This is a genomic window from Sorangium sp. So ce204 (genome assembly GCF_051526795.1).
GTDB lineage: Bacteria > Myxococcota_A > Polyangia > Polyangiales > Polyangiaceae > Sorangium > Sorangium cellulosum_B.
Genome location: NZ_CP150317.1, coordinates 12,875,632 through 12,990,974, shown reverse-complemented (window position 1 = coordinate 12,990,974; position 115,343 = coordinate 12,875,632). Strand labels below are relative to the sequence as shown.

General features: G+C 71.1%; 92 protein-coding genes (1 of these 92 running past the window's edge). 45 read left to right on the top strand and 47 right to left on the bottom strand.

Annotated elements, in window-relative coordinates:
• A protein-coding gene (locus WMF22_RS49220; protein ID WP_012241607.1) for a methylenetetrahydrofolate reductase crosses the window boundary here: on the top strand, positions 1 to 822 show its 3' portion. The gene continues 90 nt to the left of window position 1, outside the view; only the last 822 of its 912 coding nucleotides appear in the window; its start codon lies off the left edge, out of view; it ends in the stop codon at positions 820 to 822.
• A gap of 79 nt (positions 823 to 901) precedes the next feature.
• Here the strand turns inward: WMF22_RS49220 and WMF22_RS49215 are convergent, their stop codons facing one another.
• From WMF22_RS49215 to WMF22_RS49195, 5 genes are all read right to left on the bottom strand, one after another.
• Positions 902 to 2,065 (bottom strand): flavin reductase, encoded by a 1,164-nt coding sequence (locus WMF22_RS49215; protein ID WP_437296757.1) that lies wholly within the window; start codon positions 2,063 to 2,065, stop codon positions 902 to 904.
• Between the two features lie 148 nt (positions 2,066 to 2,213).
• Entirely contained in the window at positions 2,214 to 2,582 is a 369-nt protein-coding gene (locus WMF22_RS49210) for a cupin domain-containing protein (protein WP_437296756.1), read from the bottom strand.
• A 14-nt stretch (positions 2,583 to 2,596) separates the two neighbouring features.
• The gene (locus tag WMF22_RS49205; RefSeq protein WP_437296755.1) at positions 2,597 to 3,061 is read right to left on the bottom strand and encodes a hypothetical protein; all 465 of its coding nucleotides are present in this window, start codon (positions 3,059 to 3,061) and stop codon (positions 2,597 to 2,599) included.
• A 55-nt stretch (positions 3,062 to 3,116) separates the two neighbouring features.
• On the bottom strand, positions 3,117 to 4,115 hold the full coding sequence (locus tag WMF22_RS49200) for an FHA domain-containing protein (protein ID WP_437296754.1): 999 nt from the start codon (positions 4,113 to 4,115) through the stop codon (positions 3,117 to 3,119).
• A 34-nt stretch (positions 4,116 to 4,149) separates the two neighbouring features.
• Positions 4,150 to 6,138: a methyl-accepting chemotaxis protein gene (locus tag WMF22_RS49195; protein WP_437296753.1), complete on the bottom strand. Its 1,989-nt coding sequence runs from the start codon at positions 6,136 to 6,138 to the stop codon at positions 4,150 to 4,152.
• Between the two features lie 417 nt (positions 6,139 to 6,555).
• On the opposite strand from WMF22_RS49195, the gene WMF22_RS49190 reads away from it, so the two are divergent.
• A complete protein-coding gene (locus WMF22_RS49190; RefSeq protein WP_438034256.1) occupies positions 6,556 to 8,331 on the top strand; it encodes an ATP-binding protein in 1,776 nt (591 codons plus the stop codon).
• Between the two features lie 214 nt (positions 8,332 to 8,545).
• Here WMF22_RS49190 and WMF22_RS49185 read toward each other — a convergent pair whose 3' ends face one another.
• From WMF22_RS49185 to WMF22_RS49175, 3 genes are all read right to left on the bottom strand, one after another.
• Positions 8,546 to 12,436 (bottom strand): DUF4215 domain-containing protein, encoded by a 3,891-nt coding sequence (locus WMF22_RS49185; protein WP_438037345.1) that lies wholly within the window; start codon positions 12,434 to 12,436, stop codon positions 8,546 to 8,548.
• A gap of 454 nt (positions 12,437 to 12,890) precedes the next feature.
• The gene (locus WMF22_RS49180) at positions 12,891 to 13,820 is read right to left on the bottom strand and encodes a phosphatase PAP2 family protein (RefSeq protein WP_437296751.1); all 930 of its coding nucleotides are present in this window, start codon (positions 13,818 to 13,820) and stop codon (positions 12,891 to 12,893) included.
• A gap of 38 nt (positions 13,821 to 13,858) precedes the next feature.
• Positions 13,859 to 16,051 (bottom strand): beta-propeller domain-containing protein, encoded by a 2,193-nt coding sequence (locus WMF22_RS49175; RefSeq protein WP_438034255.1) that lies wholly within the window; start codon positions 16,049 to 16,051, stop codon positions 13,859 to 13,861.
• Between the two features lie 273 nt (positions 16,052 to 16,324).
• On the opposite strand from WMF22_RS49175, the gene WMF22_RS49170 reads away from it, so the two are divergent.
• The 15 genes from WMF22_RS49170 (at position 16,325) to WMF22_RS49100 (ending at position 29,072) form a co-directional block, all read left to right on the top strand.
• Positions 16,325 to 16,969 (top strand): DUF4291 domain-containing protein, encoded by a 645-nt coding sequence (locus tag WMF22_RS49170; protein WP_438034254.1) that lies wholly within the window; start codon positions 16,325 to 16,327, stop codon positions 16,967 to 16,969.
• Between the two features lie 61 nt (positions 16,970 to 17,030).
• Positions 17,031 to 17,954: a DMT family transporter gene (locus tag WMF22_RS49165; RefSeq protein WP_438034253.1), complete on the top strand. Its 924-nt coding sequence runs from the start codon at positions 17,031 to 17,033 to the stop codon at positions 17,952 to 17,954.
• 265 nt (positions 17,955 to 18,219) lie between these two features.
• The gene (locus tag WMF22_RS49160) at positions 18,220 to 18,945 is read left to right on the top strand and encodes a hypothetical protein (protein WP_437296747.1); all 726 of its coding nucleotides are present in this window, start codon (positions 18,220 to 18,222) and stop codon (positions 18,943 to 18,945) included.
• Positions 18,946 to 18,961: 16 nt separating this feature from the next.
• Complete coding sequence (locus tag WMF22_RS49155; protein WP_438034252.1) at positions 18,962 to 19,477, top strand: hypothetical protein; 516 nt, start codon at positions 18,962 to 18,964, stop codon at positions 19,475 to 19,477.
• 4 nt (positions 19,478 to 19,481) lie between these two features.
• A complete protein-coding gene (locus WMF22_RS49150) occupies positions 19,482 to 19,979 on the top strand; it encodes a hypothetical protein (protein ID WP_437296745.1) in 498 nt (165 codons plus the stop codon).
• A gap of 185 nt (positions 19,980 to 20,164) precedes the next feature.
• Positions 20,165 to 22,003 (top strand): DUF459 domain-containing protein, encoded by a 1,839-nt coding sequence (locus tag WMF22_RS49145; RefSeq protein ID WP_438034251.1) that lies wholly within the window; start codon positions 20,165 to 20,167, stop codon positions 22,001 to 22,003.
• A 105-nt stretch (positions 22,004 to 22,108) separates the two neighbouring features.
• The gene (locus WMF22_RS49140; protein ID WP_438034250.1) at positions 22,109 to 22,300 is read left to right on the top strand and encodes a hypothetical protein; all 192 of its coding nucleotides are present in this window, start codon (positions 22,109 to 22,111) and stop codon (positions 22,298 to 22,300) included.
• A 489-nt stretch (positions 22,301 to 22,789) separates the two neighbouring features.
• A complete protein-coding gene (locus WMF22_RS49135) occupies positions 22,790 to 23,971 on the top strand; it encodes a hypothetical protein (protein ID WP_437296742.1) in 1,182 nt (393 codons plus the stop codon).
• A gap of 243 nt (positions 23,972 to 24,214) precedes the next feature.
• A complete protein-coding gene (locus tag WMF22_RS49130) occupies positions 24,215 to 25,018 on the top strand; it encodes a hypothetical protein (protein WP_437296741.1) in 804 nt (267 codons plus the stop codon).
• Complete coding sequence (locus WMF22_RS49125; RefSeq protein WP_438034249.1) at positions 25,018 to 25,725, top strand: class I SAM-dependent methyltransferase; 708 nt, start codon at positions 25,018 to 25,020, stop codon at positions 25,723 to 25,725. The genes WMF22_RS49130 and WMF22_RS49125 overlap by 1 nt, the downstream gene beginning before the upstream one ends.
• Positions 25,726 to 25,837: 112 nt before the next feature.
• Positions 25,838 to 26,587 (top strand): iron-containing redox enzyme family protein, encoded by a 750-nt coding sequence (locus WMF22_RS49120; RefSeq protein ID WP_438034248.1) that lies wholly within the window; start codon positions 25,838 to 25,840, stop codon positions 26,585 to 26,587.
• Positions 26,580 to 27,467, top strand: a complete 888-nt coding sequence (locus WMF22_RS49115) for an NmrA/HSCARG family protein (protein ID WP_438034247.1) — start codon at positions 26,580 to 26,582, stop codon at positions 27,465 to 27,467. The genes WMF22_RS49120 and WMF22_RS49115 overlap by 8 nt, the downstream gene beginning before the upstream one ends.
• 108 nt (positions 27,468 to 27,575) lie before the next feature.
• Positions 27,576 to 27,725, top strand: coding sequence for a hypothetical protein (locus WMF22_RS49110; RefSeq protein ID WP_437296737.1), 150 nt, complete (start codon positions 27,576 to 27,578; stop codon positions 27,723 to 27,725).
• Between the two features lie 8 nt (positions 27,726 to 27,733).
• Positions 27,734 to 28,348 carry an RNA polymerase sigma factor gene (locus WMF22_RS49105; protein WP_437296736.1) on the top strand — a complete coding sequence of 205 codons (615 nt, stop codon included), beginning with the start codon at positions 27,734 to 27,736 and terminating at the stop codon, positions 28,346 to 28,348.
• Between the two features lies 1 nt (position 28,349).
• Positions 28,350 to 29,072: a hypothetical protein gene (locus WMF22_RS49100; protein WP_438034246.1), complete on the top strand. Its 723-nt coding sequence runs from the start codon at positions 28,350 to 28,352 to the stop codon at positions 29,070 to 29,072.
• 96 nt (positions 29,073 to 29,168) lie between these two features.
• Here the strand turns inward: WMF22_RS49100 and WMF22_RS49095 are convergent, their stop codons facing one another.
• Complete coding sequence (locus WMF22_RS49095) at positions 29,169 to 29,669, bottom strand: VOC family protein (RefSeq protein ID WP_438034245.1); 501 nt, start codon at positions 29,667 to 29,669, stop codon at positions 29,169 to 29,171.
• A gap of 194 nt (positions 29,670 to 29,863) precedes the next feature.
• Here WMF22_RS49095 and WMF22_RS49090 point away from each other — a divergent pair, with 194 nt between their 5' ends.
• Complete coding sequence (locus tag WMF22_RS49090) at positions 29,864 to 30,868, top strand: PA4780 family RIO1-like protein kinase (protein WP_438034244.1); 1,005 nt, start codon at positions 29,864 to 29,866, stop codon at positions 30,866 to 30,868.
• On the opposite strand, the gene WMF22_RS49085 is transcribed toward WMF22_RS49090, so the two are convergent.
• From WMF22_RS49085 to WMF22_RS49070, 4 genes are all read right to left on the bottom strand, one after another.
• Positions 30,852 to 31,202, bottom strand: coding sequence for a hypothetical protein (locus WMF22_RS49085; protein ID WP_437296732.1), 351 nt, complete (start codon positions 31,200 to 31,202; stop codon positions 30,852 to 30,854). The genes WMF22_RS49090 and WMF22_RS49085 overlap by 17 nt on opposite strands.
• The gene (locus WMF22_RS49080) at positions 31,202 to 32,155 is read right to left on the bottom strand and encodes an alpha/beta fold hydrolase (protein WP_437296731.1); all 954 of its coding nucleotides are present in this window, start codon (positions 32,153 to 32,155) and stop codon (positions 31,202 to 31,204) included. The genes WMF22_RS49085 and WMF22_RS49080 overlap by 1 nt, the downstream gene beginning before the upstream one ends.
• 170 nt (positions 32,156 to 32,325) lie before the next feature.
• Positions 32,326 to 33,243 carry an alpha/beta fold hydrolase gene (locus WMF22_RS49075; RefSeq protein WP_438034243.1) on the bottom strand — a complete coding sequence of 306 codons (918 nt, stop codon included), beginning with the start codon at positions 33,241 to 33,243 and terminating at the stop codon, positions 32,326 to 32,328.
• A gap of 112 nt (positions 33,244 to 33,355) precedes the next feature.
• Positions 33,356 to 34,144: an SDR family oxidoreductase gene (locus tag WMF22_RS49070; protein WP_438034242.1), complete on the bottom strand. Its 789-nt coding sequence runs from the start codon at positions 34,142 to 34,144 to the stop codon at positions 33,356 to 33,358.
• Between the two features lie 118 nt (positions 34,145 to 34,262).
• Here WMF22_RS49070 and WMF22_RS49065 point away from each other — a divergent pair, with 118 nt between their 5' ends.
• The gene (locus tag WMF22_RS49065; protein WP_438034241.1) at positions 34,263 to 35,249 is read left to right on the top strand and encodes a LysR family transcriptional regulator; all 987 of its coding nucleotides are present in this window, start codon (positions 34,263 to 34,265) and stop codon (positions 35,247 to 35,249) included.
• Positions 35,250 to 35,410: 161 nt separating this feature from the next.
• On the opposite strand, the gene WMF22_RS49060 is transcribed toward WMF22_RS49065, so the two are convergent.
• A complete protein-coding gene (locus tag WMF22_RS49060) occupies positions 35,411 to 36,319 on the bottom strand; it encodes a hypothetical protein (protein WP_438034240.1) in 909 nt (302 codons plus the stop codon).
• Between the two features lie 310 nt (positions 36,320 to 36,629).
• A complete protein-coding gene (locus WMF22_RS49055) occupies positions 36,630 to 37,838 on the bottom strand; it encodes a winged helix-turn-helix domain-containing protein (RefSeq protein WP_438034239.1) in 1,209 nt (402 codons plus the stop codon).
• A 188-nt stretch (positions 37,839 to 38,026) separates the two neighbouring features.
• On the opposite strand from WMF22_RS49055, the gene WMF22_RS49050 reads away from it, so the two are divergent.
• Together WMF22_RS49050 and WMF22_RS49045 are read left to right on the top strand one after the other, a co-directional pair.
• Positions 38,027 to 38,221: a DNA-binding protein gene (locus WMF22_RS49050; protein WP_438034238.1), complete on the top strand. Its 195-nt coding sequence runs from the start codon at positions 38,027 to 38,029 to the stop codon at positions 38,219 to 38,221.
• A gap of 2 nt (positions 38,222 to 38,223) precedes the next feature.
• Positions 38,224 to 38,619, top strand: a complete 396-nt coding sequence (locus WMF22_RS49045) for a type II toxin-antitoxin system death-on-curing family toxin (protein WP_438034237.1) — start codon at positions 38,224 to 38,226, stop codon at positions 38,617 to 38,619.
• Positions 38,620 to 38,863: 244 nt separating this feature from the next.
• Here the strand turns inward: WMF22_RS49045 and WMF22_RS49040 are convergent, their stop codons facing one another.
• The gene (locus WMF22_RS49040) at positions 38,864 to 40,060 is read right to left on the bottom strand and encodes a glycosyltransferase (protein WP_438037344.1); all 1,197 of its coding nucleotides are present in this window, start codon (positions 40,058 to 40,060) and stop codon (positions 38,864 to 38,866) included.
• 349 nt (positions 40,061 to 40,409) lie between these two features.
• Here WMF22_RS49040 and WMF22_RS49035 point away from each other — a divergent pair, with 349 nt between their 5' ends.
• Positions 40,410 to 41,522, top strand: coding sequence for a hypothetical protein (locus tag WMF22_RS49035; RefSeq protein WP_437296724.1), 1,113 nt, complete (start codon positions 40,410 to 40,412; stop codon positions 41,520 to 41,522).
• A gap of 27 nt (positions 41,523 to 41,549) precedes the next feature.
• On the opposite strand, the gene WMF22_RS49030 is transcribed toward WMF22_RS49035, so the two are convergent.
• On the bottom strand, positions 41,550 to 42,089 hold the full coding sequence (locus WMF22_RS49030) for a hypothetical protein (RefSeq protein WP_438034236.1): 540 nt from the start codon (positions 42,087 to 42,089) through the stop codon (positions 41,550 to 41,552).
• Positions 42,090 to 42,294: 205 nt separating this feature from the next.
• On the opposite strand from WMF22_RS49030, the gene WMF22_RS49025 reads away from it, so the two are divergent.
• From WMF22_RS49025 to WMF22_RS49005, 5 genes are all read left to right on the top strand, one after another.
• On the top strand, positions 42,295 to 43,143 hold the full coding sequence (locus tag WMF22_RS49025) for an SDR family oxidoreductase (protein ID WP_438034235.1): 849 nt from the start codon (positions 42,295 to 42,297) through the stop codon (positions 43,141 to 43,143).
• Positions 43,144 to 43,176: 33 nt separating this feature from the next.
• Positions 43,177 to 43,755, top strand: coding sequence for a hypothetical protein (locus WMF22_RS49020; RefSeq protein ID WP_437296721.1), 579 nt, complete (start codon positions 43,177 to 43,179; stop codon positions 43,753 to 43,755).
• A gap of 310 nt (positions 43,756 to 44,065) precedes the next feature.
• Positions 44,066 to 45,223, top strand: a complete 1,158-nt coding sequence (locus WMF22_RS49015) for a hypothetical protein (protein ID WP_438034234.1) — start codon at positions 44,066 to 44,068, stop codon at positions 45,221 to 45,223.
• A gap of 284 nt (positions 45,224 to 45,507) precedes the next feature.
• Positions 45,508 to 47,190 (top strand): DEAD/DEAH box helicase, encoded by a 1,683-nt coding sequence (locus WMF22_RS49010; protein ID WP_438034233.1) that lies wholly within the window; start codon positions 45,508 to 45,510, stop codon positions 47,188 to 47,190.
• 156 nt (positions 47,191 to 47,346) lie between these two features.
• Positions 47,347 to 48,723 carry an AAA family ATPase gene (locus tag WMF22_RS49005; protein WP_438034232.1) on the top strand — a complete coding sequence of 459 codons (1,377 nt, stop codon included), beginning with the start codon at positions 47,347 to 47,349 and terminating at the stop codon, positions 48,721 to 48,723.
• A 94-nt stretch (positions 48,724 to 48,817) separates the two neighbouring features.
• Here the strand turns inward: WMF22_RS49005 and WMF22_RS49000 are convergent, their stop codons facing one another.
• A complete protein-coding gene (locus WMF22_RS49000; protein ID WP_438034231.1) occupies positions 48,818 to 49,414 on the bottom strand; it encodes a hypothetical protein in 597 nt (198 codons plus the stop codon).
• A 195-nt stretch (positions 49,415 to 49,609) separates the two neighbouring features.
• Here WMF22_RS49000 and WMF22_RS48995 point away from each other — a divergent pair, with 195 nt between their 5' ends.
• Positions 49,610 to 50,806 (top strand): FAD-dependent monooxygenase, encoded by a 1,197-nt coding sequence (locus tag WMF22_RS48995; RefSeq protein ID WP_438034230.1) that lies wholly within the window; start codon positions 49,610 to 49,612, stop codon positions 50,804 to 50,806.
• 30 nt (positions 50,807 to 50,836) lie between these two features.
• Here WMF22_RS48995 and WMF22_RS48990 read toward each other — a convergent pair whose 3' ends face one another.
• Complete coding sequence (locus tag WMF22_RS48990) at positions 50,837 to 53,281, bottom strand: cellulose binding domain-containing protein (protein ID WP_438034229.1); 2,445 nt, start codon at positions 53,279 to 53,281, stop codon at positions 50,837 to 50,839.
• Between the two features lie 643 nt (positions 53,282 to 53,924).
• On the opposite strand from WMF22_RS48990, the gene WMF22_RS48985 reads away from it, so the two are divergent.
• Complete coding sequence (locus tag WMF22_RS48985) at positions 53,925 to 54,359, top strand: fosfomycin resistance glutathione transferase (RefSeq protein ID WP_438034228.1); 435 nt, start codon at positions 53,925 to 53,927, stop codon at positions 54,357 to 54,359.
• A 111-nt stretch (positions 54,360 to 54,470) separates the two neighbouring features.
• On the opposite strand, the gene WMF22_RS48980 is transcribed toward WMF22_RS48985, so the two are convergent.
• Positions 54,471 to 55,718 carry an MFS transporter gene (locus tag WMF22_RS48980; RefSeq protein WP_437296713.1) on the bottom strand — a complete coding sequence of 416 codons (1,248 nt, stop codon included), beginning with the start codon at positions 55,716 to 55,718 and terminating at the stop codon, positions 54,471 to 54,473.
• Between WMF22_RS48980 and WMF22_RS48975 the strand changes: the two genes are divergently transcribed.
• The 7 genes from WMF22_RS48975 (at position 55,691) to WMF22_RS48945 (ending at position 60,567) form a co-directional block, all read left to right on the top strand.
• Entirely contained in the window at positions 55,691 to 56,743 is a 1,053-nt protein-coding gene (locus WMF22_RS48975; RefSeq protein ID WP_438034227.1) for a LysR family transcriptional regulator, read from the top strand. The genes WMF22_RS48980 and WMF22_RS48975 overlap by 28 nt on opposite strands.
• 246 nt (positions 56,744 to 56,989) lie before the next feature.
• The gene (locus WMF22_RS48970; protein WP_438034226.1) at positions 56,990 to 57,232 is read left to right on the top strand and encodes a hypothetical protein; all 243 of its coding nucleotides are present in this window, start codon (positions 56,990 to 56,992) and stop codon (positions 57,230 to 57,232) included.
• A gap of 131 nt (positions 57,233 to 57,363) precedes the next feature.
• Entirely contained in the window at positions 57,364 to 58,209 is an 846-nt protein-coding gene (locus WMF22_RS48965) for an N-acetyltransferase (protein ID WP_438034225.1), read from the top strand.
• Positions 58,210 to 58,265: 56 nt separating this feature from the next.
• The gene (locus WMF22_RS48960) at positions 58,266 to 58,862 is read left to right on the top strand and encodes a DUF4291 domain-containing protein (RefSeq protein WP_438034224.1); all 597 of its coding nucleotides are present in this window, start codon (positions 58,266 to 58,268) and stop codon (positions 58,860 to 58,862) included.
• 111 nt (positions 58,863 to 58,973) lie between these two features.
• Entirely contained in the window at positions 58,974 to 59,531 is a 558-nt protein-coding gene (locus tag WMF22_RS48955; RefSeq protein WP_438034223.1) for an SMI1/KNR4 family protein, read from the top strand.
• Between the two features lie 115 nt (positions 59,532 to 59,646).
• Entirely contained in the window at positions 59,647 to 60,324 is a 678-nt protein-coding gene (locus WMF22_RS48950; RefSeq protein WP_438034222.1) for a hypothetical protein, read from the top strand.
• A 72-nt stretch (positions 60,325 to 60,396) separates the two neighbouring features.
• Positions 60,397 to 60,567, top strand: a complete 171-nt coding sequence (locus tag WMF22_RS48945) for a hypothetical protein (RefSeq protein WP_438034221.1) — start codon at positions 60,397 to 60,399, stop codon at positions 60,565 to 60,567.
• A 45-nt stretch (positions 60,568 to 60,612) separates the two neighbouring features.
• Here the strand turns inward: WMF22_RS48945 and WMF22_RS48940 are convergent, their stop codons facing one another.
• The 6 genes from WMF22_RS48940 to WMF22_RS48915 form a co-directional block, all read right to left on the bottom strand.
• On the bottom strand, positions 60,613 to 61,443 hold the full coding sequence (locus tag WMF22_RS48940) for a DUF4328 domain-containing protein (RefSeq protein ID WP_437296705.1): 831 nt from the start codon (positions 61,441 to 61,443) through the stop codon (positions 60,613 to 60,615).
• A gap of 126 nt (positions 61,444 to 61,569) precedes the next feature.
• Positions 61,570 to 62,580: a UDP-glucuronic acid decarboxylase family protein gene (locus WMF22_RS48935; RefSeq protein WP_438034220.1), complete on the bottom strand. Its 1,011-nt coding sequence runs from the start codon at positions 62,578 to 62,580 to the stop codon at positions 61,570 to 61,572.
• 69 nt (positions 62,581 to 62,649) lie between these two features.
• Entirely contained in the window at positions 62,650 to 63,849 is a 1,200-nt protein-coding gene (locus WMF22_RS48930) for a CgeB family protein (RefSeq protein ID WP_437296703.1), read from the bottom strand.
• A complete protein-coding gene (locus tag WMF22_RS48925; RefSeq protein ID WP_438034219.1) occupies positions 63,840 to 65,030 on the bottom strand; it encodes a glycosyltransferase family 4 protein in 1,191 nt (396 codons plus the stop codon). The genes WMF22_RS48930 and WMF22_RS48925 overlap by 10 nt, the downstream gene beginning before the upstream one ends.
• Positions 65,017 to 66,309, bottom strand: a complete 1,293-nt coding sequence (locus tag WMF22_RS48920) for a TIGR04295 family B12-binding domain-containing radical SAM protein (RefSeq protein ID WP_437296701.1) — start codon at positions 66,307 to 66,309, stop codon at positions 65,017 to 65,019. The genes WMF22_RS48925 and WMF22_RS48920 overlap by 14 nt, the downstream gene beginning before the upstream one ends.
• Positions 66,306 to 67,394: an SDR family NAD(P)-dependent oxidoreductase gene (locus WMF22_RS48915; protein ID WP_438034218.1), complete on the bottom strand. Its 1,089-nt coding sequence runs from the start codon at positions 67,392 to 67,394 to the stop codon at positions 66,306 to 66,308. Before WMF22_RS48915 ends, WMF22_RS48920 begins: the two co-directional genes overlap by 4 nt.
• A 420-nt stretch (positions 67,395 to 67,814) precedes the next feature.
• Between WMF22_RS48915 and WMF22_RS48910 the strand changes: the two genes are divergently transcribed.
• The gene (locus WMF22_RS48910; protein WP_438034217.1) at positions 67,815 to 67,949 is read left to right on the top strand and encodes a hypothetical protein; all 135 of its coding nucleotides are present in this window, start codon (positions 67,815 to 67,817) and stop codon (positions 67,947 to 67,949) included.
• 334 nt (positions 67,950 to 68,283) lie between these two features.
• On the opposite strand, the gene WMF22_RS48905 is transcribed toward WMF22_RS48910, so the two are convergent.
• The 4 genes from WMF22_RS48905 to WMF22_RS48890 form a co-directional block, all read right to left on the bottom strand.
• On the bottom strand, positions 68,284 to 69,615 hold the full coding sequence (locus WMF22_RS48905) for a YciC family protein (protein ID WP_437296698.1): 1,332 nt from the start codon (positions 69,613 to 69,615) through the stop codon (positions 68,284 to 68,286).
• A 281-nt stretch (positions 69,616 to 69,896) separates the two neighbouring features.
• A complete protein-coding gene (locus WMF22_RS48900; RefSeq protein WP_437296697.1) occupies positions 69,897 to 70,997 on the bottom strand; it encodes a hypothetical protein in 1,101 nt (366 codons plus the stop codon).
• Positions 70,998 to 71,040: 43 nt separating this feature from the next.
• On the bottom strand, positions 71,041 to 73,362 hold the full coding sequence (locus WMF22_RS48895) for a substrate-binding domain-containing protein (RefSeq protein ID WP_438034216.1): 2,322 nt from the start codon (positions 73,360 to 73,362) through the stop codon (positions 71,041 to 71,043).
• 112 nt (positions 73,363 to 73,474) lie between these two features.
• Positions 73,475 to 75,724: a substrate-binding domain-containing protein gene (locus tag WMF22_RS48890; protein WP_438034215.1), complete on the bottom strand. Its 2,250-nt coding sequence runs from the start codon at positions 75,722 to 75,724 to the stop codon at positions 73,475 to 73,477.
• Between the two features lie 266 nt (positions 75,725 to 75,990).
• Between WMF22_RS48890 and WMF22_RS48885 the strand changes: the two genes are divergently transcribed.
• The 3 genes from WMF22_RS48885 to WMF22_RS48875 all read left to right on the top strand — a co-directional run bounded on the left by WMF22_RS48885 (position 75,991) and on the right by WMF22_RS48875 (position 79,867).
• Positions 75,991 to 77,184 carry a hypothetical protein gene (locus WMF22_RS48885; RefSeq protein WP_438034214.1) on the top strand — a complete coding sequence of 398 codons (1,194 nt, stop codon included), beginning with the start codon at positions 75,991 to 75,993 and terminating at the stop codon, positions 77,182 to 77,184.
• A 250-nt stretch (positions 77,185 to 77,434) separates the two neighbouring features.
• A complete protein-coding gene (locus WMF22_RS48880; protein ID WP_438034213.1) occupies positions 77,435 to 78,523 on the top strand; it encodes an alpha/beta hydrolase family esterase in 1,089 nt (362 codons plus the stop codon).
• A gap of 108 nt (positions 78,524 to 78,631) precedes the next feature.
• The gene (locus WMF22_RS48875; RefSeq protein WP_438034212.1) at positions 78,632 to 79,867 is read left to right on the top strand and encodes a DUF3237 domain-containing protein; all 1,236 of its coding nucleotides are present in this window, start codon (positions 78,632 to 78,634) and stop codon (positions 79,865 to 79,867) included.
• Between the two features lie 48 nt (positions 79,868 to 79,915).
• Here the strand turns inward: WMF22_RS48875 and WMF22_RS48870 are convergent, their stop codons facing one another.
• The 3 genes from WMF22_RS48870 to WMF22_RS48860 all read right to left on the bottom strand — a co-directional run bounded on the left by WMF22_RS48870 (position 79,916) and on the right by WMF22_RS48860 (position 86,724).
• Positions 79,916 to 80,920: a tetratricopeptide repeat protein gene (locus WMF22_RS48870; RefSeq protein WP_437296691.1), complete on the bottom strand. Its 1,005-nt coding sequence runs from the start codon at positions 80,918 to 80,920 to the stop codon at positions 79,916 to 79,918.
• A 33-nt stretch (positions 80,921 to 80,953) separates the two neighbouring features.
• Positions 80,954 to 83,854, bottom strand: coding sequence for an nSTAND1 domain-containing NTPase (locus WMF22_RS48865; protein WP_438037343.1), 2,901 nt, complete (start codon positions 83,852 to 83,854; stop codon positions 80,954 to 80,956).
• A gap of 263 nt (positions 83,855 to 84,117) precedes the next feature.
• Positions 84,118 to 86,724, bottom strand: coding sequence for a glucosyltransferase-I (locus tag WMF22_RS48860; protein ID WP_438034211.1), 2,607 nt, complete (start codon positions 86,722 to 86,724; stop codon positions 84,118 to 84,120).
• Between the two features lie 190 nt (positions 86,725 to 86,914).
• Here WMF22_RS48860 and WMF22_RS48855 point away from each other — a divergent pair, with 190 nt between their 5' ends.
• Complete coding sequence (locus WMF22_RS48855) at positions 86,915 to 88,348, top strand: sigma 54-interacting transcriptional regulator (protein ID WP_438034210.1); 1,434 nt, start codon at positions 86,915 to 86,917, stop codon at positions 88,346 to 88,348.
• Between the two features lie 86 nt (positions 88,349 to 88,434).
• Here the strand turns inward: WMF22_RS48855 and WMF22_RS48850 are convergent, their stop codons facing one another.
• From WMF22_RS48850 to WMF22_RS48830, 5 genes are all read right to left on the bottom strand, one after another.
• The gene (locus WMF22_RS48850) at positions 88,435 to 89,463 is read right to left on the bottom strand and encodes a hypothetical protein (RefSeq protein ID WP_438034209.1); all 1,029 of its coding nucleotides are present in this window, start codon (positions 89,461 to 89,463) and stop codon (positions 88,435 to 88,437) included.
• On the bottom strand, positions 89,460 to 90,128 hold the full coding sequence (locus tag WMF22_RS48845; protein ID WP_437296686.1) for a hypothetical protein: 669 nt from the start codon (positions 90,126 to 90,128) through the stop codon (positions 89,460 to 89,462). Before WMF22_RS48845 ends, WMF22_RS48850 begins: the two co-directional genes overlap by 4 nt.
• Positions 90,129 to 90,405: 277 nt before the next feature.
• Complete coding sequence (locus WMF22_RS48840; protein ID WP_437296685.1) at positions 90,406 to 91,581, bottom strand: glycosyltransferase family 4 protein; 1,176 nt, start codon at positions 91,579 to 91,581, stop codon at positions 90,406 to 90,408.
• The gene (locus WMF22_RS48835; protein WP_437296684.1) at positions 91,578 to 92,948 is read right to left on the bottom strand and encodes a phenylacetate--CoA ligase family protein; all 1,371 of its coding nucleotides are present in this window, start codon (positions 92,946 to 92,948) and stop codon (positions 91,578 to 91,580) included. The genes WMF22_RS48840 and WMF22_RS48835 overlap by 4 nt, the downstream gene beginning before the upstream one ends.
• A gap of 328 nt (positions 92,949 to 93,276) precedes the next feature.
• Positions 93,277 to 97,218 carry a protein kinase domain-containing protein gene (locus WMF22_RS48830; RefSeq protein ID WP_438034208.1) on the bottom strand — a complete coding sequence of 1,314 codons (3,942 nt, stop codon included), beginning with the start codon at positions 97,216 to 97,218 and terminating at the stop codon, positions 93,277 to 93,279.
• Positions 97,219 to 97,348: 130 nt separating this feature from the next.
• Between WMF22_RS48830 and hisC the strand changes: the two genes are divergently transcribed.
• Positions 97,349 to 98,431 (top strand): histidinol-phosphate transaminase, encoded by a 1,083-nt coding sequence (gene hisC, locus WMF22_RS48825; RefSeq protein ID WP_438034207.1) that lies wholly within the window; start codon positions 97,349 to 97,351, stop codon positions 98,429 to 98,431.
• Between the two features lie 16 nt (positions 98,432 to 98,447).
• Here hisC and WMF22_RS48820 read toward each other — a convergent pair whose 3' ends face one another.
• Both WMF22_RS48820 and WMF22_RS48815 read right to left on the bottom strand, forming a co-directional pair.
• Positions 98,448 to 99,167, bottom strand: coding sequence for a hypothetical protein (locus WMF22_RS48820; RefSeq protein ID WP_438034206.1), 720 nt, complete (start codon positions 99,165 to 99,167; stop codon positions 98,448 to 98,450).
• A 343-nt stretch (positions 99,168 to 99,510) separates the two neighbouring features.
• On the bottom strand, positions 99,511 to 100,704 hold the full coding sequence (locus tag WMF22_RS48815) for a cytochrome P450 (protein ID WP_438034205.1): 1,194 nt from the start codon (positions 100,702 to 100,704) through the stop codon (positions 99,511 to 99,513).
• Positions 100,705 to 100,746: 42 nt separating this feature from the next.
• On the opposite strand from WMF22_RS48815, the gene WMF22_RS48810 reads away from it, so the two are divergent.
• Both WMF22_RS48810 and WMF22_RS48805 read left to right on the top strand, forming a co-directional pair.
• Entirely contained in the window at positions 100,747 to 101,493 is a 747-nt protein-coding gene (locus WMF22_RS48810) for a helix-turn-helix domain-containing protein (RefSeq protein WP_437296677.1), read from the top strand.
• A 101-nt stretch (positions 101,494 to 101,594) separates the two neighbouring features.
• Positions 101,595 to 102,767, top strand: a complete 1,173-nt coding sequence (locus tag WMF22_RS48805; protein WP_437296676.1) for an aminotransferase class V-fold PLP-dependent enzyme — start codon at positions 101,595 to 101,597, stop codon at positions 102,765 to 102,767.
• A gap of 61 nt (positions 102,768 to 102,828) precedes the next feature.
• Here the strand turns inward: WMF22_RS48805 and WMF22_RS48800 are convergent, their stop codons facing one another.
• The 7 genes from WMF22_RS48800 to WMF22_RS48770 all read right to left on the bottom strand — a co-directional run bounded on the left by WMF22_RS48800 (position 102,829) and on the right by WMF22_RS48770 (position 113,585).
• The gene (locus WMF22_RS48800; RefSeq protein WP_438034204.1) at positions 102,829 to 103,869 is read right to left on the bottom strand and encodes a hypothetical protein; all 1,041 of its coding nucleotides are present in this window, start codon (positions 103,867 to 103,869) and stop codon (positions 102,829 to 102,831) included.
• Between the two features lie 66 nt (positions 103,870 to 103,935).
• Entirely contained in the window at positions 103,936 to 105,189 is a 1,254-nt protein-coding gene (locus WMF22_RS48795) for a phosphatase domain-containing protein (RefSeq protein ID WP_438034203.1), read from the bottom strand.
• Between the two features lie 194 nt (positions 105,190 to 105,383).
• Positions 105,384 to 106,844 carry a PAS domain-containing protein gene (locus tag WMF22_RS48790; protein WP_438034202.1) on the bottom strand — a complete coding sequence of 487 codons (1,461 nt, stop codon included), beginning with the start codon at positions 106,842 to 106,844 and terminating at the stop codon, positions 105,384 to 105,386.
• A 64-nt stretch (positions 106,845 to 106,908) separates the two neighbouring features.
• Positions 106,909 to 107,964: a poly(ethylene terephthalate) hydrolase family protein gene (locus WMF22_RS48785; protein ID WP_438034201.1), complete on the bottom strand. Its 1,056-nt coding sequence runs from the start codon at positions 107,962 to 107,964 to the stop codon at positions 106,909 to 106,911.
• Between the two features lie 129 nt (positions 107,965 to 108,093).
• Entirely contained in the window at positions 108,094 to 109,503 is a 1,410-nt protein-coding gene (locus WMF22_RS48780) for a c-type cytochrome (protein WP_437296671.1), read from the bottom strand.
• Positions 109,500 to 111,848 carry a PKD domain-containing protein gene (locus WMF22_RS48775; RefSeq protein ID WP_438034200.1) on the bottom strand — a complete coding sequence of 783 codons (2,349 nt, stop codon included), beginning with the start codon at positions 111,846 to 111,848 and terminating at the stop codon, positions 109,500 to 109,502. The genes WMF22_RS48780 and WMF22_RS48775 overlap by 4 nt, the downstream gene beginning before the upstream one ends.
• A gap of 3 nt (positions 111,849 to 111,851) precedes the next feature.
• Complete coding sequence (locus WMF22_RS48770; RefSeq protein ID WP_438034199.1) at positions 111,852 to 113,585, bottom strand: Ig-like domain-containing protein; 1,734 nt, start codon at positions 113,583 to 113,585, stop codon at positions 111,852 to 111,854.
• Between the two features lie 617 nt (positions 113,586 to 114,202).
• On the opposite strand from WMF22_RS48770, the gene WMF22_RS48765 reads away from it, so the two are divergent.
• Positions 114,203 to 115,303 (top strand): hypothetical protein, encoded by a 1,101-nt coding sequence (locus WMF22_RS48765; RefSeq protein WP_438034198.1) that lies wholly within the window; start codon positions 114,203 to 114,205, stop codon positions 115,301 to 115,303.
• The last annotated feature ends 40 nt before the right edge of the window (positions 115,304 to 115,343 follow it).

Below are 115,343 nucleotides of genomic sequence, written 5' to 3'. Positions count from 1 at the left end.
GAGAAGTTGCTGAAGCACGCCCGAAACATGGCGGGCTGTGTGGATGTGGTGCAGATCAACGATCACCTGCTCTCGCAGGCGCGCTGCGCCAACATGGCAGTCGGCCATTTCGTGAAGCAGGAGGGGCTCGAGCCGGTGCTCCAGTTCTCGCTCCGCCACAAGAACAAGATCGCCCTCCAGGGCGACCTGCTCGGGATGGCGGCGCTCGGGCTCTCGAACATCATCGTCCTCGGCGGCTACCCGTGCGCCATCGGCTCCGATCCCGACGCGAAGGAGGTGAGCGACGTCGACAGCTACGCGGCGATCGAGCTGACCCGCCGGCTGACGCGCGAGGGGAAGCTCTTCAACGGAGACGTCGTCTCGCCGGCGCCCTACTTCCACGTCGGGACCATCGATTTCCCGTGCGCGGAGCAGGCGATCGCCGGGGCGATGGACCGGCTCGCCGCGAAGATCGACGCGGGCGCGAGCTTCATCCAGGTGCAGGCGGTGTTCGAGCTCGCGTCGATGCGCCGCTGGATGGCCGCGGTGGTGGAGCGCGGGCTGCACGAGCGGGCGCACTTCATCGCGGCGATCTTCCCGTTCGCGGGCGTGGATCGGCTGAGCTTCCTGCAGAAGGTGCCGGGCCTCGTGGTCCCCGATCACCTGATCGAGCGCGTCCGCCTGAGCGGCGACGCGGAGGGGGAGAGCTACCGGATCACGCTGGAGCTCATCCGCGGGCTCCGCGACATCCCCGGGCTCTCGGGCATCCACATGCGGTCCATCGGCGCGGAGGACTGGGTGCCCCGGCTGGTCGACGAGGCAGGGCTCCGGCGGTCGGCATGAGCCTCTAGCGCGGGGCTCCGCGCGCCGGACGGGGGGCCGGTGCCTGGTGCCTGGTGACGGGGCGCTTCGGGCGGCGCGCTCAGGCCTTGCGGGCGATCCAGAGCAGCGCGAGGCCGTTCATCCGGCGCTCGCGGCGGTCGACCTGGAGCCCTGCGCCGCCGAGCTCGCCGCCGAGCTTGTCCTCGGTGTGGCGGTAGGTGACCTCCGCCGCGTCGGCCCACGCCAGCATCGCGTGGGCCGTCGACGGGTTGTACCGGTGGCCGCGCAGGTAGCCGGCCATCGCGGCGCGGCTCATCGTGGCCGCGGGCTCGAGCAGCGCCAGGCGGCCGCCCGGGCGGAGGACGCGCGCCGCCTCGGCCAGCACCGGGCCCGGCTCGGGCAGGTGCAGGAGCAGGTTCGACGCGGTCACCACGTCGAACGAGGCGTCGGGGAACGGCAGCCGCGTCGCCAGCGCCTCCCGGAACGTCACGTTGTCCAGGCCGAGCGCCTTCGCCCGCTGCGCGGCGCGCTCCACCATCGCCGCCGTCGCGTCGATCCCGATCGACTCGTGGCAGCGGCGACCCATCTCGCGCGTCAGGCGGCCCGTGCCGCAGCCGAGGTCGAGGCACCGCTCCTCGACGCCCGGATCGACCAGCGTGACGAGCTCGTCGATGAGCGTCGCATAAGGGCCCTCCGCCTGCATGCGATCGAAGAAGTCGACGAGCTCGTGGAACGGGGTCGCCTGCTCTCGCGCCGCGTAGCGATCGCGCCACCGCCAGACGTCGTCGAGGGCCTGGTACGTACCCCGGTAATACAGGAGCGGCGCGCCCGCCTCCCCCCGGCCCGACGCGAGCACGCGACCGACGTAGATGATGTGATCACCCCCCTCGTACGTGTGCTCCACCTTGCAGTCGATGAAGGCCAGCACATCCTTGAGGATCGGGCTGCCCGACTCGGCCACGTGAGCCTCGGTGAGCACCGCCTGCCGATCGATGTCCGTGCCCTTGCCGGCGAACAGGTCCGAGAACTCCCGCTGCTGCTCCCGCAGGATGTTCACCGCGAAGACCCCGGACGCCGCGATGGCCGCGCTCGTGCGCGACCGCCTGTCCGCGCAGAACAGCACGAGCGGCGGGTCGAGCGAGACCGCGCTGAACGAGTTCACCGTCATCGCCTGCGGCGTGCCGTCCTGCACCGTGGTCACGAGCGTGACCCCGGTCGCAAACTGGCCCAGCACCTTCCGGAACTCCGCGGGATCGAAGAGCATGGGGCATAGTACGCGCTCGGCGCCCACCAGGGATCCAGGATCTGCGCGGCGCGCGGCGCCAGCACGCGCGCCGCGCACCGCGATGCGCGCGTCATGCAGCGGCGCCGCGCGGAAGATCACGCGCCGCGCAGCGCGCGCACTGCGGAGCTCACTCGGCGTCGCGCCGCGCCAGGTCCGGCGCGAAGGCCGGTATGCAGAGCGCGAAGTACTCGCTCTCCTCGTCGAACGGGTTGCTGTAGCGGACGCGCTGATCGGGCTCCGTCCAGAGGGCCTGGCCGGCCGAGACGTCGACCGTCTCGCCCGCGATCTCGGCGCGCACACGGCCGCGGATCACGAGCGTCAGCTCGCCGAACGAAGGCGTCTGCGCCGGCTCGCTCCAGCCCGGCGGGGCCACCATGTGCGCCAGGCTGAACCCCTCCGTGCCGGTGTTCACGCGGCCGAAGATCTCCTCGATGAGCTTGCCGCCAGGGACGGGGATCCGGGCCCTGGAGGTGACGAGACGGTAGGGATGCGCCATGGGGTACCTCGCGATCACATCGCGCGCGTCCGATCATCGGACACGCGGTAGAGCTGCATGAGCAGGTGACGGCCGCCGTACGGCTGCAGGTAGCGGATCGCGCCCGCCTTGCTCGCCCAGAAGCGATGGTAGCGCCGCGCCGGCACGGCGATGAGATCGCCCGCGCCGACCCAGATCCGCAGCCAATCGTCGTTCGTGCAGCGGATGTCGTAACAGCCCTGTCCCTCCACGAAGAGCCGCACCTCGTCGCCCAGGTGGCAGTGCTCATCCGCCTCTCTGGCGCTCTCCGCCTCGTCGCGCGGCTTGCTCCCGTCGCGGCGGACATCCTCGTGGTCCGTCCACCCGCGGTCCGCGACAACGCGCTGCAAGGCGAGCTCGGCTGCGCCCGGGTCGAACGCGCCGCACCGGATCCCTTCCGCCTCAAGCTCCGCCTCGGTGGCCTCGCCCTCGCCGTCAGCTCTCATTCGGATCGCACGCATGCGCACCCCTCCGGACTGCGCTCATCGAACCCTGCGCGCGCGCGACGTCAAGACGCTAAGAGCGCCCCAGCAGCCACAACAGGCCAGCAATGCTGAGCGCCAGCACACCGAGCGCGAGCAGGGCAATGAGCGCCTCTGTGAAGCCCCATCCACTTCCCTGCGCCGCGCGAGACACCGGAGCCGCTTCAGCGGGCTGCGCGAGCGGCGAACTCGTGCTCACCGAGGCAGGCGGAGGCGTCGGCGTGGAATGCGCTGCCTTCGGCTCCTCGATCGAAGGCGGCTCGAACACCGCGTCTGGACGGAGCGGCTCACACGGGCTGCGCTCGATCTCCGCGAGCGCCTCGGCGGCCGGGTGCTCGAAGATGAGCCGATCGCCCGAGATCGCGAGCACCTGTCCAGGACGCCAGATCGTATCGAACTGAGGCACCGGAGCGCCGTCGAGCGAAGCGCCCGAGCGCGATCCGAGATCTTGAACCGAGAATTGATCGCCCCTGCGGGTAATGGCCAGATGACGGCGAGAGACGTCCGGGTCGTCGAGGACGAGATCGGTGTCCTTGGCGCGCCCGAGGATGTAGGGCCGCGCCGCCTCCTCGATCCGCAGCGCGCGGCCGCTGTCGGGGCCCTCGACGACGACCACGCGCGGCGCCGGATCCTCCCCTTGCGCCGCGAGGCCGCGCGCGACGAGCTCGAGGGCGAGCTCCTTGGCGGCGGCCGCCGGGGCGGCCTTCGCGACCGCCGGCTCGATCCGGAGCAGGAGCCACACGCGCCCGATGCGGATGCGGTCGCCGCTCTTCAGGGGCATCGCCGTGCGCAGGGCGATGCGCGTCTTGCCGAGGAACGTGCCGTTCTCGCTGCCCTCGTCGAGGAGCAGGTACGTGGCGCCCCGCTGCCGGATCGACGCGTGCCGGGGGCTCACGCTCGTGTCGGGGAGGCGCACCTCGCAGCCCTCCGCGCGCCCGATGATGACGCGGGGCGCGTCCAGCGTCAGGGAGAGCTCGCCGCCGTCCGCCTTCCCCGCCCCGTCGGGCGCGAGCACCACGATCGTCAACGCCATCGATGCTGCCTGCGCGCGAGGGGGCGGCTCGGCCTCAAATCGCCGCCGTACGGCGCATCCGCTCGGTGGCGCTGAGGAGCTGGCGCACCGCCTGGTCCTGCTGCCGCGCCGCCTCCTCGATGCGCTTGCCGGCCTCGACGAGCTGCTCGCCGCCGCGCGTCTGGCTGCGGTGCGAGATGTTGAGGCTGTTGACCCCGTGCGAGATCTGCTCGATCGCGCTCGTGATCTGGCGGCCGCCGCGCGCCTGCTCCTGGCTCGACCGCTCCACGTGCTGCGTGATGGTCCGCATCTTCTCGGCGCTCTTCATGATGAGCTCCGAGCCGCGCGCCTGCTCCGCCGTGGCGGCGGCGATCTGCTGCACCGTCTCGGCGATGCGCCCGATCGCGTCCGTGACCTGCTTCGACCCCTTGGCCTGCTCGACCGTGGCGCGGGCGATCGCGCGCACCATGTTGGTCGACTTCTGCGAGCTCTCGAGGATCTTCTTGAGGGCCCGCTCGGCCTCGTTCGAGACCTCGACGCCGCGGTCGACGTTGTGGGCGCCGCGCTCGACGGCGGCGATCGCGTTCTTCGACTCGGACTGGATGGTCTTGATGAGCTCGGCGATCTCCTTCGTGCTGCCGCCGGCGCGCTCGGCGAGGTCCTTGATCTCGTCGGCGACGACGGCGAAGCCCTTGCCGTGCTCGCCGGCCTGGGCCGCGATGATCGCGGCGTTCAGGGCGAGGAGGTTCGTCTGCTCGGCGACGTCGTCGATGACGGCGAGGATCTGCCCGATCGCCTCGATGCGGAAGCCGAGGTTCGAGATGACCGCCACGGCCTCCTGGCTCGACTCCTTGATGCGGTAGATCTCGCCGATCGTCTTCAGGATCGCCTCGGCGCCCTTCTCGGCGTCGGTCGCCACCTCCTCCGAGAGCCGGGCCGTCTCGTTCGCGTTCGACTGGACCTGGTCGATCGAGACGTCCATCTGGTTCATCGAGGAGCTCGTCTCCTCGGCCGTCAGCGCCAGGGCGTCGACGTTCTTCGCGACCTCGCGGATGGAGTAGGCCATCTCCTCGATCGAGGAGACCGTCTCGCGCACGCTCGACCCGAGCTCGCCGACGTTCTCGGCGACCTCCTCGTTCGTGGCCGTCATCTCGAGGATGCTCGAGCTCGACTCCTCCGCGCTCGACGCGAGCGACTCGACCGACTGCGCGATGTTGGCGAGGGCCGTCGTCATCTCGCGGATGTACACGGTCGCCTGCTCGCTCGCGTGCATGACGCTGCTCACGCCGTCGCTGAGCTTGGGCAAGAGCTCGTCGAGGAGCACGGTGGCCTGCGCCAGCTCCGAGCGGCGCTGCTTGTCGCGCAGCTCCGCCTGGGTGATCCGCTCCGCGATGCCGCTGAGCTCCGAGTAGAGGCGCGACAGCTCGGGCGACGAGCCCGGCGGGACGCGCACCCGCTCGCCGGCGGTGGCGCGGAGCACGGCGTCCACGAGCGCGTCGACGTCGATGTCGGGGCCGCGCTGCGCGAGATCGTTCACCTTGCGGGTGAGCGTCGAGCACTCCCGCTCGAGGGTGTCGCGCTCCTTCGCGAGCCCGTCGCGCTCCCGGCTCAGGTTGTCCCGCTCCCGCTCGAGGGTGTCGCGCTCCTTCGCGATGCCGTCGCGGTCCCGGCTCAGGCCGTCGCGCTCCCTCGCGAGCTTGTCGCGCTCCTCGGCGAGCGCGTGGCGCTCCTCCGCGAGCTCGAGCTGGCGGCCGGCGATGTCGGCGATCTGCTCGTAGGTCTCGGCGACGTCGGCGGGGGCGCCCTCGGGGAGCTTGGGCCGCTTGCCCCGGGCGGCGCCGCGGAGCGCGTCGCGCAGGCCTCCCAGGGGGACGCCGCCCTTGGCTCCGAGGCTCGCGTACAGCACCGCCCCCGCCGCGGAGAAGCCGAAGACCATGAACAGCTGGCCCGAGAACTCCGCCAGCGACCTCGACGCGAAGCTCAGCCCGAGGCCGATGAGCGCGAGGATGGCGGCGATGGGGATGGAGAGCTGCTTGGCGTTCATTTCGTGCGTTCCAGCGCGGTCGAGCTGCGGCGCGCGCTGGCCGGCGCGCCAAGGGCGACCCCGAAGGACGACCGAGCGTAAGAGGCGAGTGCCCCCCGGTGCAAGGAGAGCGCGCGGCAGAGGCGCGGCAAGCTGCGGCGAGCTACCGCGGGCAGGCGAGCCGCGAACCGAGATCTCCTGGGCAGAGGCGCAGGGGACGGGCCCGCGCGGTTGGGGGAAACGCGATGAACTTGGACGATCTCGACCCGATGGCGTATGCACGGAGGTTGCGGCGGAGGAGGAGCCCGCCGCGGGGGCTCGGCACCGGCGCCGATTCCTCTAGGTTCGACCGCACCGACCCTGAACACCGCCGCGGACCGCGGCGGCCGCCCGGCCGTACCGGCGGCCGTCCGGCCGGGCGGGCGTGGCCGTCCCGCCATGTCCCTCGCCGCTCGCCTCCTGCTCGCCTTCGGGCTCGTCGCGATCATCGCGACGGCGTTCGTCGGGCTGACCCTCCGCGAGGCGTCGCGCGAGATCATCGAGGGCGGCTTCGCCGAGCGGATCGACGCGGCGCATGCAGGCGTCCGGCAGCAGCTCGCGTGGGAGGCCGACGCGCTGCGCGACCTCCTGCCGCCGCTCTGCCGGCACGACACGTTCGTCGACAAGGCCCATGTCGAGCTGGAGCGCGCCAAGGGCGACCCGGACGCGATGGACCCGGGGAGCCGCATCGCCCTCGCGCGGCTGGTCCCGAGCCAGGCCAAGGCGCTGCGCCTCGACGAGCTGTCGCTCGTGGCGGGCGACGGGAGCGTCCTCGGGGCCGAGGACGCCGCGCGCACCGGCGCGCGCGACAAGCGGCTCGCGGAGCTGATCCAGGCCCCCGGGGGCGCGCCGCGGCTCCGGCTGGCGAAGGCGGGCGGCGAGCCGTCGCTGGAGGTCCACTGCGCCCTGTCGCGCCACGGGGTGACCATCGGCCTCGTGGGGGCGCGGCGGATCGGTCCGGTCCTCGCGCGGATCGGCGAGGCGTACCATGTGCGCCTCACGGCGGCGCAGGAGGGGGAGCTCGCCCCTCGGAGCAGCGAGGCGGAGGTCGTGCGCGTCCTGCATTTCGCCGAGATCCCGGGCCTTGACGTCGTCGCGTCCGTCCCGCGCGATCCGCTGAGGCAGGCGCTCGTCCGGCTCGATCGCGCGATCGCGCTGACGGGCGCCACGGTGCTGGCGATCGCCGTCGCGATGGCCGTCGTGCTGGCGCGCAGCCTGTCGCGGCCGCTCGTGGCGCTGGCCCGCGAGACGCGCGAGGTGATGAGCGGCGCGCCGCGGCGCGTGGAGGGGCGCGGGGGGCGGGAGATCGCGGATCTCGCGGCGGCGTTCAGCGCGACCATCGACGAGCTCGCGGCGATGCGCAAGCGCCTGGCCGCGACCGAGCGCATCGCCGCGCGGCGCGAGGTCGCGCGCCAGATCGCCCACGAGATCAAGAACCCGCTGGCGCCCATCCGCGCGGCGGTGGAGACGCTGCGCCGGCTCCGTCAGCGCGACGACCCGGCGTTCGACGACTACTTCGCGGAGGCGACGTCGACGGTCCTGAACGAGGTGCACCGGATCGCGAACATCGTGACCGAGTTCACCCGGTTCGCGCGCCTGCCGCCGCCGAACCTCACGCCCATCGATCTCGTCGCGGTCGCGCGCGGGGTGGTCACGCTGCACGCCGCCCCGGCGTCGGGCGAGGCGACCTCCGGCGCGGGGTTGTCCTCCACCTCCGGTGCGTCGTCGCCGCGCGTCGAGCTCGTGGCGGATCCGATCCCGGAGGTCTCGGCCGATCGCGATCAGCTGATCCAGGTCCTCACGAACCTGGTCCAGAACGGGCTGGACGCCGCGAGCGCCATCCGGCGCGACCCGCGCGTCTCGGTGACGATCGGCCCGTTGCCGAACGACCGCGTGCGGATCGTGGTGCGCGACAACGGCCCGGGCGTGGCGGACGAAATGGTGCCGCGCCTGTTCGAGCCCTACGCGACCAGCAAGGAGAAGGGGACGGGTCTAGGCCTCGCGATCGCGCAGCGGATCGTGTTCGAGCACGGCGGTGAGATCACCTACCGCAAGGCCAAGAAGGGGGGTGCTGTCTTCGAGATCTGGCTACCCATCGCGGGCCCCCCTCTCCTGGAGAAGCCGCTGGGCGACACCACGGTGCGCCCGCGCCCCCCCGACGCGCCGCGCTCGTGAACGATCGCGCTCTCGCACGGCACGCACAGGTCAGCCGAATCGCAGGCTGCTCTCCCGCCTCTCGTCCGCCCTCCCCCGAGCGACGCCGCCGCCGACGGTCACCCGCACAGGAGACGGGCCCAGATCGGCGTTTTCGGCGCGGAAGCGTACTCTTGTACGCTGAGCACCGAAAACGCCGAGGTGGGCCCGGATCCGCAGCGGGTGACCGTCTCTTCTAGAGGGGTTGGCCGTCGGTCTTGCAGGCCGAGCTGCAGCCGTCGCCGCTCGTGTTGTTCGCGTCGTCGCACTCCTCGTACAGGCTCTGCCGCACGCCGTCGCCGCAGTAGGGCCCGTAGATGCACCCCGGCGCGCACTTGCCGTAGCCGCCGGTGTTGTTGCCGTCCCCGTCGTCGCACTGCTCGGGGCCGTTGACCACGCCGTCGCCGCAGCGCGGGCCGTACAGGCAGCTGGGGCCGCACTCGCCGTAGCCGCCGTCGTTCACGCCGTCGTCGCACTGCTCGCCGAGGTTGGCCTGCACCACCGAGTCGCCGCACTGGGCGCCGAGGCGGCAGTTCTCGCTGCAGCCGGTCGCCTCGTTCGGGGGATCGCACTGCTCACCCCATTCCTCGTCGACGCGGCTGTCGCCGCACTTGGCCGCCGGCGTGCAATCGGGGAAGCAGCTGCCGTAGAAGCCGTCGTTCACGCCGTCGTCGCAGGTCTCAGCGCCGTTGACGGCCGCGTCGCCGCAGTACGGCCCGTACGCGCAGTGCTGCGTGCACCCGTTGTAAGCGCCGTTGTTGTCGGCCTCGCCGAGGTCGCAGTCCTCCTCGTCGGGCTGCACCACGCCGTCGCCGCAGCGCGGGCCGTAGAGGCACATCGGCGCGCACTCGCCGTAGCCGCCGTCGTTGACGCCGTCGTCGCACTCCTCGCCGTAGCTCGCCTGCACCACCGTGTCGCCGCAGAGCGCCCCGAGCTGGCAGCCCACGCAGTTCGGGTCGGCAGGGTCGTCGCACTCCTCACCCCACTCCTCGTCGACGTTGCCGTCGCCGCACCGCGGGGCGGGCGTGCAGTTCGGGTTGCACGTGCCGTAGAAGCCGTCGTTGCTGCCGTTGTCGCACTGCTCGGGGCCGTTCGTCGCGCCGTCGCCGCAGTACGGCCCGATCTCGCACTCGATCGAGCAGCCGCCGTAGCCGTTCGCCGTGTTGCCGGCGCCGAGGTCGCACGCCTCGTACGGCGCGTTGATCGCGCCGTCGCCGCACCGGGGCGGGGCCACGCACCCCGGCGCGCAGGCGTTCGAGGCGTTGGCGTACGCGCTGTTGTTGACCCCGTTGTCGCAGGTCTCCGGGCCGTTCCTCTGGCCGTCGCCGCAGTACGGCCCGAGCTGGCAGTCGTTGCACTGGCCGTAGCCCGTCCCGTTCTCGGTGCCGTCGTCGCACTCCTCGCCCGGCGTCACGACCGGCGGGTCGACCCCGCACTGCGGCGTGCACACCGACGTGCCGGCGCTGAAGCCCGACAGCGTGAGCTGGTAGTTCGACCCCGTGACGTGGCGCTCGGCCTGGAACACCGCGATCTCGTAGACCTTGCCCGGCTCGAGGTTCAGGTCGACCTCGTAGGGGTTGCGGGCGTCCGCTGGGCAGACGTTCTGGTTGCAGGGGGTCACGCGGGCGTCGCCGTTGTCCAGGATGGTCACGCTCTCCTGGAGCTGCCCGTGGATGCCGCCGATGTCCGCGGTCAGCGTGTTCTTGATGAACACCCAGACGTCGTCGTCACCGAAGAAGGTGAGCACCGGATCGGCCGCAGCGCCGTTTGGCGTGAACTGGAACCAGTACCGGACCTCGCTCGTGAAGTAGAAGTTGTGCCCCTGGTCCTGCGCCTTCTCCAGCCCGGCGGAGACCAGGTTGTCGAGCACGGGATCGCCGTTCGGCTGGGTGCGATCCACGGGCCAGAACGGGTTCCGCTGGTACACGTATCTGCCGGCGTCCGGGAGCAGCTCGATGGTGGTGACGAGCGTCCTGTTGAACGTCGGGTTGTCCCGGTACCACCACTGGAAGTTGTTCTGCCCCGTGGTCCAGCCGTTCGCGTCGCTCGGCGTGACGAAGTCGGGGCCGAACCTGCTCACGGGCTTGCCGTCGGCGTCGAGAGTCGTCTGGACCGTGCGGTCGGTCTGAATGCCGCTGGCGTTGCTGGGCGTGATCTCGAAATCGAAGTGCCCGATGAGGCTGTCCGTCAGGTTGTTGTCGCACGCCGTGTTGCTGACGGTGCGGTCGTACGTGGTCGGGCACCAGCCGATGAAATCGCGGAGGACCATCGGCAGCCGCATCTCGGTGGGCTGAACGGTGCAGGTGTAGCCCGGCTCGATCGTGCACGTCGCGGAGCATCCGTCGCCGCTCACGGTGTTGCCGTCGTCGCACGCCTCGGTGGTGTCGCCGGGCAGGAGCATGCCGTCGCCGCACTTCGAGACGCACGCGCCGCCGCTGCAGTCCGGCTCGCCCTTGCAGTCCGGCGTGCAGCCGTCGCGCCAGTTGCCGTTGCCGTCGTCGCAGGCCTCGGTGCCCTCGCGAATGTTGTTGCCGCAGACGGAGTAACCCGTGCAGTCCTGGGGCACGGCGCTATTGCACACCCGCCCGGGCTCGATGCGGCACGTGTCGTCGCAGCCGTCGCCCGAGACGAGATCGCCGTCGTCGCACTGCTCGGCGCCGCGCTTGCGCCCGTCGCCGCAGATGGTCTTGCAGGGGAACCCGACGCGCGAGCAATCCCACCCGTCCTCGATCGTCTGGCAATCGGCGCTGCAGCCGTCGCCGCTGACCGGCGGGCTCTGCCCGTCATCGCACACCTCGGTGCCGCCGATCTTGCCGTCGCCGCACACGGGCGGCGGCGGCGGAGTGCAGCGCCCGCCGCCCGGCGGGCACGTCCAGCCGACCTCGATCTTGCACTGCGCGGTGCAGCCGTCGCCGCCCTCAGGGGACGTCCCTCCGCCGTCGTCGCACTGCTCGCCGAGCTGCACAACGCCGTCGCCGCAAAAGGTCCTCACGGTGCAGGGCTGGCCGGGCCTGCAGACCCAGCCCTCCTCGAGCCGGCAGTCCGCCGTGCAGCCGTCGCCGCTCTCCGGCGGGTCGTCGCCGTCGTCGCACTGCTCGTTGCCGCTCACGCGGCCGTCGCCGCACAGGTAGAGCGGGATGCACGGCTCGCCCGGCTCGAGGCACACGTACGCCGGGTCCTTCACCTGGCAGTCGGCGGAGCAACCGTCGCCGCCCACGGCGTTGCCGTCGTCGCAGAGCTCGCCCGGCTGCACCTTGCCGTCGCCGCACTCGATCAGCCGCACGCAGGGCGATCCGGGGGTCGGGCAGTTGTAATAGGGCTCCTGCCGGCACAGGCTCGAGCAGCCGTCGCCGCTCGCGGTGTTGCCGTCGTCGCACCCCTCGCCAGTCTCCTTGGCGCCGTTGCCGCAGACCGGCAGCCGCGTGCACGGCTGACCGGGCCGGCTGCACTGGAACCCCACCTCGCGCTTGCAGTCCGCGCTGCAGCCGTCGCCGGACGCAGGCGGGTCGTCGCCGTCCTCGCACTCCTCCGAGCCGTTCACGCGGCCGTCGCCGCAGTCGTAGAGCAGGATGCACGGCTCGCCCGGCTTCGGGCACACGTACGAGGGGTCGACGTAGTAACAGTCGGCGCTGCAGCCGTCGCCGTCGATGTTGTTGCCATCGTCGCAGAACTCGCCGGGGTCGACGACGCCATCGCCGCACGCGATGGTCAGCTCGCAAGGCTGACCGGCCGTCGGACACTCCCAGTAAGGCTCGATCTGGCACTGCCCAGAACAGCCGTCGCCCGGCAGCGTATTGCCGTCGTCGCAGGCCTCGGACGCCTGGTTCAGCGCCGCGTCTCCGCAGGCGGGGCCGGGAGGCAGGAAGCACTCGGGGGGCGGATCGTCGACCGCGCACGGGTCCGGCTCGCCGCCGCCGTTGCCGCCGAGGCCGATGCCGCTGCCCACCGTGAACTCGGGCTCACCCCCGGTGCCGCCGGCGCCGCCCACGCCAGGCGCGCCGCCGCCGGAGCTCGCGCCGCTCCCGGAGCCGGTCGCATCGCTCGTGGTCGCGCCGCCCCCGCCGCAAGCGACCGTGATCTGAAGCAATCCCACCGCCAAAGCCAGATAAGAAGTCCTTAACCCCACGGCCACCTCGATAACGCACGTTGCGCTCTTCCCGAGCAAACGGCGCTAGACACACTTTATCGTAAAAGTGCACCCCGGCTCCAGGCGAAATTGGCGGCGCCGCTGTGCTCGGCGCAGCGCTTCGTCCTGCTCATCATCCTGCTCACCGCCGGTAGCCGACGTGGTTCTGCGCCCAGGCGTCCACCTCGGCGCTGCGCTCTGGTCTCCACCTTGGTCTCGGCGCAAATTCCGATAATAATATCTATTTCCACCGTGACTCAACTCGGCTTCTGCCGACGAGCTCGCGGCTTGATGTCGAATCGAGCACGGCCGGAGTTCGATCTTGACATCGCCGGGCGCGCCGCGGATCAGGGCGGCGGCGGCGAGGTGTACGCGGGCCAGCCGCCGCTCACCCGGCGATCGGCGACTGGCCGTCTCAGGAAGGCAGCGGCTGCCCGTCGTTCCGACCTGGCCTGCGCCGCGCGACCTCGATCCCCGAGATGCAGACGGCCAGCCACACGGTGCCTGCGGCGAACCCCGCGAGCACGTCGCTCAGGTAGTGCACGCCGAGGTACATGCGGCTGAAGCCCATCGCCACGGTCCAGCCGAGCGCGAGCGCGACGAGCACGAGGCGAGCGCGCAGCGTCCGGAGGAGCAGGAGGCCCAGGTACGAGAGCATGCCAAAGGCGACGAACGTGCCCATCGAGTGCCCGCTCGGGAAGCTCCACCCCGCGGCCACCGCGAGCGGATCGGCGAACGTCGGCCGCGGCCGGGCGAACAGGGCCTTGAGCGCGGAGTTGAGGAGCCCGCCGCCGGCGAGCGCGAAGAGCCACCCGACCGCGAGGACCCGCCGGCCCCGCCTCAGCAGCGCCGCGGCCACGACGAGCGCGAGCAGCGCGAGCGCCCAGAAGCTGCCGAGGAGGGTGAACGCGCGGAGCGCCGCCACGCCGGCGCGGCTCGATGACGCGTGGAGCGCGCGCGCGAGCGCGAGATCGACGTCCACGATCGGCTCGCCCTCGCGCACCCCCTCCGCGAGCGCGACGAACACGAGCGCGGCCATGCTGAGCGCCAGCCCGAGGCCGAGGTGGATCACGAGGTACTCGGCCGCGGAGAGCTCGCGCAGCACCCGCGCGACCGCGGGGAACCGGGCCGAGAGGCGCCGCGTGGCCGGGTGCGCGGCCGCCGCGGCGTAGGCCCGGACGGCCCACGCCCACAGCGCCCGCGCGTGGCGGTCGGAGAAGCGCGCGACGGCGACGAGCCCGAGGAGCACCCCCACCGTTCCGATCAAGAGCAGCGCGAGCAGCAGAAAGGGCCGCGCGCCGACCGCCGAGGCCAGCTGCTCGGCGGGGAGGTCCAGCGCTTCCATGGCGGAGCTCTAGCACGCGGCCGCGCCGCGGCTCTCGCTCAGGGGACGAGCGACACGACGGCTTCCGGCGTCGCGAGATCGCTGATGTTGGCGACCCGGATCTCGTCCTCGGAGACGGAGTAGACGTGATCCTCCATGAAGACGCTCCGCTTCACGAACGACGTCGCGTTGCTCCACCAGCTCCCGCAGCTCGCGCCGCTCCCGCCCGCGCTCGCCTCGGGCAGCGGGTGGGGCACGCCCCCGACGGACGTGAAGCCCGCGCCGGTATCCACCTTGTAGACGAGCAGCCCGCTGAACGTCATCGTGTCGCCGAAGTCGCCGCCGCTCCCGCCCTCGCAGATCACCATGGGGATCCCGAGCAACCCCCGCTGGGTGAAGTAGTTGAACGCGAGGTGGTTGGTCGCGGCGTCGCTCGCGGAGCCGCGCGTCCCGATCACCTCCTTGTGTGTGAGCGTCGGCGCGTCGAGGTCCGTGACGTCGAAAATCTGGAGCAGGATCCCCTGGAACCACGCGAAGTCGCCCTGGTCGTCGGCGTCGTAGCCGATGCTCATGACGTGCCCCTCGTCGATCCTGTGCATGTAGGTCGAGAAGCCGGGGATCTTCAGCTCGCCGCGCACCCTCGGCGCCTCGGGGTCCGAGAAGTCGATGGTGTAGAGCGGGTCGGTCTTCTTGAAGGTCACGACGAACCCGACGTCGCCGTAGAAGCGGGCGGATCGGATGTCCTCGCCGGGAGCGAGCTGGTCCACCATCCCTTTGACCACGAGCGCGCCGCCCTCCTGCTTCAGCGACGCGACGGTGTTGTGCGTGTCCGGGTCGGGCAGGTGCCCGGTGGTGGTCGCGATGCGGAGATACCCCTCGTGCTCGCTGAGGGCGAACTGGTTGAGCACGCGCCCCTTCACGACGCCGCTCCCCAGGTACGCGCTCGGCGCCGCGCGCTCGCTCAGCGCGAACTTGTGGACGGTCGTCGCGTCGGGCATCGTCTCGCCGTCGTCGTAGAACCAGCCGTACGTCTCGCCGTACTGGTGCCGGCTCGCCACGTAGAGCGAGTCCGCTGTCGCGTAGACGGCGCCGGGCCTGCCCACGATCGTGGTCTGGCCGAGCGCCTCGGCGCCGAGCTCTGTCGAGACGACCGAGAGGAAGCTCTGCCCGTCGCCCGTGTTCGACAGGTAGAAGTTCTCGCAGCTCGCGAACGGGGCGTGGCTGCTCGTCGAGGCCACGCCGTCCCGGTACAGCGTGTCCTCCACGGTGGGCAGCTGGATGTCGAGCGGGGCCGCGTCGATCACGGCAAGGTTCTTCTCCACGAGCTTGTCGTACGCGCTGTTGACGGCGGCCACCGTGGACGGGTTGACCCCCTGCGCGGACAGGGTGCAGACATCGATGCCCTCTGGCCAGGTAGAGAGTCCCTCCACCACCGGCTCGGGGGAGGCCACGACCGTGTGCACGGCGCTCCCGATGCGCCGGGCGTTGAGGAACGATCCGGAGAACTTCAGCGTCCGCACGACGGTCGGCGCCGTGAGATCGCTGATGTCGAGCTCGGTGACCAGGAGCGGCGTGCCGTCGCCCGTGAACTCGCAATCGTATCCGTACGTGCATTCACCCCTGTAATAAGGGAGCTCGCCGTCAGGCGACGAGGACGGGGACAGCGACGAGTACACGAGGGCGCGCTTCTCGTGGACGAAGAGCTTCTTCGGCTCCCCCTCGATCGCGACCGACGCGACGCGGTGGATGTCGGCTGCGGGCCACGCGTCGAAGATCTGGAATTGCCCGTGGGCCAGGATATAGACGTTCTCTCCGTCGTTCTTGATGAAGTCGGCCTCGTCGACGTCCGCTTCCTGCGTGTTCGTCGTCGAGTACTCCGTGGCGGCCCCGTCGTCGACACCCCCGCCCCCTGACTCCTCGGCCGGCGGCGAGACGGGCCCTCCCGTGGAGGAGGAGGAGCCGGAGGAGGCGGATGCGACGACCCCGCCGTCCGCTCCGAACCAGTCGCACCCCGCCTCGAGCTGCTGCAGGGCGGACTTCCGCGCCACGTCGACCGACTTGATCATGTTCTGCTTCAGCCGTTCGCGGAGCAGCGCCTCGACATCGTCGCAGCTCGTCGCGGGCGTGAGGGCGCTCTGCGCCAGGCCCGTCTGCGCGGGCCCGCCCGATCCGCTCCCGTGCGAGCAGGCGGCGAAGCCGGCGCCTAGCGCCAGCAGAGAAACAAGCGTACAACCCCTGTAGAATGATCGCATGTGAGTCTCCGTGTCCGTCTGTCGTTCGGATCGATGGCCTCAGGAGAAGCACTCGACATGCCGAGACATTTCGTCAGCAATTACGGGTAGATACGGCGGACACCACCTGGCACATGCCGGCACAAACTGCGCCTGATACCTGATTGGGTCGGCGCGCAGGCGCCAGAGGGCCCAGGAGGAAGTGAGGAGCAAGAGGAGCGCCGCGGTGACACTGCGGCTCGGACGAGGCAGGGTGGGTCGAGGAGAGCACGAGGAGGGAGTGATGCAGGCGTGATGAAGAAGCTGGAGCTCGAGTCGTATTCTGCGCAGGCCGCCCGTTGGCCCTCGGCAGGACGCCACATCCTCGCGCAGTTCGACGCCGAGACCATCGTGGTCTATCAGGCGTACCGCCCGTCGATCGCGCGCCACGCGGCCCTGCACCAGCGGCTCGGAGGGCCGGAGTTCAGCTTTGGCCGCATGAGCTGGATCAAGCCGAACTTTCTCTGGATGATGTTCCGCTCGGGCTGGGGTACGAAGCCCGACCAGGAGGCGGTGCTGGCCATCCGCATCCAGCGCGCGGGGTTCGACGCGATCCTGGCGGCCGCGGTGCCGTCGGGCTTCGTGCCCGAGCTCTACCCGAGCGAGGAGGCGTGGAAGAGCGATCTCCAGCGCTCGGACGTGCGGCTCCAGTGGGATCCGGACCACCATCCGTCGGGCGCGCCGGTCGCGCGGCGGGCGATCCAGCTCGGCCTGCGGGGCGCGACGCTGCGGCGGTTCGCCGAGGAGTGGACGGTGGGCGTGGAGGACATCTCGGCGCTCGTGGCGGAGCAGAGGGAGGTGCTGCGCGGCCGGGGTGTCGGAGAGCTCGAGATCCCGCGGGAAGAGGTGTATTGGCCGACAGCGGCGGAGGCAGCGAGGCGGGTTGGGATAGAGCGCTGAGGGGCGCAGCGGGACGACGAGCCCTGGCCAGGGTAGCGGCGCTCCCCTACTGTCGGCGCCAATGGCTTCCAGCTCTCTCGGCTTTGCCGAGTCCCGCCAGCGGCGCACCGCCCAGGTCCTGCTGTTCGTCACCCCGGCGCTGTTCACCGCCAACATGCTGCTGGCCCGCGCCACGGCCGATTTCATCCCGCCGGTGGCGCTGGCGGAGCTGCGCTGGACGGGCGTCGTGCTGGTGCTGCTCCCCTTCTGCGGCCGCGAGCTGTGGCGCGCCCGCGCCGCGCTGCGGCGCGACTGGGCCCGATATGCCCTGCTCGGCCTGCTGGGCATGGGCATCTGCGGCGCCGGCGTCTATCACGGCGCCGCCACCACCACGGCCACCAACATCGGCCTGATTTACGCTGTCTCGCCGGTGATCATCATCCTGCTGTCACGGGCCATGTTCGGAGAGCGGCTCAGCCGGCGCCAGGGCCTGGGCGCCGCGCTGGCGCTGACCGGCGTGCTGGTCATCGTGCTGCGCGGCGACCCGGCGGCGCTGCTTTCGCTCAGCTTCAGCACCGGTGACCTGATGATCCTCGGCGCCGCGATCTCCTGGGCGCTTTACACGGTGCTGCTGAAGCGATGGCCCGATCCGCTGGGGGTCCAGGCGCGGCTCACCGCGATCGCGCTGGCCGGGGCGATCCTCCTTGTGCCGCTGCTCGGCTGGGAGCTGGCCAGCCGCGGCGCGCCGCATTTCGACCTGCGCACCATCGCCACCGTGCTGACGCTGGTCCTGGTGCCGGGCGTCGGCGCCTATGCCACGTACAGCTATATCACCGAGCATCTCGGCCCCAGCCGCACTGGCCTGCTGCTCTACCTCTCACCGGTCTATACCGCCGTGCTGGCGTGGCTGCTCCTCGGCGAGGCGTTTGCCCTCTACCACTGGCTCGGCGCGGCGCTCGTCTTGCCGGGCCTCTTCTTCGCCACCCACAAGCCGAAGACGACCTGAATCCCCCGCGCTCGGCGGCCCGACCCCTGCCCGAGCGGCTGCGCTCGGCCGAGCTGCCGCCGCCCTGCGGCCCCAGGGGCCGCTCCGGCCGGCGCGCGCTGACGCGTCGCGCCCTCCATGATTTTGCCGCGCCCTCCATGATCTTGCGTATCTTGCGCGGCGCCCCCTCGTGCGCAGGTTCTCTTCCGGCGCCTGCGGGCTCCCGGTGCTGGGCTCGGCGCCTGCTTGACAGAATCCTCCAGCAGCACCAGACAGATCCCTCCAGATGATGACGAAGACCACCACCCTGCCCGTCGTGCTCCTGACAGCCCTCGCCCTCGCGACCGCCGGCTGCGATTCCAGCGGCAGCGGCGGGCGGTCCAAGGAGCGCTGGGCGACCACCGAGAATACCACCGTCGAGCTCGACTTCGACAAGGTCAACGAAGCCTTCAAGGCGGCCGAGGGGCCCGAGGACTTCGAGCGGCGCGTCAACGAGATCTACCAGGGGAGCGAGGTCATCAGCGTCGCCGTGCAGGACCTGGACGCCAAGACGCAGGTCGTCACCGGGTTCTTCGACAAGAACAGCGACGGCGGCGTGCAGGACCCCGAGAAGGTGTTCACGATCCGCCGTGACGTCTCGGGCGAAGGCGCCGCGCAGATCCAGACGTCCGGGTTCGGCCCCTACGGGTACTACCACTCGCCGGTGATGAGCCTGGCGTCGGGCATGCTCCTCGGCGCCATGGTGTCGTCGGCGCTGCGCCCGAACTACGTGCCGGTGTACACGCAGCCGTACACCACGCCGCCCGGCCGCGCGCCCGATCTGCGATCCCAGCGCGACGCCTACCGCGCCTCGAACCCGTCCAGCGTCGACAGCAGCAAGTCGTCGCAGACAGGGCGGCGCTACAACAACGCTGGCGGCAGCCGCTTCGGCAGCGGCAAGTCCGGCGCCGGCTCGCGCTTCGGCGTCCGCCGCAGCGAGCGCGGCCGCAGGCCCGAGCGCCTGGTCGCGTAGCCGCGCGCCGGCCGCGATGCAGCCCCTGCGAAGCATCTCCGAGCTCCCGTTCCGCTGCCGTCCCGCGCTGGAGCTGCTGAACCTCGAACAGCACCGCGACGAGCCGGACGTGGAGTCCACGCAGTTCGGCTGGTGCCGGGTGGACGCGCTCTGGCTGGATGGCCGCGCGGGTCGCGGGCCGCTCCTGGTGACCGACGCGCTGGTCGTGGCGGTGCACTCCGCGGACGAGCCGGAGGCGCTGTCCGACGACGTGGAGCTCGAGTTCTTCGTCGAGGAGGTCGCCGAGGACTACTCGGTGACCGTGCTCCTGTCGGCGTTCCTCGAGCGCTGGCTGCCGGCCGCGCACTCGGGCGAGCGCGCCATCGTGCTCGCCATGTGCAACCCCCACGCCGCGCGCATCCGGCGGCCGGAGGCGGCGGGGCGCACACCCGTGTATTATGCCGACGGCGACGTCGACGCGTGGCTCGACACCGACGCAGACGGTCGCCGGCACATCCGCCTCGAGGCGGAGGCCTGGCGCATCGCGGAGTGAGACGATGTTCGAAGGACGCAAACAGCCGATCGTGTCGCGCGAGCAGAAGCTGGTCTATGCCGGCATCTACGTGCTGAAGAAGATGGACCTGAAGCCCGCCGATGGAGGCATGGAGATGCCCCTCGTGCTCCCGTCCGAGCTGAGCCCGCTGGAGGACGTCCTGCAGGAGCTCGTGAACGCGGACCTCGTCGAGGTCAACCGCCGCAAGGCGCGGTTCGAGCTCACCAAGAAGGGGCTGGCCTACCTCGGCGAGATCATCGACGAGGCGGAGGCGCTGGTCGACGAGTTCGACGACGAGTCGCTCGAGGACGCGGTGGCCGAGCTCCGCATGCGAAACGTGGACGTGCTGCGAGCCCGGTTTCTGTGGGGCTGGTACGACGGCGAGCTGGACGATCTGGTGCTCTTCCAGCAGCGCCGGGGCGTGACGCCGGTCGAGCAGTGGTGGGCCGACTACCTCATGAGCGACGCGTTCTACGAAGAGCTGCGGCGCGACTACGAGTGAGCGCGAGGGCGGCCGTCAGCGCGGTCGGGCGCGCTCCCCCATCGGCCGCGTGAGGAGCCGCCGGAAGAAGGGGGATCACGACTGACGGGTAACCTCGACCACGGCGCGTTCCGCGTTCCGCGCGGCGCGAGCGCGCGGCATGGGAGGCGCCGCCCGGGCGTTTTGATAGTCTCGCCCCTCGCCTCGTGGACACTCCCGCCCGCCGCCCGCTCTTCCCTCACCTGCCCGCGCTCGACGGGCTGCGCGGGCTCGCCCTGCTCGGCGTCCTCTTCTTCCACGCGAACGGGATGCTGCGCGGCGGCTTCCTCGGCGTCGATCTCTTCTTCGTCCTCTCGGGCTACCTCATCACGTCGCTCCTCCTCGCGGAGCACGAGGCGCGCGGCGCGATCTCGCTCAAGGACTTCTGGATCCGCCGCGCGCGCCGGCTCCTCCCGGCGCTCCTCGCGCTCGTCCCGGTGGTCGTGCTCCACGGGCGCCTCTTCGGGCCGCCGAGCGCGCTCGGCGGCCTCCGCGCCGACGTGCTCGCGACGCTCGGCTACGTCGCGAACTGGCGCGCCATCTACGCGCACAGGAGCTACTGGGAGATCTTCACGTCGCGCTCGCCGCTCGAGCACACGTGGAGCCTGGCGATCGAGGAGCAGTTCTACGTCGTCTGGCCGCTCGTCATCGTCTTCGTGCTCTCGCGGTGGTCGCGCCGCGGCGTGCTCGTCCTGACGCTGGCGCTGGCCGCGCTCTCCGCGATCGCGATGCTCGCCCTCTTCGCGCCGGAGAGCACGACGCGCGTGTACATGGGCACGGACACGCGCGCCTCCGGCATCCTGCTCGGCGCCGCGCTCGCGACGGTGCTCACGCCGCGCGCCGCGCTCTCCGCGGGCGCGGTGCGCCTCCTCGACGGCGCCGGCGTCGCCTCGGCGGTCGGCCTCGCCATCGCGTGGTCCGTGTTCGACGGCCAGTCGTGGCTCCTCTACCACGGCGGGTTCTGGCTCACGGAGCTCGGGGCCCTCGTCCTCATCGCGTGCGCCGTGCAGGGCTCGCGGAGCCTCGTCGCGCGCGCGCTCGCGTGGCGCCCGCTCGCGTGGGTCGGCACCATCAGCTACGGCGTCTACCTCTGGCACTGGCCGGTGCACGTGTTCGTGTCGAGCGATCGCCTGCACGGCCCCGCCCTCACCGCGCTCCGCTTCGCGGTAACCTTCGCGGTCGCGCTCGCCTCCTACCGCTTCCTCGAGAAGCCGATCCGCGAGCGCGGGCTGCCGAAGGGGCGCTCGTTCTGGGCGGTGCCGGCCGGCGTCACGCTCGGCCTGCTCATCGCCGTGCGCGCGACCCACGCGCAGGACGGCGAGGCGCCGAAGGGCTCCGCGATGGTCGACGCGCTCGTCACCGCCGTCGTGAAGGACGACGTCACGTTCCGCGTCGTCGTCGTCGGCGACTCGACAGCGAACACGCTCGGCTGGGCGCTCCGCGGCCTGCAGGAGCGCGGGCTCGCGGTGGACCTCCACGGGCGGGACGGCTGCACCATCATGGCGGACCTCTGCGGCATGACCGAGTGGCCCGCGCTCCTCGCGCAGGCGAAGCCCGACGCCGCGGTCCTCTACCTCGGCGGCGCCTTCATGCACGGCATCACGGTGAACGACGAGTGGACGAAGGCGTGCAAGCCGGCGTGGCACGAGCGCTTCGAGACGAACCTCGTCACGAACCTCGACAAGCTCCGGAACCCGCACGGGCGCGTCTGGATGGCGACCGTCCCCTACGCGCTCGGCGACTGGGACACGAAGGACGTCCGCGAGCAGGTGACGTGCATCAACCGCTCGATCCGGAAGGTCGTCGCGGCGCTGCCCGACGTCGCGCTCCTCGACCTCCAGGAGAACATCTGCCCCGGGGGCGAGTGCCGGCGCATGTACGAGGACGGGGCGATCCGGCCCGACGGCGTGCATTTCACGATCGAGGGGGCGCGCGGCGTGGCGCAGTGGACGCTCGCGGAGCTCCGCGCGAAGCGCGCCGCGGCGGACCCCGGGCCGCTCCGCTGAGCGGGCACGCCACCCGCCGACCACGAGCGCAGCGACCCCGCCGGGCAGCGATCCGGCCGTGACGACAGCGATCACGAGCGTGGCTGGCGCGGCTACGCGCTCCACATGAAGACCGCCCTGGAGCAGGTCAAGGCCGAGTTCACCGAGCTCAAGCACCGTGTTTACCGGCGCGAGAGCGAGAAGATGCCGGCCATGGAGCGTGAGGTTCGCCGCGGCCGAGAGAAGGGTCCGTCGGAGTCACTCCGCGAGCGGCGCGAGAACGCGCTCGCGAATAGACGCTCGTCAGCGACCAGCTGAAGGTCCGCGTACCGACGCCGAGCGCTCCTGTCCTCACTGAAAGCGGTGCGATCTGCGCCTTGTCGGCGAGGGGAAGACTTCGACGGGATGCGACCACGCAACTGGGCACTTCAGGCTTCACGTGACGGCATGTGAAACGCTCGCGTGCTTGCGCGGCGAGTACGTCGCCGTTTGCTCCTGATCCGCAATACATGGCGCGCCCGCCAACATCGGAGAATAAGACGTCCTTGACTGGATGAGCACGCTGCTTTGGGTTGTACCCCTCGCGCCGCGAGAACTTCTCGGCACTCAGCCCGCTCCGTTCTCATCGCTCGACCCGCTCCGCAGACTCCACCCTCGTCGCCATCGCTTCTCCATTGTTGCGATGGAATCAGGTAACCGGCGCCACGCGAGCGATCGCGATGCCCTTGGCTGGGGGGATAGGGCTGCGAGACAACGGCCATTGACGCGGACACGCGCTCTTGCGCCGCGCCACTCCAGGAGACCTTCGTGCCGAAGCATACCCGTCGAGGCCAGCAGCAAGCGGATGCGAGCAAACGCCACACGAGCCAAGAGACTCACCTGGCACGCGATGTAGACGATGTGCGTCCCACCGACATGGTGACCTGCGCCGCCACCTCGGATGCCTGGACAGCGGAGATGGCGGAGCGCGATCCTCGGATCGCGCTCCGCGACGCTGGCCATTCGTATACCCATGCGCATCTCCATTCGTCGATCGGGACGCCCGAGAGCGCGGACCAGAGATGTAAGCAGGCCACCTCCCGCGAGAGCCTCGCGCGAGCGCTCGACCTCACGCTGCAGGGCTGCGAGGTCGCGCTTCAGCTCGCCGATCTCTCTACCTTCGTTCAGCTCGAAGCCGAGCACCACGACCGCGAGAGCATTCGGGCGGCCGACCTGCCGGGGTGCACGGCGCTCCTCCGCGACAGCGCGTCCGACCTCGCGGGGTGGTGCCGAGGTTACATGGAGGTCGTCAGCGCGGCCACCCGCGGCCTCGTCGAAGTAGCCCAGGACCGCTTCTCCCTCGCCGAGGGGCACCTGGAGCACGCGAGGCGCCTGGCCGAGGAGCAGGCCGACGTCGTACGTTCTGGCGTGCTTGCCGAGCTGCTCGACGGCCTACTCGAGCTCACTCGCGCCCGAAAAGCCTGCGCCAGCGGGCAGGAAGTCGATGCTCGGGCGCACCATCGGGGAGCTCACCAGCGCTTTACTCGCCTCGCGCAGCTGCGCGAGGGCAAAGGCTCGCCGGCGGCCCGCCCCACCGGATCGGATGTCGAAGCCGAGGACACAGACAAGACTCCTCGCGTCAACGGACGCGCACCGGGGGCGCCGGCAGCCGAGCAGACCGCAGATCTCGAGCTGGGTCCCGACGGCATGTGGTTCCGCGCACACGGCAGGGCGAGGGTGAGCATGCGGCGGCGCCACGCCATGCGACGGGTGCTCCTTCGCCTGGTGGAGCAGCTGGACACGGCACCGGGGCAGCCCGTCGCAACGTCGGCGCTGATCGATGTCGGCTGGCCGGACGAGCGGATCCTCGCCGGCGCGGCGATGAACCGCCTCTACAACACGATCGCGGTGCTGCGCAGCCTGGGCCTCGGCGAGATGCTGCATACCGCCGAGAGAGGGTATGTGCTGGAGCCCTCGCTCTCGCTGAGCTTCCACCCACGCAAAGCCTGAGACAAACTAAGGAACTCTAAGATCCTCCCATGACGGATTGCCCATACCGTCGACTCCAGAGAGCCGAACGAGACCGGACCCGGCCGGTGGCCGTAGGTCTCGTGAGGCGCTCCAAGGAGTTTCATGTCCACCCAGTGTCAGAGACTCATCTCGGACTCGATAACACCGGACGTGAGCAGGTACATCGCTCCGCACCACACGCTCGGCGACGACCGCGGAGCCTCCCGCGTATGGCAGCAAACGATGGAAGCTCACAAGGCGATGCTCGACGAGCTGAGGGACCACGTCGATCCGGGGTATCTGACGGGGTTCGCTCGCCTCGACCTGGATCCCCGCCGAGTCCCGTCCATCCAGGAGATCAGCCGCCGCGTAGAGGAAATCGGGTGGATGGCGATCTGCGTGGACGGCTATGTCCCATCGCGCGTATACGCCACTCTCCTCGCGAGGAGAGTTTTTCCGATCGCCACCTTCATGCGCAGCGAGCACCACATCGATCACGCGCCGGCGCCCGACTTCGTGCACGACGTGCTGGGACACCTGCCGATGTTGTTCTGCGCAGCGTACCGCACCTACCTGCAACGCCTCGCGCAGATGATGATCGTGGCCGGAGGAAACGACCACGACCGCTGGCTCTACGAGGCGAACCGGCAGATGTCCACGCTGATGAGCCAGTCGGCGTCGCCGGAGGAGATCGCTTTGGCAGAGGCGTCGGCCCGCCGCGCCGGGATCGCCGCGAGCGCGAATCCCTCGGAGCAGACCGAGCTCAACCGAATCTTCTTATGGAGCGTCGAGTTCGGCCTCATCGGCACGGCCGACGAGTTCCGGCTGTTCGGCGCAGCGCTGCTCTCGTCGCACCGAGAGGGCCGCCTCGCGTGTAGGGGCGACGCGCAGATCCGCCCGTACTCGATGGATGTCATCGGATATGACATCGAGTTTTCCAGCATGCAATCCATGTATTTCGTCGCCAGCGACTACGACGTCTTCCACCATGTCCTCACCGGCTACGAGTCCCGCATGGCGTCCCGACGCTCGACGGAGCACCTGTGATGCTACCTCGAATCCTGGAACCAGAAGCGATGGACACCGAGGAGGACGCCGCCGAGTACGCGGCGATCTCCAATGACGTCGTCAACGAGGCGTTCGCGCGGCGCGCCGTCGAACTCGCCCCCGCCCAGGGCCGGCTGATCGACATCGGCACCGGGCCCGGCGACATCGCGATCCGCATCGCCGAGCTGTCGAGCCTCGACGTCACGGCGATCGACCTGGCCGAGGCGATGCTCGCGATCGCGCGGCGGCGCGCTGGTGCGTCGCCTGCGCGGCACCGCATCCACGTCGCGCGCGGCGACGCGAAGGCCACGGGGTTCCCCGAGCGCGCCTTCGACGCCGTGGTGTCGAACAGCCTGGCTCATCACCTGGCGGACCCGACCATCTTGTTCGCAGAGGCGCAGCGCGTGGGCAGGCGAGGCGCGGCCATCCTGATCAAGGATCTGCTGCGACCGACCACCCTCAGGGACCTCGATGCCCTCGTCGAGCGCTATGCCGGCGGCGACACGGCCTACCAGCGCGCGCTGTTCCGGAACTCGCTTCACGCAGCGCTGACGCTGGACGAGGTCCGCGCCTGCTGCCGAAGCGCAGGGCTCGCTGAGGTCGACATCGCCCAGGTGTCCGATCGCCACTGGGTGGTCGAGCGGGCCTCCAGCCCTGAGCGGATCCAGAGCAGGGCTCGCCCGCGTCTGGTGAGGCCACCCGAATGAAATGGGCCGCCAAGAACGCCGAGAGCACCCAGGTGGCTCATCTCGGCGCACCTGGTGCGCTCGCATCACGCTCGTCTGAGCACCGCTCTGATGCAACAAGGAGAGCCTAAACGTGACCAGTGCAATTGAAATGCGTAGCGAGGATACAGCTCTTTTACCGGCGACACACATCGTCGACGAATACGAGGCGCGGGACGTCTCGGCGCACCCGCTGTTCGTGTCGCTCAGGGAGAACCCCGTCGATCTGCGGGCGATCTGGTTTTTGGTGGCGAACACCCATGCCGGCATCTCCCCTCATTTCGTCCGCTGGCTCGCCCAGACGATCGCCCGCATCGACGATCGCCGCATCGCCTCGCTCATGGCGAAGCAGTTGAACGACGAGCTGGGGAACGGCGATTGCAAGAAGATCCACAGTGATCTCCTGGATCGGTTCGTGACTGGCCTCGATGGTTGGCGTCCGAGCGACGTCCGAGGCGACGTGCTCAGGCCCGGAAAACGCCTCGGCGAGCGATCCACGGCCCTGTTCGAGGCTGCAGATCCCTACGAGGCCGTGGGCGCGCTGATCGTCGCAGAGATCTTCGCGAAGAAGATGGATCGCTGCCTGGGCGACGAGATCCGACGCCAGAATGCGATCTCGTCGGACGCGCTCGCCTGGCTGGCCATTCACGAGGTGCTCGAGGTCGATCACGCCGAGGATTCCGGCGTGCTCGCGGCGCTGGTCACGGAGCGCGGCCCATCGCTCGAAGCCACATGGCGCGGAGCGATCGCGCAATGGGCCGCGCTGTGGGAGTTCCTCGACGGCGTGGCTGCGCTGGCTCTTACCCGCAAGGCCACTCAGGCGCATGATCATGGAGGTGAATGAGGTGGCTTGGAACCGGACTGGGCTGACCGTGCTCGTCACGGGGGCGAGCGGGTGGCAGGGCGGCGCTGTCGCTCGAACCCTCCTCGCCAGAGGGCACCATGTGCGTGCGTTCACGAGGAGAGCCGATGGCCCCCAGGTCTCGCAGCTCCGCCAGCTCGGTGCGGAGCTCACGCTAGGGTCCTTCGACGATCAGGGGTCGATCGAGCGCGCTGCAGCAGGTTGTGACGCCGTGTTCGCGATGGCCCCGTCCGAGGCGGGGGCCGGCCTGGAGATCCGGCAGGCGCGCGCGGTGCTCGATGCCGCCAAGGCCGCCAGGGTCGGGCACGTCGTCTACTCGTCCGTCGCGAGCGCCGATCGTGGCACGGGCGTGCCGCTCTTCGACAGCAAGTTCCAGGTGGAGGGGCACCTGCGCTCGCTCGACGTTCCCTTCACTATCATCGGCCCGGCGTTCTTCATGGAGAACTTCTTGCGCGTCTTTCTCCTGCCCGGCCTCTGCGAGGGCAGGCTCCTCATCGCCATGTCAGGGACGCGGACGCTCCAGCAGATCGCGGTCGCCGACATCGCCGTGTTCACCGCCCTGGTGCTCGAGCAACGCGAGCCGTTCCTCGGCGCGCGAATCGACATCGCCTCGGACGAGGTCTGCGCGCTGGACGCAGCGGAGGCGATCACCCGCGCGTCCGGCAAGAAGATCCAGTACGTGGAGCTCCCGCTCGACGCCGTGCGCGCGGGCAGCGAGGGCATGGCGAGCATGTTCTCGTGGTACGAGCGCGCCGGCTTCTCGGCCGACATCGTCCGGCTCCGGCGCGATTACCCCGAAGTCGGGTGGCATTCGTTCTCGACGTGGGCGGCGGAGCAGAACTGGACGGTGCTCGACACCTGAAGCACGGCGACGCGAAAGGGCCTTATTCTCGGGCCCCCTGGATCGAGAGATCCGCTCGCCCGGGAGCTCGCGACGCCGATCTTGCCGAGCGCCGACGGGATGCTCGTCATGCCGCTCGTCGACGCGCTCGATCCCGAACGGGCGAGCCAGACCATCAAGGCCTTGCTGGCGCGCCGTCGCCGGGCGGTCGCCCAGGGCCCCCGACGAATCGACCGCTCGCCTGTCACCTTCTGGCGCCTCTGCCGTAGAGGAGGGTGAGCCCCGCGATGAGCTTCCTCTGGCCCTCCCGCGATGACCACCTCTGCGAGCTGATCGAGGCGTCCCGGCGCGGCGATCGCGGCGCGTTCCGGGCGCTCTACCAGGAGCTGTACGACCCGGTGGCGCGCTTCGTTTCGCGACGCGTGGGCCGGCGGGAGGACGCGGAGGATCTCGTCGCGCGGGTCTTCCACAGGCTGCTGGAGCGGCTGGGAGAGTTCGACCGGCGCAAGGGGACGCCGCGGATGTTCGTGCTGGCCATGGCCAGGAACCTGGTCATCGACCACGCGCGGGCGGCGCGGCACGAGGCGCCGATCGACGATCTCGCGGGCGTGCTCGCGGACGAGGCGGGGACGCCGCTCGACGCGCTCGTGCGGGGCGAGGAGCTCCGCGCGGTCAGGGACGCGCTGGAGGCGCTCGGGGCGGAGGCGAGGGAGGTGCTGGCGCTGCGGTACGGCGACGGGCTGAAACACCAGGAGATCGCGGAGCTGCTCGGGCTCCGCGCGGACGCGGTGAAGCAGCGGGCGTCGCGGGCGCTGCGCGAGCTCAAGGCGCGGCTCGAGGCGCGCGCCGAGCAGGACGCGGGCGAGTCCCGCGGAGAGGGTGTTTCCAATGCTGGGCTTTGAGGTGCGACGAAAGCTGCGCCGGCTGTTCGGGGAGCCGGCGCCGCTCAGGCCAGAACACGCGCGCGAGCTCGAAGGCGAGCTGATGGCGGCGTTCGGGCAGCTCTACCCCGAGCAGGAGGTGGTCCCGATGAAGCGGCTCTGGTTGCGCAAGGCGCTGGTGGTGGCGGCGGCGGCAGCGGTGTGCGGGGCGGCGGCGTGCGTGGCGCCCGCGGACGTGGAGGTGCCCGTGGGACGGAGCATCAGCATCCAGGTGGCGGACGGCGCGGAGCTGCCCGAGCCCGAGGCGCTCATGGCGGCCGTGCGCGGCGAGGGGAAGACGGAGCGGAGGGCGCGCGTCCTGGTGCGGGGGCGGCGCGGCGGCGGGGCGACGACGCTGACGCTCGATGTGTGGGGCGACGAGGTGCCGGAGGGCGACGTGGCCGAGCGGATCCGGGCGGCGTTCCCGGCGCTCGCCGGCGCGGAGATCCGGGAGGACGTGCTGGCGGGGACCGTGCGCGGGACGCTGGGAGCAAAGCTCGGGCACGAGCTGCTCGATCTGGACGTGCTCGACAAGGACGACGTGGAGGCGGCGCGGCGGCAGGTGATGGAGCAGCTCGCGGCGCAAGGGGTCGATGGGAAGGTCGACGTGCAGATCGAGGGAGACGGAGAGAAGCGGAAGGTGAAGGTGCAGATCAAGCTGGAGGGCCCCCCGCAGGACGAGGCGGAGACGGCACCTCCGCCGTAGCCGAACGAGGCGGAGGGGGCGTCCGCGGAGCTCCGCAGCGCGCGAGGCGATGCGCTCGTCGCCTGATGAAGGCGGAGAGGAGAAGACGGCGCCGCCTCACGCTTGCTCGGGCACGCCCCCCGGGACGCGCGCGGGCAACGGGAGCTCGACGCCCTCGGACAGGTTGCCCTTGCCGGGGACGTGGTTGATCTCGAGCCGGATGCCGTCCGGATCCTCGAACACGATCGAGTAGTAGCCTGCCGCCCACGCACCGTCCTGCGGCGCGTGCACGAGCTTGCCGCCGAGCGCGGCCAGCGTGCTCTCGAAGAACTCGTAAAATGCGTCGATATCCTCGCGGCTGCGGGCGCGGAAGCACAGGTGGTGCAGCCCGGGCTTGTACTGGTGAAAGCGGGCGCCGGCGTGCTCCGGGTTCACGGGGCGAATCAACAGGCCGGTCTTGCCGCCGATGTAATAAAGTGTTGGTCGTTCGTCCTCGCTGCCCGGATCGTCGTACTGGCACTGCATCTCGAAGTGCTCGCACAGCGCGCGGTAGAACGCGCGGCTGCGCGGGAAGTCCGTGACCGAGAGCTGGATGTGGGCGATTCCGGCGAGGTTCATGGCGATCACGGTAGCCCAGCTCCGGCCGGCCGAGCGCTCTTCGTGGGAACGCCCTCCTCTTTCGCCGTCCCATTCCTGCTCCCTGGCGTCGTCCGGAGTGTCCGCGGGAGCGGGGAAGGCCAATCCAGTTGCGGCGCCCCAGATCGTGTGGCTAGAAGGCGGCGAACGATCCCCGGCGGAGAAGCAAGAACGAGATGCGAATTCCCAGCAGCCTGATGTCTCTGGCCGACGAAGGGCTCATCGAGGAGGTCGTGCGCCCGCTGATGAGCGGCAAGGAAGCGGAGGTCTTCCTGGTGCGCTCCGGCGGCGAGCTTCGGGTGGCCAAGGTCTACAAAGAGGCGCACGACCGGACCTTCAAGAACCGCGCGGAGTACACGGAGGGGCGCAAGGTGCGCAACAGCCGCGATCAGCGCGCGATCAACAAGCGCTCGCGCCATGGTCGTGCGCAGGACGAAGCCGCCTGGAGATCGACCGAGGTGGACATGATCTTCCGCCTGCACAGCGCGGGGGTGCGCGTCCCGATACCTCACCATTTCATCGACGGTGTGCTGATCATGGAGCTCATCACCGGCGCCGACGGCAGCCCGGCCCCGCGGCTCGCCGAGGTGAGACTGAACCCCGACGAGGCGGTGAGGGTCTTCGACCGACTGCTGGAAGAAGCGGTCCGGATGCTGAGCGCCGGGGTCGTGCACGGCGATCTGTCCGACTTCAACGTGCTGATGGGGGCGGACGGGCCGGTCGTCATCGATTTCCCGCAGGCGGTGGACGCTTCCAGCAATCAGAACGCGAGAAAGCTGCTGCTGCGCGACGTCGACAACCTCCAGCGCTTCCTCTCTCGGTTCGCTCCCAACCGACAGCCCCGCCCTTACGCGCAGGAGATGTGGGAGCTCTACGCGTGCAGCCAGCTCACGCCCGAGACGCGGCTGAGCGGCCGTTTCCGGGCGTCTTCGAGGCGGGTCGATACCGAGGCGGTCCTGGGGCTCATCGGCGACGCCAACCGCGACGAGCGCCGCCGCCGTGAGGCGCAGGGGCGGAGCATGCGGGGCGTATCGTCCCCGCCTCGCGAGGTCGAGGTGGTGATTCTACCGAGCGGCCCACGCGACCGCGCGCGCCGGAACGCGCAGGGAGCACAGGCGGGCAGCGCGGCGATCACGCGCCCAGCGCAGGCGGGCAGCGCGGCGATCACGCGCCGGGCTTGACGTCTCCGTCCGAGCTCCCGGAGGGCGCGTCCGGCGTGGCGTCCGCGCTACCGGCCGGCGCCTCCCCCGACCGTGCCTTCTGCTCCACGAGAAAGAGGACCACATCCACCGCGCCTCCCACGGCGCGGTTGACGAGGCGGATCGCCCCGTGGACGCCGGACAGCGTCGTATCGTGGATGAGCCGGATCCCCCTCACGGGCGCCTTGATCGGGGGGATCTGCTCCAGCAGGTCGAAGGGCAGCTTCGCCGCGTGCTTCTGGAGGCGCTCCACGCGCCGGGAGCCGTGGTCGACCGCGTCCTCTACCAGGTCCTTCAAGCCGCGCCACCGGTCCATCACACCGCCTCCTCGCACCACGCGCGGATCTGCGCGTAGACGCCCGGGTCGTGAGCCAGGCGCAGGTGCCCGAGCGACGGCATGATCCGCGCGTGCTCTTGAGGGAAGGGCGAGCACCGGTCCTCGGCGACCGCCCGCCCCGTGGCGCTCCGCAGCGAGACCATCGCGTCCCCGAACAGGAGGGAGAGCCTCGGGTCGGCCGTGAGCGCGCCGGCGATGAGATGATGGCGAATGTGGGGGAGCAGGGGCACGGGATGGCGGCGATTCTGGAGCAGGGCGTTCGCGCTGGCGCCCTCCCAGTCCTCGCGGCGGAGATTGGCATACGCCAGGTCTTTCATCCCGCCGCTGCGGAGGTCGACGATGTCGGCGATGAGCTTCGTGTACGGATTGTCGATGCTCGCGAGCGCCCACGTGACCACGTTGCCAAAGCGCTCCAGCGGGGCGCCGAGGTGCGGTGTGCCGAGATAGAAGGCCCGCTTGACGAGGGGCAGCCACCGTCGATCCTTGTCGCTCGCCGTGTGCGCGGCGCTGCGCGCGACGAGGCCGCCCATGCTGTGGCCGATGAGGGCCAGCTCCTCCACCGCAACAGGATAGGCGCAGACGAGCTGTTCGAGGAGGGCATCCAAAGCTTCGCCGTTCTCGGAGACACGGAGGCCGCTGTTGTACCGCACGTAAAACGGCGTGTAGCCGAGGTCGCGCGCAAGGAGCGATCCGTACGTCTCGCCGTCCGGCATCGTCCAGACTTCCTCGGTGCTCATCAGCCCGTGCACGAGCACGACGACGCGGGGCATGGCCTGGGCAGAGGCGGCCGCGGGAAATGCCCTGGCCATCGGCACGGGGTGCCCGTCCCGGACGAGCTGCATCGCGGTCGCGAGTCCGTTGCTGGTCCGCTTCAGGTAGTCGCCGAGGACGCCGTTGAGCACCCCGACGACCCGCTCCAGGTGGTTTCCCATGCGACGACCCGGCCGCATCCTGGCACGGATCGGCGCCGGGGGCGACGCCGGGCCCCGCAGCGCCGGACGGTGGCCCTCGGTGGCCGAGATGCTGGGCGTGACGCTCCCGCCGCCGCTCGATCCCGAGCAGACCGACGGATCCGCGACGCGAACAGGCGGCGTCGCTGAGCTCAGACGCGGTCTTCCCTGAAAAACCCGCGCAGGGATCGCGCGACGAGCTCGGGGCTCCCTCCCCGATCGGCGTTCCAGGGAGCCTCGTGACCGACGCCTTCGAGCTCTGTCCGCTGGACCCTGGGGAGGATCGTCTCCAGCGCATCGAGGGCGTTCTTCAGGTACCTTGGGCTCTTCGTGCCTCCGAGCAGGAGGATCTCGGCGTCGACGGCCTTGAACGAGGTGATGCTTCCTCCCCTGTCGACGACCATCTTGAAATCGAAGCGCATCGCCGGGAGCAGCTCGCGCACCGGCGCGTACTGCCCCGAGCCCCTCCTGTCGTCCAGGCGGAGAAATCCTTTCGTCGCCAGCGCGAGCAGCGGGCGCGGGACCGCGGCGAGGAACCCCGGGGCGAGACGCACGATGTGGCTCACCGTGACGAGCGCCGAGGCCAGCTGCCCGCGGCGGATCTCGTCGTTGAAGCGAGCGATCTCATCGAGGGGCACTCCCTCGAGATAAAACGGGGGCTCGTAGACCGCCGCCTTGCGGACGGAGGGCAAGGCGCGCGCGGCCTCGAGCGTGATGATCGCTCCCGAGCTGAGCCCGAACACGAGCTCTGCGCCGCTTCGTGAGAGGAGGCCATCGAGATCCTCGACCTCTCTCTCGATGGAGTGCCCGGCGTCGTACTCCCGCGGGCTCATGCCCCGCCCCCGCCGGTCAGGGAGGTAGACCGTGAAGTCGTTGGCCAGGGCCCTCGCGAGCTGGTCGTAGTTGGCGGCGGTCCCCATCGCGCCTTGCACCAGGATGACGCCGGGACCTCGGCCGATCTGGCGGTAGCCGATCGTGGTGCCGTCCCTGGAGGTCACGACGCCCGCCGCGTAGGGTTCTTTCGATGTCGAGGAGCGGCCCTCTCGGCCGCCTCGTGCTTCCGTCACCATCGCGCGCTCCTTCCCGGCCCTTTGTGACACGGCGGCCGATGAACCAGGCTTGCGCAGCGCCGGCGAGGACTCCTCGTCCCGCCTGCCCCGCGCGGCATCCATCCATGGGTTTCTAGCTGCTCAGCTGCTTCATCTGCGCGAGCATCTGATCGACCGGCTTGCTGAGCTGCTTGAGGATGAAGCCCGGCGCGATGCGGCTCATGAGCTTGGAGACGTTCGCGAAGCCGACGCGGATCTCCGGGCGGTCTCTCTCGAGCCCCTTCAGGGTCTCGTCGACGAGCTTCGCGACGCTCATGAGCGGCGTGCCCCGGAGCTCGTCGGCGAACGTGTGGTTCAGGGGCGTGTCCACCGCCGGAGGTGCCAGCTCGAAGACCCTGACGTTCGTCTGCTTGAGCTGGACGCGCAGCGACTGCGTGAACGAGTGGATCCCCGCCTTCGTCGCGCCGTAGATCGGGGCGATCGGGTAAGGGTTGAAGGCGAGCCCCGACGACACGTTGACGATCGCCGCGCGTGCCTGGGCCTTGAGGTGCGGGAGAAACTGCATCACCATCCGGATCGAGCCGCTCAGGTTGATCTCGATCTCCTCCGTGATGCCCTGGAGATCGGCCCCGAAGGTCTGCAGGTTGACCTTGCGCATGATCCCTGCGTTGTTGATGAGGACGTTCATCGCGGGGAAGTCCTTCATCACGCGCTCGTGGAGGGCCGCGATCGCGTGGGGGTCTCGCACGTCGCTCTGGAGGGTCCGTAGCCCAGGCAGCCTCCGCCGCGCGGCGTCGAGCGCGCCCTGGTCGCGGCCTGTCACGATGACCGTGTTGCCGCGACGGAGGAGCTGCGACGCGAGCTCGAAGCCGATGCCGCCGCTTCCACCGGTGATGAGGATGGTGTTGCCTTGGAGTTTCATGATTGGACCTCTTCTTCGAGCTCCGAGGGAGCGTTCACGCGTTCGACGCCTCCGCCGGCGCCGCGACCCACGGAAAGGAGTACGGCGGAGCAAACAGAAATGCTAATGGATAGTCGTGATGGAGAACATAAACCATGGTTATGGTCGCGATCTCGACCTGAACCTGCTCCGCGTGTTCGTGGTGGTCGCGGAGGAAGGGAGCCTCACGCGCGCTGCGTCGCGCCTCTACGTGACGCAGCCGGCCGTGAGCGCCTCGATGCGGAGGCTCGCGACCTTCGTCGGCGCAGAGCTCATCACCCGTCAGGGTCGCGGCGTCGCGCTGACGACGCGCGGCGCCGAGCTGCTCGCGGCGGCGCGCGCGCACCTCACGCCGCTCATCGCCGCCGCGACGGCGGCGCCGCGCTTCGATCCGAAGCTCTCGACCGCCACGATCCGGTTCGGGCTCGCCGACGGGCTCGAGTCCGTGATCCTCCCGAGGTTGATAGCAGAGCTCCGCGCCGAGGCGCCGCGCATGCAGTTCATCGTGCTGCCCGTGCAATTTCGGACCGTCGAGGAGAGCCTGCTCTCGAGCAAGATCGACTTCGCCGTCACCGTGGCGGACGAGCTGCCGAAATCCATCCTCCGCCAGCCGCTCACCGCGCACCCGAGCGGGCCGAAGGCGTTCGTTTGCCTGTACGACGCGCGCTTCACCAGGCTCCCACGCCCGCTCACCGAGCGCGCTTACTTCACCCAGGAGCATATCGTCGTCTCGTATGCCGGCGACACGCGAGGCGTCGTGGAAGACGCGCTGGGCAAAACCAGGACGGTCCGCGTCTCCGTGCACTCCTTCGGCTACATCGCGGACCTCATCGAGGGCTCTCCCCTCGTGGCCACGGTGCCGTCGTTGCTCGCTGGCCACCTCATCCGGGCGCGGCCGCATCTGCGCGCGGTCCCCGTGCCGTTCTCTCTCGAGGGCGCGCAGCTCGAGCTCTTGTGGTCGCGCACCACCGACGACGATCCGGCGGGGCGGTTCATCCGCGACGTCGTGGCGAACGTCGTCGGATCGCTGGAGGCGAAGAGCGCAAAGCCGCTCGCCCGCTCCGGCGCGGTGAAGCGCGCGTGGTGAGGCGTGCGCGGTGAAGGAGCGTGTTGTCCGTGGCTATCTGCCCGACAGGGCCCCGGAGTGACCCGACCGAGGTTGGGGTGACCAAGCCACGGGCGCTGGCTCCACATGCTCCGGCCCACCGTGTCGCCGGCCGCTCGACGGCTCCCCAGCGCTGCACGCGCTCAGGCGCCAGTCGTCGCGAGCAGCTCCCGGGCGTCGCCGACGGATGCAGCGCGGCGGATCCAGCGGTCCAGCTCGGCCAGGTCGGTACTCGTGAGGACGCGCTCCCGGACCTCGGCAGGGACCTCCAGCCCGCGGGCCTCGAGGACGGCCAGCACGGCCTGAGCCTTCGCTTCGAGGAGCCCCTGCTGCCGCCCCTGCTCCAGCCCCTTCTCCACGCCCTTGGCCACGTAGCTGCGCGCGAATTCGCTCTGAAATTCGTATCCGCTCTTCATCATCGCCTCCAATGTCCGCCTCGCCGCTGCGTTCAGCGAGGATAGCACCAGGTCTCCGTAGACGGCGCGGCGCTCCTCATCGAGCCCGGCTGCCGCCGCCAGGAACGCCGCGCCGATCGCCTCCCCCGCCTCGCCCTGCCCGTGCGCCATGGCCGAGAGCACGACCACCTCGGGCGCCGTCCTCGCCTGCGCGGCATCGGTGACGACCGGGACGCCCTCGGGCCCGAGCACCAGCGGCGTCAGCGTCAAGCCGGGGTGGCCCGCGTCGATCGGCCTCGCGCACCACCGCGCGATCCCCGCATCGATCGTCACGACCAGCAGCCACGTCGGGCAGCGGTGCCGGGCCCTCGTCTGGGTGACATACACGGGCCAGACGTACGGCTTGTCCGGGTCCACGCCGAGCTGGACCTCGACGACGATGGCCATCGCGGGCTGCTGCTGCTCGCCGACCAGCAGCACGACAATGACGTCCGCGCGGCGATCCGAGGGAACGATCTCGGCGAGATCGGAGGACTCGACGCGCGCCTCCGTGAAGACCGGTACAGGCTGGCCGAGCGCGTCGTGCAGCATCTCGGCGGCCAGCGTCGGCCGGTTCTTGAACAGCTCCACCAAGCCTTCATGGGTCACGGAGGGCATCGGGTCGTCTCTCGGGTGTTTACAGCCACGCTGGACATGCGGGCTCTCCAGGCGGTATGCCAAGCTCATGCATGGGGCCCGCAGGAGCCGGAGCAGCCGTGTCCTGCTCTTCAATTCCGGGCACCTCCCTCGAGTTGTCACGCCGTGTGACCTGCGTGCGCCCCGACACCAGGGCCCGGACCCGGCGAGAGTTGCGCTCGGGGTTGCGCGATCTTCCGCGCGCCTTGAAGCGATCTCCGGCGGCGACCCGACCCACCTAGAGAGACGTGTGAAGCTCGCCCCCTGGGCACACGCAGCGTGTCGTTCGTGGCTATCTGCCCGACAGGGCCTTCGCCAGCCGCTCGGCCAGGTCGCCCCTCGGCTCCACCCGCACGCGCTCCAGCCCCAGCCACGCGGCCATGGTCCGCAGCTCGCCCGCCAGCCGCTCCGGCGTCTGCGCGCCCGCCCAGGGCTCGCCGTGGCTTGCCTGCACGAGCAGCACGCCCGCCTTGCGATCGGCCTTCAGGTCCACCCGCGCGGTGATCGCGTCGCCCTCGAGGAACGGCAGCACGTAGTAGCCGTGGGTCCGCTTCGCCGCGGGGGTGTAGATCTCGAGCCGCACCCGCACGCCGAACATCCGCTCGGTGCGCTCGCGGAACCAGATCAGGTTGTCGAAGGGCGAGAGGAGGGCGCAGGCCTCGATCCGCCGCGGCCGCCGCGCAGCCGGATCGAGGAAGGCCGGCTCCCGCCAGCCCTTCACGCTCACGGGGCTCAGCTCACCGGCTTCGACTAGCTCGGTGACCCGCGCCTTCGTCTCGGCGACCCCCATGCGGAAATGGTCCCGCAGGTCCCGCTCGGTCGCCACGCCGAGGGCCCGGGCGGCGATGCGGATCAGCGCGCGCTGGGCATCCTCGCGCGCGGGCGTCGGCGCCTCGATCACCGCCCTGGGCAGCACCTTCTCCGGCAGGCCATACACCCTCTCGAAGGTCCCCCGCCGGGTGGCAGTCGTCAGCTCGCCGCTCCAGAACAGGCACTCTGCCGCCCGCTTGGCGTCGCTCCAGCCCCACCAGCCGCCCGGCCCCTTCTTGCCGATCTCGAGCTCGGAGGCGGCCAGCGGCCCGCGCTCGCGGATCTGCTCCAGCGCCCGGTCCGCCATCGGCCGATGCTCGCGCAGGAAGCGCGCCACGCCCTTCCAGACGCCCACCCCGTCGTGCGCGTCGGCCATCCGCCAGCGCAGCAGCGGCTGGGTGGCGAGCGGCAGCAGCGACGCCTCGTGCGCCCAGTACTCGAACAGCGGCCGCTTGCTCGCCCACGCGAGCTCCTCCAGCATCGGCCGCGGATAGGCCCCCAGCCGCGAGAAGGCCGGCAGGTAATGGGTGCGCGAGACGACGTTGACGCTGTCGATCTGCACCACGCCCAGCCGCTCGATCAGCCGGGTCAACTGCTGCTTCGTCGTCGCCGGCCCGAGGCGCTCCGCCCCGAAGCCCTGCGCCGCCAGCGCGATGCGCCGGGCCTCCGCCGCCGACAGGGTGTCCTTCATCCGCGCCTTCCGTCCGCTCGAGCCCGCACCCTAGCTGGCCGTGCTCGCTTGGCAACCGATCATCGACACCCTCCCGACATCCGATCCCGGTGCGTTCGTCCGCGTTCCGCTGGAGCTCGGTTCATCGCTCGGCGGCCCACCCGTATACCGGGTGACGAGGCAGGGTCGCCCGAGGTACACTGCGTCTCATGAAGCTCGCCATCGACCTGTCGCCCGCGCAAGCCGACCGCCTCCAGGAACGCGCAAAGAGCCTCGGCTTGCAGCCGGAAGAGCTCGCGCGAGCCGCCGTGGCGGATCTGCTGACGACGCCGGACGACGAGTTTCATGCTGCAGCCGAGGTTGCCCTCGCGAAGAACGAAGAGCTGTACAGGCGGCTCGCCTGAGCGTGCGTTACTTGACCTTGGCGGAGGTCTTCTTCCTCCACGAGCGGGTTGTTGCGGCGAGCGGTGGCGCCGCAGGCGTTCGCGACCTCCACGCCGTCGAGGCAGCTGTGGCCCAGCCGAAGGCGACCTTCGGGGGTGAGGAGCTCTATCCTACCGTGCTCGCCAAGGCAGCGACTCTCTGCTTCTCGCTCGTGCAAGGCCACCCATTCATCGACGGCAACAAGCGTGTCGGTCATGCGGCGATGGAAGTCTTCCTCGTGCTGAACGGCTACTCCCTTGATGCCCATGTCGATGATCAAGAGCGCATCATGCTCTCGCTTGCTTCCGGCGCGCTCTCACGAGACCAGCTGCTCGCCTGGCTCGAACAGCATGTCCGGCGGCGGGAACCCTCCCTCTAACAGGAGTGTACGCACGCAGGCCGTCGGATGGAGTGGCCTACAGCGCGACGCGGCCACGGCGGCCCGAGACGAGAGTCAGATCCTGTGAAGAGGCGGCCGACTGTCCCGCCGGTGACGGCCGCGGTGGTGACGGGCGACACGTCCAAGGGCACGAGCGGCTTCACTCTGCCGTTTCGTTCGAGCTGCGCATCACCCCGGGTTGACCTGCTGACACGGCCGGACGAACGCGGCCATCACCCGCGGTTCACGCGGCGGCCCGCTCGATGAGGTCGGCGGCGATGGCCGTTCCATCCACCGCCACGGCGCCTGCGCTCGCCGCCGCGCGGGCGGCGACCCCGTGGTCGAGGGCGCCCTCCAGCGCGGCCAGAAGGGACTCCGCGCTCAGCGCACCACGGGCCACGGACGTCCCGAGCCCGAGCGCCCGGACGCGCGACGCCCAGTAGGGCTGATCGGCGAACATCGGGACGATCACCTGCGGGACGCCCGCGCGCGCCGCCGTCGTTGTCGTGCCCGCCCCGCCGTGGTGCACCACCGCGGCGACCCTCGGGAACAGCGCCTGCTGGTTGACGTCGCCGATCGCGATGCCGTCGGGGGCGTCGTCGATGAGACCGAGCTCGGCCCACCCCTGCGACAGCACGACCCGGCGCCCCGCAGCCCGCACGGCCTCGATGACGACACGGCCCGTCTGCGAGTCGACAGGCATGCTTCCGAAGCCGACGTAGACGGGCGGCTCGCCGGCGGCGAGGAACGCTTCCAGCTCGGGGACGAGCGGCGCCTGGTCGGGAAGGAGCCAGGCTCCCGTCTGCGTGACCTGCAGGCCGGGCGTCGCCGGCAGCGGCCCAAGGACCGAGTCCGCCGCGAGCCACGGCGCTTTGCCCAGGACGTGGCTGAAGACGTCGCTCAGCGGACCCAGGCCAAGGCGCTCTCGATTGGCGTTGAGCCGATCGAGGAGGCGCTCGTTCCAGCTCCGCGATTCATCCTGCCAGCGCCGGAGGTTGGATTCCGGGTCGCCCCCGGGCTCCCCGCCGGGCGCATGGTCCGGCGACGGCAGGGCCACCGGCGCGTACACGGCGACCACGGACGGGATGCCCAGCCGCTCCGCGATGGACCGCGCGGCGTACTGGTGCGCTCCGCCGGCCACGATCACGTCGCATCCCTCGGCCGCCGACGCTGTCGCGTCGAACTGGTCTCTCGCGAGGTGCTCGACCAGCGCGCGGACCTGCTCCGGCGTCGGCGGGGCGGCCGGCGCAGCGGCACCGCTCGGTTGCCGCATCGCGATGCCGATCGGGGTCGCCGTGAAGCCCATACCGCCCACCCAATCGATGAAGTTCGGCGGAACGCACAGCCTCACATCGTGCCCCCGGCGCCGCATCTCGACGGCCAGGGCCACCACGGGCTGCACATCACCGCGAGTCCCCACTCCCGTCAGCAATACCCGCATCGTCTCTCTCCCTTCCACCACGCGGGCCGCGTGGATGACGGAGGCGACGATGGCACCGGAGACGCGTTTTTTCATCGTATCAACGCCAGAGTTCCGGTATACATGCTGAGACGGGAGGCAGGGCGAGACGCCCCTACCACGGATCATCCGTTCAGGCCCAGACGGCCGGAGTCTCCTGGAGCTGAGTCGGCTCGTCGAGCCGTGTGAGCGGAAGGTGCTCTCCTGCTTGGTGAGGGAGCAGGTGAATCCTTATGTGCCCGACAAGGCGATGCCGATCTCGGCAGGGCTGCGAACGGGCTCGGCCTCGGCGCCCGTGGGGCGCGGAATGCATCTTGAACCGCCCTGATCCATGGGCGACGAGGCTGCGCATCCCGGTGACGCAGCGGGGGCCGCGGCGCTCCCGCTGAGCGAGGCGACGAGCGAAGCAGGCGTGGGCGGGCGCCCTGTCGATGCATGGCTCGAGGAGCTCTTGTCCCGCGCGGTGCGCCGCTACAACCGGCGGCTTCGCCCAGCGATCATCGCGGCGTCGACCGGCGTGACGGAGGCGACCGACGCGCGCGCGGTCATCCGGCGCGCCTGCATCCGCTCGGCGCTCGCGGGCGGCGCGACCGGGGCGCTCTCGACCGGCGCGGCCGTGGCCACGGCCGAGACGAACGGGCTCGGCGGGCTCGTCGCGATCCCTGCGGCCATGCTCGCGATGGGCGCAGAGACGGTGCTCCGGCTGCTCCTGCACGTGCAGATGCTCTGCGAGCTCGCGGATCTCTTCGGGCTCCGGTTCGATCCGGACGAGCCGGCCGACGTGTGGGCGCTGCTCGCCCTCGCGTTCGGCGCCGTGGAGCACCCCCAGGACACCGACGATCCAGCGGGCGCGCTCGTGCGCTCGGCGCGCGGGCGCGGCTCGGATGTGGCGAAGCAGCTCGCGGCGCGGCTCGCCGGCGAGAGCGTGGCGCGCAACCTGGTGCCCGTGCTCTCGGTCGCCTCGTCGTCGATCACGAGCTGGGTGGTCACCCGGCGCCTCGGGGATACCGCGCGTCGATACCTGCGTTACCGGCGCGCGCTCGACGAGGCGCTCTGCGACGAGACGCTGCGCCCGCACCTCGATCGGCTGTTCGACGGGCTCTGGTTCATCTTCACCGCCGACGGCCGCCTCACCCCGGAGGAGTCCGCGCTGCTCGCGGCCGTGCTGCGGCGGCTGCCGGCCCCGGCGCGCGCTGGCCTGAACGAGCGCCTCGCCGACGACATCACCTGGATCGAGCGCCTCCGCGGCGTGCCGGAGGGCGCGCGCGCCCCGCTGCTGCGCGCGCTCGAGATCGCGGCGGCCGTGGACAAGGTCGCGTCGCTGCGGGAGCGGAAGCTCCTCGTCCACGCCGCGGCGGCGCTCGGCCTCCGCGTCGACGAGGGCGGGCTCGCTCGGATGATCCGAGAGTTCGAGGAGATCGGCACCCTCGGCGTGGCCGCATAGCGCGGGCCGTGGCGCGCCGGCCAGGGATCACGAGAGGGCGGGTCGGCCCTTCAGAAAGACGCCGACGAGGACGCCGAGGTATGCGCCGGCATGGAGCCCCCAGCAGACAAGGTATCTCGTGGCGGCGCCGCGGGACCACACACCGAGGCTCGCCTCGCGCACGCCGAACGGGTCGAGCACCGCCATGACGGCCGGGCAGAGCGCGAGCGCGGCGGCGAGCGCCGCCATCATCCTGACCAGCCAGGCGCGCCACGAGAACCGGTCGCTTCGCGCGGAGCGGAGGAGGCCGACGCCCGTGACGAGGGCGCCGAGCGGCAGACCTCCCCGGAACCCCGTCCAGGCGACCGCGAGCCGGAACGGCAAGCTCGACGCGGCGAGGCCCTTGCCCTCGAGGAAATACTCCGGGGAGATCGTGGCGGTGACCTGATCGAAGAGCGCGCCACAGGCGCCCGCGGCCAGCGCGCCAGCGAGGATGGCCAGGTACTCGCGAAGACGGGAGGGCGAGGCAGGTGGGCTAGGCCGCACGACGCCCACGATACGACGAGCGGAGGCGAACGCGGCAAGCATGCCGGGCGATTGATCTCGGCCGACAGAGCGCTTCCCGCGCGGAAGCCCGCGGTGGGCAGGAACAAACGAGCAGAGATATTCCAATGCATTGGCGTGAGATCCGACATGCGGGAGGCTCCGTTGCACGCTGCTCTTCGGGCGCGGCCCGCCGGCGAGGCGAGGGCGGTGCGCCATGGAAGGTGAACGCGATGGAAGGGAGCGGCGGATGATCCTGGTGACCGGAGCGACAGGGAATGTTGGCGGCGCGGTGCTCGAGCAGCTCGTCGACGCGGGCCAGCCGGTCCGCGCGCTCGTGCGCGATCCGGCGAGGCTGGGGGCGCTCGGCGGCGATATCGCCGTCGTGAAGGGCGATCTCTCGAAGCCCGAGACGCTCGACGCCGCGTTCGCGGGCGCGGACAGGGCGTTCCTTGTCTGCGCGGGCGGCGCCCTGCCGGACCTCGCCGGCAACGCGGCCGACGCGGCGAGGAGGGCGGGCGTGAAGCACATCGTGCTGCTCTCGTCGTCGAGCGTCGCCCGCGCGCCCGACGTCCAGATCGCCCGCTGGCACCGCGAGGCCGAGGCGAGGGTCAAGGCGTCGGGCGTCGCCTGGACGATGCTCCGGCCGGGAGGGTTCGCCTCGAACACGCTCCGGTGGGCCGCGTCCATCAAGGCGCAGGGCGCGGTGTTCCAGCCCCTGGGCGACGCCAGGACGAGGCCCATCGACGAGCGCGACATCGCGGCGGTCGCGGTGAAGGCGCTGACCTCGCCGGGGCACGAAGGCAAGGAGTACGAGCTCACCGGGCCGGAGGCGCTGAGCGCGGCGGATCAGGTGGCGAAGATCGGCGCCGCGATCGGCAGGCAGCTCAGGTACGTCGACGTGAGCGAGGACGCCGCCCGCGAGGCGATGGTGAAGGCGAAGCTCCCCGAGGGCTTCATCCGCGCCTTGCTCGAGGCGTTCGCGCTGATCAGGTCCGGGAAGGGAGAGGAGCCGTCGTCCGCCGTCGAGCAGCTCCTCGGGCGCAGGGCGCGGACGTTCGACGAGTGGCTGGAACGCCACGTGAAAGCGTTCCAGTAGGGCACTGCGGTAGATCGCCAAGGAGGAGAGAGCATGACAACGAGAGCAACCAGGATCCTCGTCATCGGCAAGCGGGCAGATATCCTCGAGCGGAGTGTGGCAGCGCTGAACAAACAGGGGCACTCGGCCGTCGGCACCTTGAGCGCGTCGCCGGACACGGAGTTCCACGCCGGCGACTTCGACCTCATCACGATCGGCGGCGGCGTGGACGCCGCCACCCGGGCGCGCCTCCACGCGCGCTTCAAGGAGCAGAACAAGGACGTGATGGTGCTGGACGTGTACGCCCCGATCGCCGGCCAGCAGATCGCCTGGGCGCTCAGGAGATCTTCCGTCGAGGGCGAGCTCGGGAGCGCCTTCTCGGTGACGGAGGCCAGTGACGCCTTCGTCGCCCGCGCGACGATCGAGCGCGCCTGCGCGCTGCGCCTCGACATCTACAGCTACCCCGGCGGCGCCCTGGAGCCGGAGGCCGCGCGCATCGTCGACACCTCCGTCCCCCAGGGAGCGCACGAGTTCAGGATCGAGAAGCAGCTAGCGCGTGACGGGTTCATGGCGGTGCTGACCTTGAACGGCGAGGAGCACCACCTGCACCGCCTGCAGCAGGCCCCGGGCTGAGCCTCGGGCGATCGGAGCCGCTCCGGCACGCGTCACCGCGGGCCCCTCGCAAGGGCGCACCAGGGTCGCGCCCGGCGGCCGCACGGTGCGGGCGCTCGACCAGGTGGATCTCGAGCAATTTACGGATATCTCTTCTCCCAATGGTCGAGGTGACACAGGGCAGACGGCACAGGGTGACATCACGATCATCCGCGACGCACGCGGGTGCCCACGAGGACCTCGCGGCGGTCGAGCGAGTCGCCGTCGGCACGGTGTCTGCACATGCCCGTGCGGAGCTGACCCGCGTCGGGTCGCTCGAGGAGGAACGTCGATGCCTTATTCTCGCTTCACCGCGCTGACTCTCGCCGTCATGGGAGGCCTGGCCGCTCTCGGTATCTCTCGTCCGAGCTCTGCCTGCACGCCTGTGCCGGACGGGCGCTATTTGTCCGGGGTGCTGGGCGTCGTGCCGCTCGACGGGGTCATCGTGGCCCGCGTCAGCTGCTACTCCAACTGTCCGGAGAGCGCACCCGTGCTTCTGGTGAAGGACAAGGACACGGGCGAGGCCATCAGCGGCACCCAGGAGGAGGTCGCCGACGTCGCCGTCGCCGAGCGCGAGAGCGTGCTCGCCTTTCGCCCCACGGCCCCGCTCGTCGACGGCCACACCTACCAGGTCGAGATCGAGGGTCAGGACGTCAGCGCCGGCATCTCGGAGATCTACGCCAGCACCGCTGTCGACATGGACGTGGGCGCCATCCCTGTCCAGAGCAACGTCATCGTGCAAGAGCGCTGGCACGGCAAGATGAGCTGCTGCACCGTCGATCAGCTCCAGGGGAGCTGCGGTCCGGAAGAGCGCTGCGTGGCGGAGGAAATGGAGCGTTACGTCAGCGTCTTCGTCAATGTGAGCGGGGGAGTCGACACCGGCGAGAGGCAGTACGTGCAAGTCGTCACCTTCTCGAGCCCGGACGGGGAGGAGCTCGGCAAGAAAACGGTCTGGAATGAGTTCCCGAGCCAGACGTACGACGTCGCGGCCACGGAGTACTGCTACCAGCTCACGTACAGGAGCCTCATCGACGGCACGACCGTCGAGAAAGAGCGCACCTGCGTTCCGCACGGCGACGCGGGCGAGACGGCCGTCTTCCCGGCCGACCTGGCGCAGATCGCCGCGAACATCGCGGCGTGCTCAGCTCCTCCCCAGGGCTTCGAGGAGGCCTGGTGCAGCGCGAGGACGGCGTTCTGCGAAGAGGCCCCCCACCTCTGCGCCGACAACGACGTGAGCTCCTGCGAGACCCCCGATACGGGTGCCGGCGGCTCGGGGGGATCCGGGGCGGGTGGCAGCGGTGACTCTCCGGAGGACCCGGATGGCGATCACGTCAGCGTCGGCTGCTCGGTCGGCGCGGGCAGCGGCGCCTCGTCCGGCTGGGCGCTGCCCGCGATCGGGCTCGCGCTGTCCCTCGCGCGCCGCGCGCGGCGGCGTCGCGACCGCCGCTGAACGGACCAACCGCGCCATCACAATCGACCCGGCGCTGCGCGAGGCCGCCCGATCCGGCGGCGTTACCTGGCCAGATCCGCGCGCAACGCGTCCGGGCGCTCGCGGATGGAGATGTGATCGCCCACATGGTCGATGTCAATTCCAATCGGCCCGGCCGCGGGGCTCCTCGAGGGCGCCGCGTCGAGAGGAGATCCCCTCGTTGCATGGCGTGCGGGTGCTGCCGATCGCCGGAGAGCACGGACAGGGGTTCCGGGCTATGGTGCGCGGCGCCCGCGCGAGAGCTCATGACCACCCCCACGACCGCCTCAGCACCGATGGGCCCCGGCGCGCCCGCCCTTCGCCCTTACCAGCGCGCTGCCGTCGACGCCGTCCTCGCGGCCCGCAGGCGCGGCGTCCGGCGCATGGTCGTGTGCCTCCCCACCGGCGCTGGCAAGACGGTCATCTTCTCCCATCTCGCCCGCCTCGCCAGGCGGCAGGTCCTCGTCCTCGCGCACCGCGAAGAGCTCCTCTTCCAGGCCAAGGACAAGATCGAGCGCGCCCTCGCCGGACAGGCCACGGTCGCCGTCGAGCAGGGCGAGCTCCGCGCCCCGGCGGACGCGCGCGTCATCGTCTGTTCCATACGCTCCCTCCACGAGAAGCGGCTGGCGCAGGTCACCGGCGGCCGCGATATCGGCCTCGTGATCTACGACGAATGCCACCACGCCCCCGCCGACGACAACCGCCGCGTCCTCCGCCAGCTCGGCGCCTTCGACCCCGCGTGGACAGGCACCCTCCTCGGGTTCACCGCCACGACGGCCCGCGGCGACGGCAAAGGCCTCGACGATGTCTTCGAGGCGATCGTCTACAGCCGCACCCTCCCCGAGATGATCGCGGACGGCTACCTCGCCCCCCTCACCGGCTACCGCGTCGCCACCGCCACCGACCTCTCCCCCCTCGACGCCGGCGGCCTCGACTTCTCCACGGACGAGCTCGAGGAGGCCGTCGACCTGGAGGAGCGCAACGCGCTCGTCGCCCGCTCCATTCAAGAGCTCGCCCGCGACCGACGCACCATCGCCTTTTGCGTCACGGTCGCGCACGCCAGGAACCTCTCGAAGGCGCTCAACCACCTCGGCGTCCGATCCGCCTATGTCCACGGCGACATGCCCTCCGACCTCCGCGGCCGGATCCTCGCCGATTTCCGGGAAGAGCGCGTCCAGGTCCTCACCAACGTCGCTGTCCTCACCGAGGGCTTCGACGACCCCGGCGTCTCCTGCATCGCCATGGCCCGCCCCACCCGCTCGGATGGGCTCTATGCCCAGTGCGTCGGGCGCGGCACGCGCCTGCATCCAGGCAAGAAGGATTGCCTCATCCTCGATTTCGTCGACCTCTCCTCGCTCCAGCTGTGCACGCTGCCCTCGCTCTTCGGCATGCCCCGCGACCTCGATCTCGAGGGCAGGGACGCTTCGGAGGCGAGCCGCTTCTTTCGGCAGGTGACCTTCGACTACCCCGGGTTCGAGGTCGAGGCGGGCCGCATCACGCTGCGCGAGATCCAGGAGCGCGCCGCGCACTTCGATCCGCTGAGCCTCCGCGTCGACCCCGAGGTGATGGCCATCTCGCGCAATGCGTGGGCCTCTCTCGGCCGCTTCGGGCTCGCGCTCCACTACGAGAGGAAGCCCGGCGCGATCAGCGAGGTCGTCGTCCTCGCCCGCGGCGCTCGCGGGAAGCGGTGGCACGTCCTGCTGGACGGCAAGCAGGTCGAGCGCTTCTCCACCCTCGAAGAGGCGGTGGCCGCGGTCGATTACGAGGTCGCGCGCCGCGGCCCCGCGGCCGGGGCCTCGGCGCGCCACGACGCGCCATGGCGCAGAGCAAAGGCCCCCGTGCCCCTGCCGGCCGAGCCCCCGAGGGGTCATCCCCCGCCGAGCACCATGGAACAGGCGATGATCCTCGCGGTGTGGGCGAGGGTCACCGCGCCGCGCGAGCAGCGCTGACCCGGAGCTACATCGCGACGCCAAGATTCCCGCTTCGCCGTCGCGCTCTCGGCCATCTTCGCAGCCGCCTTCCCGATCGCCGCTCGCTTCGCCGGCACCTCGCCCCGCTTTCACCTCGGCCTTCCGACCCGCGACCGCATGACGTAGCATGCGGTCATGTCATTCGGCGTGAACGTCCTCCGGAAGCTCATCGAGCTCGCCCACGAGCGCGTCAGCAAGGACGAGTCCGTCATAAGAAAAAACCTTCGCGATCACTTCGCGCTGGACCCCGCGGCGCTTCCCATCGTGGAGGCGAGCTTTCCGGAGTACGACCGTCCGAACGTCCAGGTCGCGCTCGACGCGATGCTGGAAGAGGGGGGACGATCGCACGCGCTCCTCGGGCTCATCGGACGCGACTCCTACGACCGCATTCGGCTCGGGCAGCTCGCCACCGCGACGCAGGCGGGCCTGTTCGAGGGTGGCCCCACCATCGGCCCCGTCGAATACAAGACCGTCGATCTCGATGAAGGCCAGAAGGTCTCGTGCCTTCGATGCGGCCTTCTCCTCGTACACACCCCCGAACGCGTCGCCGTGCTCGTCGGCGGCAGCGAAAGACCATGGGACGGCGGCCTCACGGTGAGCGTCATGGCGCCGGAGCGCGAAGCGGGAGAGCGCTTCCTCGCAAAGCTCCGACGGACGATGCTCGAACGCAACGTCTACCGCGGCAAGGTGGTGTCGCTCGACCAGGTGGACCGCAGCGCCATCGGGGTGAGCTTCCGTCCATTGCGACAGGTCGGAGAGGGGGACCTCATCCTGCCGGGAGACCTGCTCCGGCGCATCGAGCGCTGTACGATTCGCATTTCAGAGCACGCGCGCCCCCTCCTCTCCGCGGGCCGGCACCTGAAGCGCGGCGTTCTGCTGCACGGGCCTCCGGGTACCGGGAAGACGCTCACGGCCATGTATCTCGCGAGCCGCATGGAGGGGCGGACGGTCATCTTGCTGACGGGCCGTTCCCAGGGCCTCATCCGGCAATCGTGCGCCATGGCGCGCTTCCTCCAACCCGCCACCGTGGTGCTCGAGGACGTGGATCTCGTCGCAGAAGATCGCACGCGGCCGGACCAGTCGTGCAATGGGGTGCTCTTCGAGCTCCTGAACGAGATGGATGGCCTCGGGGAAGACGCTGACGTCCTGTTCCTCCTGACCACGAACCGTCCGGATATCCTCGAGCCTGCGCTTGCATCCCGACCCGGCCGCGTCGATCTCGCCGTCGAGGTGCCGCTGCCGGATGGCGAAGGCCGCCGCAGGATGTTCGAGCTCTACGGGCGCGGGCTGACGCTCAAGGGGATCGATCTGCCCCGGTGGATCGCGCGCACCGAGGGGGCGAGCGGCGCCTTCATCCGCGAGCTGCTTCGCAAGGCGGCGGTCTTCGCCGCCGAAGAGGGGCAGGAGATCGTGGTGGACGATCGGCACCTCGACGACGCGATCCGGGAGCTCGTGCTGTGCGGAGGCGGCCTCACGAAGAGCCTGCTCGCGGCGCAGAAGATGATCGAATGAGGGTGATTGGCCGGCCATCGCAATCGGCACGGCCCCTCGCGGCGCGCGATGATGACCGACAGCTACCTAACGAAGGGACTCGGGCCGCGGGCGCTCAAGCTCCCCTCTTTGCGGTCGCCTTCCCGCCCCGCTTCGCCGGCGCCTTCTTCGCCGGCGCCTTCTTCGCCGGCGCCTTCTTCGCCGGCGCCTTCTTCGCCGGCGCCTTCTTCGCCGGCGTCTTCTTCGCCGGCGCCTTCTTCACCGCCCGCTTCGCCGGCGCCTCGCCCCGCTTCCGCCGCTCTCCCGGCACCTTCCCGATGCGCGGATCGCCCGCCTCGATGAGCGCGCAGGCCCGCAGCGCGGCTTCCTCGAAATCGGGCGCCTCCGCCGGGAGCACCTGCCAGCCCGTCACCCCGCTCCCGAGCACCGCGATGTTTCGCATGCTCGGAAACTCGGGGCGCAGGGCCGCGTGGTGCTCCGCCGTCGTGGCGAGCCAGACGCCGTTGTCCTGCGCGGGCGCGGGCTTGTCGCGCAGGACGAGGACGATCTTGTCCTCCACATAGACCGCCAGGCAGCCGAACATCGGCCGCGTCTCGGGCCCGAGCGGGGCGAGCGCGTCGAGCACGAACTCGTGCGGTACCGGCTTGCGCTTCCTCGCAGCGAACACGTCGTCCGCCGGCGCGACTCGGCTGCTCCCGCTGCGCTTGATCATGGCGACCAGGATAGACGAAGCGGCGGCCGAACGCACCGCCAGGCCAGCGCCCGCGCGACGCCCCGAAAATACCCGAGGGCCCGAGCCCCGCCGAGCGGACCGCGACGCCCCAGCCCGGCGATGCTCCTGCCGCGGTGAGGATCCGGTCGGACCGGACCGGGTTGACACCTGCCCCCGCCCGGTGACACTCCACCGGTGGAACATCGGACGGTCTTGATCGCGGGGGCGAGCATCGCCGGTCCCGCGCTCGCCTTCTGGCTTGCGCGCCACGGATTCCGACCCGTCGTCGTGGAACGCGCCGACGCGCTCCGGCTCGGCGGGCAGAACATCGATGTCCAGGGCGCGGCGCGGAAGGTCGTGCGCCGCATGGGGATCGAAGGCGACATCCGGGCCGCCACGACGGGGGAGCTGGGCCTCCGCTTCGTGGACGAGCACGACGTGACCAGGGCCGAGTTCCCCGCGGAGACCCCGGACACCGGTGGGTTTACGAAGGAGCTCGAGATCCTCCGCGGTGACCTCGCCAGGATCCTCTACGACCGCACCCGAGACACGACGGAGTATGTTTTTGGCGACCAGATCACGGGCCTCCAGGACCACGGCGACCGGGTGACTGTCTCCTTCGAGCATGGCGCGGCGCGCGAGTTCGATCTCGTGGTCGCTGCCGACGGCATCCGCTCGCGAACCCGTGCGCTCATCGTCGGGGATGAGCCCAGGATTCGCCCGCTCGACCTGTATGCCAGCTACTTCACGATTCCCCGCGGAGCATCCGACAGCGCCTGGGCTCGCTGGTACCATGCCCCCGGCGGGCGATCGATCCTCCTGCGTCCAGACAATACGGGCACCACCCGGGCGTCGCTCTGGTTCCTGTCGCCCCCGCGCGGCTATGAAAGGTTGAGCGTCGCCGAGCAGAAGGCGGTCATCGCGCGCGTCTATGCCGGCGCCGGCTGGGAATCGCCGCGGGTGCTCGCGGCGCTGGCAGACTCCGAGGACGTCTATTTCGACGCGGTCAGCCAGGTCATGGCGCCACGCTGGTCACACGGTCGCGCCGCGCTCGTGGGTGACGCCGCGTACTGCCCGTCGCCGGTCAGCGGGATGGGCGCGAGCCTCTCTCTCGTCGGCGCTTACGTGCTCGCGGGAGAGCTGTCGCGGCACGCCGGCCATCGAGACGCCTTCGCGGCCTATGAGAAGCTCATGCGCCCCCATGTCGACCTGGCCCAGAAGCTCCCGCCAGGCGTCCCCTGGATCGCGCACCCGACGTCGAGGCTCGGGGTTTCGCTCCTCCACCGGGTCCTCTGGCTCGCTTCCACTCCCCTGTTGCAGCGCCGCGAGGGGTGGTTCGGCTCCTCCGCGGCCGACAAGATCAAGCTCCCCGATTACTCGAACGGAGGCTGACTGCCGCATGGCAGCAGAACTCGCCGCGACTCACGGAGCGAGCGCCGTCTTGTCGAGGTGCCCGAAGTGCCAGGCCACGGAGGAGCCCGGACCGTAGTCGACCCTCACCGGCTCCTGCGCGGCGAGGCGGTCGAAGGCGGCGCGCGGGAGCAGGAATTGAACGGTGTGGAGATCGCCGTTCGGATGGCGAGCCGCGGTGCTTCGCTCGGCGCCGACGGTGAGCACCAGGTTGGTGGCGCGGAGATCGAAGAACTCGGCGCTGGTGAGCGTGAGCTCGACAGCGTCGGACCCGCTGCGCCTCACGCTCTGGATGGCATTGCCCGCCGTGATCCGCCGCTGCTCGGGGAGGGTCGCACCGGCGGCGCGCGCACGGGCGCTGGGCGGCGCCGCGCTCGACGCGATGGAGGCGAGCTGCCCCGAAGCCGCCAGGGCCTCGGTGGTGGCGCGGGTCGCGCGGATGTTCGCCAGGTACAGGCTGCTTCCGTCGAGCGGGGTGGTGAAGGTCAGACGAACCCCGCGCACCGACGCGAGCGTGGCGCCGCTGAACGAGGACAGCGGAATGCGCGCGGTCGGCAGCGTGGTGCCGGCGCGCGGCGGTGGACCGAGCTCCAGGAACTCATCGATGGCGACGGCGCTCGACCGGGTATCGTCGGCGTTCACGAGCTCCACGAGGAACGACGCCTCGGTCGGGTCGGAGCCCCAACCGCGGTCGGCGCGAAGATCGAGGGTGTCGTACCCCGTGAGATCGAAGCCCGTGCCTGCGGCGGACCAGTTCGACTGGAAGAACGTCGCGCTGCCCGCGGCCACGTCGTGGATCCAGGCGCCCGAGAGCGAAGGGTCGTGCCCGCTCAGGGCCGTGTGCTCCACCGAGAGGGTGCCGCCGGTGGTGTTCGGCAGGCCGTAGGAGCTCGTGCCCGTCGGATTGATGAAATCCTCGAGCATCAGGCTGTCGGCGGAGCCGCCGCCCGGGTGATAGCCGCGGCGGACGCGGTACGGGACGTCCGGAAAGGGGAAGGCGGGGTCGAACAGGGCGTTCGCGGCCTCGTCGCGCTCCGCGCCCACGTTGGCGGTGAAGAACTGAACGGCCGCCAGGCGACCCGTCTCGCGCTGCGCCGGCGAGCCGTACTCCAGCGGATCAAAGAGCTCCTCGTGGTCGATGCAGCCCTGGATCCCGCCGCTGTTCCCGTCCGCGATCTGCCACTCGCTGTTGTAGTAATTGTGATTGGCGCCCCACACATGATAGAAGGACTTGAAGAGGGGCGCCGGCTCGGCGATGCTCATCATGCGATCGAACGGGCGCATCCCGGGCAGATCGCTCAGGTCCCAGTCGCAGGCCGGAAGGATCACGTTCCAGGCCGTCTGGTCGGCGTTCAGGCGCTGGCCGTCCTGGCCCTGATCGGTCGGACCGATCTCGAAGATCCCGCGGATGCTCACCGGGCTGTCTATCAGCGCCGGCCAGGGGCTGCCGCTCCGGCGGTACTCGTTGTAGGCGAACCGCACGGCCTCGCCGCCGCGCGAGTGCCCCAGCAAGCCCACCTGGTCGAAATCGATGCGATCGAGCAGGTCCACGCCGAGCTCCGGGGGCGTCGGCTCGGCGCCGCTGTCCCAGCGGCTCAGCCGCTCCAGGTGGCGGAGCAGCAGGCGTCCGCGCGGCCCGATGACGAACTCGTCGCTGGGCGAGCCCGACGCGGCATGGATACCCCGGTTCGTGTTGATCGACACCACGAAATAGCCGCGCGCGGCGAGGTCCTCGGCCATGTAGTCGTAGCCGCGATGGTTGGGGACGACGACGTAGTTCGCCGGGCACGTCCCCGTCGTGGCATACTGGTTGTTGTTGTCCGTACGAGGATTCACGCCCGTGCCGCACGTCGGGTGGTTCCCGTGCATGAACACGAGCAGCGGATACTGCCGGCCGGCCTCCAGGTTCGTCGGGCGGTAGAAGGACGCCCAGAGCTCGGTCGCGTAGTCAGGGCTGACCATCGCGTCGATCGCGGCCGGGAACTTGTACTCCGCGATCGCCACGCCGCCGCCCATCGGCGGCAGGTCGCTGCTCACCGACAGCACGACCGGCTCGATCCCCTGGCTCGGGATGCTGGCGCAGAACCCGAACTGGCGGCTCTCCGACGGGGGGATCGCCGCATTGCTGCCTTGAGGTGTGACCGTGATCTGACCCGTGGTCCCGCTGAACGTGCCATCCCAGGACGAGAAGATGGCGCCCGGGCCGACGTCGAGCGCGACGCTCCACGTCCCCGTCGTGGCGCTCGGGTGCTGGTTGCTCACGACGATATGCGCGCAGTACCCCTGAGCCCACTGCGAATCGATCACGCGATCCGCGCTGATCCCGTTCGCGCCCTGCAGCGCGGCCTGCGATGTGCCGATCGACTCCGTCGAGCCGTCGCTGCATGCCGGCAGCAGCGCCAGCGCCGCAGCCGCCACCCACGTGTCCCATCTGCTCTGAAAGCTGAAGTTGTGCATGGTTCTTACCCAAGTTGGTGATGAAGCGTTTGATCGTCGCGCCTCGTTCGGCAGGGCGACGAACCACCCCATGCGTCACGACGATCTGCTGACACGCGAACCGATCTAGCGTCCGGATTCATGGCCTGGCAAGCGCCGGGGATGACCCGATGCGCATGCGCGATGCCGTGATTCAGCCGTGATACCGGGGCTCACACCTGACGACGCACGCCGCGCGCTCGTGCCGGCGCGGAGGGCTGTCGCTCTCGGTGTGACGAACGCTATTGGCAAACAAAGGAGCCCTGTCAAGCTCAGCAGTGCGAAATCATTTCTCCCATCGCCGGACGGCCAATGACGGCGCATTGCATAGTCGCCCTTCGACGCCTGCGCCAGTCGGGTTCTTCCGGACTTCAGCACGGATCCTCATGCGCTTGGCGCTCCCTCGGCGACTCGTGGTTTAATTTCGAAAACTATCGTGTGAAATAATGTAAAGAAGCATGAAGCTCATTGCATCCGGGCGTCCGCCGGCGGCGCGACGCGCCGTGAAGAGGCGAGGCCGCGCCGGGGCTCGACGCTCGCCCTCCCCGCACCGGTCCGTCAACCGGGTGGTTCGACAGATCCAGCACACCCGCACGGGCCCGCTGTCGCCTATGCTGCCGGAGCCATGGCGATCGGCGGCATCAACCACGTGACCCTCGCGGTTCGAGATCTCGACCGCGCCGTGCAGTTCTACGTCCAGGTGCTCGGGGGAACGCGGCGAGCGCAGTGGGCCAGGGGCGCGTACCTCGAGCTGGGGACGCTCTGGCTCTGTCTGGAGCTCGACGCGCACGCCGCGCGGCAGGCCGACGACTCGCACCTCGCGTTCTCGGTCGATGCAGAGGGCTTCGCCTCCCTGGGCGAGGCCATTCGCCTGAGCGGGGCCCGGATCTGGAAAGAGAACCGCTCCGAAGGGGCATCGCTCTACTTCGAGGACCCCGACGGCCACAAGCTCGAGATCCGCGTCGGCGACCTCCGGACGCGCCTTACGTCCTGCCGCGAAACCCCCTATGAAGGGATGGAGTTCTTCGACGACGGAGAGAGCGAGGCGCCGGCGCGCTGAGCGATCACCGCGTGGCGCTCGACATCGTCGAGGTACAGAAGGGGACGTCGCGCGGATGTCGCTGGCAAAAGCAGGGCTGAAGGACAGGAGCACGTCGGCTGTCGTGAGCCGTCACGCGCTCGAAGACGGGCGCGTCGCCGGCCAGAGTCGGACGAGGAGCGCGCTGGCCGCCGCCGACGAGGCGAGGGCCGTCACCGCCAGCCAGCCCCACCGGGCGAAGAGCACGCTGCCCAGCGCGGCGCCGGAGGCCATCCCGACGAACATGCCGACGACGAGCACGGCGTTGACACGGCTGCGCGCGCCGGGCTCGAGGCCATAAACGATGGTCTGATGCGCCACCAGCGCGGCCTGGATACCGAGGTCGAAGGCGACGGCGCTGGCGCCGAGCAGCCACAGCCGTCCATGCACCGACAGCATGGGCGACAGCGCCATGGCAGCGAAGGCCACGAACGAGAGGGCGGCGCCCATGCGCGTCACCCGTTCGGGCCCGCTGCGGTCGGCGATGCGGCCGGCCAGGGGCGCCGCCACCGCGCCGGCCGCCCCGGCCAGGCCGAAGGCGCCCGCCACCGCGCTGCCGAGATGAAACGGCGCGCCGTGCAACATCACGGCGAGCGTGGACCAGAACGCGCTGAACCCCACCGACAGCAGCCCCTGGGCCAGCGTCGCGCGGCGCAGGGCGCCGTGGCGCTTCCACAGGTCGGCCAGGGAGCCGAGCAGCGCGGCGTAGCTCAGCCGCGTTGTCGGCTCGAAGCGCGGCAGGCTGCGCCACATCGCCGCGCCGAGCAGGGCGATGCTGGCCGCGGCGGCCACGAACACCGCGCGCCAGCCGAAATTCTCCGCCACGAAGCCGCTGATCACGCGCGACAGCAGGATGCCCAGCAAGAGGCCGGTCATCACGGTGCCGACCACCTTGCCCCGGTGCGCCTCCGGGGCCAGCGTCGCGGCGGCGGGCACGATGTCCTGCGCCAACGTCGCGGCCAGGCCGGTGATCAGGCTGGCGACCAGCAGCGTGCCGATCGCGTGCGCGGCGCCGCCGAGCAGCAGCGCGCCCGCCAGCAAGGCAGCCTTGGCCAGGATGATGCGCCGGCGGTCGTAGCGGTCACCGAGCGGCGCGAGCAGCAGGATGCCGAGCGCATAGCCGAGCTGCGTGAGCGTGGGCACGAGGCCGAGCGCGCGGTCCGAGGCGCCGATCTCGGCCCCCAGCACGCCGAGCATGGGCTGGCTGTAGTAGATCGAGGCCACGGCCAGGCCCGCGCCGGTGGCCAGCAGCAGCACCAGGGCGGCGGGCAGCGGCGGCGCGGACGCGGCGGGCAGCGGCTGGGTGGCGGGGGGTGTATGCGTCAACGGAATGGCGTGCATGGTACACCAAGGTTAGGAAGCGTCGCTCCAGCGCTGTAGTGGCATGGAGCGCACGATGGTTATACCGTCAGCGTATGACCAGGCCGGCACCTCCCTCGCCCTCGTCGCTGGACGACATCGGCTTGCTGCAGACCTTCGTGAGGATCGTCGAGGCCGGCAGCCTGTCGGCCGCGGCCCCCCTGCTGGGGACGACGCAGCCCACCGTGAGCCGGCGCTTGCAGGCGCTGGAGCGCTCGCTGGGCCTGCCGTTGCTGCAGCGCTCCACGCACACGATGAAGCTGACCGAGGACGGCGAGCGGTGCTTCGAGCGCGCCAAGGCGCTGCTGGCCAGCCTGGAGGCGTTCACGTCGGACATGCGAGGCGACCGCGACCAGCCCGACGGGACGCTTCGGGTGGTCGTGCCGCACGCGTTCGGCCAGCAGCAGCTGGTCAAGCCGCTGGCCGACTACCTGCGCCGCTACCCGCGCGTCTCGGTCGAGTGGCTGCTGCACGACGGGCAGCCGAACTTCATCGCCGACGGCATCGACTGCGCGATCCTTGTCGGCGCGGTGGCCGATCCGGCCGTGGTGGCGATCCGCCTGACCGAGGTGCCGCGCATCGTGGCCGCCGCGCCCTCGGTGCTGGGCCGGGCCGCGCGGCCGGCGCATCCATCGGACCTGGCCGCCATGCCGTGGCTGGCGTTGCGCACCTACTACCGCGACACGATCACGCTGACCCACGCGTCGGGCGGAGAGCGGGTCGAGCTCGCGATCCGCCCGCGCATGAGCACCGACAGCCTGTATGCCCTGCGCAGCGCCGCGCTGATGGGGCTGGGCGTCTGCGTGGCCTCGTCCTGGCTGTTGACCGACGACCTGGCGCAGAAGCGGCTGCTGCACCTCGCGCCGTCGTGGCAAGCGGATCCGCTGCCGGTCCACCTGGTCTATCCCCATGCCCGCTTCTATCCGGCCCGGCTGCGTCGCTTCATCGAGGTGATGCGGGAGTCCGTGCCGGCGGTGGTCGACGGCGCGGCGGCGCGGCGCGGCTGAGCAATGAGCCGCCAAGCGCGCCAAGGACGCCAAGAACAAACACAATCCTGGCGTCCTTGGCGCGCTTGGCGGCTCAAATTCCTGCTCTTTTCTGGGGTTTCAACCCGTTTGTCGCTCTAGGATGTTCGGCGGCTCCGAGAGGTTCGCTCCATGTCCAAGCTTCGCCTTGTAGCGCACGTCGGTCCCCTGCGGGGTGAACCTGGCACTCGCCCCACCGCTGGCACGCTCGGGGGTGCAGGTCAGCGGATGCCGCCGGCCGAAGTCGTCTTGATGGAGGTCCTCGACGGCGGACCAGCGCTCCTCTACCGCTTCACACGGGACGGCGTCTTCGCTGGCGACACATGGCACGAATGCCGCGAGAACGCTGAAGACCAGCTGGAGTTCGAGGTCGGCGCTGCCATCGGCGCCTGGACTGCCGTGCCTTTGGAGGTGGAGGATGCCCAGGCCTACGCGGTCGACTGGGCACAGCGCACGCTTCCAGAACGCTGACCGTACACCTCTGATGCGGAGCGCTCGATCGATGCCGTCGAGGTCCTGTTCGGGCGAGGCAGCACGATGCCGCCGAACCGCCGGGCCGCGGTGAGCGTCCGCGCCGCAGTCTCCGGCGCTATCCTTCCCGCATGACGACCCGACCCGTCTTCGTCGATCAGGCCCTGTCCGCCCGGCTCGAGGCCACCGAGGCCGCGAAAATCGAGGCGCTCGCGCGCGAGGTCGCCGCGCGGGTCCCGGCCCGGCGCGCCGCCGTCGCCGCCATCGCCGGCGGTCGCGCCGCGTTCGTGGCGCCCCACGCCCGGCTCTCGCGCGCGGTCGGCCTCGGGTTGAACGGCCCGGTCGAGGCGCGCGACGTCGAGGCGCTCGAGGACTTCTTCGCCTCGCGCGGCACCGCGGCGCGCATCCTTGTCTCGCCCTTTGCCCACCCTTCGCTGCTCGCGCGGCTCGGGGAGCGCGGCTTCCGCCTGGACTCGCTCGACACCGTGCTCGTGCGCCACCTCGCCCCCGCCGTCGAGGCCCACGCTCCTGAGCCGGCCACGCACGGCGGCCTCGTCGTGCGGCGCGCCGCGCGCGAGGACGCCTCGGCGTGGGTCGCGGCCTCGCTCTCCGCCTTCGCCACCCCGGGTGAGCCTCCGTCCGATCGGGCCGACATCTTCGAGGCGGGCTTCCACGTGCCCGGGGCGGCGTACTTCCTGGCATCGTCAGCCACAGGCGCCGGCCCCGTCGCCGGCGTCGGCGCGGTCTACGTGCACGAGCGAGTCGCCCTCTTGTTTGCCGGAGGCACACTCGCGGCCCACCGCGGCCGGGGCGTGCAGCGCGCCCTCATCGACGCCCGCCTCCCCTACGCCCGCGACGCGGGGTGCGACCTCGCCTACTCGGTGGCCGAGGCGGGGAGCACCTCGCAGCGCAACCTGGAGCGCGCGGGCCTCGTGGCCGTCTATTCGCAAGCGATGCTCATCAAGTCCTTCGCCTGAGCCGTCTTCGGGGATAACCGCCCGTCAGATCATACCGATCACGAAGAGTGGATTGCATGCCGAAGCTTCACGAGATCCGAGCGGACTACGACGCGGAGACCATCGTCATGTACCAGGCCTACGCGCCGGCCATCGCCGAGCCTGCGCTCGCTGCCCAGCGCTTCGTCGCCCCGTTCTCGTTCGGTCGCATGACCTGGCTCAAGCCGTCCTTTCTCTGGCTCATGCACCGCAGCAACTGGGGGCGCAAGGCCGGGCAGGAGCGGATCCTCGCCGTCCGCATCCGGCGGACGGGCTGGGAGCAGGCGCTCTCCCTCGCCGTCCTCACCTCGCCGGAAGCGACGGTGTTTCGCTCGCCGGACGAGTGGAGCAAGGCGTTTGCCGGAGCCAAGGTCCACATTCAATGGGACACCGAGCGCAACCTGCGAGGCGGCCCGCTGCCTTGCTACAGCATCCAGGTCGGCGTCGGCCGCGATCTCATTCGCGAGTACGCAGAGAGCTGGGTCGTCGCCATCGAGGATCGAACTCCACTGGTCAGGAAGATGTACCAGCAGATTCAGGCCGGCCACGCGGACAGCGCGGCGAAGTCGCTGCCGCGCGAGAGGCCCTACACCGTTGACGAGAGGATTGCCAGGCGGCTGCTCATCGACCCATGACGAGGCACGCCGCCCAGCAAGGCGACGCTACCGACGCGTGCGCTGCCGAGCGAAGCAAACCTGCACACGCGCCATCGACGAACTGGCTCATCGAGCGGACAGGAGAGACGGATGAATTGGCGAGCGGAGCTCCAGATCTTGATCGACGCGGGTGTCACGATTGCCCCCGGTCTGACGGAATCCGAGATCGACCGGGCCGAGTCCGTCATCGGCGCCAGGTTTCCGCCTGATCTGCGCTCCTTTCTCTCGGAGGGGCTCCCGGCGGGCGAGCGCTTTCCCGACTGGCGGGAGCCACACTCGACGGAGATTCGCCGGCGGCTCGACTGGCCCTTCGAAGGCATCGCGTTCGACATCGAGCACAACGGGTTCTGGTTGGACGCGTGGGGCGCTCGTCCTCCGGAGCTGCCAGAAGCGTCGCAGATCGCTCGGGCCGCGGTCGCAGAGGCGCCCCGCCTGATTCCCGTCGCGGGCCACCGCTACATCCCGGCGGAGCCGGCGCTCGCCGGAAACCCCGTCTTCTCGGTCTACCAGACCGACATCATTTGCTACGGCAGCGATCTCGCGACGTACCTGCGCCGCGAATTTCGGCGACCGTCCCCCGTCGACGCCGCCAGCGGAGGCATTCGCAGGATCCGCTTCTGGAGCGACCTCGTGGATGCCAACGGATAGGGAGCCCCCAACGCCGCACGGCGTGATGTTCCGGCAGCGGGATGGTATGGCTCTGCATCCACGAACATGGGTCCCTCACACCGGCGAGCCCTGGACCTCCCGGACACCGAGAGATATGCTCGCATTTCTTCATACTTCCCGCGTCCACGTCGAGACGTTCAGCCGTCTCGTTCGGGACGCAGACGACGCGATTCCGGTCCGGCATGAGGTGCAGGAGAGCCTCCTTGCGGATGCGCTGGCGGCCGGTGCGATCACGGACGGCATCCGCTCGGCCACCGCCACGATCGTGCAGGCGCTCGCGAACGAGGGCGCGAGGGTCATCGTGTGCACCTGCTCGACGCTCGGCGGCGTCGCGGAGGCCGTCGCCGTCTCGGACTGCCTCGTGATGCGGCTCGATCGCCCGATGGCCGAGCAAGCCGTCGCGAGCGGCCGCCGGATCCTCGTCGTGGCCGCGCTCCAGAGCACCTTTCAGCCCACCGGGGCGCTGCTGCGTCAGATAGCCTCCGGCGCGGATCGCTCGATCGACGTCGTCGAAGTCCTGTGCGGGCGAGCGTGGCGGCTCTTCGAGAGGGGTGACTCTCCCGGCTATGCCGGCGAGATCGCCAGGACGATCGAGGCGACGGCGCTCCCGGGCGATCTCGTGCTCCTGGCTCAGGCGTCGATGGCCCCCGCGGCCGAGCTGGTCCGTCGCCTCGGAATCCCCGTTCTGAGCAGCTCGAGATCAGGCGTGGAGGCTGCCGTGTCGAGGTATCGAGCGCGACACGATGCGGCCCAGATCCGCGGAGAGCCATGAGCGACATCTACCGCGGCAGCGGGCGTTCGCTTCGCCTTCCGCCTTCTCGGCACCGCCCCACGTCCGGTCACCGTGACCAGGATCGAAGGGCTGAGCACCGACACGAGCCCCGCAGCGGTCGGCGCCGCGGCGGCGCTCGCCGTGTTCAACGCCCTCGAGACGGCCACGCCGGCTTCGTTCCACGCTCTCGTGGAGGAGATCGTCTTCACACCCGCGGGGACCAGCGCAGAGTTCTCGCTCTGAAGCCGCCACGCGGAGAGAGAAGATCTCCGCCGGAAGGCGCGGGCCCTACTCGGGATCGTCGAAGTCGGCGATCTTCGCCATGTCCCGCCGCAGCTGGAGATCGCGCTCCACGAGGAGCTGGTCGAGCTCCTCTTCGGAAGCGTACGCCAGCCGTCGATGGCGCTCCGCGACCCGGCTGTCGATCGCCCGGATCATCCGCACCCCGAGCCACGCAGCGGCGATCGACGCCGCGTCGGACGCAATGAACGCATAACGGGACCGGATGAACTCCGCCACCGTCAGATCCGGCATGGTAGAGGCCAGCCACCCGAGGCCACGGCTCGCGACATAACACCCCCACCACGCGCCGAGCGCGGCATGGTGCACCGCGCCCGCCCGCGGGGCGTGCGCCATCTCGACGCGCCGGTAACCACCCCCGCCGTCCAGGAGAGGACGCGGCGCAGGCTCGGGCACGGCGTCCGGGGCAAGGCCGTCGTGGAGATCGCGCAGCACCCTGTACGGCTGCACCAGGTTCACGACGGGAATGAAGAATCCCAGGACCGCCTCGGACGGCGTCCAGGAAAACCCCCGCACGGGATCCAGCTCGCCCGCCAGCGCGACAGCCCGGGCGAGCCAGCGCAGGAACACCACGCCAGCAACAAGCCCGAGCCCCAGCTCGAGCAAACCCCCGACCTCACGGAGCGTGTTGGCAAGCCGCCACGTCGATGCCGAGACGTCCGTCGAGCCCAGCAACACAATGTGCCAGGCGCCGGTCAGCGCCGTGAACGCCGCCACCGCCCCCATCGCGATCAGCCCCGCCATCGCGACACGAGCGCGCCGGCGCACGACGCGGACATCGCGGCTCCACCCCTCCCGAGCTTCTGCCCAGCCGCTCACGATGAGCGAGGCTACCAGCCTGACGCGCCGCATCGCAAGCGACGTGGCCGAGGAACACACGTGGTGATCGTGCGCTTCGAGGCGCCCGCGCCGCCCCCGACACCGCCATCGCAGGGCGGCGATCCGTCAGCTCGCCATCGCCGGCTCCCCTCGCCGCGCGCATTCGTCGAGCCCCGCCAGCGCGCGCCGGAAGCTCTGGATCGTCGCATAGAGCCCCTGCCGGAGCGGCACCCGCGGCTCGAACCCCAGCGCCCGCCGCGCCAGATCGATCGCCGGGCGCCGCCGCATCGGATCACCCTCCGGCAGCGGGCGGTACGCGATCCGGCTCGCGCTCCCCGTGAGCCGCACGATCTCCTGCGCCAGCTCGAGCACCGTCACCTCCACCGGATTGCCCAGGTTGACGGGCCCCACCTCCGACGGGTGCTCCATCAGCCGCAAACACCCCTCCACCAGGTCGTCGACGTGACAGAAGCTCCGCGCCTGCGACCCATTGCCGTGGACAGTCAGCTCCTCTCCCCGGAGCGCCTGGGTGATGAAATTGCTCACCGCGCGCCCGTCGTCGATCGCCATCCGCGGCCCGTACGTGTCGAAGATCCGCGCGATCCGCCCCGGCGCCCGCCCCTGGCGGTGAAAGGCCATCACCAGCGACTCCGCGCAGCGCTTGCCCTCGTCGTAACAGGCGCGCACCCCGACCGGGTCCACCCGCCCGAGGTAGCTCTCCGGCTGCGGGTCGACCTCGGGATCGCCGTACACGTCGCTCGACGACGCCAGCAAGAGCCGCGCGCCGTGCCGCTCGGCGCACAGGAGCGCGTGCAGCGTGCCCATCACGTTCGTGATCGTGGAGCGCACCGGATCGCCCCGCCAGCGCGCAGGGCTCGCCGGCGACGCCAGGTGGTAGACCCTGTCGACCTCGTAATCGAACGGCAGGGCCACGTCGTGCTCGACGAGCCAGAAGCGGCTGTTGCGCATCAAGTGAGCCACGTTGGCCGGCGATCCCGTCGAGAAATCGTCGAGCGCGATGACCTCGTGGCCGTCCGCGAGGAGCCGCTCGCACAGGTGCGAGCCGATGAAGCCGGCGCCCCCCGCCACCAAGACGCGCATGCCGCTCCCCACCGTCCTCCCGTTCGCGTCACCCATAGGAACACCTCCGTCGTCGCAACACCGCCCCTCGTGAACCGCCGAGATCGCCCCGCGCCGCGCAGCACCTCACGCGAGCGGGCTCCTGTAGCGGCCCGGGTCGCGGCGGCGAACGCCGGACGCAGGGCCGCTCCGCTCCACGTCGTCCTCGGCCGCCTCGCCGAGCCGGTAGCACGGCCGCAAGAGCAGCTCGTCGATCAGGTCGAGGAGCGTGTCCACGCGGTGCGCGCACGTGTGGCGCGCGAGCACCGTCCGGCGCCCGTGCTCGGCGACGCCGCGGGCGAACTCCGGGTCCGCGAGCAGCGCGCGGAGGTGCTCCGTCATCTCCGCGCCCGTGCGCGCGACGAGGTAGTCTCGGCCAGGCGAGAAGAGGCGCTCGGCGTCGGTCCACGGCGCGCTCACGAGCGGGATCCCGCACGCGAGCGCCTCGAACGGCCGGATCGTGGGGATGCCGGGGAGCCACGCGGCGTACGGCCGCCGCGGGACGTGCACCGTGATCCTGGCGCGCGCGTAGGCGTCCGGGACGCGGTGGTTGGGGAGCCAGCCGGCGTACTCGATGCCGGCGTCCGCGAGCGCCGAGAGCGCGCGATCGGGGTAACGCACGCCGTGGACCCGCGCGCGGAGCCCGAGCGCCCTCACGGGCTCGACCAGGAACTCGTGGAGCTCCGCCGTCCGCTCGCCGTCCCCCCAGTTGCCGATCCACACGAGATCGCGCTCCTTCTCGACCTCGGGCAGCGGCCGGAACAGGCGCGCGTCCGCGGCCTCGTGCCACACCACCGCGCGCCGCGCGACGCCGCGGCTCAGGTAGAGATCGCAAACGCTCTTTCCAAAGCCGAGCACGCAGTCGTACCCCGAGAGATCGCGCCGCACGATCGCGGCCGGATCGGTGATGAGCCCGTGGTGCGTGTCGTGAAAGAAGAGGCGGTAACGATCCGTGCGCGCGCGGTGCTCGCCGAGCCGCCGCACGAGCTCCGGGTCGCTCCGCTCGTGGACGAGCACGACGTCGACCCCCGCGAGCGCGGCGTCGAGGTCCAGCGTGGAGAGCGCGTAGCGGCGCGGGCGGAGGCGCGGATAGACGGCGGCGGCCTCGCGCAGCGCGTCCGGGCCGTACGCGGCGACGAGGCCCAGGGCGCTCCAGGCGTCCTCGGGCTCGAAGGCGAGCACGTCGTGGCCGCGCGCGTCGAGCTCGGCCGCGATCCCGCGGAGGAAGTGCGCGTCCGCGTGGTCCCAGTCGGAGAGCAAGGAGTGGCAGAAGAGGGCTATTCGCATGGTGTCCCGCAGGGTGAAGGCGACGAAGGAGGGCAGACCCGCCGGGGGGCCGGCGGGCGGGCGGCGAGGGCGAGGGCGTAGACGTCGAGGTAGCGGCGGGCCATGGCGCGCGGGCTGAAGCGCACCGCGCGCCGGCGGGCGAGCGCGCCGAGCGCCTCGCGGCGCGCGACGTCCCGGATGAGGTGGTCGAGCGCGGCGTGGAGCGCGCGCGGATCGTCCGCGGGGACGTAGACGGCGGCGTCGCGCCAGACCTCGCGCAGGCTCGGCAGATCGCCGAGCACGAGCGCGCAGCCGGAGAGGGCGGCCTCCAGGGTGGCCACGCCGAACGGCGCGTACCGCGCCGGGGAGGCGTAGATCGCGGCGCGCGACATCCACCACGTGAGCTCCGGCTCGTCGACCCACCCGAGGGAGCAGAGGCTCTCCCCGGCGCGGCGGCCGACGCCGCCCGCCGCGACGTCGCTCCCGGCCACGAGCACGGGCCACGCGAGGTGGGGCGCGACCTTCTCGAGGGCCGCGAGGTTCTTGGCCTCGTCCCAGAGCCGGCCGGCCGCGAAGACGAACGGCTCCTTCGGCGCCGGCGCGAACCGCCTGCGGTCGCGCGCGTGCGGGATGACATGGCCGCGGCCCAGGCCGAGCGCGCCATACTCGCCCGCGAGCGCGCTCAGCATCGCCGCGCTCGGCGCGACCACCGCGTCCGCGGCCCGGAGCCCCTCGGCGACCCGCGCGCGGTAGCGCTCGTAGCGGACCGGCGCCGGCCGGCGGTGCACCGCGCGCCACCACGACAGCACGCAGGAGTGCGCCACGACGACGCGGGGCGCCCGGAACGGCAGGGCCGCGTGGCAGTAGCCGTTCAGGTGGACGAGGTCCGGCCGCACCCGCTCCTCGAGGTCGAGCAGCCAGTCGCCGGCGGCCGCGACGTCGTCCCACGGGTCATCCATCCATTCGAGCCGGTAGGCGCTCTCGACGAGCTCGAGGCCCTGTACCGCGGCGGCCGCCGCGCGCGCCGCGGGCGACAGGGGCCCGCCCATGATCGCGAGCACCGTGGCCACGCCGGCGCCGGAGAGCGCGCCCGCGAGCTCGAGCGCGACCGTCCACACGCCGCCCTGCGTGTCGGCCGTCATCAGCACCCGGCCGGGCCGCGGCGCCGCGGGGCCCGGGGAGCCGCGGTCAACGCGCGCCATGCTCGAGCTCCGTGAGCGGCAGCGGGCAGCCGTCGGGCAGATCGCCGAACGCCCGGTGCTCGGCGATATAATGGGCGTGCGCGCGCTCCCAGGCGCCGTCGTCCGGCGCGCCCCACCGCCGGGTGTACGCGGGCGAGCCAGGGTACGGGAACGCCGGGACAGGCTCGTTGGCCCACACGCCGAGCCCGAGGAGCCGCTGCCGCCACGACGCCGCCTCGGCCGGATCGACGGGGCCCGCGTCGCTCAGGTTGGCCTGCACGAAGGGCACGCTGCGCCGGGCGTGGACGAGCAGCGCGGTGAGCTCCTCGGTCGACGCGCTGCACCGCCTGGCGAGCGCGTCCATCCCCTCGATCGAGGGGCGCTCGACGCTGGCCTCGATCGAGACGCAGCCGGCGCGGCCGAGGAGATCGAGCATCTCGCGCGACCAGCTGTCGATCCTGAGCTGGACGCCGAACACGATGTCCCGCGCCCAGAGCTCCTCGAGCAGGACCCGGTCGGGCAGGAAGCGCTCGTCGATGAAATAGACGTGGCGCACGCCCTCGGCGAGGAGCGCGTCGAGCTCCTCGAGCACCGTCGCGAGCGGGCGCCTCCGGAGCCTGTCGCGCGCGCCGTCCCTGGCGCAGGAGGCGCAGCGGCAGGGGCTGCCGCGCGAGGTCTCCATCTCGGCGCTCGGCCCCTCGGGCACGGCGTCGAAGCGGTGGTGGTGGTGGACGTGGCGCGCGATCGTCGCGCCGTCCCACCGCAGGGCCGGCAGCGTCCTCAGGCAGGCGGCGTAGGGGCCTCCCTGCACGTGGTCGATGCCGTTCCTGCGGTAGGCGATCGAGGGGATCTGCCAGAAGCGCGACTCGGTCGCGCCGGCGAGCATGACGAGGATCTCCTCGCACTCGCCGAGGACGACGACGTCCACGCCGAGCTTGCGGAGCGCCGCGCGCGGGGTCGCGGAGCCGTGAGGCCCGACGGCGACGAGGAGGCCGCCGTGGCCCCGCAGCGCGGCGGCCGTCGCCATGGGCACGCGCAGCTCGGGCGGGGGGCTGCGCCAGGAGAGGTAGCTCGGCGCCGTGGCGATCACCGTCATGGCCGGGCGGAGCGCCGCGACCTCGGCGCGCAGCGCGACGAGGTCGATCCCGCGGGCCTGGGCGTCGATGAGGGCGGCCTCGTGGCCCGCGCGCTCGAGCAGCGCCCTGGCGTACCCGAGCTCGATCGGCAGGTGCGGCTCGCGGCAGCCGAGGTAGACGCTGCCATGGAAGGTCCAGGGCGGGTTGACCAGCGCGACCTTCACGAGGCGGCCTCCAGCCGGTCCATCCGGACAGACGAGGGGATGTCGGCGTAGACGGCCCCGAGGCGCGCCTCGACGCCGAGGCGCCATTGATAGAGCGCGCGCAGCCCGTCGCGCAGGGCGACCCGCGGCGCCCAGCCGGTGAGCGCCTGGAAGGCGCGGCAGTCGGAGACGTAGTACCGCGGATCGCCCCGCCTCCACGCGGCGAGCGAGACGACCGGGCGGCGCCCGTCGAGCTCCTCGAGCAGATCGAGCAGCTCGACGAGGCTCACCGCCGTGTCCGGGCCGCCGCCGATGTTGAAGGCGCGGCCCGAGGCCGGCCTGAGCGCGCGCCGCGCGCGCAGGAGGGCGTCGACGAGGTCCTCGATGAACAGCGCGTCGCGGACCTGCAGCCCGTCGCCGTAGAGGGTGATCGGGTCGCGGCGGATGGCGCGCGCGACGAAGTGGGCGATCCACCCCTGGTCCTCGTTGCCGAACTGCGGGGGGCCGTAGACGCAGCTCACCCGGAGCACCACGGCGTGGAGGCCGAAGGTGCGGGCGTAATCGAGGACGTACTGGTCGGCGGCGCCCCGCGAGCACCCGTAGGGGCTCCGGAGATCGAGCGGCTGGCTCTCGGAGATGCCGTGCTCGCGCGCGCTCTCGCACAGGGGTCGATACCGCTCCTCGCCGCGCTCGATCGGCAGATCGGGCAGCGCGCCATAGACCTTGCTGGTGGAGGCGAAGAGGAGCGGCGGAGGGCGGTCGAGCCGCCGGAGCGCCTCGAGCACGTTCAGCGTGCCGCGCGCGTTCACCTCGAAGTCGTGCGCCGGGTCGGCGACGCTCCTCGCGATGGCGACCTGCGCGGCGAGGTGGAAGACGAACGAGGCGCGCCGCACGGCGTCGCTCACGGCCTGCTCGTCCCGGACGTCGCACACCCGGACCTCCACGCCAGCGCCGTGACGCCCCTTGAGGCGCTCGACGTTGCGCTCGACGAACCCGCGCGAGAGGTTGTCGAGGACGAGGACCGGCTCCCCCTTTCGGAGCAGCTCGTCGGCCAGGTGAGAGCCGATGAACCCGGCTCCCCCCGTGATCAGGACATGGTCAGGCATAGGATGCTCCGTTCCGGTCTGGACGAGCGGCGGGCGAGCGGGCGATGAGGAGAGAGCGCCTCGCGAACGGACGGCGCACGACGGCGCAGCGCGGCAGGCAGGCCGAACGCCCGCCGCCGTGCGAGGTCCCCCCCGGCCCCGCGCCTCGCTGCGCGGGGGTCACTGAGGAGACAGCGATTAACATGCGAGCTGGAGAGCCGCAATCGATCGAAGGAGCTTTGTTTGACGATCGGTATCGCGACTTCCGCGCATCCTGGAGAGGGTACGGCGGCGCCGGATGGCAGCGGAGACTCGATGTGTCGCAAAGGGGGTTTAGGGCGAGGAGCGCCGATCGGACAGGCGATGAGCGCGGACGGGGACGGGGGGGAGAAGGGAGGAGCGCGCTCGGCGCGGGGCGGAAACCCAGGGAGGACCTCGGTGTTGACCGAGCCCGTTCAGTCGCGCTCAGCGCCCGAAGCGAGAACCTCCCTCGCGGTCGTGCGCGTGCACGTGCGCGTGCACGTGCGCGTGGTCGTGGTCGTGGTCGTGCGCGTGGTCGTGGTCGTCAACGGCTAGGTCGTGAACGTGAACGGCACCCGGAAGTCGCGGTTCTCATTCGTTGACCAAGGTTTCGGCAGAGCGTTTACGTCCACGCTGTGTCGTCGACGACCACGACCACGACCACGACCACGACCACGTGTACGCGCACGCGCACGCGCACGCGCACGTGCACGCGCACGTTCACGTTCACGTTGGTGAGCGTTGGTGAGCAAGGGAGGGTCAGGCTTCGGGCCCTGAGCGCGACCGAACGAGCTTGGCCAAGCTCGAGGAGGGGAAGGTGATGCGGCGACAGCGCGGGGGCTCGGCCCGCAGGGAGGAGGGCGGCGCGGGGAGCGCGCCCTCATGAGGCTCAGCTCGCGGTCGGCTGGCCCGTCAGGCGCAGGTAGATGTACGTGAGCCCGATGGTGATGACCGGCGCGGCCACGAACACGCCGAGGCAGCAGGCGAGCGCGCCCGCCAGCGCGAGCGCGCAGGCGAGCAGCACATAGACGAAGATGCCGCCCTTGTGCCCGGTCGTGATTCGCCAGCTCTCCTTCATGGCGTCGATGGCGCCCAGGTTCCTATCGACGATGCACAGGTACGTCATGCTCAGGCCGAGCGAGACGATGACGCCGGGGACGATCAAGAGAAACATGCCGATATACGTGGCGATGGTAGTCAGGAACCCGGCGCCCAGGATGGACAGGAACCACTGCCCGCCGCCAAGGAGATCGCTGAACGAGTACGGCTGGCCACGCGCGACCTTCAGCGAGAGGCTGGTCATGCCTCCAAGGAAGTAGCTGAAGATGACGAAGCCGACGATCTGCAGGAAAAGCCGGACGGCCAACCCCGCCATGGGCGCATCTCCCGCGAGCATGGCCTCGATGCCTCCGCCGATGAAGGCGGGGACGAGCATAGCGAACCAGACGACGAACGCGGCGCCGATGAGGACCGCCGGGTCGCGCTTCAGGCGTTCCCAGCCGAAGGACGCCGCGTCTCCCGCTCCCCACGGCGCCGCCACGCCCGTGCCCGGGGGTGAGCCGTAGCCCGCGCTGCCGCCCGGGGGCTGGTAGGGGTTGGCCCCACCCCAGTCAGCGCCGCCACCCGGAGGCGGGCCGTAGCCGCCGCCACCACCCGGAGGCGGACCGTAGCCGCCGCCGCCCGGAGGCTGGCCCCAGCCGCCACCGCCTCCCGGGGGCGGGCCGTAGCCGCCGCCGCCCGGAGGCTGGCCCCAGCCACCACCGCCCGGAGGCTGCCCAGGCGGCTGACCGTAGCTACCGCCCGGAGGCTGCCCCGGCGGCTGGCCGTAGCTGCCGCCCGGAGGCTGCCCGTAGCTGCCGCCCGGAGGCTGCCCCGGCGGCTGGCCGTAACCACCGCCCGGCGGCTGGCCGTAGCTGCCGCCCGGAGGCTGGCCGTAACCGCCGCCCGGAGGCTGCCCCGGCGGCTGGCCGTAACCACCGCCCGGCGGCTGACCGTAGCTGCCGCCCGGAGGCTGCCCCGGCGGCTGGCCGTAACCACCGCCCGGCGGCTGTCCCGGAGGCTGGCCGTAACCACCGCCCGGCGGTTGACCGGGGCCAGCGCCCCCGGGTGGCTGTCCGTAGCCGCCGCCCGGCGGCGGGCCGTAGCCACCCCCCGGCGGTTGCCCGTAACCACCACCACCCTGACCGCCCCCTGATCCCCCGCCCCAGCCACCTTGGCTCATCTTGTCTCCACTGGGTGTGAATACCGACTACGCCCAACCAACTACCCCCACTATACGTGGAGGGCGCCGCCACGGAACAACTAACTTCCGGCGCGCGGCGCCCCCGTGCGCGCCCGCACCGAGCCGCCGCGCAGAGGAGCAACGGCCGAATGCCGCGCGGGCTCCGCCATTGTGGACAGCGCAGCAATCGCGGAGCCCGCGCGGAATGCGGCGATCAACAGCGATTGAGCGCTCGACGTCTCGACGTCCATTTCCGGACGCGGGCGCGAAATACGCGCAGATCACCTCGGCTGCGGGCCGCTCAGGCACAGGCCGGCGATGCTGCTCGTGAACGACGTCCCCTCCTCGCGCCGGACCTCGACGGAGTTGCCCGTGAGCGGCGACGAGAACACCCCCTGAACGACGCCCGCCCCCTGCTTCGCCGTCACGGAGCGGCCGACGAGCGACCCGGGCGACACGGCCTCGATCGGCGCGCCCGGCGCGATCGCCTGCTCCTCGGGCAGCTCCGCGCGCCGGAACCCGCCGAACCGCACCGCCGTGCCGCCGCCCTTGCCCGGCATGATCTTTCCGATGCACGGCCCGAGCGGCGTGCCGACGACCGCGTACGTCACGGCCGCGTCCACCGGCGACCGCCTCGATTCACCCACCAGGGTGACGGCGACGGCGAGGACGAACGAGGCGACCGGGACCGCGAGCGCGGTCGCCACGACGACCGCGGCGGCGCCGGACGTCGCCCGGCCGAACGAGGCGAGCTCGGCGCTCACGGCCTGCTCGAACGACCGCAGGATCACGACCTGGCGCGCGCGCACCCGCTCGAGGACGGCCGCGGCGACCAGGTTGTCGGCGGCGCAGAAGCCGCACCGCGCGATCGCGCCGTCACCCGCGCCGAGCGGCGCGCCGCACACGTGGCACGCCGCCGGCTCGCCTGGGGCCGCCGGGGGGCGCGCGGCGCACGCCTCCTCGAGCCGCCGCTGCCTGCTGCGCATGACCGCGAGCACGGCCGCGCCGGTCCCGACGGTGCCGAGCCACGCCGCCACCACCATGCCGCCGGTGATGACGTTCCCCTCGGTGTCGGGGCTGACCCAGACCCCCAGCACGATGAGCGCGCCGAGCAGGGTGATCGGCACCGACGCGAGCGCGAACACGACGAGCAGCCGCGCGTGCCGCTGGGACGCCGTGACCAGCCTCCGCCTCAGCGCCTCCGAGAGCTGGCGGCGGCGCACGTCGGTCTGGAAGACCACGTGCGCCGCGGCGCGCAGGCCCTGCGCCGCCTCCCCGGGCAGCGGGCCGCTGTAGTGGCACGCCGCGCAGGCCATGAGATCCGGGCTGGCGAGGGACACAGGCGCGGGTCGCCCGCAGCGCGGGCAATGCACGGCGAGCATGGACCGATTCTACGCCAGCCGCGTCTCGGCAGGTCAAGGCGGCTCACCGCGCCCCCCGCCTCGCCTTGCGCGCGCGCCGCCCCGCCGGCGCGAGCTCGCGGAGCGCCGCCGACAGCGAGGAGAACGCGCTCACGACGCCGAGGTCGACGCCGACGAGGCTCATCGCGATCTCGGGGCGCACGCCGACCAGATAGACCCGCGCCCCGAGCAGCGCGGACGCGCGGCTTGTCATGCCCACCGTGTCGGCGACCCGCGCGTCCACGAACGGCACGCCCGTGAGATCGAGCAGCACCGAAGACGCCCTGTGCCGGCTCACCCCCTCGGACACCTTCTCGAGCACCTGCCTGGCACGGCCGCCGTCGATCATCCCGATGAGCGGCACGAGCAGCACGCCGGGCAGGAGCGGGATGAGCGGACAGCCCAGCTCGCGCACCGTCTCCGAGAGCGCGCGCTCGATCTCGTACGCCCTCTGCAGGTCGGCGTGCTGCGACGACAGCGACTCCACCAGCGCGTCGCGCTCCAGGGCCGCGCCGAGCAGCGTCCCCCAGATCGCGACCGTCCCCTCGTCTCCGGCCATGGCGACGAGGGTCGGGCCGACGAGCACCAGGATCCCCCAGTCGCGCCGGGCAGAGCGTATCGGCAAGAGCAGCACCATGTGCGTGCCGTCCTCGGCCGACGGCGGCAGCGTCGCCGCCGGCAGAAACGCCTCGGGCCGACAGCGGCGGCCGATCGGCGGGGTCGGGCTGCCGTCGCGGCTGTAGGCGCCGGCGACGACGAGGCGGGAGCGCGCCTGCGGGTCGTCCCACAGCGCGAGGCAGCCCCAGATCACCGTGGTCGTCTCGAGCCACGAGAGCGACCGCGTCGCCTGCTGGGTGCCGCCGAGCAGGGCAAAGCTCACATCGTAATTCGTCCTCGCGAGCACCCCGAGCTGGCGGACATACTGGCTCTCGGCCTCGAGCCGGGCCCGCGCGATCGCGAGGCGCACGAGCTCCAGGAACGCGTCCACCCGCCGCCTGGCCGTGTCGTCCAGGGACGCGCCGCGCCGCTCGTGAAGCTGGCCCAGCAGGCGGACCGCCGCCAGCAACGTCCCCACATCCATCGTGATGTCGACCGCCTGCCGGCAGGCGCCCCCGAGCTCGGCCGCCGAAGGCAGCGCGGCGCCCCGGAGCGCCGCGAAATAGCCGTCGATCAACGACGTGACCGCCGGCCATACCTCGGTCGGCGGGAGGTCGGGCGGCAGCGGCTGGGGCAGGAGCAGGAGCTCGACCATCTGCCGGGCCAGGACGCCGCCGGCGTCCTCCTCGGGCGCCGCGTCCTCCCTGTCGAGGAACTCCTGGATCGTGTTGCACCCGCACGAGCTCCGCACGGCGAGCGCGTTGGCCGTGCGCACGCCCTCGGCCGGGAAGGCCTCGCCGGCGATCATCGACGCGAGGAGATCGCACGCCGCGCTCCCCATCATCTCGAACCGCTGGCGCACCGTGGTCAGCGGCGGATCGGCGCTCTCCGCGTCCGCGATGTCGTCGAAGCCGATGATGGCGAGATCCTCGGGGATGCGGACGCCCGCCGCCTTCAGCTGGGGCATCATCCCGAGCGCGTTCTTGTCGGTCGCGAAGACCGCCGCCGTGCACCCGGGCAGCCGCGCGAGGAGCGCCGGCGCGGCGCCCTGGCCGCCGCTGTACCAGTTGTTGTCGCTCCGGATGACCAGATCGGGGTCGAAGTCGATGCCCGCCTCGGCGAGCGTGTCCTTGTAGGACGCGAAGCGCTCGCGCACGTCGTACGCGTCGAAGTAGCCGACGAACGCGATGCGCCGGTGCCCGTGCTCGATCAGGTGGCGCACCGCGCTCCGCATCCCGCCGTGGTTGTCCGGGATCACGGCTGGACAGGCGACATCGGCGGCGCGCGTGCCGACGGTGATGAACGGGACCCGGCCGCGCGCGAGCGCCTCGATGCCATGCAGCTCGATCAGGACGATCCACCCATCCACCTCCTCCCCGGCGAGCGACGGCGCGTGGACCTCGAACGGCGTACCGCGCAGCACCAGCGTGCGAAACCCGCGCTGCTGGGCCGAATCATGGATGCCGAGCAGGACAGGGTTCCAGAATGAGCCGTCGAGAAAGGGGGAGATCACCCCGAGGGTGCGAGGGCGGGCCGCGGCGCCGGCCGCCGGGACATGGAGCGGCGGGGCGTCGGTGCGGCGCGCCGGAGGGAGAGAAGAGCGGCGCGGCGCAGGGAGAGAAGAGCGGCGCACCGGAGGGAAAGAAGAGCCGGTGCCGCGCCCCGAGCCCTCCCCCTGCCCCGGTGCGCCGGAAGGATCGCCCCACTGCTCCGGCACCACGATGCCGCTGTCCCGCCTCCCCTCGCCCATCCTCGCGCTCCCTCCCGCCCTGCTCGCCCACGTCCGGCCGAGCCTCTCCACTTCCGTGGCCGGCGCCATCCTTAATCGATTTCAGTCGGGAGGTGAGGAAAGCGACACGGCCTCACCGCGCGCCCGGCCCCGCTGCTCGCGCCGCACGCACCCCCGCCTGGCCGAGCTCGAGGAGCGCCATCGCGAGCGAGGAGAACGTGGCCAGCTCGCCGAGGTCGACGTCGATGAGGCTCTCCGCGATCTCGGGGCGCACGCCGACCAGGTAGACCCGCGCGCCGAGCAGGGCAGCCGCGCGGCTGGTCATGCCCAGGAAATGGGCGACCTGGATGTCCACGAACGGAACGCCCGTGAGGTCGAGCAGCACGGACAGCGCCTCGTGCCGGCTCACCCCCTCGGCCACCTTCTCGAGCACCTGCTGGGCGCGGCCGTTGTCGAGCATCCCGATCAGCGGCACGAGCAGCACGCCGGAGAGGAGCGGGATGATCGGGCAGCCCAGCTCCCGCACCGTCCGCGACAGCGCGCGCTCGCTCGCGAACGCCTGCTGGAGGTCGGCGTGCCGCGCCGACAGCGACGCCAGCAGCGCGTCGCGCTCGAGGGCCGCCCCGAGCAGCGTCCCCCAGATCGCGACCGTGCCCTCGTCCCCGGTCATCGCGACGACGGCCGGGCCGATGAGCACGAGGATCCCCCAGTCGCGCTCCACGGAGCGTATCGGCAGGAGCAGCACCATGTACGTGCCGTCCGCGGCCGAGGGCGGCAGCATCTCCGCCGGCGGGAACGCCTCCAGCCGATGGCGGCTCCCGTTCGGGGGGACCGGGCTGCCGTCGCGGCTGTAGGCGCCCGCGACGACGAGGGCTGTGCGCTCCGCCGGGTCATCCCATAACGCGAGGCAACCCCAGACCATCGTGGTCGTCTCGAGCCACGAGAGCGACCGGTACTCCTGCTGGGTGCCGCCGAGCAGGGCGAAGCTCACATCGTAGTTGGTCCTCGCGAGCACCCCGAGCTGGTGGACGGAGTGGGTCTCGGCGTCGAGCCGCGCCCGCGCGCTCGCGAGGCGCGCCAGCTCCACGAAGTCCTGGACCCGCCGCCTGGCCGCGGCGTCCAGGGACATGCTGCGCCGCTCCGGGAGCTGATCCATCAGGCGGGCCGTCGACAGCAGGGCCCCCAGATCGGGCGTGATGGCGACGGCCTGGCGATAGGCGCGCTCGAGCTCGGCGGCCGGGGCGGGCGCGGTGCCCCGGAGCGCCGCGAAATACATGTCGACCACCCGCGTGACCGCCGGCCAGACCGCGGCCGGCGGGGTATCCGGCGGGAGCGGGCGCGGCAGGAGCAGCTGCTCGACCATCTGCCGGGCCAGGGTGTCTCCGGCGTCCTCCTCGGAGACCGCGCCCTCGGTGTCGAGGAAGTTCTGGACCACATTGCAGCCACACGAGCTCCGCAGGACGAGCGCGTTGGCCGTGCGCACGCCCTCGGGCGGGAAGGGCTCGCCGGCGATCATCGACGCCAGCAGCTCGCACGCCGCGCTCCCCATCATCTCGAACCGCTGGCGCACCGTGGTCAGCGGCGGGTCGGCGCTCTGCGCCTCCACGACGTCGTCGAAGCCGATGATCGCGAAATCCTCGGGGATGCGGACGCCCGCCGCCTTCAGCTCGGACATCGTCCCGAGCGCGTTCTTGTCGGTCCCGAAGACCGCCGCCGTGCACCCGGGCAGCTGCGCGAGGAGCGCCGGCGCGGCGGCCCGGCCTCCGCTGTACATGTTGTTGTCGCACGGGATGACCAGATCGGGGTCGAAGGGGATCCCGGCCTCGGCGAGCGTGCTGATGTAGGCGTCGCGGCGCTCGCGCACGTCGTACGCGGCGAAGCTGCCGACGAACGCGATGCGCCGGTGCCCGTGCTCGATCAGGTGGAGCACCGCGTTCCGGATGCCGCCGTGGTTGTCCGGGACCACCGCGGGACAGCGGACGCCGGCGGGGCGGGCGCCGAGCGTGATGAACGGGACCCCCGCATCGGCGAGCGCCTCGAGGCCGCCGAACTCGATGATGACGAGCCACCCGTCCACCTGCTCTCTGGCGAGCGAGGGGGCCATGACCTCGGAGGGCGTGCCGCGCAGCACCAGCGTGCGGATCCCGCGCCGCTGGGCCGTTTCATGGATGCCGAGCAGGACAGGGCCCCAGAACGCGCCGGAGAGAAACGGGGCGACGACGCCGAGGGTGGGAGGGCGAGCCGCCGCGTGCGCCCCCTCGGACAGGCGCGGATCAGGGCCGGAGACGCCGGCCTTTCCCCTGGCCTTCCGCTCCGCTGCGCCAGGCAGCTCGCCCCACTGCTCCGGCAACGGTACCGCACTGCCCTGGCGACGCTGACCCATTCCCGACGGCCTCCTGCTCCACAACCTGACCGCCTTTCCCACGGCCGCTGCGGACCGGCTACATCGTATACGCTGCGCCGCCGGCCCGGGCGAGGAGTCTCGTGTCCTGCCGCAGAATCCGGGGCGTGACGTCGGACTGCGGACATGGCCGCCCCACGCGCGGCGCGTGTGTCGACGCGCTTCGACGCGCTTCGACGCGCTCCGACGACCGGCGCGCCGCCGGCGCCTGGCGTCGCTGACGGGCTGGTCGGTGGTATCGTCGAGCAATGCACTACCGCGACGAACGAGACGCGCTGCGGGGGCGTGTGGACAGCCTCGAGGAGCAGCTCGCGGCGGCCAGGAAGGAGCTCGAGGAGCACCGCGACGACGATCGGGCCGCGCGGGTCGAGCAGATCGAGCGCCAGATGGCGGAGGCCCGCCGCGTGCTCGACCAGCTCGGCCGCGAGCTCGACGCGGTGCGCGGCCGGCCGAAGCGGTCGTCGGCGGTGCCGCTCCTTGTGACGATGGCGGGCGTGGGGCTCTGCGCGATGATAGCGAGCTACCTCTTGGCGCGGCCCGCGCGCGAGACGATGGCGATCGTCCAGCAGCCGGCCCCGCCCCCGCCTGCCCCTCCCCTCCCGGAGCTGCCGGCGCCGGTCCCCGAGCCAGCGCAAGCGCCGCCGGAGCCGGCCGCGCCGGCGAGCGAGGCGCCGCCGCGGACCGCGACCGCGACCTGGAGGGCGAGCGTCACGCGCGCCACGGGGCTCCCCCTCGCGGCCGGCGCGGCGTGCACGGTCGAGGCGGAGCTCTCGAGCTCGGGCGACGACATCCGCGTGCCCGCGCTCCGGGTCCTCTGCGGCGGCAAGCCGATCTACCGGTCGAGCGATCCGCTGAACGGCATGTCGATGTTCAGCAGCGGCGTGGAGGAGGACTCCGGTCCTGAGCCTGGCACCTATGCTTATGCCCTCTCGTACCAGGACAAGGGCTCGCGCGCCGGCGAGCGGGCCGAGGTCTCGCTCGACAGCATCCGCAAGACGGGCGCCGTCTGGCGCGACTCGGCGCCCGCGTACCGCGTCGAGCTCATGCTGGCTTACCAGAGCCTGTCCGTCGCGGGGGAGCCGCTCCTCGACGCCACCCGGAGGGCGCTGCGCCGGTCCGCGCGCGTCACCGAGTCCACGGGACCGAGCCCGGTGAAGGTGGGCCAGCGGTGCGCGCTGCTCGTCTCGCCGCTCCCGCGCGGCGGCAAGTGCCTCACGCGCCTCGCGTGCGCCGGCCGCATGCTCTACGGCGCGGGCACGACCGGCGTCTCCGAGTGCACGGTCGAGGGAGACAAGGTCGTCCGCGTCCACGACGGGAACATGACCCCGAACGGCGGCGACCCGGCGTTCGATCTCGACGCCGCGACGGGGCGCATCACCGTGAAGGACGACGTGGGCGGCGCCGCGTGGACCGTCGGCGTGCAGCTCGATCCGAGCGGCTAGCTGGAACCGTGCCGTTCGCGCCGACCTGGCCGCTTCGAGCTCGCCCCTCGCCCGCGTCGTCCAGTCCACCCCTCCGGGCGTGACGTCTCGCATCGCGGCATAGGCAAATATGCCTATGCCTCACGCCCGAGGCATAGGTGAGTATGCCTATGCCTCGGGTGTGAGGCATAGGATACGACATCGTCGCAGATGACCTGCATCGGGTGATGCGAGGACGGACGGCGATCTTAGAATAGAGAGGCGGGGACGAATGAAAACGCTTCGCAATTTCGGCGTGATCGCTCCAGGGATCGTTGCGCTCGCGGCGTTCGCGGCGCTGGGCTGCGCCAGCCAGGGAGAAGCAACGACCGAGGCATCATCCGGCGGCAGCGCCGGAGGGCCCGCTGGGCCCGGCTCCAGCGCCTCCGGCGCCACGGGTAGCACGTCGGCGACCGGTGGCTCGTCGGCAAACGGTGGCTCGTCGGCAAACGGTGGCTCGTCGGCAAACGGTGGCTCGTCGGGGACGGCCAGCGGCGCCGGCGGCAGCGGCGGGAGCCCGGACTCGGGGGCAACTGGCGCGGGCGGCGGGAGCGTTACCGGCTCCGGCTCGAGCGGCGCCGGAGGAGAGGCGCAGAGCGCCGGCTGCGGCAGCGCGACAGCGCCGAAGAGCGGCCGCTTCAGCGTCGATGTCGGGGGCACGACGCGCGAGTACATCCTCGCCGTGCCGGACAACTACGATTCGAAGCACCCTTACCGGCTGATCTTCGCCTGGCATCCCCGCGGCGGCTCGGCCGAGCAGGTCGCGACCGGGTTCGGCGGCGGCTACTACGGCCTCCAGAGCCGCGCCAACGGCTCGGCGATCTTCGTCTCGCCCGAGGGCATCGACCAGGGCTGGGCGAACACGGGGGGCCGCGACATCGCGTTCCTGCGCGCCATGCTCGACCGCTTCCGCGCCGATCTCTGCATCGACGAGAGCAGGATCTTTTCGACGGGGTTCAGCTACGGCGGCATGATGTCCTACGCGATCGGCTGTGCGATGGGCGACGAATTCCGCGCCATCGCCTCCATGTCCGGCGCGCTCTACAGCGGCTGCGAGGACGGCGACAGCCCCGTCGCCATGTGGGGCGCCCACGGCGACGCCGACAACGTGGTTCCGCTCGAGAACGGCCAGAGCGCTCGCGATGTCTTCCTCGAGCGAAACCACTGCGGCCAGCAGACCACACCGGTCGAGCCGAGCCCCTGCGTCAGCTACGAGGGCTGCGACGCGGGCTATCCCGTCGTCTGGTGCGAGTTCGACGGGGGCCACGCCCCGCAGAACAACTCCGGCGAGTCGATCTGGAGCTTCTTCTCGCAGTTCTGAGGCGGGTGTCGCTCGAACCAGCGCCACGTCTCGGCGTGCATCGAATCGCAGCGCGCGATTGAATGGATGGGTCCAGCAATGGTGTTCAAGAATCTGCCAGCGAAGCTCTTGATAACTGGAATCCTGGGCATCTGCTCTGGAGGGTGTGGTTCGTCGACCGACGATACAAGCGGAGCGACGGCGAGCAGCAGCTCCGGCGGCGCGGCGTCGAGCGGTCCCGGCGGAGCGACCGGCGCCGGCGGCGACGCCGGCACGGGCGGCGCGGGCAGCGGAACCACCGCGGGCAGCGGGACCACCGGAGCCGGCGGCGCCGAGGAGACGGGCAGCGGCGGCGGCGGCGGCGCTGGCGGGACGCCCGGCGCTGGCGGCGGCGACAACGGCAGCGACGAGGCGACGCTCGTCCCCGATCCGTCGTGGACCTGCGGGATGCCGGACGGCATTCCGCTCCCCACGCGCGGCGAGCTCGTCTTCCGGGCGACGCTCCAGCTCGGCGAGACCCACGACGTCGGGACCACCCAGTTCGGCCACCGCCGCCTCCTCGACGTGAAAGGGGGCACGCTCGCGGGCGACAAGATCCAGGCCACCTTCCTCACGGGCGGCATGGACCTCGAGCTCACGCTGTCGAGCGGATCCGTCGAGCTCGAGGAGATCAACATCCTGAAGGCGAGCGACGGCAGCTCCATCTTGATGCGGACCTGCGGCGTCGCCGCCGCCGGTGATGACGTCGTCCGGATCGTCCCGGACTTCGAGGTCCCCAACTCGAGCTCGCTCGCGTGGCTCAACACCGGGAAGTTCGCGGGCACCCGTGTCGTCGACGCCGCGGCGGGCACGATCCAGCTCGACGTCTATGACATCAGCGAGGTGGCCGCCGGAGAGCCGAAGATCCAGCTCAAGGATCCCGCGGGCGTCCCGAACCAATCGTGGGAGTGCTCGAAGGCGACCGGGGCGAGGGGCTCGAGCGTGTTCACCGAGTCCGTCACGCTCGGCTCATCCGTGTCTGTCGGCGCCAGCAAGCGCGGCACGCGCAACATCATTCCCATCACCGGGGGCACGGTCACCGGCGGAATGCTGCTGAGCGGCCTGTCGGGCTCGGTGCTCCCCGGAGGCGCGGATTACCAGCTCATCGGATCGACCACGGTGCTGGACGCCCGGTACGCGCTGTCCTCGAAGGACGGCGAGGTCATCGTGGTGAGGAACTGCGGACCGTTCGGCGCCCTCATTCCTGTCTTCGAGACGCGCGCGGACGGCCCCTATGCGATCCTCAACACGAAGCAGTACGTGAGCTCCGACCCGGGTGGCGCGGCGGGCGGCGGGGTGAGCCTCACCTTCTACGAGCGCAAATAGAACAGCAGCGCCGCGGTGACACCGGCGCCGTCCGGTGCCTTCGGCGCTTCAAAAGGAAAGCCGAGCTGACAGCCCGGCCGCCGCGCCCGGCGCCGCGGGCACGATCCGGAGCTCGACGCCGCCTTGATCCTCGGTGCGATACGCCCGCGGCATGTTGAGGAACACGAGGACCGCGCCTGCCGCCAGGGTCGCGCCGCCGGCGATGAACAGGCCGGTGGCGACACGGCTCTCCGTCATACCCCGGCTCGACGTGTCCGTCGTCATCGGAGCGCAACCCGACATGCAGGTCTCTTCAAACTGCCGCTCCGCCTCCTCCAGATGCTCGTCGGCCTGCCAGCGCAACACCGCGCCAGCCAGCCCGAGGGCTGCGCCCGCCCCGACAACGGCCCAGGGTTTCCAGGCGGACCACCTGCGCACCGTGACGATGCCGTCGGCGCTCAGCGTGAGCACGCCCGAGGCCTGGACCCCGGCGAGCACGACGACGGGCTCGACGAGGGGGAAATGCCCCTTCTTCCTCGCGCTGACGACGTGCTCTCCGGGCGTCACGAACCGGCGCGCCGAGCCCGGACCGACGAACCACGACCTCCCGTCGAGCAGCACCTCGGCGCCGGGCTCATCGCAGCGCATCTCGACGACGGCCAGCTCGCGCTCGACGAGCTCCTTCATCAGCGCGCGCGCCTCTTCATGGTCCTCGGGCTCGAGCGACGCCGGCCCCCACCGGAGCGAGAGGCGCAGGTTCTCGTAGGCAAGCAGCGGCATCCCCATCATCTTGAGCACCCTGCCCAGATAGAACCGGAGATCCGGGTGCTCCCACAGGGCGAGCGCCTCCTCGTACTTCTTCTTGGCGTCGCCGAGCACCATCCTTCTGTGCAGGTCCCGCCCCTGCATGAAGAGCTCCAGCGCCGCCTGCTTGCGCTCCTCTGCGACGCCCTCGTGCCAGGGGGGCAGCGCCGGCTCCGTCTGAGCCCACGCGGGCACGGCCCGGGACACGAGGATCGCGATCGACAGCCATGAACAGATCGCAGCTCGGGTGCTCGTCGGCGTCCTCTGCACGGGGAATGGTTCGATGATCTCCCGGCGCGCTTTTTACCTCAAGCGGTCCCGGACCCGCCCGACGGAGCGCTGGATGAGCTGCTCCAGCGCCTCCTTGCTCCGGCGCTCGTCGTCTGCCGCTTGCATGGCCTTCCGCTCCTCGACGCCGACCCTGGCCCGCTCATCATCGGCCTGAGCTTCGGCGCGCCGCGCCTCGGCCTCGGACGCCCGCGCCTCGTCGCGCGCCGTCCGAGCCTCCTCGGCCGCGGCGTGCGCCCTCTCGCTCTCGACCTCGGCCCTGTCCCTGGCCTCCTCGGCCTCCTTCTGCAGCCGCTCGGCCCGGTTCCGCTGCTCTTCCGTGCTCATCCTCGCCTGCTCGGCGGCTCGTCGAGACGCCGTCTCTCTCGCGAGCGCCTCCTCGAGGCTGCGCTCGGTCCGGCGGATGTCCGCGAGCTGCGCGCTGATGACCCGGTTCTGGCGGGCCACCGTGACGATCCCCGCGGCGGCGCCGACGACCAGGAGGGCCAGGCTCGCGATGGTTCCGACGATGAGATTGCGCTTCCGGCGCTGCGCCTGGCCGGCCAGCCTGACCACGGCGTCGAGGTAGCGCTGCTCTCGCTCGGGCAGCCGGCGCGCCGACCGCTCCGAGAAGCGGCGCGCTTCCTCCGCGAGCTTGCCGCGCCACAAGAGGTCCTCGGCGCGGCCGCTCGACTCCCACTGCCGCGCCGCCGCGCGCAGCTTGTCGAGGAACACCGAGTCTTCCTGGCTCTCGTCGAGCCAGCGCTGCAGCGTCGGCCAGCGCGCGATGAGCGACTCGTGCACGATCTCCACCTTGCTGCCGGCGTTGTCGCGCCCCGTCTCGATGGCGAGGAGCCGCGCGTCGGCCAGCAGATGGACGACGCGCTCGATCTCGTCCGGATCCCCGTCCCCTGGCAGCTCGCGGAGCTCTTCCAGGCTGGCCATGGCCCGCGTGCGCTCGGGCGTGACCAGGCGCTCGAAGATGGCTCGGCAGAGCTTCGCCTGACCGCCGCTGAGCCCGGCCCGCACCGCGTCGGCGTGGCTCGCCAGCGCTCCCGCCACGCCGCCGATGGCCTCGTAGCTCGCCCGCGTGAGGAGCCGCCGCTCGCGGTCGCGCATGTCCCACAGCCTGGCCGCAGTGAACTGCAGGATGGGGAGGGCGCCTGGGGTCGTCTCCAGCGCATCGAGGGTGCCCTCGACCATCGCCGGGTCCTCGATCTCGTACCGCGCCGCCTGGACCGGCTTCAAGAGCGCCTCGCGCAGCCCTCCCCGGCCGATGGGCGAGAGGAACACGAGGCCGCGGGTCACCCCCGCCATGAAGCGCCTGTCCTCGGCCACCCGCTCGATGAAATCCGAGCGGGTGGACAGGATGACGCGGAGGGGCGAGGAGGCGTCGTCAGCGACGCCTTCGAGGCACGAGAAGAAGGCGGCGCGCTCTCGGGCGCCGCACGAGAGGGTATAGAGCTCCTCGAACTGGTCGACGAACAGCACGATGCGCCGCTGGGTCCGGGCGGACCACGCGCGCAGCCGGGCGCCCAGGTGGCCGGGCTCGGCGCGCAGCCGCTCGGCCACCTGCCCGCGCTCGGCCACCTGCCCGCGCTCGGCCACCTGCCCGCGCTCGGCCTCACGGCCGCGCGCCGCCGGCGAGCCAACCTCGCCCTGCTCCAGGAGGGATGGATGGTCGAGCAGATCGGCGAGCGCCGCCATGGGCTCGCGCCCGGGCCGCATGACGAGCGACTCCCACCCGGCCCCCGAGCGCTTGAGCGCCGGGATGATCCCCGCCCTCACCAGCGATGATTTCCCTACCCCCGACGCGCCGACGATCGCGAGGAGCGGCTGGCTCTTCAGGCGCGCGACCATGCCGGCGATGTCGTCGTCGCGGCCGAAGAAGCGGTCCGCGTCGACCTCCTGGAACGCCGAGAGGCCGGCGAATGGGCTCTCGTCGGCGCCCAGGACGACCTCGCGGCGCCCCGGCAGGAGCGGCATGAGCTCGGCCAGGAGCTGCCGCGCCGAGGCGATGCGCTCGGATGTCCGCCTGCGCAGGCACCGCTCGATGATCGGCCCGAGCGCGCCCAGCTCGGCGCGCATCTCGCCGATCTTCCGGACGGACGCGTCGAGCGCGCCGGCCGTCATCGCCCCGTCGAACGGGCGCGCGCCGGTCACGAGCTCATAAAGCATGATCCCCACGGCCCAGATGTCCGTCGCCTGGTCGATCTCCTCTCCGGCCTGCTGCTCGGGAGACATGTAGGCCAGCGTCCCCATGACGGCCCCTTCGTGCGTCAGGGTCAGCTCGCTCCCGGGAGCAGGGCGCTCGCACGTGACGGCGGCGTCGACGTCGAGCAGCTTGGCGATGCCGAAATCGAGCACCTTGATCGCTCCGGACGGCTCCAACATGATGTTTTCCGGCTTGAGATCGCGGTGCACGATGCCGAGCTGATGGGCGCACACGAGGGCGCGCACCACGGGCACCATCAGCTCCACCGCGGCGCTCGTCGACACCGAGGTGGCCGCGACGCCCGCTGGCGCGCCCGCCGGCCTCCGCTGCGCCATCCACGCGCGGAGGCTCTGGCCCTCGATGTATTCGAGCACCATGTAAGGATACCCCTTGTGCTCGTTCACATCGTGGATGGTCACGATGTTCTCGTGCTTGCAGAGCGCAGTGGCGCGGGCCTCGACAAGGAATCGGTCGAGCCGGGAGCCGGTCAGCGTGGTGACGAGCTTGATCGCCACCAGGCGGCCCAGCCGGACGTCGCGGGCCAGAAAGACCGTGCCCATGCCCCCGCGGCCGAGCTCGCGGATGAGCTCGTAGTGACCGAGCGACGTCCCGGCGTCGATGGGCAGGTCGCGCGGCGCTCGCCGCGCAGGGTCGGTCCTGGACGCCGTGACCTCCACCGCACGGAGATCGTGGTCGGTGCTCCAGGTCGCCGACGGGTACATCCCCTCTTCTGACTCCGGACGTCCCCTCCGGCTCGGCGGCGGGGCGGCCGCCTCCTCGTCGACGGCAGAGGCGGCGGATTCGCCCACAGAAGCGAAGCGTATTTCCTTCATCGGGCTCATGACAACTCACCGCAACGACCCGACAGGCTCACGCCTGCGGGCCGGAAGCCTGGCCGGCGCGGCGGCGCCGCGGCGCGCAGAGAGGCTCCGGGTCGTCCATCGCAGCACGAAGCCAACCGAAACCAGGCATCCGCCCTCCGCCTTCACCGGCGGAACGCTGTCCGGCCGAATCGATAACTGCGGTCGCCGCGGGGATCATTGCCGTAAAAAAACACATTACCCAAAGAATCACCCCATACCATCTGGGTGGCCCCAAGTGCTCCGGAACGCATGGGCAGCCAAGATACACCGTCGAAGTGCAGCACGCCGCCGTCGACGGCGAAGACATCGTTGGGCCCGCTGCCCCACAGGCCGGTAAACACGACATCGCGCGCCGATGTCATCGCCGTCCAGGAGCTGCCGTCGAAGTGCAGGATGGCGCCCTGTTCTCCGACGGCGAAGACGTCGCTCGGTCCGCTCCCCCACACGCGGTTGAGAGGCACATGGACCGGCGATGCCATCGCCGTCCAGGAGCGGCCGTCGAAATGCAGCACGGTGCCCCGATCTCCGACGGCGAACACATCGCTCGGCCCGCTCCCCCATACGCCGTAGAGCGGCTGATCGATGCCCTCTACAGACATGCGTGTCCAGGAGCGACCGTCATAGTGCAGTACCACCGGTGGCGGCCCCCCGGCTGACGACCCCCCGACGGCGAAGACGTCGCTCGCTCCGCTTCCCCACACGCCGCCGAGATGCACATGGACCGGCGATGCCATCGCCGTCCATGAGCTGCCGTCGAAATGCAGCACGGTGCTATGCGTTCCGACGGCGAAGACGTCGCTCGCTGCGCTCCCCCACACGCCGTTGAGAACAAGCGTATCGACCGGCGATTCCATCGCCGTCCATGAGCTGCCGTCGAAATGCAGCACGGTGCCCCCCCATCCGACGGCGAAGACGTCACTCGCTCCGCTTCCCCATAGATCCACAACGTTAAAGGTCTTGGCATCGGCCGCGGCAGGCAGCTCTGTCAGGGTGATGCCATCGAAATGCAGCACGCTGCCGGAGACGGCGGCGAAGACGTCGCTCGGACCGCTGCCCCACACGGCCCTCATCTCCGCGCGGCCCGAGTCGCTGACCGACGCGAACGTCGGTGGGGTCATCTTCGTCCAGGCGCGGCCGTCGAAGTGCGCCAGGACATTTCCGACGGCGAAGACGTCGCTCGCGCTGCTGCCCCACACGCGGCGAAGTCCCATCTCGAACGTCGAAGGCATCTCTGCCCAGGAAGTTCCGTCAAAATGTAGCGCGCCCCCTTCTCCGACGGCGAAGACGTCGCTCGGACCGCTGCCCCACACGTCGCCCAGCCACCATTCGACCGGCGAGAGCATCTGTGCCCAGGAATTTCCGTCAAAATGCAGCACGGTGCCCTCCTCCCCGACGGCGAAGACGTCGATCTGGTCGCTCTCGTCGCTCGGACCGATGCCCCACACGCCGCTCAGATTCACATCGACCGGCGAAGTCATCTTCGTCCAGGAGCGGCCGTCGAAGCGGGCCAAGGTGCCCCCAGCGCCGACGGCGAAGACGTCATTCGGGCCGCTGCCCCACACGTCGTAAAGAGCCTCCTCGTAGGGCCAGGGCATCCGAGTCCATGAGTCTCCATCATAGTGCAGCACGAGGCCGTTGACTCCGGCGGCGCGGTCCTCGCGTCCGACGACGAAGACGTCGCTCGGACCGCTGCCCCACACGCCGCGCATATCTGCGCTCGTACCGACCGGTAACGAGATCAATGTCCAGACGGTGCCGTCGTAATGAATCATGGTGCCCCAGTCCCCGACGGCGTAGACGTCGCGCGCTCCGCTTCCCCACATGTCGTTGAGCGGCGCCTGTGTCGGCGCCCCCGTGAAGCGCCAATTGAAGTCGCCGCAGCCCACGACGTCCAGCGAGTCGCAGGCACGCGAGCAGGTAGGGCGGCCGAAATCGTAACGGAGATCCACGCAGGAGGCGGCCAAAGGAACGGCGGGGTCACACGTCTCCTCCTCCGCGACCTCGCCGTCGCCGCAATGAAGCCGGCAGTCCAGGCGGCACACCCCGCCCGCCGACACGTTCTGGCGATCGCTGCACACCGGCTCCCGGGGCGCGACGGCATCGGCGCCGCAGTCACACGCCTCGCCTGGGTCGCGGATCGCGTTGCCGCACACCTCCCGCTGGCAGGTCGCCCCGCACCCGTCGCCCGCCGCGACGTCGCCCTCGTCGCACCCCTCGCCGGGATCGACGATCCCGTTGCCGCACTCCTCCCGCCGGCAGGTCGCCCCGCACCCGTCGCCCGCCGCTACGTCGCCCTCGTCGCACTCCTCGCCGGGATCGACGATCCCGTTGCCGCACTCCTCCCGCTGGCAGGTCGCCCCGCACCCGTCGCCCGCCGCGACGTCGCCCTCGTCGCACCCCTCGCCGGGATCGACGATCCCGTTGCCGCACTCCTCCCGCCGGCAGGTCGCCCCGCACCCGTCGCCCGCCGCTACGTCGCCCTCGTCGCACTCCTCGCCGGGATCGACGATCCCGTTGCCACAGACGTTCAGCGGCGTATCCTGCGGCACGCACCGCGGCGCTCCATCCTTCGAATCGACGCACTGGTAATCCGCCAGGCAGTAGCCGTCCCCGCAGGGAGTGGACACGTCGCACGCGGCCGCGACGAGGAGGAGGCTCGACATCAAGAACACGCGATGATTCATGACGAGGAACTCTCCTGTCACCGTCGACAGCGACCCATTTGCCATGGATGCCCGCCTGGAAGCTAGCCCCCCATCGGCGCGTCCCGCGCGCCGTCACGTCGCATGGCTGGCACACGGGCCAGGCGCAGGGCGTCCTGAGCGCCCCTCGCCGTGGAGCGGCGGCGCCGAGCTCCGTCTACCGCGGCGGGTGCCCCCTGCACAGGGCATGCGAGCCGCGTTACGCTCCGCGGCGATCGTGGCGCCCCCTGCACCGAACACGACCCTGGACGACGCTCCCGGCCCCCCGTCGGAGCACCGCGACCTCCGGAAGCCAAGGCCCGGGCTGCTCCTGATCTTCTCGGTGGACGGCCCCCGCTGCGATGTACTCCCGCTGGAGGACGGGGAGATCGAGCTCGGGCGATGCGAGGTAGCGGGCGTGCTCCTGGACGACCAGCGGATGTCGCGCAAGCACGCGCGCGTGCGCTGGATCGAGGGCACGTGGCAGGTCGAGGATCTCGACAGCCGGAACGGCACCTGGCTCGATGGCGTCCCGCTGAGCGGCGCGCGCGCCGGCGCCGAGCTCCGGATCCTGCGCACAGGCTGGTCGGTGTTCTTGCTCCAGGCCGATGTGGAGCCGTTCCGCGCGGGGATCTCGCGCGCCGAGGGCACGATCCTCGGCCCGACCCTCGCCCGCACGTGGGATGCGATCGGTCAGGCGGCGAGCCTCGGGACGACGCTGCACATCACCGGCGAGAGCGGGACGGGCAAGGAGCACGCGGCGCGGGCCTTCCACGTCCTCGGCCCGCGGCGCGATGGGCCCTTCGTCGCCGTGAACTGCGCCGCCATCCCCGAGGTGCTCGCCGAGCGGCTGCTCTTCGGCGCGCGCAAAGGGGCGTACTCGGGCGCCTCGGACGCCGAGGGCTACGTGCAGGCAGCGCACGGCGGGGTGCTCTTTCTCGACGAGGTGGCCGAGCTCGACCTCGGGGTGCAGGCGAAGCTCCTGCGGGCGCTGGAGGCGAAGGAGGTGATCCCCCTCGGGGCCTCGCGGCCGGTGAGCGTGGATTTCGCGCTGGTCTCGGCGACCCACAAGGATTTGCGAGCCCAGATGGCCGCGGGGAAGCTGCGCGACGATCTCTTCTTCCGCATCGCGCGGCCTTCGGTCCGCATACCGCCGCTGAGCGAGCGATCGGAGGACATCCCGTGGCTCGTCGATGCGGCCCTGCGACATGCGACGTCGGCTGGCGCGCACGCCGAGGCGACCGCGCCCGCTCGGGCGCATGCGTCGCTGATCGAGGCGTGCCTCCTGCGGGCGTGGCCAGGAAACATTCGAGAGCTCACCGCAGAGATCCGGGCAGCAGCGCAGGAGGCGCAGCTTGCGGGCAGCTCGGTGGTCCACGAGCGGCACCTCTGCCCGTCGGCTGGGCGGCTGAGCGCCCCTGAGCCACCAGCGGGCATGTCCGGCGGGGTCCCGGGCGAGACCGTGAAGGACGCCGCGTGGACGCAGCGGCCGGCGGCGGAGAAGGGGCCCTCGCGGCGGGCAGCGGCGTGGCCCGCCGCGGAGGAGATCGAGGCGGCGCTGCAACGTGAAAACGGCAGCGTGATGCGCGCGGCCCGGGCGCTCGGCATGCACCGGACCCAGCTCTACCGCTGGCTCGCGCAACGCGCGGCGGGCGGGAACGAAGAAGGGTGAGGCAGCGGGCCCGCGTGCGGCGCTCGCCCGGCCGATCGGCAGAGCCGCCCTGGAGCACCGGCCGGGGTCCGACGAGGGGGCAACCGCTACCAGGGCCTGGGGAGTTGGTCGGCCATCTCCGCCGACGTCTTTCGCGCGGCGCGGACCGCCGCGAGCCAGTGGACCTGGTCCGGGTCGCCGTCCCACGGCGGCGCCTCGCGCCAGCGCGCGTCCCAGTACTCGCGCGCGGCCGCCTCGGCCGTCGCGAGCTCGCTCTCGTCCTCGGGCGCGTCCTCGACGCGATCTGCAACGAACCGCCACGGTTCCGAGTCGCGGTTGCACCGCTTCGACCAAGGGCACGCAGGCTCCCCGTCGAGGATTCCGTCGCTGCTCCGGAGATAGGCCTCGTAGGCGCTCTGCGCCATCGCGTCGCGCCGGTGGACGATGACCCAGTACGCGCACGTCTCGCGGTACACCTCGGCCCAGGCGCGATCCTCCTCGGGCACGTCCTCTCGCCAGGCGCTGACATAGAGCTCACGCAGCGCCTGTCTGATTTTCGTGCTTTCCTCCACGCCCTTGCTGTCGTGCCACTGGACCAGGAGGATTCGATTGCGCTCTGCGCTCGGTCCAGGAAGCTCCAAGCTGTTCAACGTGCCGCGCCAAAAATAGGGCGGGTCCACCAACCGAGGGATGTTCCTCTTCGTTGAGTAGGGTCTCTCGCTTCGTCCCAGCCGGAAGCCCCGCTGGAACGCGCGGAGCGCCTCGGGGCCGTGGCCCTGAGCCACATCGTCGGCCGTCAGCAGCTTCCAGAGATAGGTCCTGTCCAGGCGCGCGAGCGCCTCGGCCTCCGTGGTGGGCTTTTGCTCGAGAGCCCCATAGCCAGCAACGAACGCGCGCTTCACGGCGGCGATCAGCATCGGCCACGGCGGGGCGGCTCTGCCGTCGACCCAGTGGTTGAATTCTTTCCGGTGCGCCTCGGCCCACGCGCGATCCTCCTCCTCTGCCAGATCGTCTCGCCATGCCGCGCCGCACACCTCGCCCAGTTTCTGGAGGGAGGACTTCCATTCTCGTGGGTCCTTGGTCGTGAACATGACCGACCCATTGCCCGCCTCGCGCACGACGAGATGATGTTTCACGGTTGATCCCCACCAGGAGGGTTCGTGGGCTCTCCGCCTGTAGGAAACGAGTCGGACGGCCGGGGAGGGCATCCCCAGCCCTCCCCGGCGCCGAGCGGGCAGAGGAGCGGCGCGAACCGAGGAATAGCCCACCCTGGAGGCGGCCCCGGAAGGGTGATCATGGCTTGGATGATATCATCCGACTCGATCGCATCGATATCGACCATCTTCGGGTCCAACTTCTCGGGCTCGTACCGAAAATCCCACACATACTTGCACTCGATGTCGGTGAACTCGGGCAACAGAGCCTTGATTTCGCCCTGCGCGGAAGGCACGACGTAGCGTGCAAACTCCTCAGCGCAAAAGATGTACGACGGAAAGTCGGGCTTTTCCCTGAGACACTTGATCATATCACGAACAGTCAAAAACTGATGCGGACGGTCGTACCAACCGCTCCACAGCCCGCCCTCGTTGTCGCGGCAGATTACCTTGCCCACCTGGTCGTTCTCGTCCCTTGTCTTCAACCATTTCTTCGCCAGCTCGTGCATGGTCCAGCGCTTCATCTGCGTCAGATTGTCGTGCGGCAGCATCGCGATCTGACGTCTCAGCTCCGCGCGATCTTCTGGGTCCAGGATCGAGCAGCCGACGACGAGCGAAACGAGCACGGCGACACGCAGACGTCTCATACCCCTCCCTCCTGAGCGTGACGCACGCTACACCGCACCGCGTCGCCGGACAAGACGTCCCGGGGCCCGTACAGCGCGAGCGGCAAGACTCCCCTTGTGAGCACGGCGCCCGCAACGTCTGCCTTCGTGGTCCCCTCACATGCGGCGACGACGGCAATCAACAGGCTCAACGGCGAGCCGTAGGCCAGCGCCACCCGCGACTGGTTGCCGCGGGGACGAAATCGAAAGCCGCGCGTTCACCTGTGGAGCCGACACTCCGTATCGTGCCCCGCGAACGTTACCCTCCGAGCACCTCGTCATAGAGGTCCTCGTACGCGCGCGCCATGCGGTCGAGCCCGAACCGCTCCATCACCCGCGCGCGCCCGCGCAACCCCATCTCCGCGCGATCCTCCCGCACGGCCACCGCCTCGAGCGCGCCCGCCAGGGTCTCCGGCGCTCCAGGCGGCACCAGCATCCCTGTCTCGCCATCCACAACGATCTCCGGATTGCCCCCCACCCGCGTCGCGACGATCGGCAACCCCGCCGCCGCCGCCTCGATGAGCGTCAGCGAGATCCCCTCCGTCAACGACGCGAGCGCGAACACGTCGAACGCCGGCAAGAGCTCCGCCACGTCACCGCGCGTCCCCGTGAACGTCACCGCCCCGCCGAGCCCGAGCCGCGCCGCCTGCGCCTCGAGCGCAGGCCGCCGCGGGCCGTCGCCGATCAGCGTCAGATGCGCGCCAGGCCGCGCCGCGCGGAGCCGCGCGAAGGCGTCGAGCAGCGTCGCGTGATCCTTCTCCGGCGACAGCCGCGCGACACACCCCACGTGGTAGCCCGTCGCCGGCACCCCGAGCCGCGCGCGCGCCGCGCCCGCGTCGCCCGGCCGGAACACGTCCGTGTCCACGCCGTTCAAGATCGTCACGACCTTGGCCGGGTCGACATGCTCCACCTCGAGCGCGACCGCGCGCGTGTCGTCGCTCACCGCCACCACCCGGTCCGTGAGCGCCGCGGCCAGCCGGTTGACCAGCACCTTCCGCTTCTGCTTCGGGTAGTTGCGCCCGTGCTTCGTGTGGATGACGCGCGGCCCGCCGCCGCCAGGGAGCGCCGCCGCCCGCAGCAGGCCCGCCGCCAGCGCGCCATAGAGGTGCGGCCCCGGGTTGTGCGTGTGCACGAGCGCGATCCCCTCGCGCCGCAGCCACGCCGAGAGCCGCAACGGCAGCCCCGGGTCGAGGCCGGGCTTCCGCGAGAGCACGACGATCGGCACGCCGAGCCGCGCCAGCTCCTCCGCCAGCGCGCCGGGCTCCTGGAGCGCGCACACCACCGGCGCGAACCGGTCGCGCGCCATCCTGTCGAGCAGCCGGAGCACCACCCGCTCGAGCCCACCCACGTTGAGCGAGAGCACCACGTGGGCGACCTTCGCGGGACGGCCCGGCGCGGCGCGCGGCGCCGGCCGGACCCCGGGCGCTCCAGTCACGCCGCAGCCCCGCGGCCGAACTCGATCGGCACCTCGGTCATGGTGAAGCGGAACTTCCCCCCCGAGGTGACCGGGATGTCGCTGACGAGCTGGACCCGGATGTCCGCCCGCTCCCCGAGGAACCGGCGCAGATCGCGCTCGATGGCCTGCGACGTCTCCGGCCCGTACCCCTCGCCAGGGATGATCTTGATCGTGATCGCCCGCGTCTTGTCCTGGTGGACCTGATACCGCTCCACCGTCGGGTTGTCCTTGAAGAAGTAAGGGAAGAACACGGACGAGAGGAGCTGGCCGTCCGTCCCGACGATCATGTCGAGCACCCGCCCCTCGACCGAGGCGAGCAGCGGCAACCCGCGGCCGCACGAGCAGGCCTTGTCGGCCGCGACCACCACGTCCTCGTTCTTGTAACGGAGCAGCGGCATCGACCGGCACACGAGGTCGCTCAGGATCACCTCGCCCGGCTCGCCGGGCCGCGCGTGCCGGCCGCCGCGCACCACCTCGAGGAAGACGTTCTCGATGTTGAGGTGCTTGCCCTCGTGGCGCTCACACTCCGCGCCGATCAGCATCATCTCCCTGCACCCGTAGCGATCGTAGACCGGCGCCTGGAACGCCCGCTCGATCACCTCGCGCTGGTGAGGGAAGAGCCGCTCCGCCGTCGCGATGATCCCCCTCGGCGTGGGCAGCCGGTGCCCCGTCTCGAGCGCATAGCGCGCCGTGTAGTAGAGAGGGCTCGTGTACCCCACGACGAGGTTCGGCTCGTAGCGCCGGATCTCGTCCACCACCCCCGCGAGCCGCTCCTCCGCCAGGTTCCACGCGCTGACCGTCTTCTTCCGGATCAGCGCCTCGTGCAGCGTGCGCTTCGCCTTCTTCCAGCGGGGCTCCAGGGTCGGAATCCCCCAGATGTACAGCTCCTTGTCCCCGATCCGGCCGCCAGCCCACGCGTCGGAGCGCAGGGCCGCGGCGCTTCTACACTCGTACGTCGCGTGATCGTAAAAGAAGCGCGCCGGCTCTCCGGTCGATCCGCCCGTACCGCTCCTGAAGAGCTTGCCGCGCCACCCATCCGCGATGAGCTCGCTGCCGTGCGCGCGGAGATCGGCTTTGGTCAACACCGGAAAACGCGCGAGATCCTCGGGCGCGTGAACGTCCTTGACCCGCACCCCGTATTCGGCGAAGCGGCGCCGGTAGAAGGGCACGCTCTGCTCGGCAAAGCGGAGGGCCGCCAGCATCTTTCTCCAGTTGAGCTCCCTGAGCTCGCGCTCCGGGCGCCACTGGGACCGCTCCAGCTCCCCCAGGTAGGCCAGCGTGGCTCTCCCTCGGAGTTTCGTCTCGTAAAACGGAAAGAGCACGTTCCGAAAGAGGGTTGAATACATGGCTGCTGAGGATTCTTTCGAACCTCGGCCACACAGTCAAGCAGCCACGGCCGGGTCGCCGCTTCCCCACGCACGCCCCACCCGCGCGCGCCACCCACGCGCGCCCACCCACATGTCGCGCACGCCACGCCACCCGCGGCCACGATTGGTTACCGCGGAGATGGCGTGAGTGAACTCCTCATGACAGCGGCGCGGCGCAGCTCGATCCGCTCACCGCGGCGCGGTGACACGCGCGCCGCGCATCCCCGTCGCCCTCGCCCGCCGGCGCGGCCGGGCGAGCCGCCGCACAGGGGCTCTTCCGTCCACAGCGCGGCCGCGACTCGGCGCCTCACTGCAGCGTCGGCTCCGCTTCTTGCTGCCAGAGCGCCGCCAGCGCGAACGTCTTGGCGTTCTCCGGCACAGCCTGGCAAAAGCTCTGCCGCCGCGCCGGGTCCTGGATCCATTGCGCCCGCGCGACGAGCCGCTGCATCGCCACCGTGATCGCCTCGCGCGCCGCCTCGTGGTGGCCGTGGGCGCGGAGCGACTCGGCGTACACGAGCCGGATCTGCGCCTCGCCCTCCTCCGTCCCGCCGACCGACACGAGCAGCCCGAGCCCGCGCCGGGCCGCCTCGAGCGCCTCCGCTGCCCGGCCCTGCTCGAGCAGCACCCGCGCGCGCACCGAGAGCGCGTGCGCCTGGAGCGTCGGCACGTGCGCCAGCATCGCCACGGCCGCGCCCGCCTCGTTGTCCGCCGCGTCGAGGTCGCCGAGCCGCGTCAGGATCGCGGCGAGGTACGCCCGCGACCGCGCCTCCTGCCGCCGGTTCGCCTGCGCCACGAAGGCGTCGATCGCCTCGGCCGTGGCCGCGCGCGCCGCGCCGAGATCGCCCTGCTGGATCCAGAGCAGGCCCTGGTTCTGCTTCGCGAACGCCGCCACGTTGTAGAGCCCGAGCCGCCCCGCCTCCGCGAGCGCGTCGCGCAGCTCGGCCTCGGCGCGGCCGTAGACCCCGAGCTGGAGCAGGCAGTGCGCCGCGTTCACGCGGCTCAGGCACGCGTTCCTGAGGTCGCCTGTCTGGAGGTAGGCGGGGATGCTCTGCTCCGTGCACGCGAGCGACGCCGCAGGGTCGCCGTAGCAGAGCGCCCGCGACGCCCGGAGCGCGTGGATGCGCGCGGCCACCGCCGCGTCGCGCTCGGCGAGCGGCATCGCCACCCGGGCGAGCTCCTGCACGATCTCCTCCGCCGCGGCGTACTGGCCCCCGTGCAGGAGCGACCCGGCGATGCGCGCCAGCGCGCTCACGGAGGCGCCGGTCGCCTCCGCGACGTCGACCCACGAGCCGCGGTCCCCGCTGCCCGGGCCGGCCCCCCGGAGCTCCTCGACGAGATCCGCGAGCCGGTCGCCCATGCCGAGGCGCACGCGCATCGACGCGGCCTCCCCGGCCGCCGCGTACCAGAGCGCGCTCTTCCGGGGGAAGCCCCGCATCGCCATGACGGCGCACCGCTCGGCCTGGGAGGCCTCGCCGAGCCACTTGTGCGCCTCGGCCTGGACGAGGCGCAGCGCCGCGAAGAGCTCCCCGTCCACGTCGGCGCTCGCGGCCCCCTGCTCGGCGCGCTGGATCGCGGCGCGGAAGTCGTTCGCCCCGAGCGCCTGCTCCGCCGCGCGCCGGAACCAGACGACAGCGCGCTCGGCGTCGCCGCCGCGCTCGAAGTGGTCCGCCAGGAGCGCCGCGTCGCGCTCGCCGGCCGCGTCCAGCCACTCGCCGGCGAGCAGGTGGCCGAGCGCGCGATCCTCGTCCGTGAGCGTCGCGTACGCCGCCTCGCGCACGAGCGCGTGCCGGAACGCGTACTCGTGCTCGCTCCGGAACTTGCCCTCGCCCCGCCGCGCGATGAGCTCGCGATCGACGAGCACCGCGAGCCACCCGTCCACCTGGGGGGCGCGGCGCTCGCCGCCGAGCAGCGCCATCAGCCCGCCGCGCCAGAACTTCTGGCCGAACACGCTCGCGGCCCGGAGCACCCGCCGCGCCTCGCCGTCGAGCGACTCGAGGCGGGCCTGCACCATCGACAGCACCGTCTCGGGGAGCGCCTCGGTCCGGCCCGAGGCGGCGGCGCGGATGAGCTCTTCCAGGTAGAACGCGTTGCCCCCGGCCCGCTCGCACAGGCGCGCGCAGAGGTCGGGCGTCACGGCGTCGCCGAGCACCTCGCGCACGAGCCGCTCGCTCCCCCGCCGCCCGATCTCGCGCAGCCGGAGCTCCTGGACGCCGCGCGAGACCCACACCTTCGGGAAGACGGTCTCCACCTCCGGCCGCGCCAGCGCGAGCACCATGAGCGGCTGGTCGCGGAGCGCGAGCGCCGCGTCGATGAGCTTCACCGTGGGCACGTCGCCCCACTGGAGATCCTCGAGCACGAGGAGCACCGGCTCGGCCCGGCACTCGGCGAGCACGAAGTCCTCGAAGGCGCGGCGGATCTGGTCGCCCATGAGCATCGGGTCGCTGCGCGCGGCGCGCAGCTCCACCCGGCCCTCGTCGGAGAAGCGGATCCGCGCCACCTCGCCGAGGAACTCGGTCACGCGGTCGAGGTCGGCGCCGTTCAGGTAGCGGCCTACCCGCGCGCGCAGGCGCTGCTCCCGCACCTCCTGCGGCTCGCCGCCCGAGAGCCCGGCCTCGCGGCGGAGCATCTGGCGCAGCATCCCGAAGGGCGAGCCGGCGCTCATCGGGTCGGCGTGGCCGAGCCAGACCTGCACCCGCTCCTTGCGCTCCTCGACGCGGCGCAGAAACTCGTAGCGCAGCCGGCTCTTGCCGAGCCCCGCGGGCGCCGTGATGAGCACCGCGCGCGCGGTCGGCTCGGAGAGGCACTCGTCGAGCACGGCGTCGAGGATGGCGAGCTCGTGGTCGCGCCCCACGAACGGCGTCGTGCGCCCGAGCAGCGTCCGCGCGGCCTCGACGAGGTCGCGCTCGGCGCGGAGCACGAGGCCGGTCGCGTCGCCGCCGACCTCGAAGCGGGCGTCGAGCAGGCCGGCCATCACCTCGTCGAGGCGGATCGACCCGCCGTCGGCGCGGTCGAGCAGCCGCACGGCGCGGTCGATGGTGGGCCCCATCGGGAGCTGGTCGTCGGCGGAGCCGCGGCCGGCGACGAGCGCCATCTGCACGCCGGGCAGGAGGTCCCGCACCTCGAGCGCGCACCGCGCCGCGCGCGCGGCCTGGTCGGTGATGAGGCCGCGCCCCTCGAGGGTGATGAGCAGCAGCCCGTCCGCCAGCGTCTGCAGCGCCCCGCCGAAGCGCGACGCCACGCGCTTCACCTCGTCCTCCGGGACGGTGCGCGCGAGGGGCATCGTCATCGGGAGCGTCATCGGCATGGTGGGCCCCTGCCACGAGGGGGCCTCCGGCGCGCCCATGCGCGCGAGCATCAGGCACAGCGTGCGCCGCTCGCCGGTCGTGAGCGCGCTCGCGCGCCGGCTCGCGGGCGCGGGGGGGGTGCTCTTGATCTCGCCGACGCGGAGCAGCTCGAGGGCCACGGCGGCGCCGTTCGCGGGCCGGTCCGCCGGGATCTTGGCGAGCATGCGCGCCACGGCGATGTCGACGTTCTCGGGGACGTCGGCGCGCAGGTCGCGGAGGCGCGGCGCCTCGTCGAGCACGACGCGGAGGAGGGCCGTGTGGATGTCGTCGCCGACGAACGGCGGGCGCCCGGTGAGGCAGTGGAACAGGACGCAGCCGAGCGCGAACACGTCGGCCTGGGTGCCGACGTCGCGCTCGCCGCGCGCCTGCTCCGGCGCCATGTAGAACGGCGTGCCCATCACGACGCCGGTCATCGTGAGGGGCGCGAGCGACGTGAGGCGGGCGATGCCGAAGTCGAGCAGCTTGACCTGCTCGGCCGACTTGTCGACGAGGTACAGGTTGCTCGGCTTGAGGTCGCGGTGGACGACGTTGTGGCGGTGCGCCTCGGCGAGCGCCTCGGCGACCCGGAGGCCGAGCGTGACGCTCTCGGCGATGGTGAGCCCGCGCCGGCGCAGCCGGTCGCCGAGGCTCTCGCCCTCGAGCCACTCGAGCGCGAGCCAGGGCTCGCCGCTCTCCGTGGCGCCCTGCGCGATGTACCGGACGATGCCGGGGTGCCGCAGCTCGGCGAGCACCTGCGCCTCGCGCGCGAAGCGCTCGCCGTGCTCGAGGCCGCGGCCCGACATGACCTTGAGCGCCGCCGTCTCGCCCGTGTGCCGGTCGAGGGCGCGGTAGACGGAGCCCATCCCGCCCGACCCGGCGAGGCGCTCGATCAAGAAGCGGTCGGCGACGATGTCCCCGGGTTTCATCGGGACGGCGAGTATCACACGGAGCCCCGCGGGAGAGGCCAGATCCCGGCGACGCCCGGCGACGAACCCGCGGCAGGGCGCAGGCGAGCCGGCTCACTCCCCACGGCCAAGGTGTGATAGGGTGCGCGCTATGTCCGCGCTAGTTGTGCCCTCCGTCGAGCTGCTTTCGCCTTACGAGACGGGGAAGCCGCTCGATGAGCTCGCGCGCGAGCTCGGCGTGACGGACGCCGTGAAGCTCGCCTCGAACGAGAACCCGCTCGGCCCGAGCCCGCGCGCCCTCGAGGCGGCGCGCCGGGCGCTCGAGAGCGTGCACCTCTACCCGGACGGGGCGGCCTACCGGCTGCGCGAGCGGCTCGCGGCGGTCCACGGCGTCACGATGGAGGAGATCGTCCAGGGAAACGGCTCGAACGAGCTGCTCGACCTGATCGTGCACGCCTTCGCGACGCCCGGCTCGCACATCGTGTTCGCCGACCCGGCCTTCGTCGTCTACAAGCTCGCCGCGCTCGCCTACGGCGTCCCGTTCACGGCCGTGCCGCTGCGCGACCTGCGGCACGACCTCGAGGCCATGGCCGCGGCCGTCACGCCGAAGACGCGGCTCCTGTTCATCGCGAACCCGAACAACCCGACGGGCACGCACGTGGGCCGCGCCGCTGTCGAGCGCCTGCTCAGGGAGCTCCCGCCCGAGGTGATCGTGGTCATGGACGAGGCGTACATCGAGTACACGGACGCGCCGGACTTCCCGGACTCCATGCGCCTCCGCGGGCTCCGCGAGCGACTGCTCGTGCTCCGCACCTTCTCGAAGATCTACGGCCTGGCGGGCTTCCGCGTCGGCTACGCCGTGGGCCCGGTTCAGCTCATCGACTACCTGAACCGGGTGCGCGCGCCGTTCAACGTGAGCGCGCTGGCGCAGGCGGCCGCCGTCGCGGCGCTCGACGACGCCGAGCACGTCGAGAAGAGCCGCGCGCTGAACCTCCGCGAGCGCGACCGGCTCACGCGCGAGCTCACGCGGCTCGGGCTGTCGGTGGCGCCGAGCCAGGCGAACTTCGTGCTCGTGGACGTCGGGCGGCCGGCGCGCCCTGTGTACGACGCCCTGCTCCGGAAGGGCGTCATCGTGCGGCCCTTCGGCAACCTGCCGACCAGCCTTCGGGTCACCATCGGCACCGAGCGCGAGAACCAGCGATTCCTCGACAGCCTGTCCGAAGTGCTGGCCTGACCCGGCGAGCGGCGCGCTACCAGCGCCTCGCCTCCGGCGGCGCGCAGCCCACCGCGGCGCGCAGCATGCCGCCGAGGCGCAGCGGCACGAGCGTGATGAGCTCGCGCTCCTCCACGGCGCCGGGGCGCGCCGATGGGCTCTCGTAGACGTGCAGGAAGTCGCAGCCGCCCGCCGGCTCGGCCGCCGTCTGCCCGACCTCGAAGACGAACGGGCTACCACGATCGTTCACCTCCGGATCGAACGAGGAGGCGAGCCTGGACATGAGCTCGTCCGCGCCCTCCGGCGGGCTCGTGCGCGCGATGTCGACGAAGCGCGAGAACAGCGCATAGCTCGACGGGTGAGCCACCGAGCAAAGGCAAAACACGGGTCGACCCGGGTGGGCGAGCATGTACCGGATCAGGCGCAAAAGGACGTGGCGGAGGACGCCATCGTCGCCGACGTGCTCGCCGAGCGCCCCGGACTCGCCGCGGAAGATCGCGATCTGCGCGCCGGAGGGCTCCGGATCCATGATCTGAACCGCGAAATAGCCGGTGATCTGGCCGTCAGCGCCCCTCTGGACCACGACGGCGCCGTGCTCCGCGCCAGCGTCGATGACGTGGGTGGCGAAGCTCTTCTCCCGCTGCGCGCCCTCGAAGATCACGCGGCGTAAGCCATAGAGCTCGTCGATGAGGCGCAGCCTCTGATCCGGCGACATCTCACGTGGAACGAGAACCTCGACGGAGGTCTGGTCTTTCATCGAATCCTCCATGCCTGCCCATCCCGATCGACCACCTCGGCCGCGGGACGGCGGTCCGCTGGGCGCCGCCAGCGTCGTTCATGCGGCCGGCGCCGGCGCCATCAGCGCCATCAGCGCCATCAGCGCCATCCCATTCAGCAATGGTGGTGCCACCGGTGCGAGGCGCGGCGATGACGCCACAGCTGTCCCGCATCGTCGGCGTCCGAGCCGCGCGCGGCGCGGCGGCGCGCCCGCACGAGCTCGGCGACGCGGCGGATTCAGGCGTCCATCGCTGTACAGCGGCTGCGTTCGCCGGAACGCACTGCGGAGCGGGTGAGGCCGTCGGGCATCAGGCCGGCAGGCATCAGCCCGCGCCGCCGCCGAGGCGCGGCCCCGGCGTGAAGCGGATCGGCAGGCGGGTCGGGCCGTGCACGTGGATCGCCCGGCGCGGCTCCCACGGCGCGTCGCTCGCGAGCTCGAGGCCGCCGAGCCGCGCGACGAGATCCGCCAGCGCCACCCTGGCCTCGAGGCGCGAGAGCGGCGCCCCAATACAGAAGTGAATGCCGTGCCCGAACGCGATGTGCGGGTTGGGATCGCGCGCGATGTTGAAGCGGTCAGGGTCGCGAAATTGCTCTGGATCTCGGTTGGCGGAGCCGATCATCGCCAGCACCGCCTTGCCGGCCGGGATCACCTGGCCGTGCATCGGGACATCGCGCCTCGTCACGCGGAACATCGCCTGGACCGGCGAGCGGTAGCGCAGGACCTCCTCGATCGCGGAGGGCAGCAGATCGGGCGCGGCCCGGAGGCGGGCGAGCTCGTCCGGGTTCTCGAGGAAACACAGCATCGCATTGCCGATCAGGTTCGTCGTCGTCTCGTGGCCGGCCACGAGGAGGAGCTGGAAGAAGCCCAGGATCTCGTCCTCGTTCAGCCGCTCTCCGTCCACCTCGGCCTCGACGAGCCTGGTCAGGAGGTCATCCTCCGGCGCCGCCCGCCGCTGCTCGATGAGGCCCCTCAGGTAGGCCTGCATCTCGGCCGTCACCGCGGTGAACGCGTCGAGCGCGCGGACCGCCTCCTCGCTGCCGGAGACGGTATGGCTGAGGTCCAGGATCGCGTCGCTCCAGCGCTTGAACCGCGGCTGGTCCGCGATCGGGGCGCCGAGCATCTCGGCGATCACCAGGAGGGGGAGCGGGACCGCGTAGTCCTCGGCGACGTCCATCTGGCCGCTCTCGATCGTCCGGTCCAGGAGCTCGCGCGACAGCCGGCGGATGCGCGGCTCGAGCCCCGCGACCGCGCGCGGGGTGAAGGCCCGTGTGATGAGGGCGCGCAGCTTGGTGTGGCGCGGAGGGTCCGAGAAGACGAGCCACTCGGCGGTCCTGGTGCCCGGCGGCGACACGACCGAGCTGAACGCCTCGTGATCGTGGAGCGCCCGCTTCACGCCGTCGTGATCGAAGATCATCCACGCGTCGGACGGCGGGTAGTGGAGCACGGGAGTGCGGCTCCGGAGCTGGTCGTACGCGGGGTAAGGGTTTCGGCGCATCTCTTCCGAGAACAGGTTCATCGCTCACCACCTCCAGCGGTGGCCAGGGTAGGATCAGGCGACGTGGGCCGCTTGAACGAATCCCGGATCAGCGCCGTGCTCGCGGACGCCTTCGCGGTGCGCGCCTCGACGGCGATGGGGTCGACCCTCCACGCAGAGCACGGCGCGGCGATCCTGGTGGGGCTCGAGCGCGAGGTGACCGTGACCGAGCCGGGCGGCGCGGTCGTGCGCGGGCGCGCGGTCGTGGTGCCCCCCGACCTGTGGCACGCCGCCGCGAGCCCCGGGCCGACGCTCGGGTTCCTGTACGACCCCGAGGCGATGCCGCAGGTGGCGGGTTACGCGCGCCTGCGCGGCGGCCCCTGTCCACTCGAAGGCCGGCTCCTCGCGCGCCTCGACGGGGCCCTTTCGGCGCACCGCGCGTCCCTGTCGCGCCCCGACGTGCTCGGCGGCCTCGCGCGCGAGGTCGCGTCCTGGCTCGCGCGGGAGTCGCCGCGCGTCGCCCTGGATGGGCGGGTCGCCCGCGTCCTCGAGGCCCTGCGCGATCCGGCCGCGGACCGGCGCCTCGCGGTCTCGCGCGCCGGGGTCTCCGAGGCGCACCTGCAGGCGCTGTTCGTGCGCGACGTGGGGCTGCCCATCCGCACCTTCCAGCTCTGGCGCCGGCTGCTCGCGGCGCTCCTGGCGTTCGCGCGCCTCGACGCGACCGGCGCCGCCCACGCCGCGGGGTTCGCCGATCTGGCGCACTTCTCGCGGACCTGCCGCCGCATGCTCGGCTATTCCCCGAGCGAGCTGCGCGGCGGGCTCATGAAATAGCCCTCACCGCGCTTCACCGGGCGAGCTGTCGCCGGCGGCCGCCGTGATTGACGTGGAGCTGCCCAGCCGGCAGCGTGTCGGCCTCCCGAGGAGACGACGTCATGACGATGGATATCGCCGCGCTGCGCCGCGACACCCCGGCCTGCGCCAGCGTCCTTCACTTCAACAACGCGGGTTCCTCGCTGCCTCCGGCCGTGGTGGTCGACACGGTGGTCGAGCACCTGCGCCGCGAGGCGACCGTCGGCGGCTACGAGGCCGAGGCGGAGGCGGGCGAGCGGATCGAGGCGGTCTACGGCGCGATCGCCCGGCTGATCGGCGCTTCGCCCGGCGAGATCGCGCTCGTCGAGAACGCCACGCGCGCCTGGGACATGGCGTTTTACTCGCTCCGCTTCGGCCCTGGCGATCGCATCCTGACCGCGCGGACCGAGTACGCCTCGAACTACATCGCGTTCCTGCAGGTCGCGCGGCGCACCGGCGCGGAGATCGTCCCCATCCCGAGCGACGAGCGCGGCGCCGTGTCGCTGCCCGCGCTCGATCGCCTGCTCGACGGGCGGGTCAAGCTGATCGCCATCACCCATGTCCCCACGAACGGCGGGCTGGTCAACCCGGCGGAGGAGATCGGCCGCCGCGCCCGGTCGGCCGGCGTGCCCTTCCTGCTCGATGCCTGCCAGTCGGTGGGCCAGCTGCCGATCGACGTCGAGGCCATCGGCTGCGATCTCCTGTCGGCGACGGGGCGCAAGTACCTGCGCGGGCCGCGCGGCACCGGCTTTCTCTATGTCCGGCGCGCGCTGCTCGACCGGCTGGAGCCGCCGTTCCTCGATCTCCACGCGGCGCGCTGGACGGCGCCGGATCGCTACGAGCTGCGGCCCGACGCCCGGCGGTTCGAGAACTGGGAGAGTTATGTCGCCGGCCGGCTCGGGCTCGGCGCGGCCGCGGAGTATGCGCTCCGGCTGGGCCTGCCGGCGATCCGCGACCGGGTGGGTGCGCTGGCCGAGCGCCTGCGCGCGCGGCTCTCCGAGCTCCCTGGCGTCACCGTGCGCGACCTCGGCGAGCAGCGCTGCGGCATCGTGACCTTCACCCGGGCCGGCGAGGACGCCGCGGCCATCAAGGAGCGGCTCGGCGCGCAGGCGATCCACGTCAGCGTGTCGACCGCCGCCGGGACGCTGCTCGACTTCGAGGATCGCGGGATTCCCGATCTGGTGCGCGCCTCGGTCCATTATTACAACGACGAATCCGAGATCGACCGCTTCGTCGCCGCGCTCGCCGCGGCCTGAGCGAGGGGGAGGCTCGGGGCGGTCCTTCGCGCGGCCTCCGCGAGGGGGACGCGGCCCGCGATCAGCCAGCGCGCGGCGCGCCGCCGCCGAGCGCCTCCGCCAGGGCCTCGAGGACGCCCTCCAGCCGCGGGGCCGCGCCGCGGATCGCGCGAAAGAAGGTCACCACATCGCGCGCGAGCAAGAGCGGAGGGGTGCCATAGGACTCGTCCGTCAGGTAGATCTCCGCCGTTCCGACGCGGAACGCGAGATACAGGTTCACGGTGAACTCGACGCCGCGCTCGGACTCCCTGGGCAGCATGCGCTCTGGCAGCCGTGCAAGCACGAGGAGCTGCATCTCGCCCATCGCGCTCGACGAGCTCGATTTGCGGACGGCGCTCGCCCAGGCGAGCGGCGACACGAGGACAAGCGCCCCCGGCGGGAGAGCGGCGGGCCACGGCACCCGGGACGGCGGAGAGGCCGAATCAAGGAGCGCCAGGCCGTCGATGGCGGCGTAGAGCGCCTCGATCTGCGGGTGAAATGCCCCGTGGCGCGCCTCGACCTCGGCCACGTCGCGAAGGCGATCCGGAGAGGGGGTCTTCACCGCGACGGAGCGTCCGGCGCACGGCGAGGAGGCGTCGCGCCGCGCGATGGCGCCACGGAGCGTGTCGCCGAGCCGGTCGTCCGCGGGCGCCGCGCCCGGCCCGCCCGCGCGCGCCGCGGCGTGGCGCGGGTCGAGGCAGGCGTCGATGAGCCCCGCGAGCGCCTCGTCGACGCCCGCGTCGGCGCGGAGGGGGCCGCGGTCGAGGAACGGCGTGTAGCGGAGCGCGGCGGCGATGCGGGCGACCTCCTGGCGCCCGCGCGCGCCATAACGCCGCTCGAAGTACGCGCGCCAGGCCAGCGCCGCGTCCGTGAGCGCCGGGAGCGCGGCGCGCACGACCGCATCGGCGTGCTCGCCGGAGAGCACCCACCCGAACACCATCCCGCCGCCGCGCTCCACTGCGATGAGGCCCTTCAGCACCGAAGTGAAGTTCGCCTGCGCTTCTGTGAACGAGAGCGCGTCGTCCGGCTGATGGCGCGCCATGGCCTCGAAGAACCACGCAAGCAGACGTCCCTCGCCGCCCATGGTGCCTGTCAGTCTACCCTTTCGAGGCCCGGGAGGCTCTCGGCGCGGCTAGCCTGATACCCTCTTTCACGGCTGTCCTGTCCGCAGCGAAGGCGGCAGCACCTCGTTCAGGCGTGCGACGTCGCGCGCCATCTCGAGGCGGCGCGCCTCCTTGTCCACCTGTGACGGGAACGGTATCGCGGCGAACGCCGCCGTGGCGGCCTCGGCCACGCGCGCCGCGCCCTCGCGGCCGAGGAGGCCGCGCTCGAGGGCCGTGAGCGCGGCGCCGATGTAGGTATCGAACAGGTGCACGCCCGAGGCCGCGAGCTCCCTCCGCGCGAGATCGGGCGTGGCGACCACGTCGTGAATGAACACCGCCTTCACCGCCCCCGGCGCGAGCTCGAGCATGCGCTGGCCGAAGTGGATATCACCCTGCCCGCTGTCACCGATGAAGACGAAATCGTACTCCGGGTACAGCCGCCGGTACTCGAGGAAGTTCTCGAGCTTCTTCTCCGCGATCGTGCGGTTGCCGATGAGGCGCGTGAACGAGCCCGCGAGCACGGTCGCGGTGAGCTGACCGCGCTCGGCGAGCGCCTTGATCGTCGCGTCCTCCACGAGGCCGAGGCGGTCGCCGGGGCGGGCGGTGACGAAGGTCAGATCGCCGGCCCGCCCGGGCACGGGGCCAGGGCCGCGGTCGAGCTCCGCATAGAACTGCAGGACGCCGGGATAGACGGTCTTCTTCGGGTACCGGGCGTCCTTCCAGTTCGCATAGAACGTATCGTCGATATCGGACAGGATCTTCACCTCGCGCACCAAGACCGAGCCAGACGCCGAGACCGCCTCTCGCGCGAAGTGCGCGAGCAGCTCCTCCCGCAGGGAGTCGTCGTCGATATCGTGGTAGAAGAGCTGGTGAAGGTCGCGGTAGCCTCCCCGGCCGTCGAGCGCGTTCTTGAGCCGCGTGACGTCGGCGCCGCGCGTGCCGAGCCAGAGGCGGCGCAGCGCCTGCTCGTCGAGGCTACCGGTCCGGCCGCGCTGCAGCGCCGAGGCGAGCGCCGCGCGGGCCGGGATCCCGAGGTCGCCGAGGCGCTCGGCGGTCAGGAGATCGAGCAGCGCCGTGCGGTTGTCGGGGCCGATGAGGCGATCGTCGATGTCTCCGAGCAGCGCCGGCAGATCGAGCTGGAGGAGCAGCTGATCGAGCTCGACGGCGGTCGAGCCCGCGAGGATCTCCAGGATCCGTCGCTCGTCGTCCCGATCGGTGTGGGAGGCCATGCGCTGCCGGATCTCGTCGAGCTTCGACAGCACCGACGGGATGGGCGCCTCGGGAGAGGTGTCGATCGTCATGGGGTCCTGACAACGTAACCGATCCGGCGGGCGCTGGTAGTCTCGGCCAGCTCCCGCCGACCGACCACGCGCCTTGCCGCCCGCCCCTCCGGCGGCGGCCGCGCGGCAGGCCTACATGGCAACGCATCAGCGTGGCTCGGCGGTCGAAGAACACGGCTGCCAGGCGGCCCGAGCTCCTGCTCCTTCAGGCGGGTTCACCCCGCCGACCGCTGGTTCCCCGGGTTGCGGAGGGCGTGCGCGATGCCGCTTTGCAGGGTGCCCAGCGTGGTGATACCGGACAGATCCACGCCGAGGGTGACCAGCGTCTGCGCGACCTCCGAGCGCACGCCGGTGAGCACCACGCGCGTGCCGAGCAGCTGGGCGGCGCGCGCGGTCCGCGTCAGGGCATCGGCGACGTGCTCGTCGACAGCGCGCACGCCGGTGACGTCCAGGATCGCGGTGTGTGCGCTCTGACTGCTGATGCCGGACAGCAGCGTCTCCATGATCTGCGCTGCGCGCGCGCTGTCGATCGTCCCCACGAGCGGCATCGCCACCACCCGGTCGGCGATCGGGATGAGCGGCGTGGACAGCTCCCGGAGGGCCGCCTGCTGGGCGACGATGATCTTCTCCTGCAGCGCGGCCCGCTCGGCCTCCGCGTGCCTCAGCAAGGTGGTGTTGGTGACGACGCCGCCGAGGCCCATCGGCTCGCCACGCCCGTCGAGGATCGGGAACTTGACGGTGGAGAAATGAATCGTCGTGTCGCCGAGCCGCAGGACCTCTTCGTACTGCATCGCCTTTCCCCCGGCCATCACCTCATGCTCTTTCGTCACGACCTGCTCGATGGCCTCGGTGGCCAGGGGGCTCAGCTCGATTTCATTCTTGCCGATGACCTCGAGGACGTGCCTCTGGAGGGCCTCGGCGTGAGCTCGGTTGACGAAGACGTAGCGCCCGTCTGTGTCCTTGACGAAGATGGAATTGCGCGAGTGGTCCACCAGCTGGAGGAGCAGCTGAAGCCGCCCGAGCAGCACGTGCTCGCTCCACGGTGGGTCGCCGGTGTCCTCGACGATCGCCGCGATCTCACGCGCGCCGCCGCTGTCGTCGCGCAGCACCGCGTGGGTCCACCGGAAGAGGCGCGCCTGCCCGCCTTTCGTCCTGCCCTCGCTCGTGGCCGAGGCGAACCGGTTCTCCGCCCAGTCGAGCAAGAGCGCACGCACCGCGTCCGGGGACACGGGATCTGCGCCCACGAGCTCGGAGAGCCTGCGGCCGACGGCCTCGCCCTCGCTCCAGCCAAAGACACGTTCGGCGCCATCGTTCCAGCGGGTCACCGTGCCATCGGGACGCCAGTGGATCTGCGCCCGCGCCGGTGTGAGCAGCCACGCGAGCGGGCCGAAGGCGGTGTGAGCGTCCGCGCTCACCGCGCCGGGCTGCGCTGCTCCCCCGGCCGCGCCGCCGCTCGACCGCTCCGCCAGCGCGCTCTCCAGCTCCTCGACCCGCGCGTGCAGCACTGCGATCTCCGCCCTGAGCCGCCCGATCTCCCCTAATCCCTCATCTGTCATTCGTTGGATGATGGACTGTATCCGGAGCGCGCTCGGGGTGGCAAGGTCGACATCCCCGAAGATGTACGCGAGATCCGTACGCCGGCACACTGCTATGCTGCGAATCGCGACATTCCTCAACCAACCGACGGGGCTGCACGTCTCCGATGGTGGATGGGGTCGTGCCGTCTCCCTCGGCGCCAGGTCATTCCCAGCTCTTGCGCTGGGGATTCACCCAGGGGGAGGTGCACATCACGCAATCATCACCGTAGAAATAGTGCTTCCCACCGGTGTCCTGGTAGATCCAGTAACGGAGCCAGGCCACGATCGCCGGCCGCTGGACGCCTCCCACGTCGCGCGTGATGTACCCGTGATCCGCGCCCATCACCGTCGCCAGGAATGTCTGGGTCTGGGACATGTCGTACGTTTTTTGCTGCATTGGAAGCCCGACCGTGTCCTGCGTTCCGCTGGTCTGCAGCATGGGCCCGTGCAGGGCCGCCGTCGCGACGTGGCCGTGGATGGAGACGACGGTGGCCACGGCCTCATGGCCGCCGATCTCCACAGCGGCGGTGCCGCCGACCGAGTAGCCCATGGAAACGGCGTGCTCCACGTCGATCTTGCCCTCGTAGAGGCTGCCCGCCTCGCTGTTTTGCTCGATGATCCAGTCGAGCCCCTCGAGCATGGCCGCGCGGTTGTTCGGGGCGTTGGGGCCGCCCGTGAGGAGGTTGGCGCCGACCACCACGAAGCCGTGAGATGCGAAGTTCGACAGGAGAGCCGTGTAGCTGGTCACCTGCGTATTGATCCCGGGGCCGAAGATGATCGGCGCATGCAGGAAGCCGCCCTCACCCAGGCGCTCAGGCCTGAAGATCGTGAAGTTGCCGCTGGGCCCCGCGCTCCGCTCCACGGTCGTCGCGAACGGCCCCTCGGCAGAGTAATCGGTGATCGGCGGGAGCGGCGAGCCCCCGGCTCCGCCCGCTCCGGCGCCGCCGTCGCCTGCTCCGCCCGCGCCTGCTCCGCCCGCGCCCGCGCCTGCTCCGCCCATTCCGCCGTCGCTCACGTCGGCGCCGCCGCTGCCGCTGGCAGCGCCGCCTGACCCAGCGGTCACGCCGGTCGGCGCCCCGCTGGCGGCTGACACGCTCGAGCTGCCCGAGCCCGCGGCTTGCGCCGCGCCGCCGCTCTCTTCGCCGCACGCCAGCATCGCGACGCTCGAGAGAAAGCAGAAGACATGGAAGCGCCTGACGGCTTTCTTTTCGTGGTCCACGATGCCCCTCGGGTTACGTCACGCCAGCGCGAAGCGGGCAAGGCAATGCAGGTCCTGGAGCGCCAAATGTGAGCGCTCACATAACCTGCGTCAACCCCAAACTGGCGCGCGGCGGTCACGCGGACGGCGCTATTTGGCCAGCTCTTCGATGGCCGCGGCGAGCTCCGCGGGGGGCAGCTCGTCGGCGGCGCGCCACGGCGGCATGCGCAGCGGCGAGGTCGCGGGCTCCTGCAAGCGGAAGATGGCTTTGTCCTTCGTCTCTCGCGACATCGCGTCCAGGTTCTTCACGTTGAACCTGGCGCGGTTCAGCGCCGGGTTCCCGCGACCGTCGTGACAGCGCGAGCAGAGCTGCGTGAGCACGGCGCGCCCGCTCGCCCCGGGCGGCGGCACCAGGCCGAGCTTCACCTTCGCGTCTGCGGAGAAGAGGTCGCGCAGATCGAGCAGGGATTGTCGCGGGGCCGCGCCCGTCACCACGTCGAGGTAGGACCGGGCCCGCTCCGCGCGGAGCGCGGGATCCGTCACGTCCACGAGCGGGTAAGGAACCGAGATCGAATCACCCGCCTGCGACAAGGCGAACTGCTCCTCCCAGATCGAGCTCGACGCGCCGGCCTTGGCCTCGGCCTCGATGCGCGGGTCGAACGCGTTCGGCTGCGCCGCCTGGCCTTCGGCGACGAGCAACGCCTCGAGCTGCGCGCCGCTGCCCTCGTCGATGGCATTCTCGATGGTCGCGATGGGGATGCCGCCGTACTGCGCGTCCTCCGCGTGGGCTTCCAGGAACTGCGCCGTGAGCACCCGATCGGACTCCGTCCGCTGCACGAAGCGCTGCGGGAACCAGTGCATCCAGGGGAACTCCAGCTCCTGCATGCGCAAGATCTTCTTCGTGCCATAGCCGCCTGGCTGGTGGCACGAGCGACAATCGAACGACGTGTTCTCGACGTCTTCCTCGCTGTAAATGGTGAACGCGGTCCAGCCGTGCTCTATCTCTTCGGTGAGCAGGCTCGCCAGATCGCAGCTGCCGTCGTAATCACACTGCCGCTCGAACGTGAACAGGTAGAAATTGTAGTCACCGGTCGAGAGGTCGCGGCTCACGATCTCGACGAAGGGCTCGCCGCGAACGAAGCCGAGCGCGGTCATCTCAGCCGGCCTCTCGCGCATCTCGGTCACGCGCGGAAAGACGATGAGGCGCGGATTGACCGCGGAGACGGCGCCCTTCACGAGCGAGGTGGAGTTGCCGGTGAGCGCGAAGGCGCGATCATCGTCGAGCTTCGCGACGCTGAGCAAGCTGGCGAAGTCGGTGATGTCCGGGCGGGGCGCGGCGCACACCGCCTGCCAGAAGCTGTCGCCGCGCGGCGTCGCGCACAGCGCGCGATACTGCGCCTCGCGCCTGGGCAGGCCCGACAGCTCCGCGTCGGGAGCATTCACGGACGGCAGCGTGTCCCAGTCGGTCGTCGCCTCGTCCGTGGCGACGCCCCCGCCGATCTCGCCGACGCACGCCGCCAGCAGCAGCGAAACCAGGCACAGGCTCTGCAGACGCCTCACGTGGGCCTCCCTCGGCGGGCGCCGAACGTCATCAACGCCGCCACGAGCGCGAACGAAAGGAGCGGCGCGCGGCGATCGCCGCGCCCGCCCGCCGCGCTGCAGCCGAAGAGGCCCTCCTCGCTCGGCTCCTCACCCGCGCCGTCACCCTTGCTCGGCTCCAGGTCGACGGTGCCGTCCAGCTGCTGCACGTAGGCGATGAGCTGCCCGAGCTCGGCTTCGCTGAGCGCGCTGGTGAAGGCGTGACGATCATCAGGGTTGGCCGTGACGAGGACATCGCGCAGCGTCGGCGCGGAGCCGTCGTGCAGGTACGGCGCCGTCTCCCAGACGCCGTTCAGCGTCGGCGTGTCGATGCCGAGCAGCGGCTCGCCGGCGCGCATCCCGGAGGACGGCTTCACGGTGCCGACGTCGTGCAGCTTGCCGCCCGCGCTGTCGGTTCCGTCGGGACCCGTGTGGCAGAAGCCGCAGCCCAGGCGCTTGAAGATGGCGCGACCCGCGACGCCGTCCTGGGTGAGCGAGCCGTCGGGATTGCGAAAGGGGCTCGGCCGGTAGGTGTCGAGCGAGCCGAGGAACGCCGCGAGCGCGTCGAGCTCGGGGCTCAGGCCGGCCTTCTTGTCTCCGCGCGGCGTGCCGACCGTCCCCAGGGCGATCTGCTCGGCGGTCAGGAAGCCCTTCCCGCCGAACAGGTGGCGGATGTTGTCGTCCGAGTCCTGGATCTCGTCGAAGCTGCCGCTCCAGTTGACGTTGCCGTGGCCCGTGCCGCGCCGCCCCAGCAGCGAGACGGTGTTGCGGAGCCCCTCCCCCGCGCTGCCGAAGTCCCAGACTCGCCCGTCCTCCGCGCCGTCGAAGTGACACGACGCGCAGCTGATGTAGCCCTGGTCGCTCATGCGGATGTCGGCCGAGTTGAAGAACAGCTGCTTGCCGCGCAAGACCTGCGGGTCGAGCTTCTCCACGGCGACCGTCGGGATCTCGGCCAGCTTCTTGGTGATGAGGTCGTGCGAGCTGACGATGTCGGCGACGTCGTAGACAGTCACCGTGCGGCTGAGCGACGCGTGAACGAACAGCTTGTTGGTCTCGGTCAGCGCCAGGCCGCGCGGCGCGAAGCCCGCCTCTTTCAGCGCGGTCACGAACTCGCCCGTGTAGGCGTCGCGGACCTCCACCAGGGCCGAGCCGGCGACGCTGATGAACGCGTAGTCGCCGAGCGGCGTGAACACGACCTGGTTCGGCAGGTTGCGATCGTCCAGATCGATGCGCCGCGCGACGTCCTCGGCGCCCTCCGCGAGGTTCAGCAGCGCCACGAGCGGACGTACCGTGTTGTCGTCGGTGAGGTCTAGCCCATCGCGAAATGGACCACGAAAGATGTTGTCCTTCTTGCCCGGCACCCACGCGAACGAGCCGTCGGGCGAGAGCCCCACCGAGAACAGGTAGCTCGGCAGGCCGCGCCCTTGTTGGTCCGTGTCCTCCGTCGTGGTGTCCGCGGCGAGCGCGAAGCGCGTGCTCACCTGGAAGGTCGCCGCGTCGATGCGCGCCACCTCGCCGTGGCTGTCCTCGGAGAGGAAGCGCGTGACGTAGATCTGCGAGCCGTCGTGCGACACCGAGACGCCCCGCGGCGTACCGCCGAGCGAGAGCTCGGCCACGACGGCGCCGCTCGCCACGTCCAGCTTCAGCACCTTGCCGACCGCCATCAGCGTCACGTACGCGGCGTCCCCGGTCGGGCTGATCGCGAGGCCCATCGGTTGCGACGCGTACGGCAGCGCGATCTCGCGCTCCACCGAGAGCGACGCGGTGTCGAGGATGGAGACTGCGTGCGCATCCCGGTGCAGCACCCACAGCGTGCCTTGCGCGGTGAGCGCGAGCCCGACCGGGCCGCGCGCCACCGGCACCTCCGCGACCTTGGTCAGCGCGCTCGCGTCGAGCACGCTCACGCTGTCGTTCTCGTAATTGGCCGTGTAGACCTTCGCGTTCGGCGGGTCGTACACGAGGTCGGTCGAGCCCGCCGCGCTGCCCGTGACGAGCGGCCGGTGCGCCGTGTGCACGAAGGCGACGCTGGTGAACCCGACATCGTCTTTGACCGTCACGAGCACCGGGTAGTGGCCGGGAGCGGCGTAGGTGTGGACCTGCTGCACGTCGTCGACCATGAACTCGGTGCGCGTCTCGTCTCCCATGTCCCAGCGCACCTGAACGGGGCCGACCGCGTCGCCGATCGTCAGGTCGAACGTGACGGCCTCGCCGGCGAGCGAGGGCGCGCGCACGGGGACGCTGGCCGTGACGGCGCGCGCCTCGGCCGGCCAGGCCGCCGCCGCGCAGATGCCTCCGAGCAGGCCGAGGAGCTTCGGGAGCGAGCGCATGGCTCAGGGACCGGTCGTGAACGTCGACTTGAACTCGGCCGCGATGCCGTTGCCGACGAGATCCTTCATGCCGTCCTTCGGCAGCACGATCTCGTAGGTCGTGTTCGGCATCAGGTCCTCGTCGGGGTCGAAGCTCACGATGCCCATGTACAGGCCGAACGAGCCCTTCACCGGCTGCCCGCCCATCGGCCTTACGATGAAGCTGCCGTGGTGAACCGTGGCGATCTCGACGTTGTCGGTGAGGCTGAGGCCGATGCGCGACCTCCTGGACAGCCCCGTCGCCCCGTTCTTCGGCAGCACCGTGTCGACCGCCGGGGGCGTGGTGTCCGGCTCGGTCGAGTGCGCGGCGATGACCATGCCGCGGTAGGGCAGCTCGTCGTCGGCCAGCACCAGCAGGCTGCCGACCGGGATCGAGAACTGGTCGTCGCCGTTCGTGAACTCGAGCCGCCCCCAGACCCGGCTCTTGATCGACATCTTGTGGATGTCGCGCACGTCGATCTTGGAGACGCCGGCGTCCGGCCGCAGGTGACCGAGGAACAGGGTGCCGTCGGAGAAGCTCATGTACTCGGACCCGGCGGGGTAGCCCATGGCCCTGAACGCCGAGTCGGGCAGCGTGGCGATGGGTGAATTGGCCGAGCCGATGTCGGTGGGGTCGGTCAGCACGTCCCACACGCGCAGCGGCGACTGCACGTAGACGTGCTTGCCGTACAGACCGCAGATGTAGCTCTTGCTCGGGGTGATGAAGTCGAGCGCGACCGGGTTCATCGGATCGCTGATGTCCATCGTCGCGATGCCGCCGTTGTCCTTGGGCGTCGTGATGACCAGCGTATTGCCCACGGCCCACAGCGGACCGGCGCTCACGCCGCCGAACTGCGAGATCGGGATCTTCTTGACGAACTTCACGTCCTCGGGATCCGCGGCGTCCAGGATGTGCAGGCCCGTGTTGGTGCCGCCGACGTAGATGACGCTGCCCTGCCAGTACATGCCCCAGACGGCGTCGGTGAAGTCCCCGTAGTTGATGCCGTCGAGCTTGACGAGCCTCACGTGACGAGGCGCGCGGGCGTCGGTGACGTCCCAGATGTCGACGCCGGTGCCCGAGGTGGTGACCTGGTAGAACTTGTCGCCATAGCGACCGAGCGAGGTCTGGTGCGACTCCGCCTCGCCGACGCCCTTGGGCCCTCCCCTGGGATCGAAGCCAGGGCTCTGGATGCGCGAGAGCATCTTCGGGTTGGTCGGATCGGCGATGTCGTAGAAGACGATCTCGGCGTTGCCGGCGCCCTGAACGTAGCCGTTGATGACGATCGGCTGGTTCTGGTGATGGCCCGCCTCGAGCGTCGGCGACACCAGGCCGTCTCGCCAGCTGTTGCGCGGCAAGTTGATCTTGTTCGCCGGCATGGGCATGTTCGGGATCTTGCCCTCCGGCGCGGTGATCGTGTCCGGGTCGATTCCGCCCGCGCCGCCGCTTCCGGTCGTGGCGCCTCCACCGGCTCCGCTCGTGGCGCTGCTGCTCGTGGCCCCGCTGCTCGTGGCGCTGCTGCTCGCGGCGCTGCTGCTCGTGGCCCCGCTGCTCGTGGCTCCCGCCGCCGGCGTCGGGGCTGCGCCGCCGCTGCCTGCCACCACGGAGGTGGTGTCGCCGGAGCCACCGCCGTCATTTCCTTCCGGTGAGTTGAGGTCCCCGCCGGAACACGCCGCGAGCAGGGCGGCGAACGAAGAAAAGCCGAACCAACGTAGTCCCATCCTCTTCGAATGCATCCCTGACCTCTCCTCTGGCGCGTGGGTCATGACAGGTGGCCACCCCGCCGGAACTCGGGGCCGACAGCACCCGCCGCGATCGCGCGGACACACGGGTACACGAACGCGCGATACGCGATACGCGATGCGCCCCCGCAAATGAATCGGTTAAGATGTGGAGAATTGTGAACGTTCACATATGGAATGTCAAGCGCGATCGGCCGCGCTCGTTGTGAGGCGATCCGGCGGCTCGACCCCGCAGGCCGAGGCGCGAAGGCGGCCCCTTCGTGGTCGAGGCCGAGCAGGTTCTACCGCCCAGGTCCACCAGAACGGACGAGAGCTGACGAGGTCGCACGAGAGCTCACGCGGGCGCCGCGGCGCCCTGCTCCGACTCTAGGATCGCCGGTTTTCGATGGACGCTGCAAATGTGAACGCTCACATAGACTGGCCAGGTGCTGGACTTCCGGCTGCCTCACGTACCACAACGCCGCGCTGTCGTAGCCCTGCGCCCATGAGCACGCCGCCGGCAAGGTGAAGCGGTACCTATCCACCAGCGCGTGCAGCGCGGCTGTACGGTGGCGATCTCGCTTCTCCTGCGCGAGCGTCTTTGATAGGAAGTCATCATGAGATATTTGCGCCAGTTCTTCGTATGTTCCGTCCTCGCGGCACTTGCGATGCAGGTGGGTTGTGGAGCGGAGACGCCGGACGGCGTCGGGCAGGCGTCCGAGGTCGGCTCGATCAGCCTCGCCCTCGTCGGGACCAGCGTCACGGGCGCGACGTACCGCCTGTCGAACGCGTGGTTCAATATCCACGGTCCGACGAACCGGCTCGTCGACGGCTCGATCGAGGCGCCGGTGATCACGGAGGTGCTTCCGGTCGGCCACTATGACGTGTACCTCGAGCCCTCCTGGGTCCTCGAGCGGTGGACCGGCGTCGGTTACCAGCCCGTTCAGGCGGTCCTGACGTCGCCGAATCCGCTGCAGGTCTTCATCAACGAAGGCACGACATCGACGGTCGTGTTCCAGTTCCGCGCCGACGGCGATGTCGTCTCCGTCGGTCAGGGGAGCCTCGACATCGTCATCGGCGTCGACGACACGGCGGCGCCGCGCGAGGACACCGACGCGGCCTGCGGCAACGGCTACGATGACGACGAGGACGGGCTCGCGGATTGCGCCGATCCGGAGTGTCAGGGGCTGCCCCTCTGCGCGCCGCCGAGCATCGCGGCACAGTTCACCGACACGCTCGGCGATGACATCCCCGCCATGTGGCCTGCTGTCGTGCTCGCGGATGCGACAGACGCGGACGACATCGTGCTGGAATGCAGAGAATGCGCGGATTGCGGGACGTCGCGGTGGAGCCTCGCGAGCGTGGGCTTCAGCCAGGAGCAGATCAGCGAGATGACCTATTATTTCACGACAAAGGAAGCGGTCGTGGACGGGGAGGAGGACATCATGCAGTGGTCAGCTGGCTGCGTCGACTGCTACGGGGCCTCTTGCTACCCGCAATACAACTTCTTGTACTGGAGCGCGGGCAGCGGCCTGGCGCACTTCCATCTGACCGAGACCGCGGCGGACTGCAGCTCCTCGGTGTGGAACGTCATGGGACCGCGGGATACGAACGGCGCCGAAGGAAATCTGTGCGGGCCCGGTATTGTCGGAGGCATATCCCAGTATTCCGGCAAGGTGGGCGAGTGGTTCCAGATTTCGATCGTGAACCCGCGGTAGGGCACCAACCAGGGTCGGGTGCCCCCTGACCCTCCACCGC

Coding starts and splice junctions, on each gene's coding strand:
- WMF22_RS49215 (WP_437296757.1), bottom strand. CDS start 2,065: ATGCTCTTCGATCCCGCGGAGTTCCGGAAGGTGCTGGGCCAGTTTGCG.
- WMF22_RS49210 (WP_437296756.1), bottom strand. CDS start 2,582: ATGGCGCATCCCTACCGTCTCGTCACCTCCAGGGCCCGGATCCCCGTC.
- WMF22_RS49205 (WP_437296755.1), bottom strand. CDS start 3,061: ATGCGTGCGATCCGAATGAGAGCTGACGGCGAGGGCGAGGCCACCGAG.
- WMF22_RS49200 (WP_437296754.1), bottom strand. CDS start 4,115: ATGGCGTTGACGATCGTGGTGCTCGCGCCCGACGGGGCGGGGAAGGCG.
- WMF22_RS49195 (WP_437296753.1), bottom strand. CDS start 6,138: ATGAACGCCAAGCAGCTCTCCATCCCCATCGCCGCCATCCTCGCGCTC.
- WMF22_RS49190 (WP_438034256.1), top strand. CDS start 6,556: ATGTCCCTCGCCGCTCGCCTCCTGCTCGCCTTCGGGCTCGTCGCGATC.
- WMF22_RS49180 (WP_437296751.1), bottom strand. CDS start 13,820: ATGGAAGCGCTGGACCTCCCCGCCGAGCAGCTGGCCTCGGCGGTCGGC.
- WMF22_RS49175 (WP_438034255.1), bottom strand. CDS start 16,051: ATGCGATCATTCTACAGGGGTTGTACGCTTGTTTCTCTGCTGGCGCTA.
- WMF22_RS49170 (WP_438034254.1), top strand. CDS start 16,325: ATGAAGAAGCTGGAGCTCGAGTCGTATTCTGCGCAGGCCGCCCGTTGG.
- WMF22_RS49165 (WP_438034253.1), top strand. CDS start 17,031: ATGGCTTCCAGCTCTCTCGGCTTTGCCGAGTCCCGCCAGCGGCGCACC.
- WMF22_RS49160 (WP_437296747.1), top strand. CDS start 18,220: ATGATGACGAAGACCACCACCCTGCCCGTCGTGCTCCTGACAGCCCTC.
- WMF22_RS49155 (WP_438034252.1), top strand. CDS start 18,962: ATGCAGCCCCTGCGAAGCATCTCCGAGCTCCCGTTCCGCTGCCGTCCC.
- WMF22_RS49150 (WP_437296745.1), top strand. CDS start 19,482: ATGTTCGAAGGACGCAAACAGCCGATCGTGTCGCGCGAGCAGAAGCTG.
- WMF22_RS49140 (WP_438034250.1), top strand. CDS start 22,109: ATGAAGACCGCCCTGGAGCAGGTCAAGGCCGAGTTCACCGAGCTCAAG.
- WMF22_RS49130 (WP_437296741.1), top strand. CDS start 24,215: ATGGAAGCTCACAAGGCGATGCTCGACGAGCTGAGGGACCACGTCGAT.
- WMF22_RS49125 (WP_438034249.1), top strand. CDS start 25,018: ATGCTACCTCGAATCCTGGAACCAGAAGCGATGGACACCGAGGAGGAC.
- WMF22_RS49110 (WP_437296737.1), top strand. CDS start 27,576: ATGCCGCTCGTCGACGCGCTCGATCCCGAACGGGCGAGCCAGACCATC.
- WMF22_RS49105 (WP_437296736.1), top strand. CDS start 27,734: ATGAGCTTCCTCTGGCCCTCCCGCGATGACCACCTCTGCGAGCTGATC.
- WMF22_RS49095 (WP_438034245.1), bottom strand. CDS start 29,669: ATGAACCTCGCCGGAATCGCCCACATCCAGCTCTCGGTCACGGACTTC.
- WMF22_RS49090 (WP_438034244.1), top strand. CDS start 29,864: ATGCGAATTCCCAGCAGCCTGATGTCTCTGGCCGACGAAGGGCTCATC.
- WMF22_RS49085 (WP_437296732.1), bottom strand. CDS start 31,202: ATGGACCGGTGGCGCGGCTTGAAGGACCTGGTAGAGGACGCGGTCGAC.
- WMF22_RS49080 (WP_437296731.1), bottom strand. CDS start 32,155: ATGGGAAACCACCTGGAGCGGGTCGTCGGGGTGCTCAACGGCGTCCTC.
- WMF22_RS49075 (WP_438034243.1), bottom strand. CDS start 33,243: ATGGTGACGGAAGCACGAGGCGGCCGAGAGGGCCGCTCCTCGACATCG.
- WMF22_RS49070 (WP_438034242.1), bottom strand. CDS start 34,144: ATGAAACTCCAAGGCAACACCATCCTCATCACCGGTGGAAGCGGCGGC.
- WMF22_RS49065 (WP_438034241.1), top strand. CDS start 34,263: ATGGAGAACATAAACCATGGTTATGGTCGCGATCTCGACCTGAACCTG.
- WMF22_RS49060 (WP_438034240.1), bottom strand. CDS start 36,319: ATGCCCTCCGTGACCCATGAAGGCTTGGTGGAGCTGTTCAAGAACCGG.
- WMF22_RS49055 (WP_438034239.1), bottom strand. CDS start 37,838: ATGAAGGACACCCTGTCGGCGGCGGAGGCCCGGCGCATCGCGCTGGCG.
- WMF22_RS49050 (WP_438034238.1), top strand. CDS start 38,027: ATGAAGCTCGCCATCGACCTGTCGCCCGCGCAAGCCGACCGCCTCCAG.
- WMF22_RS49040 (WP_438037344.1), bottom strand. CDS start 40,060: ATGCGGGTATTGCTGACGGGAGTGGGGACTCGCGGTGATGTGCAGCCC.
- WMF22_RS49035 (WP_437296724.1), top strand. CDS start 40,410: ATGGGCGACGAGGCTGCGCATCCCGGTGACGCAGCGGGGGCCGCGGCG.
- WMF22_RS49030 (WP_438034236.1), bottom strand. CDS start 42,089: ATGCTTGCCGCGTTCGCCTCCGCTCGTCGTATCGTGGGCGTCGTGCGG.
- WMF22_RS49025 (WP_438034235.1), top strand. CDS start 42,295: ATGATCCTGGTGACCGGAGCGACAGGGAATGTTGGCGGCGCGGTGCTC.
- WMF22_RS49020 (WP_437296721.1), top strand. CDS start 43,177: ATGACAACGAGAGCAACCAGGATCCTCGTCATCGGCAAGCGGGCAGAT.
- WMF22_RS49015 (WP_438034234.1), top strand. CDS start 44,066: ATGCCTTATTCTCGCTTCACCGCGCTGACTCTCGCCGTCATGGGAGGC.
- WMF22_RS49010 (WP_438034233.1), top strand. CDS start 45,508: ATGACCACCCCCACGACCGCCTCAGCACCGATGGGCCCCGGCGCGCCC.
- WMF22_RS49005 (WP_438034232.1), top strand. CDS start 47,347: ATGTCATTCGGCGTGAACGTCCTCCGGAAGCTCATCGAGCTCGCCCAC.
- WMF22_RS49000 (WP_438034231.1), bottom strand. CDS start 49,414: ATGATCAAGCGCAGCGGGAGCAGCCGAGTCGCGCCGGCGGACGACGTG.
- WMF22_RS48990 (WP_438034229.1), bottom strand. CDS start 53,281: ATGCACAACTTCAGCTTTCAGAGCAGATGGGACACGTGGGTGGCGGCT.
- WMF22_RS48985 (WP_438034228.1), top strand. CDS start 53,925: ATGGCGATCGGCGGCATCAACCACGTGACCCTCGCGGTTCGAGATCTC.
- WMF22_RS48980 (WP_437296713.1), bottom strand. CDS start 55,718: ATGCACGCCATTCCGTTGACGCATACACCCCCCGCCACCCAGCCGCTG.
- WMF22_RS48970 (WP_438034226.1), top strand. CDS start 56,990: ATGCCGCCGGCCGAAGTCGTCTTGATGGAGGTCCTCGACGGCGGACCA.
- WMF22_RS48965 (WP_438034225.1), top strand. CDS start 57,364: ATGACGACCCGACCCGTCTTCGTCGATCAGGCCCTGTCCGCCCGGCTC.
- WMF22_RS48960 (WP_438034224.1), top strand. CDS start 58,266: ATGCCGAAGCTTCACGAGATCCGAGCGGACTACGACGCGGAGACCATC.
- WMF22_RS48955 (WP_438034223.1), top strand. CDS start 58,974: ATGAATTGGCGAGCGGAGCTCCAGATCTTGATCGACGCGGGTGTCACG.
- WMF22_RS48950 (WP_438034222.1), top strand. CDS start 59,647: ATGCTCGCATTTCTTCATACTTCCCGCGTCCACGTCGAGACGTTCAGC.
- WMF22_RS48935 (WP_438034220.1), bottom strand. CDS start 62,580: ATGGGTGACGCGAACGGGAGGACGGTGGGGAGCGGCATGCGCGTCTTG.
- WMF22_RS48930 (WP_437296703.1), bottom strand. CDS start 63,849: ATGCGAATAGCCCTCTTCTGCCACTCCTTGCTCTCCGACTGGGACCAC.
- WMF22_RS48925 (WP_438034219.1), bottom strand. CDS start 65,030: ATGGCGCGCGTTGACCGCGGCTCCCCGGGCCCCGCGGCGCCGCGGCCC.
- WMF22_RS48915 (WP_438034218.1), bottom strand. CDS start 67,394: ATGCCTGACCATGTCCTGATCACGGGGGGAGCCGGGTTCATCGGCTCT.
- WMF22_RS48905 (WP_437296698.1), bottom strand. CDS start 69,615: ATGAGCCAAGGTGGCTGGGGCGGGGGATCAGGGGGCGGTCAGGGTGGT.
- WMF22_RS48900 (WP_437296697.1), bottom strand. CDS start 70,997: ATGCTCGCCGTGCATTGCCCGCGCTGCGGGCGACCCGCGCCTGTGTCC.
- WMF22_RS48895 (WP_438034216.1), bottom strand. CDS start 73,362: ATGGGCGAGGGGAGGCGGGACAGCGGCATCGTGGTGCCGGAGCAGTGG.
- WMF22_RS48890 (WP_438034215.1), bottom strand. CDS start 75,724: ATGGGTCAGCGTCGCCAGGGCAGTGCGGTACCGTTGCCGGAGCAGTGG.
- WMF22_RS48885 (WP_438034214.1), top strand. CDS start 75,991: ATGCACTACCGCGACGAACGAGACGCGCTGCGGGGGCGTGTGGACAGC.
- WMF22_RS48880 (WP_438034213.1), top strand. CDS start 77,435: ATGAAAACGCTTCGCAATTTCGGCGTGATCGCTCCAGGGATCGTTGCG.
- WMF22_RS48865 (WP_438037343.1), bottom strand. CDS start 83,854: ATGTACCCGTCGGCGACCTGGAGCACCGACCACGATCTCCGTGCGGTG.
- WMF22_RS48860 (WP_438034211.1), bottom strand. CDS start 86,724: ATGGCAAATGGGTCGCTGTCGACGGTGACAGGAGAGTTCCTCGTCATG.
- WMF22_RS48845 (WP_437296686.1), bottom strand. CDS start 90,128: ATGAGACGTCTGCGTGTCGCCGTGCTCGTTTCGCTCGTCGTCGGCTGC.
- WMF22_RS48835 (WP_437296684.1), bottom strand. CDS start 92,948: ATGTATTCAACCCTCTTTCGGAACGTGCTCTTTCCGTTTTACGAGACG.
- WMF22_RS48830 (WP_438034208.1), bottom strand. CDS start 97,218: ATGAAACCCGGGGACATCGTCGCCGACCGCTTCTTGATCGAGCGCCTC.
- hisC (WP_438034207.1), top strand. CDS start 97,349: ATGTCCGCGCTAGTTGTGCCCTCCGTCGAGCTGCTTTCGCCTTACGAG.
- WMF22_RS48820 (WP_438034206.1), bottom strand. CDS start 99,167: ATGAAAGACCAGACCTCCGTCGAGGTTCTCGTTCCACGTGAGATGTCG.
- WMF22_RS48815 (WP_438034205.1), bottom strand. CDS start 100,704: ATGAACCTGTTCTCGGAAGAGATGCGCCGAAACCCTTACCCCGCGTAC.
- WMF22_RS48805 (WP_437296676.1), top strand. CDS start 101,595: ATGACGATGGATATCGCCGCGCTGCGCCGCGACACCCCGGCCTGCGCC.
- WMF22_RS48800 (WP_438034204.1), bottom strand. CDS start 103,869: ATGGGCGGCGAGGGACGTCTGCTTGCGTGGTTCTTCGAGGCCATGGCG.
- WMF22_RS48795 (WP_438034203.1), bottom strand. CDS start 105,189: ATGACGATCGACACCTCTCCCGAGGCGCCCATCCCGTCGGTGCTGTCG.
- WMF22_RS48775 (WP_438034200.1), bottom strand. CDS start 111,848: ATGCGCTCGCTCCCGAAGCTCCTCGGCCTGCTCGGAGGCATCTGCGCG.
- WMF22_RS48770 (WP_438034199.1), bottom strand. CDS start 113,585: ATGGGACTACGTTGGTTCGGCTTTTCTTCGTTCGCCGCCCTGCTCGCG.
- WMF22_RS48765 (WP_438034198.1), top strand. CDS start 114,203: ATGAGATATTTGCGCCAGTTCTTCGTATGTTCCGTCCTCGCGGCACTT.